The following is a 100,365-nucleotide window of genomic DNA, read 5'->3' as shown; positions in this document are numbered from 1 at the left end:
GAAACGTACATGTATTATTATAATTATTGTCGACCATTTAAAAAACTAAACTGCCAAACTCCAATTGAATTCAGAGTAATGGCAGCCTAGGTGTTTTATTGAGTCTTATTTAACTGTGTCACTCCAATGAAAGGAGGTCTTTTTTACATGTTTTCTTTTATTTTCGTTATGGCTGCAGACAAATCGTCGTGCACGACATAGTCAAAAAGGTGGTCCTTATCGGTTGGTTCATTGTTGATGAGAACGGTCGTCGTGTTTTCTTGTTCATAGGCAAGATACGGAAGGAGGTTGAAAGGAGTTACGAAAAGCGACGTACCCATGACGAGCAGGAGGTCAGCTTTTTCGATGATCGACTCGGCCTCATCATGAGCGGTGATTAAGTCACCGAACAGCAGGACATCCGGTTTCAAAACCGATCCGCAGTGCTCACATACCGGCACAGAAACTTTCATGACATCATTCAAAGAATAAGACCTGCCGCAGTCCGGACAGCTTGATCGGTTCAATGTACCGTGGTACTCAAGGACACGGGTACTGCCGGCAAGCGAATGCAGTCCATCGACATTCTGGGTAATGACCGAGACTTCCCGCTCATCGGTTTCCAATTCCTTTATGAACTGATGGACAAGGTTCGGCTGGTAGTCTTTCAACAACTTCATCCGGAAGATCGCCTTATACTTTTTCCAAAAATCCTCGGGATCATGGAAAAAGTAATCGGTGGACATGTAATACTCACGATCATGATCTTCTGTCCATAACCCTTCACTTGAGCGGAAATCAGGAATTCCGCTTGCGGTCGAAACACCGGCACCGGTCAGAACGGCGATCCGTTCGGCACTCTTTATATTAAGAGCAATCGTTTCATACATAGACGGCAACTCCTCTTACTGCTTGTTAAAGCCTTTCTTTTTCACGATACTAGTGACGTCCATCCGCATTGGTTTTGTAAAGCGACGCAGCATTTGATCGGTCCAGGAGTCATTTCTTGTATTCGTCTGACGCGACTGATAGTAGGCGGCGATTGTCTCGTCAAAAGCTCCCAGCTCGTCTTTATGATCACGCTTGTATTCATTTTCAAAATAGATCGCTTCTTTCGGCAGACGCGGCTTCTGGTCAGGCTGGTGATCGGGTTCCCCGAGGACCATGCCAAACAGTGGAAGCACATGTTTCGGAAGTCCAAGGATCTCATCCACTTTATCAAGCTGGTTACGGATGCTTCCGATATAGCAGATGCCAAGCCCCATTGATTCGGCAGCAATGGCTGCGTTCTGCGCAGCAAGCGCTGCATCAATCGCAGAAACGAGAAAATGTTCACTGTTTTCAAGATTTGCGAGCATATCTTCATACTGCTCTGAGGTGGCATGAAGGGTATGACGGTAAAGATCCGCACAGAAAATCATCAAATGTCCGTTATCTTTCACGTATCCTTGACCAGTGATTTCGGCAAGTTGCGCTTTTTTCTTTTCATCTGTCACCCCGATGATGCTATAAGCCATCATGTAGCTGGAAGTGGACGCTTGCTGGGCTGCAGACAAAATGGCGCTCAGCTGTTCGTCCGTCACGGGTGTATCTTTGAATTTTCGGACCGAACGGTGGTTCAAAATCGTTTCAATCGTTTCATTCATCATCGAGTCCTCCTATTTGTAAATCCATTGCGTCCGAACCGGATCCTTGGTATCGGAACCTGCCACTGGATCGTTACTGGTAATTTGCAATCGTTCTTCATCCATAAAAGTAACAGAATGGATGGCGTATTGGTACTGATTCGGTTTAGGGAGGAGGTGATTTTCCCCAGGTTCGAGGGGGACAGGTTCCAGTGTATCGAGATTCATGACGGCCAGCTGATGCTTGGCTTCCTCTTCATACTCACGTTCGAAAAGAAAGGCCACGTACTGTTGGTCAGGAGAAACCTGACTGGATACCATTCGGCTCAAATCACTCATTAAAAACGAGTGCTTCTGTTCAAAATCAACCATTAAATGCGAGCAACGCTGCTCATGACAAGCAAACTCCACCAAATATTGATTCTCTTTTATTTTTGAAAAAGGAAGTTTTCGTAGTTGCTCTTCCGGTTGATCAAAATTATGTACATATTGCGATAGAATGGGATAGTCTTTGGTTGTGAAAGGATAGGAAGCTCCGTCGAGGGTGAGCTGCATCTTATTACCATTGTCTTCCGCTCTCCCTTCCTCAAGGAGGGGATCATCCCCTTCAAGCGGATTTATTTTCAACGTGTCCTCTGCGTCCGCATTCGAGCTGCATCCGACCAATAATAGGAGGAACAAGCCGATCCACCACACGTTTTTCTTCATCATAAGCAATTCCCTCACTTAAAAAACTCTTTTCTACAGAATACCACAACAGGCAGAAATTCATGAGGGTGAAACTTTTACAAAGTTTATCTGTACTCTTGAAGGAATAAAGAAGAGAGAAAAAGAAATATATTCTTTATAGACCAAAGAGCGAGGTGGGGGCAATGGGGGAAATCTACAGTTTCAAAGCTTTTCAGTCCAGGAAAGAAAAGGAGAAGAAAGTCCAGGACCCGAGAACAACCGTAGCCATTTACCGGAGTGTCGTTTATTATGTGCATTTGTACTGCGATGAAACCTATGAACATCCACTGGAACACTTGACGACTAATATCGAGCTTGCGACGGTTTTTAAAAAGGACCGTGCCAAATTTTTGGAGGCGTTTGCTGCCCTCATTCAACATTGGGAGCTTCCCCAGAATAGCCATCTGGAATTGCCTAGATACCGGGAGTTCACTCAATTTCCGACGCTTGGAGATCTTTGTATATATATAGAAAAAAAGGTGAAAGACCTATAAGACGATGATATCTCATGTCTCATAGCCTTTCACCTTTTTTATGTTGACAATTCCGACATAAAATTGTGTCAACCCAATTCCGAACAAAAGCGGCCCGACACTTGTCGCAAGCATTGTACTAATCAGCGTCTGTACCATCCCAATCGCAATCAACATCATGTATTTCTCTGCTCTAAACGTTAAGTATGAACCGAACAATGTGACGATACTGATGATCAAAAGGGCCGGCATCAACCAAGGATACACCTGCATAAGCTCCATGGTATTCACCTCCTCAAATGTATTCTGAAAATTCTTATTATTGAAGATTTTATCACGTTATGAAATCCTGTTTCAACCGTGAAAACCGTCTAGTTTTGGCGGTTTTCCGTAGTGACGTAAAAATAAAGATTCCCCGCTTGAAACAGTTTCAAACCTCTGACCCGTTATTCCTAAAATTCTGTCAATAAAGCTTTTTTAGTATAAGACTTAGTTTCGAGATGATCTCCCGTTTCTGCTTCTGTTGGATGAGCAGTATGGAAACGTGGCAGGAGGATACGTGCTCCTGTCACTGAAGTCATTGATAAAAGTGTAAAACCCACTGACAAATACATCTCGAAATCAAGTCTTCTACCGAATAGTAGCATATGCGGATGTGGTGAGAATGGTTTGCAAATGTGATTATGGTGGGACTTTTGTATATAGTTAAGGTAAGAATTGATGACTGGAGGGATTGTAGTGAATGGGAAAATCGTTGTGGAACACTTAACAAAAACGTTCAAAAAAGGAAACGTACAAGCAGTAAAAGATGTCTCTTTCGAAGTAGAGGAAGGAGAATTCTTTGCATTTCTTGGACCGAACGGTGCAGGTAAATCAACAACTGTTCAAATTTTGACTACGCTCATCAACGCGACTTCCGGAAAAGCGGAAGTGGCCGGCCATGATGTCATCCGGGAGCCGGAAAAAGTGAGACGTTATATAGGAGTTGCCCTGCAGGAAACAGGCGTGGATCCTGATCTGACAGGCAGAGAAATGATTGAGCTCCAAGCGAATATTTTTGGATTTCGTAAAGAAGAAGCGAAAAAGAGAGCACAAGAGCTTTTAGAAATTGTGCAACTGACAGAAGCGGCGGAACGTAGAATCGGCAATTATTCGGGTGGAATGCGCAGGCGTCTGGACCTCGCTCTGACGCTCGTGAACGAACCGAAGATCCTTTTTCTCGATGAACCGACCACAGGTCTTGATCCTTCGAACCGGATGGCGATCTGGGAGGAACTGCGACGGCTGAACGAAGAAGTGGGCACAACCATTTTCCTTACCACCCAGTATTTAGAGGAAGCCGATTCGCTTGCCCATCGCATCAGCATCATCAACGATGGAGAGATTGTTGCGACAGGCACGCCGAAAGAATTAAAGGCGCAAATCGGAAGTGATCTGATCACCCTTACGCTGAAAGAAGAAAAACAGCAAACCGAGGCATCGGAGTACTTACGTGCACAAATGGCAGACGTTGACGTAATCAGTCGTCAGAATAAAATTCTCATTTACGTCGAAGAGGGGACGAAGCAATTGCTTGAAGTCGTCCGTCTGTTTGATCAGGAAGGCTATGAAATTGAGGATATCCAACTTTCCTCTCCAACCCTGGATGATATTTTCTTGAAGATTACAAGTGAGAAGAAGGAAGGAGTGAGAGCAGATGGGGAATAACCTATGGAAAGACACGTGGCTGATGACGGTAAGAAACATCAAAACGACGCTACGTAATCCATTTTCATTTATTCCGAACTTAATCATATCGGCTTTCTTCCTTCTTGTTTACGAAGGTGGATTGAGTGGGATTTCCCAGCTCCCGACCTTTGAAGGAGCAAACTATTTGGCGTTCATTCTCCCTGTGTCCATTGTATCGGCAGCCATTGGTGGAGCCGGGGGTGCCGGACAGAGCATCGTGAAAGATATAGAGAATGGGTTTTTCTCTCGATTGTTGTTGACTCCTGCCTCCAGACTTGCAATCGTCCTTGGGCCGATCATTGCCGGGATGCTTCAGCTCGTTGTCCAAACGCTGCTCATCATAGGCATCGCCTTTTTGCTCGGTCTTGAAGTAGTGACAGGTTTCGGTGGCATTTTGTTTGTGTTGCTCATTGCGGTCGGTTGGGGACTCGCGTTCGCTGGATATTCTGCAGGGGTCGCACTCCGTACAGGAAATGCGCAGGCAGCTCAAGCCGGCACGTTCATCTTTTTCCCGCTTATTTTCTTAAGCACCACGTTCGTCCCGTATGAGCTGATCGAAGCCCAGTGGTTGAAAATCGCGGCGACGATCAACCCGACGACTTACATTTTTGAAAGTATGCGGACGGCTCTCATTGACGGCTGGGTGTTTTGGGATTTGATGCAGGGGGTATTCGCGATCATCATCGTATGCACCATCACCATTACCTTTGCAGCGATTTCTGCGAAAAAAGCTGTTTCCCGCGGATAAACGTATCCCACTGGCAAAAAATTCTGATATAATAGGACTAATCAAAAAGTTAGGAGTGATGTTTTATGGCAAACGCAACGATTCTATTCAACTCAAATCAATCAAATCACGGAGGACATCACTCGTAACGTCCTCCAAAATTTCAGGAGGAATCGAATGAAACGGAATGATTTTGCAGATTTTTTTAAAGCACAAATGCATGAAGGGGACCACATCGGAAGAGTGACCCGTCTGACCCATGGCCATTACACGGTCGTGGATGATGAGCTGGAGCGAAACGGAGAAGTATCCGGAAGGTTTCACCACACGGTGCAGTTTGACAACGATTACCCGGCGGTCGGGGATTGGGTCGTATTTGAACCCTATGATGCAGGAGCGCGTGCAAAAATTCACCGCGTGCTGGAACGGAGAACCGTCTTATCCAGAAAAAAGGCGGGAGGAAGTCATCAGGAGCAAATCATTGCGGCGAACGTCGATACCGTGTTTATCGTCACCGCTTTGACCCAGGAGTTTAACCCAAGAAGAATCGAACGGTATGTACAGCAAATTTATGAAAGTGGCGCAAGCCCGGTCGTTATTTTGACAAAAAGGGACTTGTGCGACACGGTTCCTGATCACATCGCTGAAGTCGAAAGTGTTGCGCCGGGGGTTCCTGTCTATGCGGTTGATAGTTTGACAGGGGAAGGTATGGAAGAGCTTGTCACTGAATTACGTGCGGGCGAAACCATTTCCCTCGTAGGTTCTTCTGGTGTCGGAAAATCGACGCTCATCAACCATCTGCTTGGCATAGAAAAGCAAGCGACCCAAGGTGTGCGGGAAGAGGATCAGCGCGGAAGGCATACCACGACACACAGAGAGCTTTTTGAACTGCCGAACGGAACCTACATCATTGACACACCGGGCATGCGCGAATTGCAACTATGGGGTGGCGATGAAGAAGGGGTGGACCAGACGTTCTCTGATATCGATCGTCTGAGCGCATCTTGTAAGTTCAGAGATTGCAAGCATGAACAAGAGCCGGGATGTGCAGTGAAGCGGGCCATCGATGAGGGAGAGCTCGAAGCCGCACGTCTGAAAAGCTACAACAAATTGAAACGGGAGCTGAAGCGGCTCGAGCTGAAAGATCGGTACGGGACGCATCGTACGAACCGGATGCTGCACGGACCGAATGCGATCAAGTAGGAAAAAGAGGTGCCGGGTCCGGTGCCTCTTTCTTTATGTATCTGAAGCGTTTCATTTTTGAAGAAAAGGGAGATTGTATGCCGGATTGGTCTTATCATGTGTTGTTTAAACCTTGGCTTTCAAAACTTTCCCCTGTAACGTCCAGGGAGTTTATACATAAAAATATGAACCGGATTGCATCTCTTCCAGGAGGCAGTCATGTCATTCATTTCCTAGGAAGAGAGGAGATCGCTGAACGACTCTCTACTTCTGTAGGGGGCGAGCAAATCACCGGCCCTGTTGGATTAGCGGGAAAAATCGATCCACGATTAACAGGGACAAAGGCCTTTAGTAACCTTGGATTCAGCATGATTGAAATCGGGCCGGTGACACTGGGCCCGCAGAAGGGGGAACACCCAGTAAGAAAGGAAGGTCGTTTGCAGCTTCCTGATCAGGGCGAGTCGATCGGCCTGGAAGAAACGGTCCGTCGTCTAGAGAAGGTGGATGCAGCCATTCCATTTCTTTTTCATTTGCGTGGGGCGCCAAATGAAATGATGAAAATGGCAAGTGCATTACAGTCATTTAATGGAATATTCAGTGTCGCGTATCATGAGTGGGATGAAAACCTTATTGACTTCCTGTCAGGATTTAAACCCGTTTTTTTAAGGATTCCCAGTTTAGACGTTTCTGAAGTAGATAGATTTCAAGGAGCTGCCGGAATCATCTTAGAAGAATCTGAGGGGGAGGGAAGTGCAGAAGCGCACAAAGGGGCTTTGGAAAAACTGCAGGAGTATGATGTAATCACGGTCGGAGGAGTAAAGGAACCCTCAGATGCGCTCACTCTCCTTTCCGCTGGCGCCCGGATGGTTCTTCTTTCTGCTGGGTACGTTGATGCAGGTCCTGGATTACCAAAACGGATACACGAAGCACTCCTGGATGAAAAACCAGAATCACAGCATCAGGAGACGGGCTGGATGTGGTATTTCCTGTTTGGGCTTGCCATTTTTCTAGGTGGCATCCTTGCCTTGGTGTTCAGTTTGACCTCGGTCATTCTGCCTTATGATGAAGCGTTTCTCGGAATATCCAGACAAGAATTGCTTTTGTTCAATGAACGGATTCTTTGGTTTATGGCCCACGACCGGATGACCCTCGCCGGCACCATGATCTCTGGCGGGCTGATTTACATGTGGTTGGCGAGGTATGCTGTTTCCAAGGGAGAAAAATGGGCGAAACAAGCGATTGATTTTGCTGCAATAGCTGGCTTTTTAGGTATTCTCTTTTTTATCGGTTACGGCTATTTTGACTGGCTGCATCTGTTATTCTGGCTCATCCTCCTGCCCCTGTATGTGACCGGTTGGATCAAATCGAGGGGCCTTTCTGGAAGGCCGTCTTCAAAGAACAGGCATAGTGACCGTGTCTGGATCCTTGGTGTTTATGGACAATTCTGCTTCGTTGTCTTGGGGTTCGCTTTCGTCCTTGGAGGCATCGTCATTTCCTATATTGGCGTGACAGGAGTCTTTATCCCGACGGATATTCAGTACCTGTGTATGCCTCCGGAACTGATTCAAAGCTTCAACGAGCGATTAATTCCCGTCATCGCCCACGACCGTGCCGGATTCGGAAGCGCTCTTTTCAGTGTTGGCTCGCTCGTCCTGATGAGTGCTTTGTGGGGGTATCACCAGGGGAAACGATGGTTTTGGTGGATGTTCCTAATCGGAGGGATCCCCGCCTTTGCTGCAGGAATTTTTGTGCATGTCATGATCGGGTACACGACATTCATCCACTTGCTGCCTGCGTATATCGCGCTGTTTTTTTACGGGGCAGGTTTGATTCTGTCCTACCGTTATCTGATGAATAAATGAAGCGAAAAGGTCATCCGATTTGAGGATGACCTTTTCGCGCGCAAGAAGCCTGAATCGCGCGCAAGAAGCCTGGAACGCGCATGAAAAAGCGCAGAACCTACATAAAAAAGCAGCGCCCCGTCGGAGCGCTGCTTTTCTCTTTCTTACTTGTTCATATATTTGTCGATTTCCCACTTGCTTACTTGCAAGGAGTACTGAGTCCACTCATCTTCTTTGTCTTCGATATACGCATTGGCTGTGTGATCGCCAAGAGCTTTAAGAAGAACTTCGTCTTTCTTAAGAGCAGAAAGTGCTTCTTTCAAGTTCGTAGGAAGTGTTGGTACACTGTCGTCCTCAACTTCATACAGGTTACGGCTTTCTGCTTCACCAGCATCATACTCGTTACGGATACCTTCAAGACCTGCTTGGATCAATACCGCAAGTGTCAGGTAAGGGTTCGCTGTCGGGTCCGGGTTACGGACTTCGAAACGAGTACCTTGACCACGTGTTGTTGGTACACGGACCATACAGCTACGGTTGGAGTGAGACCATGCAATACTTACAGGTGCTTCATAACCAGGAACGAGACGCTTATAAGAGTTTACGTTCGGGTTCGTAATTGCTGCAATAGCGCGAGCGTGGTGAAGAATACCTGCGATGAACTGTTTCATAGTTTTAGAAACGCCATCTTGTGCATCTTCATCGTAGAAAGCACTGTCGCCATCTCTGAATAGGGATAGGTGTGCGTGCATTCCGGAACCGTTCTCACCTGCGATCGGCTTAGGCATGAATGTCGCGTGGTAATCGTGGTTAGTTGCAATATCTTTTACGACGTTTTTGAATGTTTGGATGTTATCTGCTGTTTTCAGCATGTTGTCAAAACGGAAGTTGATCTCGTGCTGACCCATGGCCACTTCGTGGTGGGAAGCTTCCATTTCGAAACCGAATTTTTTCAGTGTACGAACGATGTCACGACGTACTTTATCCCCTTTATCTTTTGGAGAAGCATCGAAGTATCCACCGCGGTCGTTCATTTCGCGGATTGGGTAACCATCTTTGTCCAGCTTGAATAGGAAGAATTCTGGTTCTGGACCGACGTTTACTGTGTATCCCATGTCTTCGGCTTCTTTCATTGCGCGTTTAAGGATGTAACGAGGGTCTCCTTCGAATGGAGTGCCATCTGGCTTGTAGATATCACAAATGAAGCGCGCGCTGCGATCTTCATCGACCAAAGAAGGAAGTAGTAGGAATGTATCTAGATCTGGTACAAGATACATGTCACTTTCTTGGATATCAGAGAAACCGGAAATGGAAGAACTGTCGAACATCGCTTCATTGTCTAAAACCATTTCCAGCTCTTCAGCTGGTAGTTCTACATTTTTCGTATCCCCATACATATCTGTGAATTCTAATAGTAGAAATTCAACGTTGTTTTCTTTTACTTCCTGAATAATTTGCTCTTTTGTGTAAGTCATACATTACCCTCTCTTTAACAATTTTATTATGAGATGTGTATCCGGAATAGTGCTGGATAAGTACCTCACTTTTTCTTATGTTAGGAATTCTAACACATAGTGTAGACAAATCTCAAATGCCTTTTATGTAAATTCCCTTATTTTTTTCTCCTAAACCTATGATTTAGTAAAAAATTTCGTCCTGCTACATAAGGTAGATTATAAGTGTAATGGGGGTGTTGTATGAACAGTAAAAAGCTCGTATTCATGCAGTCTGCGGCCATTTTTGGTTACTTGGTTTTTATCTCTATCGTTACAGTGAAAGTACAGGGGACAGCCCTTGTGACAGAAAATTTTTATTTTTATATTATTTTCTCACAATTCGTCTATGTTCCAGTAGGAATAATTCACGCTCTACCTGGGTTTCTCAGTAAATGGGAGAAGGGAGGGCAGTGGAAATGGAAGAAAAGGTATGGGTTCTTTTTTCTTTTTCCTACTTTATATATGATGATGGTACCTTATGTCATCCCTGTCGGTTCACTCTTTCCTAATCTACTGATCACTAATCCTTCTGTGAGTTCAGTCATCCAGGTTCTATGCGGTTACTTTTTGATAAAAGGGTTCGAAAAAGAATAGTTTTCCTTCCATATTAAGGGGAATGATAGGAGAAGATGGACTATGGCTGCAATCTATTTTATAATCGAGACGGACAAGCCATCCTACATACCCTTGATAAAGAAAGGAAGATTTTTGTGAGCAAAACTTTGATTTTCGGGCACAAGAACCCGGATACGGATACGATTACTTCAGCTCTAGTGTACGCTGAATTGAAAAAAGCCCTTGGCGAAGAGGTAGAAGCGGTTCGTCTTGGGGAAGTAAATGGAGAAACTCAATTTGCCTTGGATCAGTTCAATGTCGATGCGCCACGTCTTGTTGAGCGTGTCTCTGATGAAGTTGAACAGGTCATCCTTGTCGATCACAACGAGCGCCAGCAGAGTGCTGGAGATATTGATGAGGTGCAGGTGCTTGAGGTTATCGACCACCACCGTATCGCAAACTTCGAAACGAAAAGCCCTCTTTACTATCGTGCCGAGCCAGTCGGATGTACAGCAACGATTTTGAACAAGCTGTATAAGGAAAAAGGACAGCAGGTTTCGAAGCCGATGGCAGGACTGATGCTGTCTGCGATCATTTCCGATTCACTTTTATTCAAATCCCCGACATGCACGGACGAAGATCGTAAAGCTGCTGAAGAACTTGCGGCGATCGCTGGTGTCGATGCTGAAGAATATGGCCTGAAAATGTTGAAAGCAGGCGCGGATATCAGTGACAAGACTGCGGAAGAATTAATCTCTCTGGATGCGAAAGGCTTCAATATGGGCGATAAAAAAGTAGAAATCGCTCAAGTGAACACCGTCGATACAGACGATGTGCTTTCCCGTAAGAGCGAGCTTGAAGCAGCGATTGAAAAGAACGTTTCCGAAAAAGATTTGGACTTGTTCCTGCTTGTCGTTACAGACATTCTGGAAAGTGACTCAACAGTCGTCGCAGTCGGTAATGAAAAAGAAGCGGTTGCGAAAGCTTTCGAAACGGAGCTGGATGGCAATCAGGCTGTCTTGAAAGGTGTCGTCTCCCGTAAGAAACAGATCGTACCTCCATTGAACACGTATTTCGGATAAGAAGAAAAGCGAACCCTCATCGCGAGGCGTTCGCTTTTTTAATATCATTTATTCACTTCCATATAAGCTCCCGATTGTGGAAGACTCAGTTTCGAGATGTTTCCGGGGTTTCGTTGCCTGGTTGAGGGTTAGGGGTGACTGGGAAGCCACTCGCTTTCCTGTGGGGGAGCGCCGAGCTTCCTCGGACTGCGTCCTGCGGGATCTCGCCAATCTCCTTCTCCCACGGGAGTCTCGCAGCTTCCCAACCACCCCATTCCACGTAAGGGAGAAACGAACCCCTGTACCAAGTTGGACTGTCTCCCCACTATCAAACCGTTATAAGTATGAAGTGCTCTGTATCAAGCCTTTACGTACTCTGGAGCGGTTTATACGATCCGCTTCTTCAATCATAAATACTGATTATTGCGGAAGTGGTTTCTGGAATCTTCCATGGCAAAGGGGCGGAGGGGAATGGCGAGACTCCCGCGGAAAGCGAGTCATTCCCCGCAGCCCCTAAACTCCCACAAAAGTCTCGAAATCGAGTCTTCCACAATCCTGCTATTTAGTTTAATAACTACTATGGATACCCTATTATAGAAACTGATCATTAAAGGAACGGATTGTTTCTGTCAGGGCCTCCATTTTTTCCTTGTCAGATACCGTAAAAGAATCTTTTTCCACGATATACTGTACGTCGGTGTGGATCTGTTTTAATGCAGCTGTGATTTCCTCCACTTTGTCTGATTCCTCATCTTCAAATGACTCCGTGGTAATCACCGATCGAAGTTTGAACAACTCATTCGAGTAATCACGGAACCATCCTTTTTCCAACTCATTCGATCGTTCAGCAGCATTCAATAGTCTTTGATTACCGGTCAGTTGCTGGAGGCTGCGCGTGAGCAGTGTCTCTGCGTAGAACTTTGCTTTTTCATCTTCTTCGCTATGAAACGACTCAAAGGAAAGGGTGACGTCTTCGATACGAAAGGGAAGTTCGGACACTGCGGATGTGGCTGCATCTCTTGTAAACGTGTCGATCTCTGAAGACCTGGTCGTATCGAACCAAAGGTAAGCGAAGACGAGGGTGGTCAACAAGAAGATTCCTGTAAGAATTTTGTACATGATTTCGTGGTCTCCTTTTTCTATCAATCATTAATCGTATCGTATCACGTCTGTCATATTCTTGGTTAAATGAAAGATTGAGTATTTGTTGAACATTTGAAATAATTGGTAATAAATGAGGGGGTTATTCATTTGTACATGTCTTATGGAAAGGTGTGGTGGAATGGGAACATTGATTCTTTCTGGTGGCGGAAGTGCAGGGCAGAACGAGAAAGCTCATGGAGCGTTCGCAGAAAGGCTTGGCCAAAAAGGACCGCTTCTTTATATCCCTGTCGCCGGGGACCCTGAACAGCGGCCTCACGCAGAGAGTTTCCGTTACATAAAACGTTGTCTGAAGCCGTATGGTGTGGATCAGTTTGAAATGTGGACGGAACTTAACAATCATTCACTCGAAGAGATTCAAGCGTTTTCGGGTGTCTACATCAGCGGAGGTTGTTCATTAAAGCTGCGAAGGTTGATGCATGTAAGTGGATTCGACCGAGTTCTCCTGGATTATTACAAACAAGGCGGCGTCATTTTCGGTCAAAGTGCAGGTGCAATGCTGTTCGGAAAGGCCCTTTCAGGAGGAGAAGAAGCTCTGAATCTTGTGGAGGACTACAGGATCTGGTGTCACTACAAGCCTGAGAACGAGAATGAAATCGTTCGAGTCACAAAGAAAGATCGATTGCAAATCCTCGCTATGGAAAACGGTGGATCTGTACTTGTTTCTGATAGGCGTATAGAGAAAATCAGTGGTGGTATTTATACATTTAATAGAGGAAAGAAAAACATAATAGCTGAACCCTCTCAATGAAAAGGTTCTAGACAAAACCTTGAAGCTCGTGTATCGAGGTTTTATTGTTCACCAAATTGTCCATGTTTTCCTCTGGTATTCCTATCCTTGCTCTGATTAAATGAGAGATGGAGTGAACCATCGCTCCTTTGAATTCGTAGTCTTTATAAAAGAAAAAGGAGTAGGACCATGAAATATATACCTATTATGTTTTGTTTACTTATTGTATTTGCACTGCCAACGATGGTAGGGGCACACACTCATCTTGAAAGCTCAGAACCTGAATCAGGAGGGGCGTTAACCCCTGAAAACCCAATTGTTACGCTCACCTTTGACTCAAAAGTGCAGGAGCCTACCGACCTGACGGTTACAGGCGAAGATGGGGAGGATTTCAAAATAGAAAGCTATACCCATTCCCCTGAAAATGTCATTGAATTCAGTATTCCTGAAGGAGTAGGTAGTGGGGACATCGAGGTCTTCTACAGCATCATCGGGGAAGACGGGCACGTCATGGAAAATCAGTTGACCTATACCTATACAGTGAAAGAAGCGGCAACTGCACCTGAAGAGGACACCGAAACAGAGGAACCATCAACCACTTCAGGTGAAGATGAAAACACGAGCGGAGAAGCTACTGAAAGTGACCAAGTGGCAGCGTCCAACCAGGGGAATGAATCAATGGTCTGGATTGTACCAGTACTTGGATTCGGAATTTTGGTTACGGCTGTGCTTGTATTTCTGGGGATTAGGAAAAAGTCATGATTCATGCGTTAACTAATGGAGGTCTCTATGCTTGTCTCTCCATTCTTATCGGAGCAAGTATCTTGTCCCTTTCGGATGAAAAGCTTGCTCATCGTAAAAAGACTTGGACACTTGTCACTCTGACTGTGCCTGTTTTAGCTCTATTTCCAATTATAGAGTTATCCGTCATGCTTCAGGGATATCGCGACGGCAGCTTTTTGTCGAGTCTTATTCATGTGGTTACCCAGTTAAAGGGAGGACAGGCATGGCTTCTTCTATTTTCCTTGTCTGTTCTTCATGTGGTTTTATTGAATACGGTTAAAAGTCCTAAAATCGTCTATTCATTCAGTTTATTATTCATTGTGGGGATGATTCTCACTCAAAGTATTACGGGGCATTCCGCGAGCACCAATTCTCTTCAAGGGGCACTCTTTCATACGATTCATTTTATCGCTGTAGGTGTATGGTCCGGGATATTACTCGTAGTGAGCTTTTTTTCTGATCGGGAGCACCGTTGGGAATCCTTTGTGAACTGGTTTACGAAGGTAGCCATCGGCTGCATGGTATGGATCATGTTGACTGGAGTAGCCATGAGTTTACTATTATCAGAGAGTATCGTAGGTTCATGGATGCTTTCCTATGGTCAGGCGTTGTTGGTCAAACATCTTTTGTTTATTGTTCTCCTGTTGTTTGCTTTCGTCAATGGTTTTCTCATGAAGCGCTTAGTAGCGGAAGACCCAGATTTCTCACCCAAACGCTGGTGGAAAGCGGAAAGTATTCTGGTGGTTTTCGTCTATACGATTACAGGATACATGACTGAACAGGAAACGCCGCATAATATTGCACAAACACTGGAGCAACAGGAACCTTCTGTCCTGTTTCGTCTCTTTACAACGGTTGACGGGGTCGGCCCATTGACCCTTGCACCGAATCTGATTAGTGTAGCCTCTTTGGCTTTGTCGTTTATTTTCCTGCTGTTTACAGGGGTGATGATCAAGCGCAACTCGCTGGCGGGTACTTTTTTCATCAGTGCAATGGTTGTATGGTGCTTATACCTTGGTCTTATGAGCAGTGTATCACTGAGTTAAGCGGACACCTATGCGGGTGTCCGTTTTTTTTTTTTATGAAATGAAACCACCAGTCCTGCTCAATCGTATTCACGTTTATTACTTTTTTAAAGGAGTTAGGAAATGGATCGATCTATGAAAAGAAAGCTTGAAGTATTGATGGAAGATGAGATGCGCACCATTCTTCTCCATCAATGGACGCTCTTCTCTTATGTAGAAGCGGGGAAGATTTCAGAGAAAGAATGGCTCGATCGGATAAAAGAAATGAATAAAAGAACGGAACGGGTGTGTGACGATCGTCTGACTCCTTTCCAAGCTGAGGAAGGGAACGCTGTAGAGCGCATACATATCGTCTTTAGTGAATCTACGAAAGGCTCTTTGCAACTTGCTTTGAACCAAAAAGAGACGAGGGAAGAAGTCATAGCTTTTTCTTCGATGTATTCTATTGGGCCCATTCAGGATTTGGATAAAGAAGAAGGCATCGGAAAGCGTAAGGAATGGCTGTTCTATCATCTTGTCATGGACGATGAGCAATGGGTGCACATGGTAGAAGATTCCCTGAAGACCATTGAAAACTTAAGGTCCATACCAGGCGGGGTGCCTATCACGATCTGGGCCGGTACCAATGCTCATGAACAGACCGGGCTTCGTTTTGTTATGCATCTTTTGAAAAATAAACCCAACGAAATGGATACGGTACAAGTAACGGATGTTTTAGAGTTTCCGCTTCACACGGGGGAACTGTCTCCTGAACGCTTTGTGCGTTTGTTGGAACGTTCCCAAAGTCGTCCGGTGTCCGTAGAGTGCATGAAAACCTACCTGGACGAATGGCGGGCTTTATCCGAAGAGAATGCGAATCTCCGAGTGTGGGACAAAGGCATCCAATCCACTACGGAAGACTATTTTGATGCGACTCTCATCCAATCTTTAAAAAGGTTGCAGGATGAGAGTGATAAGGAAGATTACATGAAAGCGGCCCGATTAATTGGGGAAGTGCTGGGGCACTCGTCACAAGTCGTCGGGGACAGCTTTTTCGAGTACCGAGTCCGTGAACTTGTCTTGCAGGGGGAGTTCCTGATTAGAGGTGTTCCGAGAGGGATGAGGTATTATGAAGTGAAATGGAAACCACAACAAGACGTTTAGAAGGATAGAGAAAAGAAAACGCTTGGCCTAATTAAGCCAAGCGTTTTTTACGCACGTTTCATCCATTCTTCCCTAAGGACACCCATGCGGATGGAATCATAAAACTGTCCCTCATAAATGCGGCACTTCCTCAACCGGCCTTCAACTTTCATGCCGAGTTTTTCACCGACACGCATCATCCGCTCATTTTTGGACCATGTCGTCAAACCGACCCGGGCAAGGGGGAGCGTGCGGAAAAGGTAATCCACCCAGATCTCGAGGGCTTCCGATCCGTAGCCTCCGTTCCAATAGTCGGGATCATAGATGCCGATGCCGACTTCGAGCCATAGGGAAGGTTTGTGCTCCCAGTAATAGGTGACGGTACCGATGGTCTTTCCGTCTACTTCAATGATGAGTCGTGAGTCGGGTTCGTTCGGCCCGAGCCTGTTGATGCGGGCTTTCTCGTGACTGCGATAGCTTTCAAGGGTATGAGGCTCGAGCGGATAATAGGGCGCATCCCACTTTTTCCATTCCGGTTCATCGCCATTGTAGATCAACTGGTACAAGACGGGAATGTCTTTTTCGTTGATAACCCTTAATGTGACCCGTTGCCCTTTCAAATGCTCGTCGCTTTTCAATCGTTGCAGCATCCGCATGCCTCCGTTCCGTCTTTTCTTCCATCGTACCACAAGTGAGAATGGTTGTTTGAATAATTTCGTTTACGGTTATAAAAGAATAAGACGTACATAGGTAGGTGAAACGCATGATTGAGGTTATGGCTTATAGTAAAGAATCAGGATTGCATGATGACCTTTCCATTGAAGAACTTTCCAGTGGGGACTGGGACTGGTATTGGGTCGACTTCAATCAACCGACCGAAGGGGAAGTGACGCTTTTAGAGAAGACGTTCGAGTTTCACCCATTGGCGGTGGAAGACTGCTTGCATGGGCTGCAGCGACCGAAACTTGATTATTATGACGATCACAGCTTCATCGTTGTTCATTCTGTGAATCCACGAACGCTGGAGCGGGAGGAAATCAACGTTTTTCTCGGTCATTGTTCCATCGTCACTTTTCATAAGGAAAAGAATGAACCGCTGGAACAAGCGAAAAGGATCGTGAAGAATAACAAGTTGCATGAGGATGTCGACGAGTATTATGTCTTTCATCAGATCCTGGATAAGGTCGTCGATCATTATTTTCCGATCATTTATAAAATTGAGGACCATATCAACGAAATCGAGGACAACACGAAAGATTTGTCGATGGAAAAGCTGCTCGAAGAATTGTTTGATCGGCGCAGTGAGTTGCTGACCTTGAGACAGACGATTCACCCCATGAGAGACTTGCTGTACCGTATCTTGAACACGAGGCACTTGGATGGGGTGTTTGATCGACGGGAATATTTCGCGGATATCCATGACCACTTGATCAAAGTGGCCGACATGGTTGCCTCGAACAGGGAAATGACCCAGGATATCCGGGACAGCTACCTGTCCTTGAACTCCCACGAAACGAACCGGACGATGCAGATTCTCACCGTCATCAGCGTCATCTTCATGCCGCTCACATTTATCGTTGGTGTGTATGGGATGAATTTTGCCAACATGCCTGAGCTGCAGACGGAATATGGCTATTTTGTCGTCTGGGGAGTGATGATTGCTGTTGCGATTGCGATGTTCATCTGGTTCAGAAACAAAGGCTGGTTTGATTGAATCTCAGACGTAAGACGGAAGCCACCCGGGCGGTTGGCTTCCGTCTTTTTTCAGTCCAGAGGATGAAGAGAAATCACTCCACCGGCCGTTAGAAAGAAAAGCGGGGCGGTCTATACTTAAAGTAACAAGAAAACGAAGGAGATGACCGGAATGATCAACATCTTTGAAGTCTCTATCGATATCCAGGACCGCCGCCCTCGCTGAATATATAGAAGAAAACGCTCGTGACTGAGAGGTCGCGAGCGTTTTTTAGTGGTAGGGAGTTGTCGTGTTCGGTGCGACGGATATATTAGCAGGTTCAGCCGCTTTATTGGCGACTTTTGATGTTATATTAGCAGGTTTGGGCGTTTTATTAGCAGCTTTTGCGATTATATTAGCGACTTTCCCGGATTTATTAGCACCTTGCCCTCCCACTCAAGAGCGCTGAAGAAAAAGAGGGCGGAAGCGGCATGGGCTTTTATCCTCCGTCCTTTTTCGGTCCAGAGGATGAATGGAAATCACTCCACCGGCCGTTAGAAAGAAGAGGGAGGCGCTCTATACTTAAAGTAACAAGAAAACAAAGGAGATGACCGGAATGATCAACATCTTTGAAATCTCTATCGATATCCAGGAGCGCCGCCCTCGCTAAAAAAACGGTCGTGACGAAAAGTCACGACCGTTTTTTGATATTCAGTTAAGATTCTTCTTCGTCCTGGTCGAACCAAAGAAGTTCCTGCTCATCAACAAAACCATTGTAGTTGATGTACACTTCTTCATCCGCTTTGATATCTTTGTAGGCATAAAAGTCAAACGTGTGTGTCTCGAAATTGATGACATAGTTGGCGTTCGGCTCGTAGGAGTGGTTGAACATCATTCCATAGCCGAGCACAAAGGCCGTATGGTTTTCGCCATATTCGAAAGCGTAATCAGCCAGTCGGGTTTTTTCAATGTGGACATGCTCTTCATTTGGATAAGGGATGACAGGAGCCTGGTGGATCAGCTCATTTTTGGCGATATCCCTTTTGGCGAAAATGCCGCGGTTCAATTCTTCGTTTTCAAGTGTAGACGTACGTACTTCGATCATCGTCTCACCTCCGTGATTTTTTCTTCTATAAAAGCGATCCGTTTTGGCGGATATTCTTGTGTCTTTGCCTATTCAAGTCTGACAGGTATCGGAATGGAAAGCAACTTTCTTATTTTTCAGTTTTCCTCGGGCGAGAATAGGAAAAGCAGGTGGAAAGATACTATCTCTAACAATCTTTTTTTGGAAGGGATCGCTTGCTGATGAAAAAATTCAATACGGTTTTCAAAATTTCAGCTGGAATCATGCTTGTGCTTGTCATCATCGGAATCGTCTGGCCGGATGGTTTAGAGCAGGTGACGACAAACGTCAAGAGCTTCATCGCCAATAAACTGGGCTGGTATTACCTCATCGTCGTCACACTTTTTGTCCTCGTCTGTCTCACATTCCTTTTTACCCCACTTGGAAGAATCAAGTTAGGAAAAAAAGGAGAGAAGCCGGAGTTTTCGCGCCCGACCTGGATTGCGATGCTCTTCAGTGCTGGAATGGGAATCGGTATCGTGTTCTGGGGTACGGCGGAACCGATCAGTCACTATGCCATCAGTTCACCGACGGGGGAGACAGGGACTGATCAAGCGATCAAAGATGCGATGCGGTTCACCTTCTTCCACTGGGGCATTCATGCATGGGCGATTTATGGCATCGTTGCGCTCGTGCTCGCTTATTTCAATTTCCGTCACGGCCATGCCGGGCTCATTAGTGCCACATTAAAACCGTTGATCGGGGAAAAGGCGGCAGAAGGCGTGTTTGGTAAAGTCATCGATATACTTGCGGTCATCGCAACAGTTATCGGGGTTGCGACGACACTTGGGTTTGGTGCCGTGCAGATCAATGGAGGACTTTCCTATCTTTTTGATATTCCGACCGGCATCGTTGTTCAATTCATTATTGTGGCGATCGTTACTGTTCTGTTCATGATATCCGCCTGGACGGGCTTAGGGAAAGGAATTAAAATCCTTAGCAATGCGAACATGGCACTTGCCGGTCTCCTTTTCCTTCTTGTCTTCATCGTAGGACCGACCATGTTCATCTTAAACATTTTCACAAGTTCGATCGGCGCCTATTTTCAATACTTGCCTACCATGAGCTTCCGGATTGCGCCCCTCAATCAGGAAACACGCGAATGGATTAATGCGTGGACGATTTTTTACTGGGCATGGTGGATCGCATGGTCGCCGTTTGTCGGTGTGTTTATTGCCCGTGTTTCAAGAGGGCGGAGTATTCGTGAGTTTGTTTTCACGGTCCTTGTGGTCCCATCCATCATCGGGTTCTTATGGTTTGCGACCTTTGGTGGTACAGCCATTCAACTGGAGCACAATGCCATCGACACCATTTCATCTCTAGCTACAGAGGAATCGCTGTTCGGCGTGTTTTCTAATGTACCTCTCGGCTGGCTGGCTTCGATTGTCGCCATGACACTGATTGCTACGTTCTTCATCACCTCCGCAGATTCAGGAACCTTTGTCCTCGGCATGATGACGACGGGAGGTTCCGAAACACCGGGAACATCGATTAAACTCACATGGGGCGGGTTGTTGTCTGCAACAGCGTTGGCTCTTCTTTACACAGGAGGACTGCAGGCGTTGCAAAATACGATGATCATCGCAGCCTTGCCATTTTCGATCATCATGTTGATGATGGTCATCAGTTTTGTGAAGGCGATCTACAAAGAAGGTAGAGAACTCGGTGTCGGGCGGTTCAACCCGCCGGATGATAAAAAGTCATAAAACAAGCCCCCGGTCTAAAAAGATCGGGGGCTTCGTTATGTTTATATTACTTACCTAGCACGTCATGATCGACATAACGCTTGCCGTTCAATTCACTGATGACATTGATGGCGACTTTCGCACCGTCTCCAGATGTAACAATCGTATGGACACTCACCCCGGCAACGGTGCCGGCCGCCCATACTTTCGGCTTGGACGCGCGTCCGTGTTCGTCGGTCTGAATGATTTTGGCCACGCGTGGTTCCGTTCCTTCGACAATATCAAGCCCGAAAGCTTCTGCGGCTTTGACAGACATACCTGTCGCAAAAATGACGTGGGAGGCTTCATAACTTCCTTCAGATGTTTGAATGATGTAGAGCTCTCCTTTTTCCTCAATGGCGATGACATCATCCTGGACGATGTCTGCCCCGAATTTTTGCGCCTGTTTCTGGCCTTGCTCCAATAACTTCGGACCTTCGATTGGGTCGACGCCGTAGTGGTTTTCGACCCAGGCTTTCGCCGTAATGCTCTTTCCGTTATCAAAAAGAATCGTCTTTTTCCCGGCTTTTGCTGTGAAAAGTCCAGCACTGGCACCAGCAGGTCCGGCACCGATAATCGCTACATCGTACATCCAACCACTCCTTTTTGAAGTCTCTCCTCCATTATATCTGAATTTTCCGATCATTTAAATTTTGACAGTATGGTTATGAAAACTTATTGAACAATCTGGAAGGATTGCGTAAGACTTGATTTCGAGGCTTTGTGGGAGTTTAGGGGCTCCGGGAAAAGGTTCGCTTTCCGTGGGCGAGTGATGAGCCTCCTCGAGCTGACGCTCTGCGGGGTCTCATCTACTACGCACTTCCCACAGGAGTCTCACCTTTTCCCTCCGCCCCTTTACCAAGTGAGGTTCTCGAAATCCCTCTTATAGGAACTTGCCTATTGTGTTGTGAAATCCTGCTTAATCTACGCCGATATAGGATTCTTAATAATAAAAGCTCTTATAACTGGAAAGTAGTTTCGAGAACCTCTTTCGGCAAGTGGGCGGAGGGGAATGGCGAGACTCCTGCGGGAAAAAAGTGCATAGTGAGACCCCACAGGACGCAGTCCGAGGAGGCTCACCGCGCTCCCGCGGAAAGCGAGCTATTCTCCGTAGCCCCCATCCACTCAACAAAAGTCTCGAAACTAAGTCTTCAAGAAATATATGAAATAAATAGGAAGGTGGAAATGAATTTTCTATATCCAACGTTTGGCCGTTGCTTTTGATAAGGATGTCGTGTAGAATCATTTCGGGTAACGAAATAATGGAGGGGGATCAAAACATGAAAGAAGAACAACAAGTACGTAACCCAAAGGGATTATTGATCTCCCTTTGCGCGGTTATGATGATGTCAGTGATGAATGGAACGATGTTCAACATTGCTGTTCCTGATATAGCGAAAACCTATCAATTGATGCCATCGGAAGTCAGCTGGGTCATGACTGGATATATTATGGTTTATGCCGTCGGAGCGCTCACTTACGGGAAATTGGCCGACTTCTATCCGTATCGAACGTTGATCACGTTCGGCCTCAGTATTTTTTGTGCCGGCTCTTTGTTCGGCTTTTTTGCTCAAAACTATGGGATGGTTCTGTTAGCGAGGGTGATCCAGGCAGTAGGGGGAGCGATGATTCCAGCGCTCGTTTTCTTAGCGCCGATTCGATATTTTCCAAATGAACGGGGGAAAGTGCTCGGCATCGTTTCTTCTGTGATGGCGTTTGCTTCAGGTGTCGGCCCGATTGCGGGTGGCTTCATAGCAGGTTTCCTCGATTGGCGGTATTTGTTCTTAACGTCTGCAATGATTATCATTACCTTGCCATTCTTACGTAAAAACCTACCTCAGGAAGAGTCGAAAAAGGGGTACATCGATTACGTCGGTGCCGCTTTGATCGCTGGGGTGATTTCCACGCTCATGCTTGGTATTACGTTGGGAATCACATGGTTATTCCTATTTACAGTTTTATTCTTTGTTTTAAATTTATGGCGGATGAAGTCCATCGAAGAACCGTTCATCCCTGCTCATCTATTCAAAAGCAATCCGTACAGAGCAACGATCATCACAAGTTTTCTAGGCGTCGTTTGTTTGTTTGGCATGATGTTCATGCTGCCGATCATGTTCCGTGATGCCTATGGGCTCGGAACGATGATGATCGGTCTCGTCCTTTTTCCTGGAGCTTTGAGTGCAGCCTTGATGGGGCAAAAGGGTGGGAATCTCGTCGATTCCAAAGGGAACACGTTCGTTCTCTATATGGCTCTTGGTTTACTAGGAACCGGATTTGTCGTGCTGTCTACACTCGTCGGAGCACATCCGTATATCGTAAGTGCAGCGATTATCATTGCCTATATGAGTTTTCCACTCGTGCAGGCATCATCGGCTGACATCCTGGCGAACATTTTACACAAAAATGAAACAGGGGTTGGAATGGGTGTGTTCAACTTGCTCAACTTCGTATCCGGTGCGCTGAGCGGGGCTTTGATCGGGAAAGCGCTCGACGTATTCAACCCGAACCAGCCGTTCAACTGGTTTGGTTTTGAAGGCACCACGGCGGTTTACAGCAACATTTTCCTTGCCTTCGCCCTGATCATTGCCTTAGGATTCTTACAGTTCCGGTTGAATTTTTATAAAAAAGAACAGACCTATGCACAAAAGAAACCCGCTTCCTTGTAAAAGGAGCGGGTTTTCGTCTTATGTATGAAAGGAATGCGAAGGAGTCTCTAGATGGACAGGGCGACAAAGATGGTCACTCCTTCGCTGGGAAGAAGGTGCATCATCATTCGACATTTACATCATACATTGGATTTTATAATAATTGTACAAAAGTTATACCAAAATAGAAGTTTCGTTTTCGACCATTGCATCATTGTATTTTCTGCGGCACGTACTTTCAGCAATATGATCCTGCCATTCGCCTTCGATTTCGTTGTAAACGTCATCGACACACTCGCCGTCGATAATCATGACAAACGACTCTTCCTTGTCCATGAATAAGAAAAATGATAATAATTTCGGAAGGTGCCCAGCATCAGCAATCAGCTGATTTTGATGTAAGTATAAGTCACACCCATTTTTCGAAATCGTTTTGTACACTTTCATAATCTGGTTTGTTTTTAACGGGCGGTTCAATGTGATTTGGTAAGAAGACAGCTCATTCACTGTCGTCACCTCCGTAATGTTTTGTTGCTATATTACTACCCGCACAAAACTTATACTAAACATTTCGTCATTTTCAATGTTCATAAATCATCTTTCGAGTCATACCGCCATCTACGGTCACGTTTTCTCCATTCACAAAAGCATTCTCCTCATCCGTCAAATAAAAGCAGGCTTTCGAAATATCATCGACCGTACCTACACGGTTGGACAAGTGCTGGTCATGGTCCTTGTTTCTCAATTCATCAGGATCACCCGCATGAATCCATCCAGGACTGATGCTGTTCACCCGGATGTTGTAAGGGGATAAGGAAGCCGCCATTGCATGGGTCAGGGCGAAAATGCCGCCTTTACTTGCCGCGTAAGCTTCCGAGTCAGGCTCAGACATAAACGCCCTCGTAGACGCCATATTTACGATTCGTCCTGAAGTCTCATCCTTCTTCCACCGTTCAGCTGCAAGTTTTGAAAAAAGAAAACAGCTGCGCAAGTTCGTATTCAGCACGCGATCCCATTCATCTACATCCAACTCGAACATCGATTTGAACTCGCTCACGCCGGCGTTGTTGATCAAAATAGAAAAAGGCTCATTGATTTTTTGAAAAAGAGTTTCGACCTGCTTTGGATCACTCACATCACAATGCAGGAATATCCCATCCATACCTTCCATCGTTTTCCGGCCTTTATCTGCATTCACATCACAGCCGATCACCCGATATCCTTTTTCTGCATATGCTATAGCTAATCCACGTCCAATGCCTTGAGCGACGCCCGTTATGAGTACGGTTTCGTTCTGTTTTGTCATGGTTATCCCTCCCCGGTATCGTTTCCTTTTTCTATTATAGGGTAAACTTCCATATGGATGTGAAACAAAGCTTTGATGATCATTCCTACTTCAAGCGTTTTCTTCTCCAACACCCTCTCCTAAAGCGACGAACCCAATGAGTGAAACCTTGTTCTGAATGGGTAATCATGATATGATCTTTTTTAAAAAATCGGAGGTGATCGTATGAAAAGAGTGACACTCGTCGATGTGTTCAAACACCGCATTACACAAAAGTACTTGCAGCGCTCAGGCATCAACCACGCGGTCACCGTTGCAGGCTACGCGTTTGATATGGCAGTGAAAAAGGGAGTGGACCCTGATCTTGCTACAAAATCAGCTTTGCTTCATGACATGGGCCATTATGAGTGGTACCGGGATGGCAAATGGGATTACGATGAATACCGGAAGTCCGACATCCATGCGATTAAGGGAGCAGAACGTGCGCATAAGCTCCTGATCCGTCTCGGCGAAGACCGTCTCGTCGCCAAAGAAGTGTCTGTGGCTGTTCTTCTCCACACGGACAGTTATTTACCCTTTGGTTTAGAAGAAAAAAGAACACCCCTTCAACATGTCGTTGCGAAAGCCGATGAAAAGGACGAGCAGCCGATGGGGTTGCATCACTACAAACAAATGGACAAAAGCGAAGCCCTGAAGCGATTACACGAATTGGATTTAAAAATTGAAAAATATTTCGAAGATGCTGATGAGCTGGCATAACGTTCCGTAGCCTTTCATACAATGAATCAGAGCAGGGGCGTGACAGGGCAGGGATTTCCTGCCCTTCTAAAAAAGTCAAGAATATTTTTGAAATGGGCTTTACTTTCCGTAAAACGTCCTATATAATTTCCAGTGTAAGAAAAATTTCTCAGAAAGCGAGGTCGGCAAACATGAAAAACTGGATGACACAAAAACAAACCAACTTCATACCATCGACCTGCGCGGAGATCCATTCCTGAGATCTACGATTATTCATAAAAAAGCATTCATATGAGCCGCGGGAGATGCATAATGTATTCCTGTGGCTTTTTTAATGGAGAGATTTCTTCAAAAGCCGCAGTATGCCCTGCGGCTTTTTCTTATGCTATCAAAGAGTAATTTTACTCTTTAGATATAAATATTACACTATGGGGAGAGGTGATTTTCATGACGATTCAATTTTTCATTTTTACGATTACCGTTTCGAAAAACAAACAGAAAAGTTATCAGCTGTTACCCGGATACCGACCGACGGCCAAAGACCAGTGGCTTGACCGGAAATCTGCATTCAGCCGTTACATGTAACACCTACAAATTCTAAGGAGATGATGACAATGGGAGAATTGCTAAGAATGGCTTTTATGAACTGGTTGAATGTTGAGAAGGATACCGCGTAGCCACAGTACAAAGAGGAGGAAAACACATGAGAATCCATATGATTCTTTTTACCATCATTATCGAACGTGCGGATGTCGCCTCTGTCGAGAAATCAAAACGACGCAGCCGGCAGATCGAACAGAAAATCAATGATGTGAAAAATAAATACACAGGAATATAATTGATCAAACCTCTGCTGCACAGGCAGAGGTTTTGTCATAAAATCCTTTCTTCCTTGGAACAATAGGAAGGAGGGGAGTGAATGAACATGGCATCAGGAAATAAGAAAATAACGAAGCGCAATGAGAAAAAGCATGCGCGCAAAGAAGAAAGACGTGGCAAAAAGCAGGACGAGACAGCAATCAACCACGTCGTCAATGTGTACGACCCTATTTAACTAAAGCGCAGCCCGGAGCCTTTGCTTCGGGCTTTTTATATTACCTTTCAGATTTTGATCAAACACCGAAAATCCTTATATACGCGCCGGATTCATCCAACAATCTACAAGAGTCGCGTTTATTTTCCAAGCTAACAGGGAAAAGAACACAACCATACATAGACAATCTTTGAAAAAATATGAATATTCCTATATGTTCAAAGGAAGACGTTTTTAAAGGAAGGATCGCAGATGAACTTACATAGAAAACCACTCCCTGTCACCGAAGCGGTCAACAGGGTCTTGAACTATAAAAAAGAAGGAAGGTACGAAAACGTCCCGCTTGAGAATAGTGATGGACGCACGTTGGCTGAGGACTTACTTGCCACACATCCTGTTCCTCCTTTCAACAAATCCCCTTATGACGGATTCGCTCTCCGCTCAGAAGATACAAAGGAATTATCCAGAGATAACCCTGGGGACTTTCATGTGAAGGAAACAATCGGTGCCGGGCAGCTGGCAAGTCGACCGGTGGAAAAAGGGGAAGCGGTCCGGATCATGACAGGGGCAGAAATTCCAGAGGGCGCGGATTGTGTCGCGATGTTTGAAATCTGCCAGACCTATGAAGATCAGGGCGCCTCTTACATGACATTAAAACGGTCAATGGAGAAGGATCAGAACATTATTGGCCAAGGATCGGAGACTGAAGAGGGGACGGTACTCGTCGAGGCTGGGACGCGCATCAATCCTGGTGTGAAAGCACTCCTCGCTACCTTCGGTTATCCAGAGGTTCAGGTTTATCGGAAGCCGAAAATCGGCGTTTTTGCAACAGGAACAGAACTGCTCGACGTTGATGAACCCCTTCAACCAGGCAAGATCCGCAACTCCAATGCTCCGATGATACTATCTCAAATTGAACGGGCAGGAGGGGAGGGTCACTTTTTAGGGAAACTGGTGGATGATTTTGACGCCTGTTATGATGCAGTTTCCCGTTCATTGGATGATTACGATCTCCTCATTACGACAGGTGGCGTATCTGTCGGCGATTACGACCTCATGCCAGACATTTATGAAAAATTGAGGGCACAGGTGCTTTTCAATAAAGTTGCCATGCGCCCGGGCAGTGTGACCACCGTCGCAGAACTCGAAGGCCAGCTGCTTTATGGATTAAGCGGCAATCCATCTGCTTGTTATGTGGGTTTTGAACTATTCACCTATCCGATCATTCAAACGCTGCTTGGAAATCCGAAACCTTTCCATACACGCCTCAAAGCGACGCTCGGGGAGGACTTCCCCAAACCGAATCCTTTCACCCGTTTTGTACGTGGGAAGATCCACTTTGAGGAAGGAAAAGTGATGGTGTCACCTGCAGGGATGGACAAGTCGAATGTCGTGACATCCTTAGCCCATACAAATGCCTTTCTAGTGCTTCCCAGAGGAACGAGAGGTTTTAAAAAAGGGGATGCTGTAGAGGCGATTTTCTTAGAAAATCAAGACGGACAAAAATATTTCGAGGAGGGGTGATCTTATCGATTCACACATCATTGATCAACTCGGTCGTCCCATTAAAGATTTAAGAATATCAGTGATCGATCAATGCAATTTCCGCTGTACATACTGCATGCCGGCGGAAATCTTCGGTCCGGATTATGCGTTTTTACCAAAAGAAGAACTTCTGAGTTTTGATGAAATCGTTCGGCTTGCTGAGATCTTTGCGAAATTCGGAGTGGAGAAGATACGTCTGACCGGAGGCGAACCGCTGATGAGGAAAGACCTTGCGGATCTCGTGGGCCGGCTAAAAGATATCGATGGCATCAAAGATATTGCCGTCACGACGAATGCGGTCTTTCTCGTCAGGCAGGCTCAGAAGCTTAAGGATGCGGGACTTGACCGTGTGAACATCAGTCTTGATGCGATCGAGGATCACGTGTTCCAGGAAACGAATGGACGTGGAATCAAAACGAAACCGGTGTTGAAAGGGATCGAAGCCGCGAGAGATGCGGGTTTGAAAATAAAAATCAACATGGTTGTGAAAAAAGGAATGAATGAAGACCAAATCCTCCCGATGGCACGTTACTTCAAAGGAACGGGTGATACGCTGCGCTTCATTGAATTCATGGAAGTCGGCAACCACAACGGCTGGAATATGGATGCCGTCGTTTCGAAAAAATGGATCATCGAACAGATTCACCAAGAAATGCCGCTCGTGCCCCAGGATCCGAGTTACTATGGGGAAGTGGCTTCGCGGTACCGTTATGAAGATGGTTCGGGAGAGATCGGGGTGATCTCCTCCGTGACAGAAGCCTTTTGCTCGAGCTGTACGAGGGCTCGTTTATCTGCGGACGGAAACCTGTTTACTTGTCTGTTTGCTTCTTCCGGATATGATTTGAAAACCATGCTCCGAGAAGGGGAAAGCGATGAAACGATTACCGATTATTTGCTTGCGATATGGACCGGTCGTACGGATCAATATTCGGTTGACAGAGCCCAAGGAAAGCCGATGAAAGAGAATAAAATCGAAATGTCCTACATCGGAGGATAAAAAAAGGTCGAAATCAGTCTTTGCTCCAGTCCTCTCCGTGTTCTATAATGGAGATAATTATCATTCTCGGAGGTCATTCGAATGAAAACCTTTAAACTGATTTCATTGGATATCGTGGAAGAGAAACACGAGGATATTACTCAAAGACGCATCAAGCTCGAAGACGGTTTGATCATCAACAGAGAAGATGATCACGGTCGTTGGGTCATTGAAGCATACGTCGATGAAAATTATCGGGATTTCTTTGAAACGATGAAAGAAAAGGAAGAAGAAATCATTATTCAAGTGAAAATAACGAAACAAAGCAATCGCCCGGCGACTTTTCTCGTGAAACCGATTGATGTAAACATGATTGGCGATCGTATGAATGTCATCTTCATGGGTACGATTGTGGATCGGCAGCAGGAACAAGTGGAGTGGGTGCTAAAGCAATTGATGGATGAAGGCTATCAGGGAGAAGACCTCTTAGAAGAATTCAAAAAGCGTGGCCAGGAATCAAAAGCATAAGCATACGATTGGAGGCGTCTGATACTCAGACGCCTCCGACGTGTGTATTAGTTCAAATGTCTTACATTTTTTAAAAAGCAGAAGTAATTTGTCGAATATACTGCTATACTATTAGTGGTGATAGACATCCATTAGACCTGGCAACATCAAAGGAGTTTTACTTTATGTGGGTGAGAAGAAAGAGCCTGCGATGGCTGAATGACTTATCGCCATTCCAATTAATCGCATTATACTATATGGTCGCAGTAACCATATCCTCCATACTGATTGCCCTTCCTGTGGCACATCGGGACGGGGTCAAAGTTGAATTCATCGATGTTTTATTCACGGCGGTCAGTGCGGTCAGTGTCACAGGTTTGACCACCCTGCCGACAGCCGAGACGTTCAGTACGACGGGCTATTTCATCCTGGCGATCGTTCTGCAATTCGGAGGGATCGGGGTCATGACCCTGGGTACTTTGATCTGGTTGATGCTCGGGAAGAAAATCGGATTGAAAGAACGCCGGTTGATTATGACAGACCAAAACCAGACATCGTTCGCCGGCATGGTCCGACTTGTGAAACAAATCGTGATTGTTGTATTAGTGATTGAACTCGTCGGTTTTCTTGTCCTGGGGACGTATTTTCTTCAGTACTATGAGCCAGGTGAAGCTTATTTACAGGGCTTCTTCGGTACCATCAGTGCAATGACGAACGGTGGCTTTGACATTACGGGCCAATCCTTGATCCCGTTTCGCGACGATTATTTTGTCCAATTCATCAACATCATCCTGATCATTGCAGGGGCGATCGGTTTTCCGGTTCTGATTGAAGTCAAACAATATTTGATGCAAAATCATGAAGAAAAAACCATTCGTTTTTCGTTGTTTGCCAAACTGACGACCTTTACTTTCTTTGCCTTGGTCGTGTTGGGAACGATCATGATCATCATTCTTGAAAGCAATCATTTCTTTGCAGACAAGTCCTGGCATGAAATTTTCTTTTATGCCTTGTTCCAATCTGTTACAACGAGAAGTGGTGGACTCTCCACGATGGATATCAATCAATTTACAGAACAGACCCAGCTGTTCATGTCGTCATTGATGTTCATTGGTGCTTCCCCGAGTAGTGTGGGAGGCGGGATCCGGACGACAACGTTCGCCCTTGTGGTCATCTTCGTTTTGACGTTTGCGAGAGGCGGGAACAATATCCGGTTGTTCAGAAGAGAAGTTCATCCTGAAGATTTGAATAAAGCGGTTGTCGTCACGATCGTCGCCTTATTCGTCTGCTTCAGCGCCGTCATCACTCTGACGATCACCGAACCTTTCACACTGAATGAACTTGTTTTTGAGGTGTGCTCTGCGTTCGGAACCGTGGGGTTATCGCTCGGTATTACGCCAGGCCTGTCTTCCTTTGGAAAAGTCGTGCTTATGCTGCTCATGTTCCTAGGGCGGATTGGATTGTTGACGTTCTTATTCTCCTTTAAGAAACATGACAAAGCTCAAGGGAAATTTCATTATCCTAGAGAGAGAATCATTATTGGTTAGAACACAGCTGTTTGGGGGGCGCACACATGTCGGACTGTTTGAGAGAGCTTGCATTACCGATTGATGATTGGATTTTTCAACAAATGAATGATGCCCTGATTTTTGTAGATGAAGAAGGGAAACTGCTTCGATTCAATGAGAAAGCAGGAGAATTGAACGACGGGGATGTCCAGTCCCTCGTCGACCTTCTTGATTTCCATCAACTGAAAAAGGAAGAGGTCCCGAAAATGGTGGAACTTCCGTCTACAGAAGGTCAGTTGTATAACGTGCAATGCCGGCAGTTGGAGAAAAACAGTTCCCTCTACGCGATTTTTCTCCAACCCGTATCGATGATCGATCAAACATTGGAAGTTAAGAAAAAGATGGATCAACGGTTGGCGGTTCCATCTGAGGGCCTGGTTATTCATGAAGATGGAAAAATCATTGATTGTGATGACACGCTTGCCCATATGTTCGGATACGAAAAAGAAGAAATCATGAAACAGGACGCGTTCACACTCACTGAAGAGGATGAACACGAAGCGCTTTCTAAACTTTTCCTCAGCTATCCTGAACAGCCCTATGTGCTGAAGGCGATCAAAAAAGATGGGTCCCCTTTTTATATTGAAGTCCTAGCCCACCCTTATCCCCAGGGGGGCCGTATTTTACGCGTAGCGATCGTTCGGGATATTACCGAACGAGTACATAATGAGAAAAAAATTGAATTCATGTCTTATTATGATGAACTGACGGATCTTCCTAACCGTTATTACTTCTCGGATATGGTCAAAGAGGCGATCGAAGAGAAGGACGGGCTGGCTGTCCACTTCATCGACCTGGATTATTTTAAGCAGATCAATGACACTCTCGGTTATTCCTTCGGAGATGAACTCTTGAAAGCCTGTGCATCGAGATTGAAGTTGTATCAGGATGCTGACACATTCATTGCTCGCATGGGCGGTGACGAGTTTCTTGTCCTGCAAAGGCATGTGCAACATCAGACTGAAGCAGAGGCTTTGGCGGAAAAATTGATTGAATGCTTCCGGAAGCCTGTCGTCATTGATGGGTATGAGCTGTACACATCAGTAAGCATTGGAATCAGCCTATATCCGGATCATGGAAAGACAGCGGGAGATCTCATCAAGCAGGCAGACAGTGCGATGTATACAGTCAAAGAGCAGCTTCGAAACGATTACCTTTGTTATAACGCATCAATCAGTAAAGAATTTGAACAAATGCTTTCCATTGATTCAGAACTGCGTAAAGCCTTGAAATACAACCAACTGGAACTGCATTACCAACCACAAAAAAGCATCCACACAGGAAAAATCGTCGGTCTTGAAGCATTGATTCGTTGGAATCATCCGGAAAAAGGAAGAATTTCCCCGGCCACTTTTATTCCAGTCGCAGAAAAGAATGGACAGATCTTCGAAATCGGTGATTGGGTCATAAGAGAAGCCTGCCGTCAAAATAAACAATGGCAGGAGGAAGGTTATCCGGCCGTCATTGTTGGTGTGAATCTTTCAGCTCTGCAGTTTTTACAAAAAGACCTCGTACACCGGGTGAAGCAGATCCTAGTAGAAACCGGCCTCGATCCTATGTATTTGGAGCTTGAAATTACCGAATCCATGGCGATGACCAACGAAGAATATATCATCCAGACGCTCAATGAACTGCGAAATCTTGGCGTCCACGTCTCCATTGATGACTTCGGGACCGGATATTCATCACTCAAATACTTGAGCCGTTTTCCTGTGAGTAAACTGAAAATCGATAAAGTTTTCATCAGTGAAAACCAGGAGCAAAACCAGGCCATTGTAAAATCGATCATCCACATGTCCCATTCATTGAATATGAAAGTCATTGCAGAAGGCGTAGAAACCGCCGAACAATGGGATTTTCTGAAGAATGAAAAGTGTGATGAGATCCAAGGATATTTCTACAGCAAGCCACTTCCGCCTGAAGAGTTGATCACAGTCTTCGAAAACAAACCGATCCACTGACAAAAAGGACACAGCCGCGAGGGCTGTGTCCTTTTTTAGGAAAAAGAATAAAGATGAGTCTTATAAAGAGGGAGAGAATTGTCTCTTCTCCCATCCTCTTTCAGCGTCCACCTCTACATCTTCCATAAGACGCTGGACAAGTATTGGGGAAAAGCACATCCTCCTGTCCGTCGTCTTATGCTGGTTTTTCTTTTTCAAGCATCATCCGTGTTTAGCAGTAAAATGCTGCACCTACGATGACCAATAGGATGAACAATACGACGATCAAGGCGAAGTTATTGCCGTAACGTCGTGGTCTGTGGCACCGTCTTCCTCCGTAAGGATAGCCTCCGTACATAAGCTCACCTCCTGTTGTTACATTCGTAGCCTATGCACGGAGGAGGGACTGTGTATGGTCATCTACCCACCTTCATCAAATCATGAAAGTCGGGGGAGAAAGTTTTGTGATTTTACTTTTTTGGTGCATGCTGTCCGATTGTTGCTCCTGATGATGTTCACACTGCTCCAGCTCTTCACACCAATGGTTCAACTGCTCGTTGCTGTATTGGTTGTGAGGCGGGTTGTGGGTCGAATGGGAAGGGTAATAAGGTCCGGAAATCCTTTGATTTGAATACATAACCATGCCTCCTTCGACCATATTATCCCCTCGGTTCCCTTAATTATCCTTGTCAACAATGCAACCTTTATAGTAAGCAGGGATATGGAGGGAAAGAAGCGAAAGTAGTACTTTACTAAAGTAGAGGGTTATAACATCCGCCTGAAGGGTAAAAAATGAGTATAAAGAAATGGAAAATTTGGCAGAGCACATTGGTGAAGTTGGATCAATGGCTGCCTTTGTACATATTTTGTATAATGATTGTACATTAGAAGTTCAGGAGAGAAGGTGGATGGTTATGAAGAAAATCGCCATAATCGGAGCGGGGCCTGGAGGCTTAGCCTCAGCAATGATTCTTGCAGCTAAAGGCTATGACGTTCATGTCTATGAAAAACAATCCTATGTGGGCGGAAGGAACGGACATTTTTCGCTCGGGGATTATACATTCGATATCGGCCCGACATTTTTGAGTATGCCTCAAATCATGGAGGAAATCTTCGAAATGTCCGGGCGGAATGTGCACGATTATATGGATTTGAAAGAACTTTCCCCCATGTATGAACTTCAATTTGATGGGAAAAGGGTCCCGATGTACCGGGAACGAGAAAAAATGCTTGATGTAATCTCAGAGCATTTCCCGGGCAATGAGGCAGGATACGGAAACTTTATGAATGACACAAGGGAAAAGATGCAGGCGCTCATGCCTCTTTTGCAAACCAAACATAATAAACTGACCGACTATATGAGTAAACGGGCCCTGAAAGCATTGCCTAAGCTTTCACTAGGGAAATCCGTTTATGACGTTCTTTCTGATTACTTTACAGATGAACGTCTTAAAGTCGCGTTCACTTTTCAGGCGAAGTACTTAGGCATGTCCCCTTGGGAATGTCCGGGAGCCTTTTCTATCCTCTCTTATATGGAACATGAGTGGGGAGTGTTTCACCCGATCGGAGGGGTCAATCAACTCTCAAAAGCGATGGCGAAAGTGACGGAGGAACACGGAGGACTGATTCATTTAAATGAAGGTGTACAAAAAATCAACGTATCAGGCAAAGAAATCACAGGTCTTGTGCTCGACTCGGGAGAGACGGTGAACGCTGATGAATACATCATCAATGCAGACTTCGCTGAAGCGATGACCCGTTTAGTCGATGACGGAGTCCTGCGCCGTCATTCCAAAGAAAAGCTCCAGAAGAAGAAGTTTTCATGCTCGACGTTCATGATCTATGTGGGGCTTGATAAATTGTACGACATGCCACACCATACCATCCTTTTTGCTGAGGATTACCAGAAGAATGTGAATGAAATGACGAAAGACCTCGTGTTGTCCGATGAGCCTTCCATCTATATCCATAACGCAAGTGTGACCGATCCCACGCTCGCACCAGAAGGGCATTCGGCCGTCTATATTTTAGCTCCTGTCCCGAACAATTATTCTGAAATCGACTGGGACGACAAACAGGAAACGTTCAAATCGTTGATCTATGACGAAATCGAGAAAAAGACTGGATTTACCGATATCCGCAGCCACGTTGTTGAAGAGAAAGTCCTCACACCGAAGCAGTGGCAAACCGATCATTTCGTACACCAGGGCGCGACGTTCAGTCTTGGCCACCAACTTTCCCAGATGATGTATTTCCGGCCGCACAACAGGTTCCAGGAGCTCGATCACTGCTGGCTCGTCGGTGGTGGAACCCACCCAGGAAGCGGGTTGCCGACCATTCTTGAATCAGCCAGGATAACGACAGGATGGATCAGGGAAGAGGAGGTGCAGCCGATATGATAAAAACGACGATTGTCGGGGGAGGCATCGGTGGGCTCGTCACAGCTCTCCTTTTATCCAACGATCCTGAGCGGAAGGTCTCGATTTATGAAAAGGAAGATGTGCTTGGAGGCAGACTTACTTACGAGCGACACGGAGAATTCAAGATCGACCAAGGTCCTACCATCGTTCTTTTGCCTGAAATGCTCCTAAGTATTTTAGAAGACGGTGGCATCCCAAGGGACCGTATTCCATTAATCCCTTGCGACCCTCTCTATCACATCCATTTTCCAGACGGGACGACGTTCAACAAATACTCCGATGCTGAAAAGCAAAAAGTGGAGTTGAAAGAGAAGTTCCCAGGCAACGAAATTCATTTCGACCGTTTTCTAAGTGACATGCGCACTCGTTTTTTGCAAGGGAAAGCTCAGTTCCTTGAAAAATCGTTTGTAGATAAACGAACCTTTTTTTCCCGTAAAAACTTGAAAACATTGATCAAGTTAAAAGCTTATCAGAACGTTAAGAAAATGATGCGCAGCTATTTCGATGATGAGCGTCTCGTGGAAGCCTACACGCTACAAACGTTGTACATCGGGGGTCATCCGGAACAATCGCCGGCCATGTATTCGCTCGTATCTTACAGTGAACATGAGCACGGCATCTGGTACATGAAAGGCGGCTATGCTCATCTTGTTGAGATCATAGAAGAAGAGTTGGAAAAAAGAGGAGTACAGATTTTCAAAGGAACTTCTGTAGACGGTGTGGAAACAAAGAAAGATAGAGCGACTTCCATAACAGCCGGAGGGGAAAAGGTCACATTTGATGAGCTGATTTTGAACGGGGATTTTCCTCTGATGGACAAAATCATGCCCGCGGAAAAGCAGCTCCAACGGAAATATACCCCTTCCTCAGGCTGTCTTCTGCTCTATATGGGACTTGATCGCACCTATGAAAATGACTCCATCCACCAGTTTTTCATGTCTCGTGACTTTGACCTTCATATGCGGCAAGTGTTTGTTGAAAAGCAATTGCCGGATGATCCGTCGTTTTACACCTTCCATCCATCCTTAGTGGATCCTTCTCTCGCTCCTGAAGGAAAAGGTGTACTCTATACTTTGATTCCTGTACCTACTGGAGAATCCGTCGACTGGGAGAAGAAAGATCAGTTGGTCGAAAGCGTCCTCGATGAAATGGAAGCGCGGGGATTTCCGGATTTAAGAAAACATATCGAATGGATGCACGTAAGGACACCAGAAGATGCCGAACGCGAAGGCTTATATGCTGGTGGCAGTTTTGGAATTGCGCCAACCCTTTTTCAATCCGGCGTGTTCCGCCCGCAACTGCAGCCGTATGCGCTTGGCAATGTGTACGCGGTCGGAGCTTCGATTCATCCCGGCGGTGGCGTACCGATTGTCATGCAAGGAGCAAAATTGTTGGCAGATTATTTGCAATATGAGGTCAAAGAAAGGCATAATTACAAGCGAGGTGTTTAGTGATGACGGACTTGAACCAAGCATACGATCATTGTCGCAAAGTAATCGAAAAGCATTCCAAAACGTTCTCCAAAGCATTCGCTATGCTGCCCAAACAGCAGAAAAGAGCGGTTTGGGCGATTTATGCCTTTTGCCGTCGCGTCGATGATATCGTAGATGAAGGACTTAACCCTAAAGCAGAACTAGAATCTTTTTCCCAACAATTCGATCAGTTCATGGAAGGGAAGCTCGAACTCACCGATCCTTCCTGGCTCGCGCTCGATGATGTCTTCAGACAGTTCTCTATCGACCCTGCGCCTTATTATGACATGATCAAAGGTCAACGCATGGATCTGTATCCCACTACCATCCGTACAAAAGAAGATTTATTAGATTATTGTTATCATGTCGCAAGTACCGTCGGTCTGATGCTTCTCCCTGTCATCGCTCCAGGGAAAGTCGGTGCTCTCCGCCAAGGAGCGATTGAACTCGGCTACGCCATGCAAATTACGAACATACTACGTGATATAGGCGAGGACATGGAAATTGACCGCATATACTTACCTCAGGATGTGATGGATCGTCATGGCTACACGTTTTTTGACCTGAAAGAGAAAAAGGTCAATCAAGCGTTCATTAGCATGTGGGAAGATTTGGCTTTGGATGCCGAAACCTACTATGACAAGGCGATGAAATCTTTACCTGATTATCCTTTATATTCACGCACACCAGTAGGAGGAGCCGCGAAAATGTACCGGGCTATCCTTCCGACTGTAAGAAAAAATGGCTATCAAGTGTTCAACCATCGCAATTACGTAACAGATCAAGAGAAGAAGCAGATCATTGCCGATATGCAGTGATGCTGCTTCTTCTTTTGCGCGCGAATCACGCCTTCAGCGCGTGATTCGCGCGCAAGACCGCTGGAACGCGCGCAAGACCGCTGGAACGCGCGCAAGACCGCTGGAACGCGCGCAAGACCGCTGGAACGCGCGCAAGACCGCTGGAACGCGCGCAAGACCGCTGGAACGCGCGCAAGACCGCTGGAACGCGCGCAAGACCGCTGGAACGCGCGCAAGACCGCTGGAACGCGCGCAAGACCGCTGGAACGCGCGCAAGACCGCTGGAACGCGCGTAAGAACCGCTCAACCGCGCGCAAGGACAAACATCATGTATATTCCTCTACATTCATGCGAATACTTGTAGCAACGATGAATCAGGAAAGGTAGAGTAGAATGGCAGAAAAATATTTAATTTATTACCAAGCTAAATCAGGTGTCGTGAAACAAGTCCCAGTCTTCGCTTCTCATAAAGAAAAAGCACGGGAAAGTCATTTGAAAAGCAACCCGCAAGCAAAAATCACACATATTCGTCTTCTATAATCCATTTTCTTATATAAAGGTAAGGCCGCGCCGGTACGGGCGCGGCCTTTTTTATGGAAAACCTATTGAATTCGAGATGTTAGGTTTCAATATTCTCGAATGTGGGAAAAGCGGTGAATACATTGCTTTATCGAAGTAAAGCGGATTTTAGCGAACAGAGGATGATGATATGAAAAAGAAAATGTACATCCTGGACGAATTATTGGACGGTTCTATTCAAGGACCTGATCAACAGGAAATTCATTCCGTGTCCTATGATTCAAGGGAGATCGAAGCCGGCGATGCATTTGTTTGCATTAAAGGAGAGCATCATGATGGTCATTTATTCATCAGGCAGGCAATCGAGGCGGGTGCCCAAACGATTGTCGGCACGGATCAAGGTGTGTTGGATCTTTTTGCAGCCAAACACCCCCAACTCAGCTTTGTATATGTGAGGGACAGTCGCTCTGCGCTTGCCGTATTGTCCTCCCATGTGTGTGGTTCTCCTTCAGAATCTTTACATACGATTGGAGTTACGGGTACGAATGGGAAAACGACCGTGGCATCTTTTACACATTCCATTTTAAACAGCCTTTCATTTCGGACAGGATCGCTCGGTACAGCAGGGATTTGGGATGACCGCGAGAAAACGGATTTCAAGCAGACCGTGCCGACGACTCCGGAAGCACCGGATATCCATAAAGTATTGGAATATTTTTGTGAGAAAAATATGCAAGCAGCCGTAATTGAATCCACATCGATCGCTCTTGAACAAAAAAGGTTAGAAACCATCCACTTCAATGTAGCGATCCACACCAATCTCACCCCGGAACATCTAGAATTCCATGAAACCATGGACGCCTACAAAGAGGCGAAAATGAAATTGTTTCAACAGGCGCATCAAGCAGTCATCAATGCTGATGATCTTTTAATGGCTGATGATCTCATCCAAACGTTTAAAGGTCCAGCGATTACGTACGGTATTCGTCAGCCTGCCGATCTTCAAGCCTCCTGCATCCATACGACCCGAACGGGAACCACTTTTGAAATGGATGCTTTCGGAACTAAATATACGGTCAGAGCTCCGGTGTTTGGAGAGTACAATGTATCGAATTTACTCGCGGCCATTGCCGCTTGTCATCAGGTGGGTTTTTCAATCGCCTCGATCCTTTCTGTCATCACTGATGTTCGTAAACCTGAAGGACGTTTTCAAATGGTCGATCAGGATGTCCCTTATCAAATCATTTTGGACTATGCCCATACCCCGGATGCATTGTCACACGTCTTAGAATCCGTCCAACACATTCCACATCGGCAATTGATCGTCATGATTACTGGAATTGGATTACGGGATCCTAAGAAACGGCCGCTCATGGCAAAGGTCGTCGAACATGTGGCGGATCAAATCATAGTCAGCGTCGACCAGCCGGGACATGCCGACCGAAAAGAAGTTGTCAATGATGTCTGTCGAGGATTCAATCACCCATCTTCCCCGCACATTTATACTCGTCTGCACCGAGAGGAAGGCATTCACTTGGCGCTTGATCTTGCAGAGGCAGGTGATGTGGTATTACTGACCGGTATTGGATTTGGAGGTTACCAAATCATTGGAGATGAAAAGGTTCCTTATTCTGAACTTCAAGTCATTGATTCCTACTTTGAAAACCAACCATTAATTAAAAATCCTGTATGAAACCTGGAGTCCTGACTCCAGGTTTTTTTGTTGTGTGAGCGCTTCGAGAGGCCTTGGAACTTTTGCGCTTTAAATGGAAGTAGAGTAAGAGTCCTATTGCAAAATTTGTCATCGACTGGTAAAATTTTATGAAAATTAACAATATTACCAAAAAGGGGATGATTTTCATGAAGTTGTACCTCTCCGTCGACATGGAGGGAATAACGGGAATACCTGATTACACCTTTGTTGATTCTTCGGAGCACAATTATGAACGTGCAAGGAGGATCATGACACAAGAAACGAACCATGTCATCGAAGCCGCCTTTCAAAACCATGCCGAAGAAGTATTGGTCAATGACAGCCATTCAAAGATGAACAATTTACTGATTGATGAGATTCATCCGGATGCCACACTGATTACAGGAAGTGTCAAACCGCTGTCGATGATGCAAGGGTTAGATGGATCTTATGCTGGAGCGATTTTTGTCGGGTACCATGCGAGGGCGGCTCAAAAAGGTGTGCTATCACACTCGATGAGCTTTGGAGTTCGCAATTTTTACATAAATGATGTTGCCGTGGGTGAACTTGGTTTTAATGCTTATGTAGCCGGTTATTATGGAGTCCCTGTTTTGATGGTGGCCGGAGATGACTGTGCAGCAATGGAAGCAGAAGCCTTGATTCCGAACATCGTTACAGCCCCGGTGAAAGAAACCATTTCTCGATCCGCGGTGAAGAGTTTGACACCGAAAAAGGCTGGTGAACTTTTGCAAAAACGCACGACGGAAGCGATACATAATCGAGACCGAATCGAACCGCTCGTACCACCAGAGCATCCAACTCTAAGGATTGAGTTTATGAATTATGGCCAGGCGGAATGGGCAAATCTCATGCCTGGTACGGAAATCGAACCGGATTCAACAACGGTAAGGTTTCAGGCCAAAAACATAGTGGAAGCATACCAAGCCATGCTTGTCATGACAGAGCTTGCCATGCAGACAACATCTAGCTAGGGGGAGTAGTCGTGGCGAAATACATATTGAAACGTTTCATTTACATGATTGTGACTGTTTTTATCATTGCAACGCTTACGTTTTTCTTAATGAATTTACTACCGGGTTCACCGTTCAACGAAGAGCGGACAACCAATGAAGCCGTACAGAGGAATTTAGAGGCCCACTATCACTTGGATGAACCGTTAGTTGTGCAATATGCTTTGTATTTGAAATCCATTGTGACGCTGGATTTCGGCCCTTCGATCAAACAACCAACAGAGACGGTCAATACTTTATTAGGCCGAGGCTTTCCAATATCCGCTGAGTTAGGGATATGGACGATCCTCATTGCGTTAATATCTGGTGTTGCCCTCGGTGTTTTTGCAGCATTGAAGCACAATGGAGTGATTGATTACATAGCGATGACCATCGCCGTACTCGGGATATCGATTCCTAACTTTGTATTAGCTACCCTGTTGATCCAACAGTTAGCCGTCAACTTGGGCGTCCTTCCGGCTGCGACTTGGAGCAGTCCCCAACATATGGTGCTCCCGATCATTGCGCTTGCCACCGGTCCAATGGCAATTATCGCCCGTTTGACCAGGTCGAGCATGCTTGAAACGTTAACACAGGATTACATAAAGACCGCACGAGCCAAAGGGTTATCACCAGCCAAAATTATTGTGAAGCACGCCTTGAAGAATGCACTCATGCCGGTGGTCACCATTTTAGGTACCTTACTTGCAGGGGTCTTGACAGGTACGTTCGTCATTGAAAAGATCTTCGCAATCCCCGGCATGGGTAAGTATTTCGTTGAAGGGATCAACCAGCGGGATTACCCGGTCATTATGGGAACCACCGTTTTTTACAGTGCTTTCCTCGTACTGATGTTGTTCCTGGTGGATATCGCTTACGGAATTCTCGATCCTAGAATCAAGCTGCATAAAGAAGGGGGCAAGTAAAGTGATTCCAGCGAAGAAACAGAATGAAGAAACGCCTCATTCTTCCATTCCCGACGAATGGTTTAAACCGAAAGAGAAAAACACCGAAGATGCGGAATCCGTTGTTCGTCCTTCTCTTTCCTATTGGGAAGATGCCTGGAGGAGACTCCGTCAGAATAAACTGGCCATGTCAGGTCTGATTTTTCTAATCGTCTTAGGGGTCATGGCTGTCATCGGACCATGGATTTCCCCACACGATGTGGATACTCAAAACCTGCCAAATCAAAACCAGGCCCCGTCCTTTACCCATTGGTTCGGTACAGATGAATTAGGACGGGATGTATTCACAAGAACATGGTACGGGGCTAGAATCTCCTTGTTTGTGGGACTGATGGCTGCTTTGATCGACTTTTTCATAGGGGTCGCTTATGGAGGACTGTCTGGTTATAAAGGTGGTCGCACGGATAATATCATGATGCGGATCATCGAAATTCTTTATGGACTGCCCTACCTTCTCGTTGTCATCCTGCTGCTCGTAGTCATGGGACCAAGCCTCTTGACCATTATCATAGCTTTAACCGTTACCGGTTGGGTTGGTATGGCACGAATTGTCAGAGGACAGGTATTGCAGTTGAAACACAATGAATTTGTCATGGCTTCCCAGTCTTTCGGCGCGAAAACGAAGCGGATCATTCAAAAGAATCTGCTGCCGAATACGATGGGGCCGATTATCGTACAAATGACGCTCACTGTGCCAACAGCCATATTCGCCGAAGCTTTTTTAAGCTTTTTGGGATTAGGCATTCAATCTCCCTATGCAAGCTGGGGAATGATGGCCAATGATGCGCTGGGTGTCATTTTATCAGGCGACTGGTGGCGTCTTTTCTTCCCTGCCTTTTTTATTTCAGCCACCATGTTCGCATTTAACGTTCTTGGAGATGGTCTCCAGGATGCGCTTGATCCTAAGCTTAGGAGGTAAACATCAATGGAAAAAATCTTGGACATCCGTGACCTGCATGTGTCTTTCAAAACCTTCGGGGGAGAGGTACAGGCCGTGCGCGGCGTGAATTTAGAACTATATCGCGGGGAAACCCTTGCCATTGTCGGGGAGTCCGGTTGTGGAAAGAGTGTCACGGCGAACAGTATCATGCGCCTCATTCCAACACCTCCAGGTGAAATCAAGGACGGATCCATTCTTTTCAAGGGGCGGGATATGACTCAGCTTTCGGACAAGGAAGTAAGGAAAATCCGCGGGGTGGACATATCGATGATTTTCCAGGATCCCATGACGGCCTTGAATCCAACCTTGACCGTTGGGGACCAGTTGACAGAGGGGCTTCGCCAACACCGCTCCATTTCTAGGAAAGAAGCAGATAAGCAGGCGATGGAAATGCTTACCCTTGTCGGAATCCCCAACCCTATCGAACGTATGAAACAGTACCCTCACGAATTCAGTGGCGGCATGCGCCAGCGAATCGTGATTGCGATGGCACTGATCTGTGATCCTGAACTTTTGATTGCCGATGAACCGACAACTGCTTTAGATGTCACCATCCAGGCTCAGATCCTTCAGCTGTTTCAAAAAATACAGAAACAGACCGGTGTTTCCATTATCCTCATCACGCATGATTTAGGGGTTGTCGCTAAAATAGCCAATCGCATTGCGGTCATGTATGCCGGAAAAGTCATCGAAACAGGGACAAGGAAAGAAATCTTTTACACGCCGCAGCATCCTTATACCAGGGGTCTGCTTCACTCTGTACCCCGTTTGGACCAAAAAGGAGAAAAATTGATACCGATTGACGGAACACCTCCGGATTTGTTTTCGCCACCGGAAGGATGTCCATTTGCTGCAAGGTGTCCAATGGCCATGGAAGTTTGTACAAAGGTTTACCCGTTTCATTCGGAGTTGAGCAGGACACATGACGTGGACTGTTGGCTGCAGGATGAGCGAGCAAAAAAATATATGGCATCAACTTATTAAACATATAGAGAGGAGAACGAACATGAAAAAATGGTGGACAATTTTATTGGGGGTTCTACTTGTATTTGTATTAGCCGCATGTACAGCTTCTGAAAGTGCAGGAGAAAATGATGAGGGTGGTTCTGAAGGAGAAAGTGATTCTGGAACCAAAACGCTTTTGCTGAATAACGGAGAGGAGCCGACATCCTTCGATCCATCTCAAGGATTTGATGCGGTTTCCTGGAATGCGTTAAACAATTTGATGGAGGGTCTGACGCGTCTTGGTAAAGACCACACGCCAGAACCGGCAACCGCTGAGAAATGGGAAATCTCTGAAGATGGGAAGGAATATACGTTCTTCATCCGTGACAATGCCAAATGGTCGAACGGAGATGACGTGACAGCCGGAGACTACGAGTTTGCGTGGAAACGTCTTCTTGATCCTGAAACGGCGTCACCAGCAGCATTCCTTGGTTATTTCATTGAAGGTGGAGAAGCCTTCAACAATGGAGAAGGTTCTGCTGATGATGTGATGGTGGAAGCGGTGAATGACAAAGAGTTGAAAGTTACCTTGAGTGCACCGACAGGATATTTCTTGAATATCATATCAAACCCTGCGTTTTTCCCAATCAATGAGTCTGTAGCTACAGAAAATCCAGAGTGGTTTGCTGAAGCTGACAGCTTTGTAGGAAACGGTCCATTCGCATTGGCAGAATGGAAGCACGACAGTGAAATGCTTATGAAGAAGAATGAAGAGTATTGGGATAAAGAGACGGTGAAGCTTGATGAAGTTCACTGGGCGATGGTGAATGATACCAATACGGAATACCAAATGTATGAGAGCGGGGAGCTTGATACTTCCAATATTCCGTCTGATATGGCTGAGCAGCTGTTAGATAGTGAAGAAGTATCGATCCAGGAACAGGCAGGTACGGCCTTCTACCGTTTTAATGTAAACGAAGAGCCTTTCCAGAACAAGAAGATAAGAAAAGCTCTTGCTATGAGTGTGAATCAGCAGGAAATCGTTGATTATGTGACGAAAAATAAAGAAGAACCCGCGTATGGATTTGTCTCTTATGGTTTTGAAAGTCCATCTGGGGAAGATTTCCGTGAACACAATGGAAAGCTTGTAGAACCGAATGTAGAAGAAGCCAAGCAATTGCTTGAAGAAGGAATGGAGGAGGAAGGGTATGACGAACTTCCAGCCATCACCCTTTCCTACAACACGAGCGAGGACAATAAGAAAATTGCAGAAGCCATCCAACAAATGTTCAAAGAAAATCTTGGCGTAGAAGTGACGTTGGAGAATGCGGAATGGAACGTCTTCCTTGAAGCACAAAAAGCATTGGAACACCAACTTTCCAGAAGTTCTTTCTTAGCTGACTATGCTGATCCAATCAATTTCCTTGAGAGCTTCACGACGGATTCTTCGATGAACCGTACAGGTTGGTCCAATGAGGAATACGATCAGCTGATTGCCGATGCTAAAAATGAAGCGGATGAAGAAAAGCGTTGGGAATTGATGTACGAAGCAGAGAAAGTGCTATTTGAAGAGATGCCGATTTTCCCTGTTCATTTCTATAACCAGGTCGTTCTTGAGAAAGACAGCGTGTCGGATATCGTTCGTCACCCTGTCGGTTACCTTGAGTTGAAGTGGGCAGACAAACAATAGATTTTCTTTGAAAAGAGGCGATTCTTTCGCCTCTTTTCCTTCATTGGAGGAATGATGATGATGAAGCCGGAAAGGTTGAACCAGGGGGATACCGTTGGGGTCATAGCCCCGGCAAGTCCCCCGGATCTTAAAAATTTAGACAAAGGCCTTTCTTTTCTGGAAAGCTTAGGCTTGAAAGTGAAACTGGGAGATCATGTAAAGGAAAAACATGGCTATCTAGCAGGAAATGATGAAGAAAGATTGGAAGACTTCCATCAGATGTTTCAAGACCCTGACGTTGCTGCCATCTTTTGTGCTGGCGGGGGATACGGAACAGGAAGAATTGTTTCAACCATTGATTACGCAACAGTAAAAGCAAACCCTAAAATTTTTTGGGGCTATAGTGATATCACATGTTTACATACCGCTATTCGTCAGGAAACAGGACTGGTTACTTTTCATGGACCTATGCTTTGTTCGGATAATGGCAAAGAAGACTTTGATACGGAATCAGAAAAAATGTTTCAGCAGCTGTTGGAGCCTGAGGTGATCCATTACGACGAGCGTCTTTCTCCGTTAGAGGTCATTGCAGAAGGGGAAGCATCAGGTGAAGTGGTGGGTGGAAATCTTTCTTTACTAGTAAATGGAATGGGCACGCCATACGAGATTGATACAAAGGGGAAATTGCTGCTCATGGAAGATGTCGGAGAGCAACCCTACCGTTTGGATTCCTTTTTCAATCAATTGAAGCTTGCAGGCAAACTTGAAGATGCGGCTGGGATCATTCTTGGAGACTTTAGTGGATCGGAAACAGAAGATGGCTTAACTTTGTCACAGGTTTTCGAAGACTATTTTTCTCAATTGAATAAGCCTGTGATCGCGGGGTTTAAAATGGGGCATTGTCTGCCCCATTACAGTATTCCGTTTGGAACAGACGCCGTGTTATCTAGTCACAAGAAATCCTTGATGATACAACCAGGAGTCTACTAAAGAAAGGTGGAGGATCATGAGAATTCAGTCGATTGAAACGTATCCGGTGGCGATTCCTTTACATACCCCATTCAAAACCGCTTTACGTACGGTGACTGTTGCGGAGTCCATTTACGTGAAAGTGACAGGTGAGGATGGGACCATAGGGTGGGGAGAAGCTCCGCCAACAGTTGTGATTACGGGAGAGAGTTTAACAAGTATTGATCATACGATAAAGAAAATCATCACTCCTGTTTTGCTCGGAAAGGATATCACATACAGAGAGGATCTTTTCAAGAGGCTGCAGGACTGCTGCATTGGGAATACAAGTGCCAAAGCGGCTGTGGATATAGCTTTACATGACCTCTTAGGAAAAATCTATCATCTCCCCGTCTATCAATTGCTGGGCGGATCGAAGAGCGAGTTGGAAACCGATTATACGGTCAGTGTGAACGACCCGGAAGAAATGGCGGAAGACGCTGCCCGTTATGTCAGGAACGGATTCAAGATCTTAAAGGTAAAAGTAGGAAAAGATACGATTGAAAAAGATATCGAACGAATTCAGACCATTCATACACGAGCAGGTGAGGGGGTTCGGATCAGACTCGATGCCAATCAAGGATGGTCCCCGAAAGAAGCCATTTATGCGATCCGTAAAATGGAAGACCATCATCTCCCTATAGAATTGGTGGAACAGCCAGTCCATGCCAAAAACATAGAAGGGATGAAACAAGTCACCGATCATACCTACACACCGATCATGGCTGATGAGAGTGTTTTCAGTCCCACAGACGCAAGGAGGATCTTGGAGACAAGGAGCGCCGATTTGATCAATATCAAACTGATGAAATCCGGTGGTATCCACCAAGCCGTAAAAATCAACCATCTGGCTGAAGCGTATGGAGTGGAATGCATGGTCGGCAGTATGATTGAAACAAAACTCGGAATTACGGCAGCCGCTCATTTTGCAGCAAGTCAAAACAATGTTACAAGGGTAGACTTTGACGCGCCATTGATGCTTACGGATGACCCGATTGATGGCGGAGTCCAGTATAACAAATCCACGCTTACGTTTCCGGAAGGTTTCGGTTTGGGGCTGATCAACGTCAACACCGAACAGACCGTAAACATATAAGTACATGTCTATAGAAGGAGGTCAACACGTTGACATATAAAAATGAAACCATTGAAAAGAGAGTCATACGCGTTCCTGTAGCGACACTTTGGACAGCACCGGATTCTCCCAGGGAACTGGATCAAACGTCACTTACATCATCAGCTTCTATGAGAGACTGGCTGAAGGTCCTGAATGACGATCAAAAACGCGAACTGTGTGATGAGAACCTTGTTCAATCCCAACTTCTGTTAGGCGAAGAAGTTTGGGTAGACGAGTGGCTGGATGACTGGGCAAAAGTTGTGGTTCCCTCCCAGCCTTCCAAGAAAGACAAGCGAGGTTACCCTGGGTTTATACCGGTAAGTCAGCTAGTCGAAATAAGGGAAGACGAATGGTATACAAACAAACAGGCGGTTGTACATAAAAAGCAAGCATGGCTTTCTAATGGTGCAGAGGAACCGCTCATGGAAGTGAGTTATTTAACGGCCCTCCCTGTCCTGGAGGAAAACGATACCTATGTAAAAGTCCTTTATCCAGATGGGGTTGGATATTTGGTTTCAGAAGATGTGGCGGTCCAAACGAAAGAGGAAAGAAAGGCAAAAGGAAGTGGAGAAGATCTCATCCGGTCAGGAGAAGCTTTTGTCGGCCTTCCCTATTTTTGGGGAGGGATGAGTGCTTTCGGATACGACTGCTCCGGCTTTGCTTACAATATGCATAAAGCTTTTCATTACGAAATTCCAAGAGACGCCACAGACCAGGCGAAAAGTGGAGAGCACGTAGCCTTGGATGATCTTCGTGTGGGGGATCTTCTGTTTTTTGCTTTCGAAGAAGGACAAGGAAACATCCACCACGTCGGCTTTTACTATGGAGACAACAAGATGCTTCATTCACCGAACGTTGGAAAGAGCATTGAAATCATTGATTTGGAAGGAACCGTATACGAAAAAGAATTATGTGCCGCAAGAAGATATTGGAGCGAGATGGAGGAAACCTCATGAGCCTACATAAGACACTTGAAGTGAAAAACCTTAAAAAGCATTTCAAGATGGGAAAAGGAAAATCATTGAAAGCTGTCGATGGCGTCAGTTTTGACTTGTACAAAGGAGAGACACTCGGGCTTGTCGGAGAGTCCGGTTGTGGGAAGTCGACGACGGGGCGCACAATCATGAACCTTTATGAAAAAACAAGTGGAGAAGTCCTTTTCGAAGGGAAAAGCGTTCATGAGCGTACACCGAAAGAACAATTCCTTTTGAAGCGACAAATGCAAATGATCTTTCAAGATCCTTATGCATCGCTAAACCCACGTTCAACCGTAGCCGAGATCATACTAGAACCAATGGAAATCCACGATCTCTTTACCTCCAATAAAGAGAGGATGGAACGTGTTTACGAGCTGCTTGAAGAAGTTGGTTTGAATCGGGATCATGCCAACCGTTATCCTCATGAATTCAGTGGGGGGCAGCGTCAGAGGATTGGTATCGCGAGGGCTCTGGCACTCGACCCGGAAATCATTATTGCAGATGAGCCGATTTCTGCCTTGGATGTATCTGTACAAGCACAGGTGGTTAACTTATTGGAGCGGCTCCAAGAAGAAAAAGGCCTGACGTATTTGTTCATCGCCCATGACCTTTCTATGGTCCAGCATATTTCGGATCGGATCGGTGTCATGTACCTCGGTCATTTGGTCGAGTTAACCAGCAGTGACCAGCTGTATGATACTCCTCTCCATCCCTATACCCAGGCTCTTCTTTCAGCGATACCTATACCGGACCCGGATATTGAAGATGAAAGGGAACAAGTCATTATCGAGGGAGAAATTCCAAGTCCGATCGACCCTCCCAGTGGTTGTGTATTCCGGACACGCTGTCCTTTTGCAATGGATGTGTGCAGTGAGAAAGCCCCTGCATGGCAGGAGGCAGCAGAAGGCCACCAAGTCGCTTGTCACTTGTATGATGATAAAGTGGTCGACCCTTCTGAAAGAAAAAAAGAGGAAAGAGCAAATGAAAGTGACTATTCGTTAATACCGTAAGCGTGCCTTTACATGAGGCATGCTTTTCTTTGCTTAGGAAACTATAATATTTGGTTGGGAATCCCACATACTTAATAAGTCACATCCGGATCCAACGCTCATGGCGCTTGCGTCTTGGCTCTTAAAACATTAGAAACGTAAAACTCCAGGCGCTGAAATAAGGGAAGCGTCCTTTTATTTAGATACCCCATATGGTAAGATGGTGAAATCAAATGAGTAGTTAGCGGGTGATGACATGAACCAAACCATAAAAATAGGAGTCAAAGAAAATATCCTTTCGTTTTCGCTCTTGGTCCTCATCAATTTCTTTGTAGGTTCCATGGTTGGCTTGGAGCGCACGATCTTGCCGACCATTGGGGAAGAAGTTTATGGGTTAGCTTCTACAAGTGCCGCGCTGTCTTTTATCGTCAGCTTTGGATTCTCAAAAGCGATCATGAACTTTTTCGCCGGAAGCATGGCGGACCGGTGGGGGAGAAAACGCGTGCTATTAGGTGGTTGGGCCATCGGTATGGTCGTACCCCTGTTTGTCATATTCGCAGAGGCGTGGTGGATGATCGTTGTTGCTAACATTTTCCTTGGAATCAATCAGGCCCTGACATGGTCGATGACGGTCAATATGAAGGTGGATCTCGCTAAACCTGAACAAAGAGGTTTGGCGGTCGGGTTCAATGAATTCGCTGGATATATGGGTGTCGCCGTCATGGCCGCTATTTCCGGTTACGTAGCTTCTCGTTATTCGCTTGCACCTGAACCTTTTTATATCGGCATCGTACTCGTCATCCTAGGGTTTTTCTTATCATGTTTTGCTGAAGATACGAACAAGCATGTACAAAGCCAGGTGAAGAAGAGTACGACTGCAGATTTATCTACAAAGGAAGTCTTCAAGCAAACGACATGGAAAAATAAAAACCTATCCAGCAGCAGTCTGGCTGGTCTCACGACGAACTTAAAAGATGGCATGGCGTGGGGATTGTTTCCTATATTCCTGAGTGCTGGGGGTCTGAGTGTCGGCCAAGTAGGGACAGTTGTCGCGCTTTACCCGGCGGCCTGGGGGTTCTTTCAATTGTTCACAGGCATATGGAGTGACAGAATCGGCAGGAAGAAACTGATTGTTTCAGGAATGCTGCTTCAAGGCCTTTCCCTATGGTTTATGCTCATCTTCCAAACGTATTCCATGTGGTTGGCGGGAGCCTTTTTATTGGGGCTCGGTACGGCGTTGGTCTATCCCACCATCCTTGCCTCGATCAGTGATGTCGCACGACCGGAATGGAGAGCGACTTCAATGGGCGTCTATCGTTTTTGGCGTGACAGCGGATATGCGTTCGGTGCCATTCTCGCCGGCGTGTTTGCGGATGTCTTTTCTGTACACTGGGCGATTGGGATCGTCGGGGCGCTGCCGCTTTTATCTGGCATTCATTCGCTGGTCAGAATGGATGAAACCCTATCAATAGATGATTAAAAAAAGAGGAAAGCATAGCTGTTGGGCTATGCCTTCCTCTTTTTATTTCTTACGGTCGTGCAGACGATCTTCTTCTTCCGTTTCCAGCATTCCATAATCGCCGTTCATCGCTTGTTCGTCCTGGTCGACCCCAAGGTCATTGGTCAAGGGGTTCATCGGACGCTTTTCTTCTTTGCGCGGTTTATTGCGTTTGTTCTTCTCCATTCCGGACACCTCCCTTTTTAGCTTGGCTGAAAAAGGGAGGAGTATGCAGGAGGTTATTCGATTTGGACTAGTTTTCCAAGTATTTCGTTAGCAACGTTTTGTCCGCTCAGCACGACCATCGGAGATCCGCCTCCAGGGTGTGTACTTCCCCCACAGAACCAAAGACCATCAAGGTCCTGGGATTTGTTAAAAGGTCTCATGAACGCCTGCGACCTGCTGTTGGAGGACGGTCCATACAACGATCCGCGAAAGGCACCAAAATGGCTTTCAATGTCTGCGGGATCCCATACTCTTTCGACCTGGATATGATCTTTGATAGGAACGCCGGCATCCTGGAGTCGATCATAGATGTGGTTTTTGTACGCCTGCTTATCGTACCCGTCGTTTTGTTTGAGCGCGGGAGCATTGACAAGAATGAAACAGTTGTCCCCTTGAGTCGAAACGGAATAATCGGATTTAGAAGACGTACAAATGTAAATCGTCGGATCGTCCGCGTAATAGCCGTTTTTTAACACGTTGAATTCCTTTTTGTAATCGCTTGAAAAAAACAAATGGTGGTGCTTCAAACGAGGAATTTTCGTATCAAGTCCGGCCATGATGACAAAGGCTGAGATCGAAGGGTCGTAGCCTTTCAATTTTCGGTTGGTCATCGTGCGTCTCGCTTCTGAATCAATCAATTCTGGAACAGCCTGGAGGAGATCGCCATTCATGATCACATGGTCCGCCTCGAAGCGGTCGCCATCATCCGTTTCCACCCCTGTCACTTGTTGATTTTCGTGAAGGATACGGGTTACTTTTGTTCCACTGTACAAGGAAACCCCGATGTTTTCCGCAGCTTTCACAAACCGGTCCGCAATCCTCGTGTTGCCCCCGCGGACAAAATAAACCCCATCATTCCACTCAAGATGAGCGATCATACTGAACGTGGCAGGTGCCTGATAAGGATTGGAACCGATGTATGTAGAATACCGGTTCAATGACTGGACGATCTTAGGATTTGAAAAATACCGCCTGAAAAAATGATCCATCGATTCGAGAGGACGTACCTTCGTCATGCTTTTGGCGAGGGAGGGGGAGAGGTAGTCGCTCCAACCATTGAAGGTCCTGTGTAAAAAGTGTTTTTGGGACAGATTGTATAAGCGTTCGATTTCTACAAGAAAATCCTCATACATGACGTGCCCTTTAGGATCAAAGTTTTTCAGCTGCTGTTTCATATAGGTTTGGTCTGTGGAAAAATCAAACGTGGTCCCGTCATGAAATTCATTTCTCGTGTGTGTGACGATTTTCGCAAAAGGAAGCTCCTCCTTCGGATCGAGACCTCCCTGCCGGATGACGTCCCGAAACACTTCAGGCATCGTAATCGTATTGGGTCCAAAATCAAAATGAAATCCACCTTCATCGACGCTCATCATTTTTCCGCCAAAGTGATCGTTTTTTTCAAACAGTCTTACATCAGCTCCGTGCTTAGCGAGAGTGACGGCAGCCGATAAGCCGCCGAGACCTCCCCCGATGATAGCCACTTTCATTGATAGAACCTCCCTTTCCATTGGTATTTTTCTCCTCGTTTATGGACGAACATTGACGCCATCATGATTGCAATCAACAACACGACTGCAATGGGCAGAAGGAAGGAAAGCCATAACGGATGTCCTGTCCGGGCGTCCACATACATCTTGAACGCAACTGTCAAAAGGTAGGGGAGGAAAAAGGCGGGATTTCCGGTGACAAGCCCGACGACCATGAATAGGGCGGGAAATAAGAAAACGACCGCATAGAATAAGGTCAAGAACACCACCATGCCTGCCGATCGTCCGATCCCTGTGTATAGATTCTTTTTGAAGCCTGCCCATGTCTCTTGACCAGAATCGTACATGTAGGAAAGAACGGATTCCGTAATGTTTGCAAGGATCATCTTGTACCCGTGTTTTTTTACTTCTCTGGCAATATGTACGTCTTCTACAAGAGAGCCTTTGACTGATGCGTGTCCCCCAATTGCCTCGTAAACGTTTTTTTCGATCATGATGAAAATTCCGCAGGCAGCCGTGAACATCGGCTTGGTCGTCCGGTTGGCGACAAATAGAGGGAGATGGAGCAGGACGACCATATGCTGTAGCGGTACGAGCATATGACTGAGGAAATTGGCATTGGGATAATTCGGGAATCCGCTCAGCATACCAGCTTTTTTCTGCTGCATCATAGCAAGCGTTTGTTGAATGACACCAGGGGCGACACGCGCATCAGCATCAAGGAATAAAAAATATTCCCCGTTGGCTGCTAGCGAAAGCTGGTGACAAGCATGAACTTTTCCGTTCCAGCCTTCAGGAAGTTCTTTTCCCTGAATGACGGTAAAACGTTCATCCCCTGAGACCTGTTCGTTAAGTCTGTCGAACGTGCCATCTTCCGAATGATCATCAAGCAGGATGACTTCCAATTCGGGATAAGTAAGCGAACGCAAAGATCGGATCAATCCTTTTACATTGTCAGCTTCATTTCTTAAAGGCACGAGTAATGAAACGGATGGCTTTGCTTCAAGCTCCCTTTTTGCAGACAAAGGGTAAAGGAAGAGGCTGTTGAAAATGGTCCACACATTCAGAACGATTGTGATGATTAAAAGAATGAAAAATATCAGTGACATGGATTTTCCTCCTTTTCATTACAATTTTTTATAGCAATGAAGATTTTCATGGATGATGTCTTGTCGTAATTCATCCAGCTGTTCTGTAGCCTTTTTCTCAAAATACCGGGTCATTTCATTTCTTGGGAGTGAAACGTACTCCTGTTTGGGGAGAGGTTCTCCTAGTCGTATGTACGCATTCGGTTTTTTCGTATGCTCAAGCGCATAGTATAAGGAAACAGGAACGACCTTGATGTCCGGACACTTCTGGGTGAGGTAACTGATGCCTGAAAAAAATTCCAGCGGTCTTTTCTCAAGGGGCTGTTCATTCCCTTGAGGGAAGATCCACACCGTTCTGCCCTCTTCAAGCAGTTGCTTGCTGTAACGTAAGGATTGCATGAGGTGGCGGCGGTCCTCACCGTTCACTGAATAAGCACCGATCCTCCGGAAAAAAGGAAAACGGCGGATACCCTCTTCATGCATCATGCCATAACCGTCGGATTGAACAAGACGATCATTGATATAAAAGATAAAAAGCGGGTCCCACCATGTTGAATGATTGATAAGAAACAGCGTCTTTTCATCAGGAACCGACTCCGGGTGCTGAATTCGGATGTCATTGAAATGGTAGTTTAAAAACTTACGATTGAATCGGGTGAACCCCCACTCAATCCATGCTGTTTTACGTGCGGGTTGAAACATTTGATCTCCTCCAAAAGTACAAGCCATACCACAACAGTGTAAGAGCACTCACGAACACAATCGCCCCATACAACCGGCCGGTGAACGCGATACAGAGAAACAGGAATATGATGAGCCCGAACGTCAGAACCATCCTTTGCGGCCAAGGATGAACGTTTTTATCTTCCAAATCCCTATGAATGAACAGGAAAATCAAATGAAACAGTGCAGCCAAAACAAACCATCCAAAGAAGTTGGAAAACGGAATATCATAATAGAAGCCAGGGTCTTCCCAAATCCAATATTCCTTCACTTTGAAAGAAACCGGATCGAGTATAAGATCCATGGTCACCGCTGCAAGCGCACCTGTGACAACAAAAATGAACCGGCTGGCCCAACGACTCCATCCCTGTGACAACACGCGGGCCAGTTCATGAGAACAGCCGATGATCAAAAGCCAAGCGAATCCGATCGTAATCGGTGTGTCTGCAATCTTTAATCCGAAGTTTTCTGTGTAATGGTAGGCTCCGAATAAGAAATTATATTTCACTCCCAAATGTTCCACATAGATACTGACAACAATGATGATCAGGCTGTAGATGATTCCACGCCAAACGCCGTACATCTTCATAAAATAGATCCCTGCGACGACCCCGGCGGTAATCAAAAAAACACTGTTCGCCCATTCGAGCCAAGGAGGAAGCCAGTCAAACGTTACTAGAAATACGCCGCATATGTACCAAAAAATAAAAAAACGGAAAATATAAGTTGCCATAGGACACCTCTTTCACTCTACGATCTTCGAAACTTATGTATAAAATCATCATACCTCATCCGAAAGTAAAATAAACGAAAAAAGCCCTATGAGCGATCCATAGGGCTTGGTGTATTATTGATGAGCAAGTCTTCCTCTTCTAAGTGGAAATTTGATCCCTTGTTTTTTGATTATTGGTACGACCCAGCGGTCTAATCCATAGCGTCCAGCATTGGCCCCGGCAACAAGGATGAAGATGGTGAGCAGAACCATTTGCGGGTTGGTGCTGACTGTTCCGCTGAATAAGAAAGCGAAGTTCATGAGAATGCCACCGAAAGCAGCTACGTTCGTGAATAATCCTAAGATAAGTGCAATGCCTACGAGAACTTCTCCCCACATGACGATGAAAGCGAAAAACTCATGGTTTGGTAAAGCGAATTGTTCCAGGAAGACCGCCCACCAACCTTGGACAGCGGGGTGCGCGCCTTCGGCCTTCGCAATCGCTCCATTTAGAAAACCACTGACTTCAAAACCGCCCGTAATCTTTCCGGTGCCAGCAGTCAACCAGGCATACCCTAAGTACACGCGTAAGACGGTCAGGATCATAGCAACGATCTTGTTGTTTCTTAACAGTTCATTCAACATGAAACTCACTCCTTATAATAGTTTGTTCACCATTTCACATGATGTTTTGTAAGAAGGTCTCTTTCTTACAATTCAAGTATAAACGTAGAAGGAAAGGATATCCATACTCTGTTCAACACTTCACAATCTGTTCAATTTTTTATGGCAGAATTGTGAAAAGACTCGTGTTTCTGTTTCTATTTCAGGGAAGGATAAAATATACAACGAATGTGAAACAACCAAAGCAAACGCTTTAAATATTTGCTATGATAGAGAGGAAAGAGGGGTGGAACATAGATGGAGATTATCATGTTTTTTGTCAGTCTAATTGTACTACTAGGACTCATAGGATTAACGATTTTTGATAACGGATGATACTTAATGATGGTAAGCGTCCGGGGAAGGAGCCATAACAGGTTCTCTCCCCGGACGCTTTTTTATGTTTTTAATATACTCGCCTACCTCCTTACAAACGAGCCATATCCATAAAAAATAGTTAGCGAATGACACCTTTTTCTCTTTTCTTTCGATTATAGAAGTGAGAGGAGGTGAAGCAGATGGCCGTAAATACTTTGAAAGTAGACAGTCGCTTGCAGCTTGTCTTTTCAACAGGAACAGATGAAGACGGAAACATGATTCTTAAGCGTAAGTCCTTCAACAACATCAAAACAGATGCCACAGATGAACAATTGCATGAAGTATCCGTCGCTCTATCCCCGTTGCAGCAGCACATCCTTGTCGATATCGCCCGTGATGACCGCTCAGTTTTGACTGAATCATAATGTAGAAATGGAGGAGAATAAATGAAAAAGCTGGAGCTGAAATTCTTGAATGATGAAGGGAAAACAGTCACCATCAGCCTGGACGACCCTGTAGAACCTGTCGATCCTGCACAGGTCAATGCAGCGATGGACGCCATTCTCGCCCAGGGCTGCTTCTATTCCAATGGGGGAGACCTTGTGGAGAAGAAGGAAGCACGTATCGTCGAACGCAACGTCTTTGAGATCTCATTCTAAAAACGAGAGAGCCGCTAACCATCATTAGCGGCTCTTTTTATCAGAATCGATGATTATGAGTTATTGAATGATATGTCAGTCTTGTGTAAGATTCGGTTTCGAGATGTTTGTGAGAGCTTAGAGGCTCCGGGAAAAGTTTCGCTTTCCGTGGGCGAGTGATGAGCCTCCTCGAGCTAACGCTCTGCGGGGTCTCATCTACAACGCACTTCCCACAGGAGTCTCACCGTTTCCCTCCGCCCCTTTGCCTAACTAGTGTCTCGAAACCACTTTTCATGACCTGGCTGTTGGAATAAACTCTCATGTACAGGTGTTTGAATCCTGAAAGCTTTTATTCCGTGCTTAACGCTTCTAATATTCGATAGTGGAAAACTATCCGACTTACTAATGGGGTTCGATTCTCACATACATCGAAAGGGGTGGTTGGGAAGCTGCGAGACTCCCGTGGGAGAAGGAGGTAGGCGAGATCCCACAGGACGCAGTCCGAGGAAGCGCGGCCCTCCCCCACAGGAAAGCGAGTAGCTTCCCAGCCACCCCTGACGCTCTACAACAGCAACGAACCACGGAAACATCTCGAAACGGAGTTCTCCAAAACCGGCAATAAATAAATTGGGAAGAGGTGAATGTATGGGGATTGATGCTTGGATTTCGATTTTAGCGGATGTTGGTTTTCCTGTAGCGGTGACCTTTTACTTGTTACACCGCGTGGAAGGAAAGCTTGATCAACTGATTGAAACACTACATCAACTGCCGGAAAAAATAGCGACGACTAAATGAATGGACGGCATTTTTGAATGTAAGATCAAAGAACATAAAACGACCCGCCTGATGTTCGGCGGGTCGTTTGCCTGTTTATTTCGTTAAGCCCCATTCGTTGAACGGATAAATGATCAACTCGGTACGTCCGATGATTTCTTCTTCTTCAACAAAGCCGAGTCCATTCCTACTGTCTTTACTGATGGATCGGTTGTCTCCCATGACGAAATATTTTCCTTTTGGCACTTCGATGGGTCCGAAATCTCTCGTTGCGGACGCGGCCTCTTCCGTCAGATACTCCTGGGTCTGCTCTTCACCGTTCACATACAGTTCATGATCACGGATTTCCACCGTATCTCCCGGCTGGCCGATGACTCGTTTGACATAACTTTTTACTGGTCTCTCAATGATGACGATATCCCCGCGTTCGGGTTCATCTACATAATATATGATCTTATTGAACATGACGCGTTCTCCGTTTTTGAGTGTCGGGTCCATACTTGCACCTTCAACAATTGATGTGGCAAAGAAAAATGTTCGTAGTATAAATGCGAGTGTAATGGCAACAGCAATGGCTTTCAACCATTCCAACCATTCTTTTTTTGATTGCTCAGACAATCTCATCTTCCTTTCTAGATGAACATAGAATATCTCATCCTTAATTTTACCATATCGTTGCGGAAAGAAAAGTGCAGGGGGGAGGCTTTTACCAAATTGTAATCTCTTTTTGCAGGCTTTATCTCAAATTATCAACCGCTGTCGAAATTTCAGAATCTTTACCGATTGTCTTTACAAAAGTATAGAAAATTGAGATAATTTTTTCCGTGCAGAAATGTATGCGAACACACATTCTTTTCTTTTTGGCATAAAAGGTGTACAATAATAGACAAGAACAAGTCAGGAGGTAGTCGAAGGTGCAAGTAGCCGACAAAGATCCTCGTATTGCTGAATTAGAGTATTTACGGAAAAAAATGACGAGAGTGGCGTTTGAAAAAGGGCTATCAAGCCCCGAGTCTGTTAGGATCAGTCAACAACTCGATGCCCTTTTGAATGAAGTCCAAAAAAATAAACCGAATTAAAAGAACTCATGGGATCTGCATCCATGAGTTCTTTTCATGTCCGTACATAAAAAATCTTTGAGGTGAACGGGCAACTCTCATTGTACCCGAACCTCTAAGTTACACCTCTTTTGAGATGAAGTCCTCTAGGCGCTGAAGTCCTTTTTCCAACGTATCCATGCTGTAGGCATAGGATAAGCGCATATACCCTTCCCCATATTCTGAAAAGGCATCCCCTGGAACAAGGGCGACTCCTGCTTCTTCGACGAGCTGCACGGCACGCTCGAACGTCGTCTTTCCATTCAAAGGAAACTTCAAGAAAACGTAAAAGGCGCCATTAGGTTCAGCGAATGAGATTCCCATTTCCTTTAATCGTGTGACGACGAATGCCCTTCTTTCACGATAAGCCTCACGCATCGTTTGGGCATCTTTTTTTCCGTTGGTCAAAGCCTCAAGGGCCGCATGCTGGCTGATTGAAGTCGCACAGGAGACGTTGTATTGATGGACTTTCAATAGGTGACGACTCAGCCAGGAAGGGGCGAGCAGATAACCGATTCTCCAACCGGTCATACTGTGGGATTTCGATACACCGTTTATAACGATCACCTGGTCACGAACATCGGGAAAGCTTGCTATCGATGTGTGCGGACGATCATAGACAAGTTCACTATAAATTTCATCGGCTAATAAGAAGAATTGATGTTTTTTAATTACATCTGCAATCCCTCGTAGTTCTTCCTCAGTTAAAGAAACACCCGTCGGGTTGGAGGGATATGGCAAAATAACGGCCTTTGTTTTCGAAGTGATCATTTCTTTGATTTTATCTCCCGTCAACTTGAATCCGTCATGACTTGTATCGATGAACACAGGTGTACCACCAGCCAGACGGATCAGCGGCTCATACCCCGGATAGACGGGACCTGGCAATAGCACTTCATCCCCAGGCTGGAGGATGGTCCTTAACGTAATATCAAGCGCCTGGGAAGCACCGACTGTGACGATGATTTCTTCTTCTGCTCCATAATCGAGTCCATATGAATCTTTCACGTGCAGCTGAATGGCTTTTCTGAGGGAAAGCATCCCGGCATTGTGGGTGTAACTCGTTTGATTATTTTTGATGGCTTGTATTCCTGCTTCTTTTATTTGCGGAGGTGTTGGAAAATCAGGCTGTCCAATGGTCAATGAAAGGACGTCTTCATAGTTTGCGACCATGTTGAAAAAACGGCGGATACCTGAAATTTCTATTTGTTTTACTTTTGGGTTGATAAAGTTTTCCAATGCGAAGTCTCCTTCTTTACATAAAGTTAACAAAATGTTCAAACAATTATCGCCTGAAATTTGTTGAATTTTGTTATAATTTAAAATAAGCCCATGAAAGGAGATGTATAATGAGAAGTCAAAAACGAATTTCCTTTGAAGACTTAGTGGATCGTAACAAACGACAACTGTTGAACGATCAGGAAGCAATCGAAAAAATCGAACGTCAAATAGATGAAAAACACGCAAGAAAAAACGATTCCGATGCTTATGTAAACTGATGATATCACACGAAAAAGCAACCGCATAGAAGGGGTTGCTTTTTTACTTTTCCGATAGGACATGGCAAAATATAGATATAGGTACCAAATGTGAAAAGGAAGGTGTTTGATCTATGGATGATGTCGGTTTAGTTCTTGAAGGCGGAGGGATGAGGGGCGCCTACACCGCAGGCGTGCTTGATTTCTTCCTTGATGAAGGCATTCACATTCCCTATGTGGTCGGAGCATCAGCAGGAGCATGTAATGGAAGCTCTTATGTTGCGAGACAGCGGGGGAGAAATTATGAAGTGATTGTCGAGTACGGGGCGCATCCAGAATACATATCGTACAAACGGATGATTACAAAACGGCAGTTGTTTGGAATGGATTTCATATTTGACAAGCTTCCGAACCAGCTCGTTCCCTTCGATTATGACACGTTCCTTCAACAAAAAACACGTTTTGTCGTAGGAACCACAGATATGAAAACGGGAGAACCTGTCTTTTATGACCGCTTCCCTGACAGGGAAAGTCTTTTAAAAGTCATCCGCGCTTCAAGCTCTTTGCCGATGGTTGCTCCAAGCATTCAGTATGATGGACGTGAGTTGATGGATGGCGGCATTGCCGACCCGATACCGATGCAGGCTTCCAAAAGGGATGGGAACAAAAAGCATGTGGTTGTGCTAACGCGCAACGATGGATACATCAAAGGCCGGATGAAGGGAGGGTGGTACTTCAACCGAAAGTACAGACAGTTCCCGCTATTTGCGAAAGCTTTACTTGAGAGGCACGTTCGTTATAATCAGCAGTTGCAAAAAGTGAAGGAAGCGGAACAAAATGAAGAAGCATTCGTCATCCGTCCTTTAAAACCGTTGAAAGTAAGCCGGATCGAACGGAACCGTGACCGACTGCACGACTTGTATGCTCAAGGATATGAAGAAGCGGTGGCTCATGCGTCCAGACTAGAACGGTTCTTGCAAGTGAGTGGATGATGGTGGTCATGTGGTTTGAGCGGGAAGCAGGGACGATGCTGTATCGTCGTCATCCTTCTCATAACGAAGGGAAGGAAAGACAAGACATGCGCCCTTATGGGTGGGTGCATGCTCCTATTTTCTTTTCTGCGTTATCCGTTACCTGGACTTCCATTCAGAAACCCCGTTTACCTGAAGATGAACCACAGTCCATGACTCTTGCTTCGATGTCGTTACAATTGTGGAGCGCTGCATTTATTTGGTGAGCATCCCTCCTATGCTTGATCATAGGGGTGCGCCTATTTAAAGAAACGGAGGAGAAGTGATGAACCAGGCTGCTGAATTTTGTGAAGCCGTAACCACAGCATTTGAAGAACATAGAGATGAAGACAAGCGAATTCCAATGGAAAACTATATGAAGAACCACTATCCCTTTTTCGGGATCAAAGCTCCTGAGCGGAAACAAATCCTTTCACCACTCTTGAAAGAATATAAAGGGATGAGGGAAGAAGAGCGCTTGGAAGCAGCGATTCTGCTTTTTGAAAAGCCGGAAAGGGAAAGTCACTATGCCGCTCTCGCTTTACTTGAAAAGGGAATCAAGAAAGCTCCGGAACACAGCATTGATACATACAAACAATTGCTTATGACGAAACCATGGTGGGACACGGTCGATATGATCGCGTCTACTTTGTGCGGGGGATATTTTCTTCGATACGAAGATAAGCTGCGCCCCTACACAGAGGAGTGGAGACAGTCTGACCACCTCTGGGTACGACGTTCGAGCGTGCTCCATCAGTTGAAATATAAAGAAAAGACAGATGTTCCACTCCTTTTCGAAACGATCGACGATCTCAAGCATGAAAAAGAATTTTTTATTGAAAAAGCGATCGGCTGGGCGCTCCGTGAATACAGCAAAACCGATGCAAGTGCTGTGATCGATTATCTTCATCGGGAGGAAGTCCGTCCTTTAAGCCGGAGGGAAGGTTTGAAGTGGCTGAAAAACAAACAACCCCAGCTTTTAGAGGGGTGAAGTTTATTCCTTTCTATCCTTGTTCATAATGGTAAAAAAGAACAAGGAGCGGTAGATGATGAATATTCTGGATTGGTTCGATCCATCGTTTTTAGAAGAGACCATAAGCTGGCTTGATCACGATCTATTGGATGTTTTTGGACTGAAGCCGGAGTATGTTCAATTTTCACTCATTTTTGCATTCATGCTCTCCCTCATGTGGGTCGTCAAACCGGTGATCGAATGGATGATGCTGAATCATTGGAAGACCCTATCAAGCTATGTGACCAGTACTCTTCTTGCACTGGTATTCCTTCAGCTCGTCGATCGTTATGCCATGTCCGATACGACTTCAACCCTTCCTGCTTCCTATTGGTCGGTCTGCCTTCTCGCGATCAGCAGCTTCGGGGTGGTTTATGTAATGATTACGTGGATGCGTAAACTATATGCCCGCCTATCGAAACGAAGCAAAAGAAAAGCGGCCTGATTTGAAACCTTCTCTGTTCCTAATCGTAGAATAAGTTACATACGGGAGTAGAGGAGGAACATCATGGAAATCGGCATCTTATTTCTCACGTTCCTGATCTTCGGGGTCGGGTTGTTGGTATTGAATATTATCACGAGTGTATGGGCGTATCGCGACTCTGTCCGCAAAGGCAGAAGTACCGCCTACAGCCTCGTCGTCCTTATCGCAACATTATTTTTTCCCTTAGTCGGGCTGATTGTATATCTCATCATAAGAAATGATTAAAAAAAGAGCGGACCTCCCGCTCTTTTTTTGTGCTCTTCGTTATTAAAGGACATGGCAGGATTGTGGAAAACTTGATTTCGAGATGTGTCGGGGTTCGTTGCTTGGGATAAGCGTCAGGGGTAGCTGGGAAGCTACTCGCTTTCCTTTGGGGAGTTGCGAGCTTCCTCGGGCTAAAGCCTTGCGGGATCTCGCCGATCTCCTTTCTCCCACGGGAGTCTCGCAGCTTCCCAACTACCCCATTCCATGAAGGTGAGAAACGAACCTCTTTCCTGTGGGAAGGTGCCTTCCACTATCCTGGTGCTATAAGTATAAAGCGCTCTATGCCAAGCTCGTAGAATTCAAACACATAGTTTGATAGTTTAATTCTCACACTTCCATCAAGCTGGAAATGCTGCTTATTCCAGTAGTGGTTTCGAGACACTCATATGGTCAAGGGGCGGAGGGAAACGGTGAGACTCCTATGGGACGCGTGGGACAGGTGAGACCCCGGAAGGCGTATCCTGAGGAGGCTCAGCGCCCGCCCCATGGAAAGCGAACCTTTTCCCGCAGCCCCTAAGCTCCCAAAAACATCTCGAAACTGAGTTTTCAACTAAAGGGAGCTTATATGGAACAAATGAGAGGCTTTTAGTAATCGAGGACAACGGCTTCACATTTAGACTTTGATAGACGATATAAAGAGTGGATTCTATCAAAGGAAGGACGATGCTTCATGAAGCAGGGTCAAGGCATATTACTTGAAAGTGGAACAAACGAATTAGAAATCGTCGAATTTGGAATTGGGAAGAACCGATTCGGCATCAACGTCATAAAAGTAAAAGAAATTTTGAACCCTCAACCTGTTACGAAAATCCCCCATTCCCATAAATCAGTGGAAGGGATCATTGAAATCCGCGGCGAAGTCGTCCCGGTCGTAGATGTAGCGGGTGCCCTTGGTTTTTCACCATCCAAAAATCCGAAGCAGGATAAATATATTCTGGCTGAATTCAATAAAACAAAAATCGTTTTCCATGTGCACACCGTTACACAGATTCACCGCATCTCGTGGGAACAGATTGAGAAACCGAATAAGATGTATCAGGGTTTGGAAACGCAAATTACCGGCGTGATCAAAATGGACGAAGACATGCTTTTGCTGCTGGATTTTGAAAAAGTAGTCGCAGATATCAATCCTGAATCCAGTATTAACACGGAACAGCTGCGTGAACTGGGGCAAAGGGATCGATCACAAAAGAAAATCCTGATTGCAGAAGATTCCGGCATGCTGCGTGCCATGCTACAGGAAACGTTAAGTGAAGCGGGCTATGAAAATACGGTCTCTTTTGAGGACGGAAGAGAAGCCTACGAACATTTGGAAGATTTATTGGAAGAAGGGAAAACGATCGAAGAGGAATATCAGGTGATTATCACGGATATTGAAATGCCCCGTATGGACGGCCACCACTTTACTCGTTTGTTGAAGGAGCATAGCGATTTGAGCAAACTCCCGGTCATCATCTTCTCCTCACTGATTACCGATGATCTTCGTCACAAAGGTGAAATTGTCGGAGCCGATGCTCAAGTTTCCAAACCAGAAATCGTAGAACTCGTAAAAATCATCGATCACCACATCCTCTAAAAAGAAGGGTTCTATAAAAGTAGGTCCTATTCGTTATTAAATTAAATGGCAGGATTGTGGAAGACTCAGTTTCGAGACTCTTGTTGAGTGGGTGGGGCTGCGGGGAATGACTCGCTTTCCGCGGGAGCGCGGTGAGCCTCCTCAGGCTAACGCCTTCCGGGGTCTCACCAAGCACTCTGTTCCCGCAGGAGTCTCGCCATTCCCCTCCGCCCCTTTGCCATGGAAGATTCTCGAAACCACTTCTAAAAGATCAGCTTTTATCATTAACAATAGTGGATATATAAACCGCTCTACAGAACGTAAAAGCTTGCTATAGAGCGCTTTATGCCTGCTTAGGAGGTGGAGAGTGGCAGACACTCCCTCTCGGTATAGGGGTTCGTATCTCCCTTACATGGAATGGGGTGGTTGGGAAGCTGCGAGACTCCCGTGGGAGAAGGAGATAGGCGAGATCCCGCAGGACGTAGTCCGAGGAAGCTCGGCCCTCCCCCACAGGAAAGCGAGTGGCTTCCCAGCCACCCCTGACGCTCAACTCAGCAACGAACCCCGAAACATCTCGAAACTGAGTATTCAAGAATAGGGAGCTTTTGTTGTATATGGATGAGAGGTAAACAAAAGAAGGAATAAAAAAATCCGCTCCGAGGCGGATTTTTTTATTCCTTCTTTAATCGTTCGAACAATTCATCGTGCCAAGCATAGGCATGCTTGGACAATGTTTCGGGTCCAGATTTTGTTGGTGATGAATTGACGACAATATTTTTGTGATGATCTGACAGGTGCTCATAAGAAGCACGCATTTCCGTTGTGTATTCCATATACTTCTTTAAATGATATAAAAAATCTTCGACTTCACTTACTGGCATTCTATCATCCTCCTCTCCTTGTCCATTCCTTATTTCATAAGAAATGAAACCTCGAAAAGGGTTTACGGCCGCCTTCTTCGGCGCTGGTTCCACGGGCTGCCCGTCGGCTGGCCGAGCATACTCGGTTGTGAAGTGCCTTGGAAAGAATAGGCTGGCTTTTTCGGTTGTTTCCAATTCAGATAATGGTAAAGCGTTCGTTTGGCTCTCGACAGTGACAATTTGGGTTTTGGGTTCCGGTAGGACTGGTCGACCTTTCCTAAATGTTCCAAATCTTGAAAGTCTTTTTTTGTTGCAGGAACATGGAAATAGTAACCACCAACTTCAATGAGGAGGGTCGAGTGCTGCTGGCTGAATTTCGGATGGTCGGAGAAATGGAGTCCGACCTTTTTGGCGCGGTTTTCATTTAGGAGTTTGTCAATCGTATGCTTTTTAATGTCATAGAGATGCCTAGGTTCTGGGGCTGTTTTGGCATGTCGATTGACGATAAATAGGGATTCGGCTAATTCGCGGTTGGATATTTGATTGTCTTTCATCTATGATCTCCTTTCCATCCAAGTATAGCTCTCTTTTTATCATTTTACAACATTTTACAATATCAGGATTCACTTTTATATTTCTTTAGATCTTCGACGATTTTCGCGACGGATTCGGCCTTCGTTCCGCTGTAGGTTTCTGCAATGTTTCCATCAGGGTCGACGAGGAAAAAACTCGTTCCATGAGCGACCTGATTTGAATCTTCCATTTTCTTGACGGGGGACTGGAATGATTTAATGGACCATTCTTTCACTTCCTGAAAAGAGTAACCTGTAAGAAAGTCCCACTGCTCATAATTCGGCTGATAGTTCTCGGCAAAAGAAAGCAGTTCTTCCGGAGTGTCATTCTCAGGGTCTACACTTACCGAGACGAGCTGAACGTCTAGATTCTCTTGCTCTAATTGTGCTTGCAGTCTGGACATATTCCCTGTCATCGGAGGACAGACGGTTTCACAGTTGGTGAAGATGAAATCCGCCACCCAGTATTCTCCGGCGTATGCTTGTGGTACAGATACCTCTTTTCCGTGTTGATTCACGGCTGATAATTCATTGACATCCTTCGACCCACAGGCCGCCGTAATCGATAGGAGAAAAATGATGCTGATCCAAAATCTTAATTTCATGAGATCCTCCAACTTTCTAAATTGTCTTTAGTTTACCACTCGAAAGGGGAAAGGACAGACTTGTTTTCGATCTGTCACAAAAATGTAAGAGTTCAACCGGTTCATAGCGTTGATTTTAATTGGAATACAGAAAATTCCGGGCGGCACATGAACCGGTAAGGAAGTCTTGTCGTGCCGATCCCGCGGCTCACATAAAGATTAAACCCGTTCACCAAGGGATAATGCCCTTCGACGAAATGTTCAGCGAACGGTGGAGTGACAAGGTAGCCGAAAAAAGGTACCTGTACTTGCCCGCCATGACTGTGCCCGGACAGTTGGACATCCACGGGGTAATGCTGATACTCAAGCGCCACATCCGGCTCATGCACCATTAATAAGGTAAACGATTCCTTAGGAGCATTTTCGAGTGTCCGTTCTAAATCTGGTTTGCCCAGCATGATGTCATCGACACCTGCAAGTGTGAAGGAGGCGGAACCATTCTCAATGAGGGTATGTTCATTTTGTAAAAGTTGAAAGCCGCTTTGCACCATGACATCGCGGATCTTTTCCGTTCCATAGCCGCCATGGTCATGATTTCCATAGATCCAATACTTCCCTTGTTTCGCTTCCAAACGTTTCAGTATTTGAATGAGGCGAGGTGGAAAAGAGTAGGTGTGCGGTTCGTCTACGAGATCTCCTGTAAACAAAATGAGGTCGGGTTCCTCTTGATTCATTTTTTCAACGAGCCGTTCTAAATCATCCAATTCATAATGAAAGCCTACGTGCGTGTCAGAAAACTGAAGGACTTTGAAATTATGAAAATGCTGCGGAATCTTCCCGTGTTCGATATCGTGACGGCGGACGGCGAGCATATTCGGTTCCATGTACCGCGCATAGGAATATCCGAACGCGTTGATGCCGATTAATGCTGCCGCGCTCGCTAATGTACGTTTGATGAAGGTTCTTCTCGTTATTTTCATGACGTCTCTCCTCTGAATTCTTTCGCCATTATAACATGGGTGAGGGAAAGATTACGTCGAATTTTTATACTTTCTTTTGAAAATGAACAGGTATTCAGTTTGTTCTTGTTGAATTACATAAGTAGTCAATAAGAGGAGGTTTGTACATATGGAAAATCAAGTCGTTATCGTTACAGGTGGTTCCAGCGGAATGGGACTGCATATGGCACAGAGGTTTGTAGAAGAAGGAGCAAAGGTTGCAATTACCGGCCGGAATGTAGAACGGTTGGAAGAAGCGAAAAAACAAATCGCCAATGGAAAAGAAGATCATGTCCTAACCGTTCAAATGGACGTCCGTGAAGTAGAAGATACCCAGCGGATGGTGAAAGAGACAGTAGAAGCCTTCGGGAGAATCGATCATCTCGTCAATAACGCTGCAGGTAATTTCATTGCACCCGCAGAAGAGTTGTCTCCGAACGGATGGAATTCCGTCATCAACATCGTTTTGAATGGAACATTTTATTGCAGCCAGGCCGTCGGTAAGTATTGGATTGAAAATGAAATTAAGGGGTCGATTTTAAACATCGTCGCTACCTACGCATGGAATGCGGGCGCTGGCGTGATTCATTCCGCTTCAGCGAAATCAGGAGTGCTCACGATGACTCGGACACTTGCGGTGGAATGGGGAACGAAATACGGCATACGGGCCAATGCCATTGCTCCTGGGCCGATTGAACGGACCGGTGGAGCTGAGAAACTGTTTCAATCAGAGAAAGCAGCCCAGCGTACGCTTGCTTCCGTACCTCTTGGCCGCTTAGGGAAACCAGAGGAAATCGCGGGCCTTGCGAAGTTCATTTTATCTGAAGAAGGGGCTTATATGAATGGAGAGGTCGTCACCCTTGATGGAGGCCAATGGCTGAATAAATTTCCTTTTTAAAAGGGGAGGCAGCATGGAAAAGAAATGCTTCTTTTGTAAAAAGACGTACACATTAGACCGGTCGGACCCGCAGTATTTGAAAATCAGTAAAAATCCAAAAGCTTCTTACGTCTGTAAATCTTGTAACCAATCGATGCAGAAGGATGCTCAAACATCTACGGGTCTTCACCCGGATATGATTGATTCTCATGATAAATTTCTAAGGTGATAGAAGAAAGAAACGTCCAGGGGGTACACCTCTGGACGTTTCTTTCGTTAACCCCTATCATTTTTTTTCACATTTCTTCTTTAATCCCTTTTCTCACCAATACCCAGTTTGCAGGGTAACTAGTAAGGAAGCCAAGAATCATCGCAATTTGCATCATGAACCAATACGTAGCCTCGTTCGGCTTCGGTGGCTCTTGAAACAGAACGAAATGGACGAGGGCCATCCAACCGAACATCCCCACTTCAAAAGCAATCAATGATAACGAGTCGGCTTTGATGGCAGCCCAGACGGCTCCTTTTTTTCCGAGATCTTTATTCATCGGATAGATTGCATAAAACTGAAAAAGGATGCCGAATAAGTAAGCCAGGATAAATTCAACGGTGTAGTGGGCGAACAGCGTGGACCCCGCAATCATCATGCCCGTTAAAGCGACGATCGGTACACCAACCGCATCACCAAGGGTGCAGCCTGCTGAACAGTGGCTCGTGGAAACAAACACTTTGGCAGGTCTTCCGCGGTGATCCTCTTTATCATTATCTTTGCTCTTCAAACGACCCCATTTAAAGTAAGTCCATAAGGCAAAAGGACCCATGAACCATCCATTGATTGGCCAGACGACATTCATGATTTTCATCATTTGAGGGTGTCTCAGAACATCGATGGTAATAATAAGAGAACATAAAAGACCAATTGCAAGAGCGATCACAGAAATCGTGGACAACATTCCAATCACCTCAGTACTTTTTACGTTTAAATATCTATACCCTCAGGTAGTAAAAAAATAAACACGAAAAATATATAGAATTAATAAGCTTAATTGTTGACTATTATACCTATACCCGGTATATAATATTAAACAAAGGAGGCGGTGGATATGTCAGAGAGTATTCTCCCAGAGGATAGCGGTAAACAGCCAGCAAAGCCGAGGACGGAAGATGAAAAGGTTGCCGTGCTGAATCGATTGAAACGAATTGAAGGCCAGGTTCGCGGCATTCAGAAAATGGTGGAAGGTGATCGTTACTGTGTAGACATTCTTGTTCAAATTACAGCGATTAATAACGCATTGAATAAAGTCGGATACAACTTGTTGGAGCGTCACACCCACCATTGCGTCAAAGATGCCATTCAAAAAGGCAATGGTGATGAAGCAATTGATGAATTGATGAAAGTCGTCCAACAGTTTTCGAAATAAGGGGGTGTAAAGATGGCTGATCAGAAGCAGATGAATATAGGAGTCACGGGAATGACTTGCTCTGCCTGCTCCACCCGAATTGAAAAAGTCCTCAACAAAATGGATGGCGTGGAAGCAAACGTCAACCTTGCGATGGAAAAGGCGAATGTCCACTATGATGAGTCAAAAGTGCAGCCTGAGGATATAGAGGCCAAGATTGAAAAACTTGGCTATGGCGTTCAGAAAGAGCGTGTAGAGCTGGATATTCAAGGGATGACCTGCTCTGCCTGTTCAACAAGGATCCAGAAAGTATTGTCTAAAACGAGTGGGGTAAGTGAAGCGAATATTAATTTAGCGACAGAAGCGGGGCTTGTCGAATACGACCCAAACACACTGACCGTCGATGACATCATTGGGAAAGTAGAGAAACTCGGTTATCATGCGGTGACGAAGCAGAACCGGGAAGAACAAAAAGAACAGAAGGAAGAGGAAATCCAAGCGAAAAAACGGAAGCTTTGGATTTCAGCACTGTTATCTTTCCCTCTCCTTTACACGATGATCGGTCACCTACCGTGGGATATCGGTCTTCCTGTGCCCATGTGGTTGATGAATCCGTGGTTTCAATTCCTGCTCGCAACGCCTGTCCAATTTTATATCGGAGGCCAGTTTTATAAAGGAGCTTACCGGGCACTCTCTAATAAAAGTGCCAACATGGATGTCCTTGTTGCGCTTGGAACTTCGGCCGCTTATTTTTACAGCTTAGTTGAAGCGATCCGATGGCAGTTGAACCCATCGATCACGCCGGAGCTTTATTTTGAAACGAGTGCCGTCCTGATTACCCTCATCCTTGTAGGGAAACTCTTTGAAGCACTCGCTAAAGGCCGGACGACAGCTGCCCTGACAAAATTGTTGAACCTTCAGGCGAAAGAAGCAACCGTCATTCGCGATGGAAAAGAAGAAAAAATTCCGATTGATGATGTTCAGGTCGGGGATGACATCCTCGTCAAACCAGGGGAGAAAATCCCTGTCGACGGTACGGTTGTCAACGGCATCACCTCTGTCGATGAATCGATGATCACAGGAGAATCGATCCCTGTCGATAAACAAGAAGGTGAACCTGTCATCGGTTCAACGATCAACAAAAATGGAACCATCACAATGAAAGCAGAAAAGGTAGGAAAAGATACGGCTCTATCCGGCATCGTCAAAATCGTAGAAGAAGCGCAAGGATCAAAAGCACCGATCCAAAGAACCGCGGATCAGATTTCTGGTATCTTCGTTCCGATAGTCGTCGGTATTGCTCTGTTGACTTTCCTTGTGTGGTTCCTGATTGTCTCGCCGGGAGAATGGCCGCCAGCCTTAGAAGCTGCCATTGCAGTGCTTGTCATTGCCTGTCCTTGTGCGCTTGGTCTGGCTACACCGACTTCGATTATGGTCGGTACCGGTAAAGGCGCAGAACAAGGCATTTTGTTCAAGGGCGGTGAATATTTGGAAGGCACCCACCGTTTGACGACGATTCTATTAGATAAAACCGGTACCGTCACGAAAGGAAAACCGGAAGTGACGGATTTTGTAGCTTTTGATGATGAGAAATCTTTATTGCCTCTCGTCGTTTCTGCAGAAAAATCATCTGAACATCCGCTTGCAGAAGCCATTGTCCAATACGGAGAGGAAAAGGGTGTCAAAAAATCAGCTGCTGTGGATTTTGAAGCCATTCCTGGACATGGAATCAAAGCCATAGTGGACGACGAACGGGTCTATATCGGAACAAGAAAATTAATGCAGCACGAAGACATCGATTATGGTTCGTATGAAGAGTCCTTGGTTACACTGGAACAACAAGGGAAAACAGCGATGTTCATCGCTGTCGAAGGGGAACTGAAAGGTTACATCGCTGTGGCAGATACAGTCAAGGAAACCTCTAAACAAGCGATTGCTGACTTGAAAGCCATTGGACTGAGCGTCTATATGGTCACAGGAGACAACCAACGTACCGCGGATGCGATTGCTAAAGAAGTGGGCATCGATGGGGTCTTTGCAGAAGTCCTTCCTGAGCAAAAAGCTGAAAAAGTGAAAGAACTGCAGAAACAGGGAGAAAAAGTTGCCATGGTTGGAGACGGCATCAATGATGCTCCTTCCCTTGCTACTGCTGATATCGGGATCGCAATCGGGACTGGATCTGACGTTGCGATTGAAACAGCAGACATTACTCTTGTCGGTGGAGACCTTGCTCACTTGAGTCAGGCCATCCGCTTGAGCAGAAAAACGATGCGCAACATCCGTCAAAATCTTTTCTGGGCGCTTGCCTATAACTCTGCAGGTATTCCAGTCGCTGCGATTGGACTTCTCGCTCCATGGGTAGCAGGAGCAGCCATGGCCTTCAGTTCTGTAAGTGTCGTCACGAATTCACTAAGACTGAAACGGGCTAAAATATAAGATGAAAGTCAGGATTTTGTTGTAATTCTTAATCAGGAAAGCATACAAAAAATGAAAGGGTGTTGAAAATGGAAACAACATTGAAAGTAGAAGGAATGACATGTGGACACTGCAAGAGTGCGGTTGAAGGAGCGTTGAAAGAAGTGGATGGCGTAAATGGTGTGGACGTCGATCTTGAGACAGGAAATGTAAAAGTATCTCATTCAGAAACCGTCAATAAAGTGGAAATGAGAGAAGCGGTCGAAGAACAAGGGTATGACGTGGTATAGCACATACAACCCTCGGGTATTAAACTGCCTGGGGGTATTTTTCAAAGAGGTGAGCGAACATGGGAAACGGTAAAAAAGCAGCACTGAGTTTACTTTTAGCTTCCACTTTTCTTGGTGCCTGCAGTCAGGAAGTGGAAGAGGAAGCTGTGGATCCTAAGGATAGCAAAGAAGATAAGGTGGAGAATCAGGAATACTTACAGTCATTTCAAGGAAATCTCGGACATGTCCACGGTTTAGGGTATATAGAAGAAGGATTTGCTTTTGCCGCACATACAGGAATTAAAATTTATCAGGAGGGGCAATGGAAAGAAGCGATCGATCATTCTCATGATTATATGGGCTTTCAGGTGAGAGAGGACGGATTTCTGGCTTCAGGACACCCGATTCCTTCCAGTGACCTTCAAAATCCGCTGGGACTTCAAAAGGGGAAGGTTTCTGAAGAGGGTTTAGAAGCTCTTGCTTTTGATGGGGAAAGTGATTTTCACGTGATGGGCGCAGGGTTTGCCAATGAGTCTGTTTACGTGTTTAATGAGCAACCTAATTCCCAGTTGGATCAAGGATTTTACAAAAGTACAGATCTTGGCTCAACATGGGATTCAATAAATGCGGAAGGCATCGAGGGTGGTGTATTCCAAATGGCTGTCCATCCCACAAATGGTGAGACGGTGGCGATTGCTACAGATTCCGGAGTTTTCTTAAGTGAAAACGGTGGGCAGAGCTTTGATAGGATTTCTGAATCTGGACAAGCTGGAGGCCTATATTTTACTGAAGACGAATTATTTTACGGGTTATACAACGGCGAAGCAACGATGACCTCCTATTTAATTGGTGAATCCGGCACATCCGATGTTTCCATTCCCGACCTGACCGAAGACGCTGTCATGTATTTTACAGCAAAGGACAACCGAATGGTCATTTACACCTTTAATGGTTCCGCTTATATTTCTGAAGATGGGGGAGAGAATTGGGAGAAAATTGTTGAAAAAGGGGAAACCGTTTCGTAAGGAAGAAACTCCAATGGAAAGCCATTGGAGTTCTTTTTTTGCCTGCCGGGGACCATTCAGGTGTAGAAGCGAAGTTCTCTACAGAAAAAAGACTCGCAGGATAGATCTGCGAGTCTTCAATCAACCAATGATATAGAAGAAAATCGAGAAAAAGTGAAGGATCGAGCCGCCGAGCACGAACAAATGCCACACCATGTGATGGTATTTGAAGCTCCGCCAGACGTAGAAAATCGATCCGATCGAATACATGACGCCCCCGACAACAAGATAAGTGATGCCTGCTGCAGGGACTTCCGCCGTCAATGGACCCCAGGCAAGGACGATCAACCAGCCCATCAATACATAAAAGACCGTGGACATCACGACAAATCGTTTGACGAAGAAGACTTTGAAAACAATTCCGAGAATGGCCATTCCCCAAACGATGCCGAACAACGTCCATCCAAGTGTACTGCGTAACGGAACGAGCATGATCGGCGTGTACGTTCCGGCAATGAAAAGGTAGATGGCGGAGTGGTCGAAAATCTCAAACAAATCTTTGGCTCGGCCGGGCGGGAAGCTGTGAACGAGTGTCGAGGATACGTACAGGATGAGCATCGTGACCCCGTAGATCGTCACACTTGTAATATGCCAGGCATTGCCGCCGAGACTTGCGAACACAATGAGCAGGACGAGCATGGCAATACTGAGGATCGCACCGATGCCATGGGTGATGGCATTGGCGATTTCTTCGCGCTTTGTAAAGGTGTGTGTCAGCACATTATTCAACTCCAATTTCATGAACTGATTTCATTATACGCTTGATTCGTCTTTTTATAAAGAATGGAGAATGAAACAGGTTTATTCAGAACAGTGTTGAGGGTAATAGATAGTCGGAAGAATGTTAGAGAGAGAAATGTCGGAAATTGCGTTCGTGCTTAGGTAGAAAATGTGTTAGAATATGTAATGGTCTTAAGAGCGTCTCTTTCTGCTCCTTCAATGTTCAAGAAAAAGAGGAGTGAACAAGAACATGGTAAGTTTAGAAAAAGAAGCATTGAGAATCCCACTTGTTTCGGAACTTATGATCCCAGCTGAAAAAGTAGCTCATGTGCAAATTGGTAACCCGCTCGAGCATGCGCTTTTGGTTTTAGTGAAGTCTGGTTATTCTGCGGTACCTGTGCTGGATCCTACTTTTAAATTTCAAGGAGTCATCAGCAAAACGAAAATTTTGGAAGAAACATTGGGAATTGAACAATTTGAATTGAACCGACTATCTGAAATGACGGTCAGCGAAGTGATGGATGATGAAGTGCCTTGCTTGCAGCTTGGTGACAGCATGATAGATGCGATGCACAAGCTCATTGATTTTCCTTTTGTCTGTGTGACGAATGAAGAAGGAGAATTCGACGGGATTATCACACGTCGGACAATCCTCAAACAATTCAGCAAGCATTATCATGAAACGTTTAAACATACAATGGTAGCAACAGAATAAACCGATTATGATAGAATAGATGGCATCCAAGATGTCATCTATTTTTGTATTGAAGGTGAACGTACATATGAAGAAAGACAAACAAAAACGGGGACTTGTGCTGGCATCGATCATGCTCGCCATGTTCCTTGCAGCGATCGAAGCGACGATCGTGTCCACGGCGATGCCGAGTATCGTAGCCGATCTTGGTGGTTTCAGCTTATACAGCTGGGTTTTTTCAGCGTATCTTCTTACGAATGCAGCGACCGTCCTGCTTTTCGGTCGATTAGCTGATGTCTTCGGTCGGAAACCGATTTTCATGCTCGGAATCAGCCTTTTCCTACTAGGAGCGGTTCTTTGTGCTCTTGCTCCTTCGATGAATGTTCTGATCGGCGCAAGGCTCGTTCAGGGACTGGGAGCTGGAGCGTTGATGCCGATTGCGACAACGATTGTCGGTGATATTTACACAAAAGAAGAGCGGGCGAAGATTCAGGGGTACTTATCTAGCGTCTGGGGCATCTCCGCTGTGACGGGGCCTGCGCTCGGGGGCTTCTTCGTCGACCTTCTATCCTGGCCGTATGTATTCTGGATGAATATCCCTCTCGGACTACTTGCTCTTTTCGGGATTCTCTTTTTCTTTAAAGAAGAGGTTTCTAAAGAAAAAAGAAGTGTGGATCTTGCCGGTTCCATGTGGGTCGTCATTACGGTCAGCACGTTGATGATCATTCTTGTAGAAGGCGGGGTAGGGATTGATTGGATGTCCTGGACGATGCTTTCGATGATTATCATCGCTCTTTTTGGTGCTCTGGCCTTTTTCTTTCATGAGAGAAAAATGGATGATCCGATGATGCCAATGGATTTATGGTACATCCGCTCCATCCGCTACGCCAACCTCACGTCGCTTACGACCGGAATGATCCTGATCGGGGTGAGCAGCTATTTACCAGCCTTCGTCCAGGGAGTGATGGAGCAATCGGCGACTGTTGCCGGCTTTACGCTTACGACGATGTCGATTGGCTGGCCGATTGCAGCAACCGTCGCTGGACGCCTGATTTTAAAAATCGGCTTTCGCCCAACCGCTATCCTTGGCGGGGTCTCGCTGATCATCGGGGGAACCATCTTTTCCATGCTCAGCCCCGAAAAAGGCCCCGTGTTTGCTGCGATGGGATCGTTATTCATAGGAATCGGAATGGGGCTATCATCCACCTCCTTCATCGTTTCGATTCAAAATAGTGTCGAATGGCAAAAGCGGGGTATTGCGACGGCAGCCAATATGTTCATGCGGACGATTGGGAGCGCCGTTGGAGCAGCACTCCTGGGAGGAATCTTGAACAGTCAGGTGGCAAACGCGATCGAGCGTTCAAGTCTTCCGGCCTCTTTCAGTGTCGATTCTGCCAATTCACTGCTTAGAGAGGAAACGAGAAAGCAGTTGAGTGAGGAAGCTCTCCTTGTTTTACAGGACGGTTTGACATCAGGCCTGCATCTCGTCTATATGGGTTTACTCATACTCGCTGTATTGAGTTTTCTACTAATTCTCAGAATTCCAAAAAAAGAAGATTGAAAAAGTCTGGCTCCCTTTGATAAAGTAAAGGATGAAAGATACATAAAGGAGGAACTACTCATGAAACAAATGGACGCAAATGAAATCATTTCATTCATATCAAATAGTGAAAAATCAACACCGGTCAAAGTTTATTTGAAAGGTGAAAATTTGGAAAACATCGAATTTGGCGAACAGGTACAAGATTTCATCACAGGTAATTCCGGGGTTATCTTCGGAGAATGGAAAGTCATCCAGCCGATTCTAGAAAAATATGAAAACGAAATTGAGGACTATGTGCTAGAAAACGACCGCCGTAATTCTGCGATTCCTCTGCTTGACTTGAAAAAGGTCAACGCACGCATCGAGCCAGGCGCTGTCATCCGTGACCAGGTTGAAATCGGAGACGGAGCGGTCATCATGCTTGGAGCGATGATCAACATCGGTTCTGTCGTCGGTGAAGGAACGATGATCGACATGAATGTCGTGCTTGGCGGCCGTGCCACAGTAGGGAAGAACTGCCACATTGGTGCCGGTGCTGTCCTTGCAGGCGTTATTGAACCACCTTCTGCAAAACCGGTCGTTATTGAAGATGGTGTTGTCATCGGTGCGAACGCTGTCGTTCTTGAAGGGGTAACGGTCGGTGAAGGCGCGGTCGTTGCTGCCGGAGCGATTGTAACAGAGGATGTACCAGCCAACACTCTTGTTGCCGGTACACCTGCGAAAGTGATCAAAGACATCGACGATCAGACGAAGTCCAAGACTGAAATCATGCAGGCCCTTCGTAAACTGGATAACTAATTTTCTCAATCCGATTAAATAAAAGGAAGGGCCTTGCTCCCAGAGCAGGGCCCTTCGTATAGGGAGGGACCTTTATGAAACAAGAAATGTTGGCAAGTATCAGGAGAGAGCTGCATCAAATTCCTGAACTCGGCTTTGAAGAATATAAAACACAGCAGTTTTTATTGGACTATATAAACAAACTGCCTCAAGAAGCTTTGACAGTAGAAACGTGGCGGACGGGGATTTTTGTAAAAGTCAAAGGGAACGTTGGACATAAAACGATCGGTTACCGGGCGGATATCGACGGACTTCCACTAACGGAGGAGACGGGATATGAATTTCAGTCCATACATGAAGGTCGGATGCATGCTTGTGGCCATGACTTTCATATGACCATCGCGCTTGGAGCTTTGACCCGGCTCGTTCAGGATCCGGCTGATGATGATGTCGTATTCCTGTTCCAACCCGCAGAGGAAGGTCCGGGCGGGGCAGAACCGATGCTTCAATGTGAAGCGATGGATAGATACCGGCCGGATGTCGTCTTCGGATTGCACGTCGCCCCTGACCTCCCCGTAGGTTCTGTTTCGTCCAAACCAGGGTTATTGTTTGCCAACACGAGTGAATTGTTCATCGATTTCAAAGGCGTGGGAGGACACGCAGCCTTTCCTCATTTGACTCATGATATGGTGGTCACAGCCAGTGCATTCGTTTCCCATTTGCAACAGATCGTCGCCCGCAGAGTCGATCCATTGGACAGCGCAGTCATTACCATTGGAAAAATCGAAGCAGGGACGGTGCAGAATATTATCGCCCAGGCCGCCCGCTTAGAAGGAACGATCCGTACATTGTCTCCAGGAGCTATGGATAAAGTCAAAGCGGAGATCGAGAAGGTGGCCCGCGGTTTTGAAATCGCTAATGATTGTCACATTCACATTGATTACGGGTCCAATTATCACCAAGTGTTCAACGATGCAGATCAAGTGCAACGCTTTGAACAGCTCGTGCAAGAGACCGAATATCAGTACAGAGAGGCGAACATGGCGATGACTGGCGAAGATTTCGGTTATATGGTTAAAGAGATTCCAGGGTTCATGTTCTGGCTGGGCGTCGATTCGGAAGCGGGTCTTCACCAATCGACATTGAAACCTAAGGAAGAGGCTCTTGCTGTAGGCGTCCATATCGTTGAAAAAACACTTCGAGAGCTGTAAAGTGCGCATAGGTTGGCCATTCCAGTTAACAATAGAGGATAGATGAGAGAAGGAGGAGGTTTCCTCCTTCTTTTTTATAAGGAGTGGCCTTGATGGAAATAACGATTAAATTGACGGCAGTGGTAATATTGATTCTGCTCACTGCTTTTTTTGTAGCGAGTGAATTTGCCATTGTAAAGGTTAGAAAAACAAGACTGGAAGCAAAAGCAGCGGAAGGTCACAAGAAAGCGGAGAATGCCATCCGTGTCGTCAGTGATCTTGATTATTATCTTAGTGCCTGCCAATTAGGCATCACGATCACTGCCCTTGGACTCGGTTGGTTAGGGGAACCCACGCTTGAAGTTTTGTTGAGGCCCTTGTTTGATCAAATTGATTTACCCGAAGGCCTCACCCACACCCTTTCCTTTGTGATCGCCTTTTTTGTCATCACCTTTTTACACGTGGTCCTCGGAGAGCTTGCTCCGAAGACCATGGCAATCCAGAAGGCGGAAAGTATCACCCTGCTTTTAGCCAGACCCCTTATGTTATATAGCAAATTGATGTATCCACTCATTTGGCTGTTGAACGGATCTGCCAATATTTTTGTGCGCATGCTCGGTTTCCAGACCGCTCGTGAATCGGATGAAGTGCACTCGGAAGAAGAGCTGAGGCACATTTTAACGAAAAGCTATCAAAAAGGGGAAATCAACCGATCCGAGTATACGTATGTCGATCGTATCTTTGAATTTGATAACCGGACGGCGAAAGAAATCATGATCCCTCGCACAGAGATGGCTGTTCTTGATGTAAGACAGTCGGTGACGAATGCGGTAAGGGAAGTGAAGCACAACCGCTACACCCGCTATCCCGTAATCGAAAGCAGCAAAGACGAAATTATCGGCATCATCCATATGAAAGAACTGCTCTATGATGATGCGGAAAATCAAAGTACGCTCCGACCATTTTTACGGCCGGTCATGAAAGTGTTTGAGAATATTCCCATCCACGACCTGCTCGTTAAGATGCAAAAAGATCATACGCACATGGCTGTCCTCATTGATGAATATGGTGGAACGTCGGGCATTGTGACCGTGGAAGATATTCTTGAGGAAATCGTCGGGGAAATCCGCGATGAATTTGATGCAGAAGAAGAGCGTGATATCAAACGGCTTAAAAATGGCCACTTTTTGATTGAAGGCAAAACGGCGATCCAGGACATCAATGATTATTTTGATATTCAATTGGATCACATGGATATTGATACCATCTCAGGTTGGATCTATACAAAAGATTTTGAAGCAAAAGAAGGAACTGTAGTCGAAGGAGAGGGCTACCGATTTAAAATCGTAGACCTCGTCAAAGGACAAATTAAGAAAGTGGAAATGTGGAAAGAAGAATCAAAATAACCCGACCTCATAAGGTCGGGTTATTTCTGTTATTAAGACTCTTTTTGAATAAACACTTGATGTGGGAATGGAATTTCGATATCCGCAGCATCCAAGGCTTCTTTCATCGCTTTTCTCATATCACGTTCAACCGCCCATTGTTCCATGTTTTCGGTTTTACCGAGGATACGAATGACCACATCAGAAGAACCGAGGCTCTGGACACCAAGCACATTCGGTCCCTCGACAAAACGCTCGTCCTCTGCGAATTGGTCCGCGACTTTTTGAAGAACCGCGAGAGCTTCATCAATGTTCTCGTCATAACCAATGCCGATATCCACAAGTGCGCGCATGTTCCCGCGGGAGTGGTTGGCGACACCGACAATGTTTCGGTTCGGAACAAAGTTCAATGTCCCATCGAAGCTGCGGATTTTCGTCGTACGAATACCGACTTCTTCCACGACCCCGTCATAACCACCAGCTGTGACGTAGTCATCGACTTCAATCTGGCGCTCGATCAGTAAGAAAAATCCGGTAACGATATCAGACACAAGCCCCTGTGCCCCGAAGCCGATCGCTAACCCGAGAATTCCGGCACCAGCAAGCAATGGCCCAATCTCGATATTCACTGCACTGAGCAGCATCATAATGAGGATGAAAAGTAACGTGTAAGAAAACAGGTTCACAGAAATCTTCTGTAACGTTTTGTTTCTTCCTTCTGCAATATTGCGCTGCTGGCTCATACGATTGATCGCTGCCTCAATCGCTTTCGTACCTAATGGTTTGATAATCGCAAAGGCGATAAGGATGACAACGATTTTCAATCCTCCAGTGATCAGCCACTCAACGAGGACATCAAAATTAAAATTTAATCCTTCTTCAAATAAGTTCATCAATAAACTCCTTTCCAACTTCCAGTCTCCTCTATTAGAATAGCGGAATCTGACAGGAGAATTCAATGTTTTACATTTAAAGACACAAATTTTTTTGGATAACTACTAAGACAAAAGTAGAGGGAATAGCGAAGAGTGTCAAAAAGCTTACCCATGAAGAATGTATAGAAGGAGATGATCCTCCATAAGAATGGAAGGGTTGTGATTTGAAAAACCTTTGTTTTCCATGCAAATTCTGCATGAGCCCTGTCATGCTGTAAGTCCTGTTTCAAGAATTTTAATAAGATTTTGAGAGGGAGGTGAACCTTTCCTGGTAGCCTCAGAACACTTACTTCTACAACTTTTGTATGAGGGAAAATCATCCTCTAGATAGAAAATTTTAAAAATTATTGCAAATGGGTAGATATTTATTTCGTAACCCGATATATTTAATATTACGTTAAAAAATAAGAAGGAGGGAAACCTTTGGAAACGTTTAAAAAGCTCAAACAATTTTATTGGCCATTTCGAAAATTTTTCCTTTGGTCAAACTTTTCATTACTGTTCGTAACCCTCATCACTGTGGTTTATCCAATTGTATTGAAGCTAACGATTGATGATGTCGTTCTCGCCGAACAATACAGTCTCATTCCTTATATATGTATCGTATTTATCGGACTCATGGTTATTAAGGGATTCGCTACATATTTCCACCAGTATTTAGGAGATTACTTTGGCATCCGGTCCGTTTATACGCTCCGTGATGAGTTGTATAAAAAATTGCAGCGGCTTCCTTTCCGCTATTATGACAATGCGAAAACGGGCGATTTGATGTCAAGACTGACCGCAGATGTGGAAGGATTCCGTTTTTTCCTTTCCGTGGGATTCTCGGAACTGATCCGGATTACGTTGTTGATCGTCTTGAGTTTGAGCGTCATGTTTTATTTTTCTGTACCCCTAGCCCTTGTAACAATGGCGGCGATGCCGTTTCTTGCGCTTGTGGTGTACCGATTTGATCGCAAAGTGCACCCGGCTTTCCGTAAGATCCGTAAGTCGTTCGGTATGCTGAATACAAGGGTTCAAGAAAATATCAGTGGTATGAACACGGTAAAGTCTCTTTCTAGGGAAAATTTTGAAATCGGACGTTTTTCGAACAGAAGTGAGGATTACCGATCAAAATTCATTACAACCTCCAACATATGGGCCCGTTACTTCCCATTGATGGAGTTTATCGGCAACGTTTCGGTCGTAGCCCTTCTTGCGTACGGGGGCTCCATGGTTATGAACAACACGATGCAGTTAGGAGAATTGGTGGCCTTTTTCAGTCTAGTCTGGTATATTCTTGGACCTTTGATGAATTTAGGTTTCGTCATTAACCTTTTCTCTCAAGCCAAAGCTTCTGGTGAACGGTTGCTTGAAATCTTAGAAGCAGAAGAAGAAATTAGTGAGAAGGACGCAGCGATTCATCAAGATCGTCTGCAAGGTCATGTGACGTTCAAGGATGTCACTCTCACTTACGTTGAAGATGACGATTCAGCATTGAAAGATATAAGCTTTGATGCTCCTCCTGGAAAAACGATGGGACTGATCGGAGCTACAGGATCAGGGAAAACGAGTATCACTCAATTAATCACCCGTTTTTATGAACCGGAAAAAGGGGAAGTCCTTGTGGATGGTCGCCCGGTTCAGGATTATGGATTGAAAAGTCTGCGAAAGAATATCGGCTTTGTTTTACAGGAGTCGTTTCTTTTCTCAACGTCTATTAAAGAAAACATTGCTTATGGAAATCCAGATGCGACACTTGAAGATGTCATCGATGCCGCGAAAAGGGCACAGGCTCATGAGTTCATCATGGATATGCCTGACGGTTATGACACCCTATTAGGTGAGCGTGGAATGGGACTTTCAGGTGGGCAAAAACAGCGGATTGCCATAGCGCGAGCGATTCTCATCGATCCAGCGATTCTTGTGTTGGATGATGCCACCTCTGCTGTTGATATGGAAACAGAGTTCAAGATTCAAAAAGCGTTGCAGGAAGTGATGAAAGGACGTACGACATTCATCATCGCTCACCGTATTTCTTCATTGAAACACGCCGATGAAATCATCGTTCTTGAAGATGGAACCGTCAAAGAGCGCGGTGTCCATGAGGACCTTCTTATTAATGGAGGACCTTACCAACGAATCTATGATATTCAATATCAGGATAAAGAGAAAATCCTAAAGACATCTAAAATTTCCTAAAAGGAGGGAGACCATGGCTCGCAAACCAAAACATGAACCAGAAACGAGCACCCATTTGAATCGATTTAAATATACGCAGGACCAGGCGATTGAAAAGCCGTTCAACTGGGCGCAAATGTGGCGGCTTCTCAAGTACTTGAAGCCCTATGCCAGAACTTTGCTGCCCGTAGCGATCATCGCGATGCTCGTATCCACCATCGTGAGACTGGTTGTTCCTATTTTAATTGGTCAAGTAGCAATCGACGTTGCGATTGCTGATGGGAATACCAATCTATTGATCCAACTCGTGGTTGGAATTGCCATCATGTATTTACTCAGTTATATCGGCAATGCGCTTAGAATTAAATATGTGAACATCCTCGGTCAGAATGTGATCTATGACTTGAGGCAGCATTTATTTTCCCACGTCCAAAGACTTTCTCATAAGTTTTTCGACTCAAGGTCCGCAGGTTCGATCCTTGTCCGGATTATGAACGACATCAACTCTCTGCAGGAATTGTTCACGAATGGAATCATCAACTTGCTGATGGATGTGGTCATGTTGACAGGGATTGTCGTCATTCTATTAGTCTTCAGTCCAAAACTGGCCCTGGCGATTCTCGTCATCCTGCCGATCATGTTCTATATCTCAACAAAGCTGCGCCGTAATATTCGCCGCTCCTGGCAGAATGTGCGAATCCAGCAATCTAAGTTGAATTCGCACTTAAATGAAAGCCTCCAGGGGATTCGCATTACTCAATCGTTTTCTCAGGAAAAAGAAAACACAGAGTACTTCAATGGTGTGAATACAGATAACTTCCAATCCTGGAACACAGCTTCAAGGAAAAGTGCCATGTTCCGCCCATTTGTTGAAATGAGCAATGCGGTCGGAACGGTCATCCTTGTCGCTTATGGAGCCCATTTAATCTTGCAGTCAAGCATCCAAGTCGGTGACTTTGTCATGTTCGCTTTCTTCCTTGGCATGTTCTGGGAACCGATTTCCCGTTTAGGGCAGATGTATAACCAGCTCTTGATGGCGATGGCTGCCTCTGAGAGGATCTTTGAATTCCTGGATGAGGAGCCAAACGTAGAGGAGAAGAAAGATGCGATTGAGCTGAAAGACATGAGAGGACATATTGAATTTGATCATGTTCAATTCGCCTATGATTCGAAACGCATCGCCCTCCACGACATCAACCTTAAAATGAAGGAAGGCGAGACCGTCGCTCTTGTCGGTCATACAGGATCCGGAAAATCGACGATCGCCAACTTGATCAGCCGCTTTTATGACCCGACTCAGGGGGCCGTCAAAATCGATGGGATAGACTTGAAGGATGCTACCATCGATAGTGTCCGCCAGCAAATCAGTGTCGTCCTGCAGGATACCTTCATTTTCTCAGGAACAATCATGGAAAACATCCGCTTCGGACGTCCCGATGCTTCCGATGAAGATGTAATTGAAGCAGCAAAAGTCGTTGGAGCTGATGATTTTATCCAACGTCTAAACAGCGGCTATGAAACAGAAGTAGAAGAGCGTGGAAATATCCTATCTGCCGGTGAACGACAGCTCCTGTCCTTCGCCCGTGCACTGCTTGCTAATCCAAGAATCCTAATTTTGGATGAAGCAACGGCAAGTATCGATACAGAAACAGAACTGAAGATTCAGCAGGCGCTTCGTAAACTGCTCAAAGGACGAACAGCGATTATGATTGCTCATCGCTTGTCTACGATACGAGAAGCGGACAACATTTTCGTCCTTGAGAATGGACGCATCCTGGAACAAGGCTCACATGATGAACTCATGGATCAGGAAGGCGAGTACTACGACCTTGTAAAAGCCCAGTTTCAAATGCTCGACGCTATCTGATTATTTCCAAAGACATCGCAAACGCGGTGTCTTTTTTTGTTCAACTAAAGTCTCGAAACTAAGTCTTCAAGACTAGGATCCATAACGGAAGAAGAAGTATGCTTTCTGTCGGCCTTCTTAAGTTAGAAGGTTTGATCAATAGGGAAGAGAAGATATAGGCATAATGTTCGACAGCAGGAAAAAGTTCGGGTAAGATTTTCATAAATTAGACACTTTGTGAAGGATGTCACAAAATCGTCAACAACCATCTGACCATGAACCGTTTTCACGTTTTATACTAACGGTAGTAGTGACCGATTTAGTTAGGGGGAAGAAAGATGTTTGGATTTGAAACTGTTGAAGTGAGCCGGGCGCTTACCGCTATGACGCTGCTTTTTCATGCGATCTTCGCAACGCTTGGAGTGGGTGTTCCTGTACTCGTATCCATTGCCGAGCTCATAGGAATAAAGAAAAAAGATCCACACTATACATTGCTTGCTCGTCGCTGGACGCGCGGCTATACCATTACAGTAGCTGTCGGTGTTGTAACAGGTACGGCGATTGGCTTACAGCTCTCATTAATTTGGCCAAGTTTCATGCAGTTGGCCGGTAATGTCATTGCCCTGCCATTATTCATGGAAACCTTCGCGTTTTTCTTTGAAGCGATTTTCCTTGGCATTTATTTATATACATGGGACAGGTTCAAGAAACCGATCTATCACTGGCTATTATCCATACCCGTCGTGATCGGTGGAACGCTGTCTGCCTTTTTCATAACTACCGTCAACTCTTTTATGAATACACCACAAGGTTTCGAAATGGAGGACGGGCGTTTTACAGCCGTTGATCCGCTCGCGGCGATGTTCAACCCTGCGACCCCGACGAAGGTGTTTCACGTCATTTCCTCCTCTTATTTAACAGCTGCCGCGGTACTTGCTGGTATTGCAGCCTTCATTATTCTTATTAAAAAAGGCTCGCTTTATCATAAGAAAGCATTGAAACTGACGGTTACGATGACGTTTCTATTTGCGATTTTGACAGCTGTTGCCGGAGATTTTTCTGCCAAATTCCTTGCCGAGTACCAGCCGGAAAAACTGGCGGCAGGGGAGTGGCACTTTGAAACAGAAGAAGGTGCCGATCTAGTCGTTTTCGGTACATTAAATGAAGACAACGAAGTAGAAAATGCGATACGCATTCCAAATGCATTGAGTTTTCTTGCTTATGGCGATTTCAATGCAGAGGTGGAAGGGTTGAATGAAACACCAGAAGAGGAACGACCTCCTCTTTGGATCCACTACATGTTCGACCTCATGGTCAGCATCGGCTTTTACACACTCGGAATTTCGTTCTTATTTCTCGTATTCTGGAAGTTAAAGAAATGGAACGAGTATAACCCGCTTCTCCTATGGGGGATCGTAGCTACTGGCCCGCTGACGATGCTTGCAATCGAGTTTGGATGGATTTATGCAGAAGTAGGACGTCAACCATGGATCTTACGTGGATTCATGACCGTTGCAGAAGGTGCAACCACTTCTCCGTATGTGTTCTCGATGTTCATTCTATTTGCAGCTGTGTACCTTGTGCTCGGTATGGGATGTCTCATCACATTACGGAAAATTTTCAAAGGAATACCGGCTGAATTGGAGTTGGAACACCGTTATCCTCAAACAGCCGCTGCAAGTAAGGAGGATGACGCATGAGTTATGAATTGATAGGAATTTCCGTTCTATGGCTCTTCCTTTATGGGTATTTGATTGTCGCTTCTGTCGACTTTGGAGCCGGTTTTTTCGCTTATTACGCACGAATGACGAAGAAGGATCATTTGATCAATCAGCTGATCTCTCGTTATTTATCGCCCGTATGGGAAGTGACCAACGTCTTTTTCGTCTTCTTTTTCGTTGGACTCGTCGGGTTTTTCCCGGATATGGCGTATTACTTCGGACAAACCCTACTCATACCAGGAAGTATAGCAATTGTCCTGCTCGCTATTCGAGGATCTTTTTATGCTTTTGAAAACTATGGTTCAAAGGATAATTCTCTCTATATGTTCTTATATGGAGCGACAGGACTGCTCATCCCGGCATCTCTTTCCACCGCTCTAACCATTTCTGAGGGTGGCTACATTGAGGAGACCTCTAACGGTGTGCAACTGCTTTTTGGGAAATTGCTGACCAGTCCCTATTCCTGGAGTGTTGTTTTCCTTGCTATCGTTAGTGTCCTTTATATCAGTGCCATGTTCTTAACGTATTATGCCAACCGGGCAGGGGATCAACCAGCGCTTGAAATCCTTAGAAAATATGCGCTGTTCTGGAGTTCTCCGACAATCATTGCCAGTCTCACGACATTCATCGCACTTAGTCAGCAAAATATGGATCACTTCCAGCGAGCCATTGAATTATGGTGGGTCTTCGGAATATCCGTAGCCTTTTTCATGATTGCTGTCTTTCTCGTCTATCAAGGGAAGTATTATGGCTGGGCATTCATCGCCGTCATGATTCAATTTTTCATTGCATTCTTTGGTTACGGAGCCTCTCATTTGCCATACTTGCTCTATCCTTATGTAACCATTACAAGTGGCGTGACGAACGAATCCATGGCGATCGCTCTGGTCATCGTCTTTATCGCAGGACTGTTATTATTGATTCCATCTCTCATCCTGTTAATGAGACTGTTCCTTTTCGATGCGGATTATGTAAAAGGGAAAAAGTAAATGAACTAACCCAAAGCATAGAGTCCATGGACTCTATGCTTTCTTTTGTTATGAAAGAATATGGCAGGATTCTTGAAGACTCAGTTTCGAGATGTTTCGTGGTTCGTTATCGTGTTGAGCGCCAGGGGTGGCTGGGAAGCTACTCGCTTTCCTGTGGGGGACGTGGTGAGCTTCCTCGGACTGCGTCCTGCGGGATCTCACCTAACTCCTTCTCCCACGGGAGTCTCGCAGCTTCCCAACCACCCCATTCGAGGTATGTGAAAAACGAACCTCTGTACCAAGTTGGAAGGTCTTCCACTACCACACATTTGAGGTGTAATGAGCTCTGGATCAAGCTCTGACGTACTTTGGAGGTGTTCTAATCATCCACTTCCCTCAACCATACATGCTCCCCTTTTAGAAGTGGTTTCGAGACACATATAAGGTAAAGGGGCGGAGGGAAAAGGTGAGACTCCTATGGGACGTGTGGGACAGGTGAGACCCCGGAAGGCGTAGCCTGAGGAGGCTCACCGCCCGCCCCATGGAAAGCGAACCTTTTCCCGGAGCTCCTAGAACCAACAATTGTCTCGAAACTGAGTCTTCAAGTAAAGGGAGCTTTAGTGGAAGTTCTTTTATTATTATGGAAGTTCCATATGTTGAGTGGGGTTTTATGTGATAGAATAAGCATAGATTTTGCGAGACAGTTGGAGGTTGACCTATGAAAAAAGAATTTGCCGTTATCGGCCTCGGCCGCTTCGGGGGGAGTATCTGCCGCGAATTGAGCCGGGAAGGGATGGAAGTTCTCGCCCTTGACCTTGATGAAGATAAAGTAAACGAATATCGTGATATCGCGTCACATGCCGTCATTGCTGATTCAACTGATGAGAATGTATTGAAAGAGCTTGGATTCCGTAACATCGACCATGTGATAGTAGCGATCGGGGACAATATCCAGGCCAGTATGTTGACGACATTGATATTAAAAGAGATGGGCATCAAAATGATTACAGTCAAAGCCCAAAATGATTACCACGAAAAAATTCTAAACAAGATTGGAGCCGATCAAGTCGTTCACCCAGAACGTGATATGGGAAAACGAATTGCTCATAACATCATTTCCAACAACATCCTCGATTATATCGAGCTTTCTGATGACCATAGTGTTGTTGAAGTGAAAGCCGGAAGTAAAATGGGTGGTCAAACGCTCGTGGACCTTGATATCCGCGCCGAATACGGATGTAACGTTGTCGCCATCAAAAGAGATAAAGATGTCATCGTTTCACCAATGGCAACGGAAGAAATCAAAGAGAGCGATGTCCTAATCGTCATTGGTGCAGATAAAGATATCAGCCGCTTTGAAAAAAACCTCGTATTAGAAGATTAATACTATGCTGTAATACCTCTCTGGTCAAAAAAGGTCCAGAGGGGTATTTTATTATTGTTTTTATTAAAGTTTGATGTAAACCATAATGCAACTGCTAATCGCTCAAAGAATCAAGGGCAATCTCCATTTTTCTACTCCTGGTCTTCATCCCCATGGACCGATAAAATTCAATCGCCGATGAATTACTCTCGGTTACTCCCAGTTCAATACTATCTACTTTGAGTCTGCTGCCAAAATCAAAAACGTACGCCGTTAGTGCTTTTCCGATCCCCTTTTTTCTATGCTTTTCATCAACGCATAAACTGTTTATTAACAATACTTTCCTCGCTTTGACAAAAGAGTTTTCCATTGTTTCTTCTTCCTTTGTCACGATAACTCCAACTAAATCATCTTCTATGGAAGCCACAAAAATATGCTGATGGCTATCCATCAACTGGCTTTCAAAAAAACCTTGCTCCACTGGAGTTGCATTCTCTATGTACAAATCCGGCCTTGCAGAAACGTGAAATTCATGAACCTGTTTAAACAGAGTCAGCAACGACTCATAATCGTTTAGCTTAGCGTTACGAATGGATAAATCCATATTTCTCCTCCCAGTCAATCATTTTTTATTGTATTTTATCACTTCTTGCTCCTGCTCTGAAGTAGTTACTTGAACTTACCTGCGCCGTTTGTGGATGATTGATCCACGAACGGAGGTCGTCTGAGATTAAAATAATGGATTCGAAGTATATCATGAATTTTTTATAACAGAAATTTATTAGTGGAAAACATGGACATCATTTATCATCGACTCCATTGTTTAAGAAAAGCGGGAAAAGGAAATAAGAAAGGTTATAGAAGATAATTTATGGAGCTTGAAAGGATGATTTGGATGTTCAATAAACGAACAGGGGAAGTCATGACACAACAACTTATCAACTGGGGTGTCGATCACATATACGGAATGCCGGGAGACTCCATCAACGAATTGATTGATGATTTGAGGAAAAGGCAGGATGAAATCGAATTCATACAAGTCCGCCATGAGGAAACCGGTGCCTTATCAGCGGCCGCTTATGCGAAATTGACCGGCAAGATCGGTGTAACGGCAGCAATTGCTGGACCAGGAGCTGTCCATTTACTTAATGGCCTTTATGATGCAAAAGCAGACAGCGCGCCTGTGCTGGCGATCGTTGGACAAGTGCATAGTGAGGAAGTGGGGACGGGAGCGTTCCAGGAAATCAACTTGGAGAGAATGTTTGATGATGTCGCTGTCTTCAATCGTCGGGCGGAGACAGAAGCACAGCTTCCGGATTTACTGGACCAGGCCATCAAAGAAGCATACGCTCATAAAGGGGTTTCCGTTTTGATCGTACCGGATGATCTTTTTGCAGCCAAGCAGAAAGATGAGGTTCGACTCACATCTGGAGACTACTATCGACCAGAAATTTTTCCTGCGCAGACTCAATTGAACGAAGCTAGACAGCTGATTGAAAAAGCAGAGAAGCCGATTATTCTGGCAGGGCAGGGGACGAGAAATGCACCAAATGAATTGATTGATTTTGCAGAAGCAATAAAGGCTCCCATCATCATGAGCCTACTCGCTAAGGGGGTCATCCCGGATAATCACCCTTACTGCCTTGGCCAGCATGGTCAAATCGGGACGAAGCCTGCCTACCATGCCATGAAGGAAACAGACTTGTTAATTCTTGTAGGGACCCAGTTCCCTTACCGGGATTTCCTTCCCGATGATGTCACAGCGATCCAAATTGACAACAAACCTGAAAACTTGGGCAAATACTATCCTATTGACGTAGGTCTTGCAGGGGATAGTAAAGAAACTCTCGCAGCTTTAGCGAAGTTAGTCTCCCCTGTTGAAAAGAGGGACTACCTTGAGTATTACCAGGAGAAAATGAACGATTGGAGAATCGCCGTTCAGGAAGAGAAACGTTCCACGGAAAATCCATTGCATGCGCCTCAAGTGATGTACGAATTGGAAAAACATATGGAGCCAGGCGCGATTGTCTCAGGAGATGTTGGAAATGTGACGGTGTGGCTCACGCGCTTTTTACACCTGGTGAACCAGAAATTTGTTTTGTCCGGTTGGCTTGCAACCATGGGAAGTGGACTACCTGGCGCGATTGCAGCGCAAAAAGCCTATCCGGATAAGCAGGTGATTGGAGTATCTGGTGATGGGGGATTCTCTATGGTCATGCATGATTTTGTAACGGCCGTCAAATACGACCTGCCGATTAAAATGATTGTGCTGAATAATAGCAAAATTGGAATGATTAAATACGAACAAGAACAGATGGGGCATTTGAATTACGCTACGAACTTAGGAGAAGTGGACTTCGCGAAGTTTGCGGAAGCTTGTGGGGGAGAAGGGTATCGCATTGAATCCTATGAGGAGCTCTCTACAAAAATGAAACAGGCCTTCGTTTCGGAAAAACCGGTGCTGATCGATGTCGTCATTGAAGACCAGGCCCCGCTCCCAGGAAAAATTGATTACCAGTCAGCTGTGAACTTTTCCAAGTATATCGTTAAAGAATTTTTTGAAACTGGAAACCTCGACTTGCCGGACATGAAAAAAGCATTGAAACGGCTGACATAAAAAGAAATCCCCGCTGGAAATTCCAGCGGGGATTTTTCATGATCACACTTCCATAATGATTGGAAGAATCATCGGACGACGCTTCGTCTTTTCAAACAAGAACGGAGCAATGGTATCTGTGATTTCGTTTTTGATCTCAGACCATTGAGTCGTACGACGCTCCATCACTTTTTCAACATGGGAGCTGACAAGGTTCTGTGCTTCTTTAATCAAGTCTTCTGATTCTCTCATGTAGACGAATCCGCGGGAGATAATATCAGGACCTGATGCGATCTTGAATTCTTTCATGTTTATGCTTACGACTACGATGACAAGACCTTCTTCAGAAAGAATTCTACGATCACGAAGGACGATGTTACCGATGTCACCAATTCCGCTACCATCTACATAGACAGAGCCGGACGGGATTTTGCCTGCGACACTAGCTTCATCTTTCCCGAGAGCAAGGACGTCACCATTATCCATGACGAAGCAGTTCTCAGGCTCGACGCCACAATCGTGGCTGAGCTTCGTGTGCTCTTTCAGCATACGGTACTCCCCGTGAATCGGCATAAAGAATTTCGGTTGGATCAAACGAAGCATGAGCTTCATTTCTTCCTGACTACCGTGACCGGATGTATGGATGTCATTCAATGGGCCGTGGATGACATCGGCACCGGCGCGGTAAAGTTTATTGATCGTACGGCTGACACTGATCGTGTTTCCAGGGATTGGGGAAGAAGAGAACACGACGGTGTCGCCAGGTTGAATTTGAATTTGACGGTGAGTACCGTTGGCGATACGTGACAGGGCAGCCATTGGTTCACCTTGTGAGCCTGTACATAGGATCACGACTTCATTTGCTGGAAGTCGGTTGATCTGTTGGGCATCAATGAATGTATCCTTAGGGGCACGGATATATCCAAGTTCCTGACCGATTCGGATGGAAGATTCCATACTGCGTCCGAATACAGCCACTTTACGGCCTTTCTTAACGGCAGATTCCACCACTTGTTGAAGGCGGTGAATATTTGATGCAAAGGTTGCAAAGATCAATCGACCATCATCCATACGCGTGAAGATGTCATCGATGCTTTGCCCAACCACTCGTTCTGATTTTGTAAAACCAGGAACTTCTGCATTGGTACTATCGGACAATAGGGCAAGTACGCCTTCTTTTCCGATTTCAGCCATCTTAGCAAGATCGGCTGGTTCTCCTACAGGGGTGAAGTCGAATTTAAAGTCCCCGGTGTGTACGACGTTTCCTGGTGGGGTTTTTACTACAACCCCGTAGGAATCAGGGATACTGTGTGTCGTACGGAAGAAGGAAACGGATGTCTTACGGAATTTGATGACATCATCTTCCTGAATCGGATTCAGTTTCGCATTCCGCAAGAGGCCGTGTTCATCCAACTTGTTACGGATCAGGCCTAGTGCCAATTTGCCCGCGTAAATAGGAATATTGACTTCACGTAGCAGATAAGGAATTCCACCAATGTGGTCCTCGTGACCGTGCGTAATGAATAGTCCTTTGATTTTGTCTTGATTTTGGACGAGGTACGTATAATCCGGAATAACATAGTCGATACCGAGCAGCTCGTCTTCCGGGAATTTAATACCAGCGTCAATGAGGATGATTTCGTCTTGGAATTGTACTCCGTACGTATTTTTACCGATCTCACCGAGTCCGCCCAGGGCGAATACGGCTGTCTGGTCATTCTTAACGAATTTCATCGGTTAAAAATTCTCCACTTTGAAATCTTCGGATTGCTTTTCATATTCAAGATGATCCTCATCAAGCACCTGAATATATTCAATATTGAATCCTTCATTTTTTAATTTTTCACGAACTTGTCTTTCTGTTTCCGCTTCCACGTACATGCTGTCTGTACGTTCACGGACAGGAACTTCGCTCGCAAGTTCCTGATAAAGTACTTTAAATATCATTACTCTATCGCTCCTAACTAGATATAATTTCCACATTCTTGTCCTGTCATCATCATAGCACGTTTGTTTCCTATATGGGAATGATAATGGTATGTGCGGGTGCTCGGTACACCCTAAAACAATGGTTTACGCGTATGTTTTTCGTTTCATGAAATTTTTCCAACGTTTTCTAAGCTTCCTTCGTAGACGCTTCATCATTGGCATCTATCCCCTTTCATTCTGAAGAAGAAAACAAAAAAACGTTAAACCGCCCAATCCCTGTTATCTCTAGTATAATACGGTTTGTGGAAGAATGAAACATTTACATATTAGATTTTGTATATATCGTGTGTTTTTCTTCTCAAACCTATCCACTCATGCTACAGTATAGCCAAAGAGTGGGGTATGCTATGATACATAAGAGAAATTGTATGCAGGCCGACGAGGAGGACAAGGAAATGACGAAAAAAATTGCTTTTTTTGATATTGATGGAACACTGCTGGATCACGATAAAAAACTGCCGGAGAAAACGAAGGCAGCGATCCAGGCACTCAAAGATGAAGGGGTTTACTGCGCCATTGCAACGGGACGTGCTCCTTTTATGTATAAGAAGTTGAGAGAAGAACTTGGAATCGATTCCTTTGTCAGTTTCAACGGACAGTATGTCGTTTTTGAAGGAAAAGAGATCTACACAAATCCATTATCTGAACCAGAGCTTGCTCGTCTTCATAAGCACGCAGAGCAGAACGACCATCCGATGGTCTTTATGAATCATGAAGAAATGAAAGCTTCTGTACCAGATCACGATCATATAGAAGAAAGCCTGGGGACGTTATATATCGATCACCCTAGTGCGGACGCATCCTTTTTCAAAGGAAGAAATATTTATCAGTCCCTTCTCTTCTGTGAAGGTGACGAAATCGAAGAGTATAGAGAAGCCTATGAATCCTTTGATTACATCCGGTGGCATCCTGTTTCCTGTGATGTCCTTCCTAAAGGTGGGTCAAAAGCCGAAGGGATCAAAAAATTGATTGAAGCAGCCGGGCTTAAGATGGAGGATACGTATGCCTTTGGCGACGGCTTGAATGACATTGAAATGATCCGTGAGGTAGGAACGGGAGTCGCGATGGGAAATGCAGTATCTGAAACGAAAGCTGTCAGTGATTTTGTAACCAAAGATGTCGGTGAAGACGGCCTTTCTCATGCGATTTATGAACTAGGGTTGTTGAAGTAACCTCTTTTTAACTTTAAGTCAGGGATTGTGGAAGAAACAGTTTCGAGGTACCCAGGGGGCGTTGCCCGGGTTGAGGGAGCTTATATAGAAGAAGTTAAGAGTATAAAAAGCTCCACCGTCATGGGACGGTGGAGCTTTTCGTTTTTATCGATCAGCAGGTGTAGCATTGTCAGGCTCCTTGAAAGGATTATCCTGATCGATGTGATCATAGAACATGACCCCGTGCAGATGATCAATTTCATGTTGAAACACGATAGCTGCATAATCTCTCAAGCGCAGCTTCACATCATTACCTTCGAGGTCCGTAGCTTTTACTGTAATACGACGATAGCGCGGGACATAACCAGGCACTTCGCGATCGACGGAAAGGCACCCTTCCCCTGTAGAAAGGTATGTCTTTTCCACTGAATGACTGACGATACGCGGATTGAATAAGCCGTAACTGTATAATTTATCTTTCATATCTGTGAAATGAACCGCTAGCATCCGTTTATTCACATTGATTTGTGGTGCAGCTAAGCCAACGCCAGGACGTAGACCGTAACGATTACAAATTTGCTCATCCTGACTGTTCTTCAAGTATTGGATCATTTCTTCTAATGTTTTTTTATCCTCCTCAGAAGGGGGGAGGGGCACTTCTTCTGTCACCTTGCGCAGAGCAGGGTGACCTTCACGAACAATATCGTCCATTGTAATCATTAAGCAACATCCTTTCAAACTATACATTTTTCAAAAAAAAGCTCCAATCAATGATTTATAATGAATGGAATAAAGAGCTCTCTCAAATAGATCTTTTTCTTCTCCATGTCAATGGTAACATATGTGAAAAAGGCACTTTCAATTTGATATCATTTATTATACTATTGTAGATACGTTTAGATTACAATAATGTTTCATGGAATTCGAGGGGGAAAAGGTGTGCGAGTACATATGCTAGTGGTGCTCCTGGCAGTAGCAGCTTTCTTATCTGCCTGTACAGGTCAGTCAGCAGAAGAACAGATTTATGAACATCTTGAAAAAGCGGTGACGTTAGAAGATGCCTTCCGCGAACAGCAGCAACCGATGGTGGATCTTGAGACAGAAGAACAACAGTTATATGAAGAAATCATCAATTTAAACATGGATCAATTTGATCAAATTCAAGAGAAGTCCAAGCAGGCGGCCTCGATTGTTGAAGAACGCAGAGAGAAGCTGGAGCTTGAAAAAGAAAGCATCGATGCAGCAAAGGAAGAATTCGATAAGGTTGAACCTTTGATCGAAGACATAGATGAAGAGCATGCGGAGGCAAAAGAAAAAGCAGAGCAATTGGTCGAAACGATGAATGCACGGTACGATTCGTACCAGAATTTATATACGGCTTATGACGAAGCTTTAACTTTGGATGCTAAACTATATGAAATGATGCAGAATGAGGATTTGACAGAAGAACAACTTCAGGAACAAATCGATAAGGTGAATCAAAAGTATAATGAAGTGATTGAACATAACGAAACGTTCAATGAACATACGGAAGAATATAATACATTGAAAAAAGAACTTTATGAAGCGATGGAACTTGATGTAACTTATGAAGAACAATCAGAATCCTCTGCTTCAGAAGAGGAGTAATGAGAAAGCCGTTGACGGAGATTCGTCAGCGGCTTTTTCTTTTCGGCAAAAATCATAAAGCTTTCCTTCCATCATTAAGAACTTGAAAACTGAACCAGCAGAAAGCTCTTACTGAACAATTCATTTGATTGTTAAGGGAAAAAAACGTAAGATTAATACAGGCTTAATTTTGTGGTGATACAGTATCTTGTTCTGAAATAACAAAATTAGTCATTTTTCGACTGCTGTCAGAAGCCTCTATGACTATGGTTAGATATTATGTAGCGAAGTGATTGACGAATGATGACGATTTAAGCTAAACTACATAATGGATTGACATTGTACCATTGAATCTTACTTGAAGAATGTAACAGTTTCTATAAACGCCCCTGCATGATTAATAAAGAAGTGTTCAGGGTAAAACGTAAAGAGCAAATCGGTACAGTTTTTTTTCATAATTGGGAAAGCTACTCACAGCATCCATTTTAAAATACGAAAGGAAAGGGTGAATGACTTTGAAACGAACTCTTGAGAACATTGAAAACCAGTTCGAAACGTTTCAAATCCTTAACGAAGAAGGCGAAATCGTAAACGAAGATTTTATGCCTGACCTATCTGATGAAGATCTAAAAGAAATTATGCGCCGTATGGTTTATACGCGTATTCTAGACCAGCGTTCCATCGCGCTTAACCGCCAGGGACGTCTTGGATTCTACGCTCCAACTGCTGGACAGGAAGCATCTCAGCTTGGAAGCCAATTTGCACTGGAGAAGGCAGACTTTATTCTTCCAGGATATCGTGACGTACCACAGTTGATCTGGCACGGCCTTCCACTTTACCAAGCATTCCTATTCTCCCGTGGACACCATAAAGGAAACCAAATGCCTGAAGGTGTCAACGCAGTGAGCCCACAAATCATCATCGGTGCGCAAATCACGCAAACAGCTGGTGTTGGACTTGGTTATAAAAAGCGCGGTGAAAATGCTGTAGCAATCACTTACACAGGTGATGGCGGTGCATCCCAAGGTGACTTCTACGAAGGTATCAACTTTGCTGGTGCATTCGGTGCTCAAGCGATTTTCGTTGTACAAAACAACCGTTTCGCGATCTCTGTACCTGTTGAGAAGCAGTCTGCAGCGCAAACAATCGCTCAAAAAGCTGTCGCTGCCGGGATCGAAGGCATCCAAGTTGATGGTATGGACGTTCTTGCTGTTTATGCAGCAACGAAAGATGCACGTGAGCGTGCTGTGAACGGTGAAGGTCCGACATTGATCGAGACACTTACTTATCGTTATGGCCCACACACAATGGCCGGAGACGATCCGACTCGTTACCGTACGGAAGATGAAGACAACGAGTGGGAGAAGAAAGATCCAATCGTTCGTTTCCGTAAGTTCCTTGAAGCGAAAGGCCTATGGTCTGAAGAGGAAGAGAACGAACTGATCGAAAAAACAAAAGAAGAAATCAAAGCAGCGGTTAAAGAAGCTGACAATACTCCAAAACAAAGTGTTACTGATTTGATCGGTATCATGCATGAGGAACTTCCTTCTAACTTGAAAGAGCAGATGGAAGAATACAAGGAAAAGGAGTCGAAGTAAATCATGGCACAAATGACAATGATCCAAGCCATCACAGACGCGATGCGCACAGAACTTAAAAATGATGAAAACGTGTTGGTTTTCGGTGAAGACGTTGGTCAGAACGGCGGAGTTTTCCGTGCGACTGAAGGTCTTCAAAAAGAATTCGGCGAAGATCGTGTATTCGATACACCACTAGCTGAATCCGGAATCGGCGGTATGTCCATCGGGCTTGCTCTTACAGGCTTCCGTCCGGTACCTGAAATTCAATTCTTCGGTTTCGTATACGAAGTCATGGACGCAATCAGCGGTCAAATGGCACGTTATCGTTACCGCTCTGGTGGTACTCGTCCAATGCCGATTACTGTTCGTTCTCCATTCGGCGGCGGTGTACACACACCAGAACTTCACGCAGACAGCCTTGAAGGTCTAATGGCTCAACAGCCTGGTCTTCGTGTAGTTATCCCATCTAATCCATACGATGCGAAAGGTCTTCTGATCTCTTCCATCCGCAATAACGATCCTGTGATCTTCCTTGAGCACATGAAACTTTACCGCTCTTTCCGTGAAGAAGTTCCGGAAGAAGAATATACAGTAGATCTTGATAAAGCTGCCGTTAAGCGCGAAGGTACAGACGTTACTCTTGTTGCTTACGGTGCAATGGTTCACTCTTCTCTTAAAGCTGCAGAAGAGCTTGAGAAAGACGGAATCAGTGCAGAAGTCATTGACCTTCGTACTGTATCTCCAGTCGATTACGAAACAATCCTTGAATCTGTTAAGAAAACAAACCGTGCTGTAGTTGTCCAGGAAGCTCAAAAGCAAGCGGGTATCGCAGCGAACGTTGTTTCTGAAATTCAAGAGAAAGCCATCCTTCACCTTGAAGCGCCTGTATTGCGTGTAGCTGCACCAGACACTGTCTATGCATTCACACAAGCAGAAGAAGTATGGTTGCCAAATCACAACACGATCGTTGAAAAAGTCAACGACGTTATGAACTTTTAATCATCTCTAATACTAGGAGGTAATAACCGTGGCATTCGAATTTAAACTGCCTGATATCGGTGAAGGTATCCACGAAGGTGAAATTGCGAAGTGGTTCGTCAAGCCTGGCGACGAAGTAAAAGAAGACGATGTACTTTGTGAAGTACAAAACGATAAAGCTGTAGTAGAAATCCCTTCCCAAGTAGATGGAACGGTCAAAGACATCCATGTGGACGAAGGTGAAACGACTACAGTCGGAACCGTCATCATCACAATCGATGATGGATCTGAAGATGCTCCTGCTTCTGAAGAGCCTAAAGAAGAGCCGAAGGAAGAAAAAGAAGAAGCATCTAAAGAAGAAAGCAAAGAAGAAAAAGCTGAACAACCAGCTGCATCTGCAAACGATGGTGATGTTGATGAAGACCGCCGCGTTGTAGCGATGCCTTCTGTACGTAAATTCGCTCGTGACAACGATGTCGACATCCGTAAAGTTCAAGGGTCCGGCAAAAACGGCCGCGTTCTTAAAGAGGATGTTGAAAGCTTCATGAACGGCGGACAAGCAGAAGCAGCGACAGAAGCTCCAGCTGAAGACAAGCAGGAAGAAGCAGCTTCTACACAACAAGCAGCCCCAGCTGCAGGTGAAGCTTATCCAGAAACCCGTGAGAAGATGAGCGGAATCCGTAAAGCGATCTCCAAAGCTATGGTGAACTCCAAGCATACAGCTCCTCACGTAACGTTGATGGACGAAGTGGATGTATCTGAACTAGTTGCCCACCGTAAGAAGTTCAAAGCTGTTGCAGCTGAGCAGGACATCAAGTTGACTTACCTTCCATATGTTGTGAAGTCTCTTGTATCTACTCTGAAGAAATATCCTGTCCTTAATACGTCAATTGACGACAATACGGATGAAATTATTCAGAAACACTATTATAATATTGGTATCGCTGCTGATACAGAGAAAGGCCTAATGGTTCCAGTCGTAAAAGATGCAGACCGCAAGTCCGTCTTCTCAATCTCAAGCGAAATCAACGAACTAGCTGTGAAAGCTCGTGACGGTAAACTATCATCTGAAGAAATGAAAGGTGCTTCCACTACAATTACGAATATCGGATCTGCCGGTGGTCAGTGGTTCACACCAGTCATCAACCACCCAGAAGTGGCGATCCTTGGTATCGGACGTATTGCAGACAAGCCAATCGTACGCGATGGTGAAGTTGTAGTAGCTCCAGTTCTTGCGATTTCCCTAAGCTTCGACCACCGTATCATCGATGGTGCAACAGCTCAGCACGCAATGAACAACATCAAGCGTTTACTGAACGATCCACAACTAATCATGATGGAGGCGTAAAGTATGGTAGTAGGAGATTTTCCAATTGAACTAGATACGTTAGTTGTCGGTGCGGGTCCTGGCGGTTATGTTGCCGCCATCCGTGCTGCACAATCCGGTCAAAATGTAACCATTGTCGACAAAGGTAACCTTGGAGGCGTTTGTTTGAACGTCGGTTGTGTTCCTTCTAAAGCGTTGATCCAAGCTGGTCACCGTTACGAACACGCTCAAGGCGCTGAAGACATGGGAATCAAGTCAGAAAATACAACGGTCGA

Annotated in this window: 105 protein-coding genes (1 of these 105 cut by a window edge); 73 read left to right on the top strand and 32 right to left on the bottom strand. The window is 45.3% G+C overall.

From position 1 onward, the window contains the following. Positions 1-143: 143 nt before the first annotated feature. The 3 genes from GLV98_RS05660 to GLV98_RS05650 are packed head-to-tail and all read right to left on the bottom strand — an operon-like array spanning position 144 to position 2,315. Positions 144-869 (bottom strand): NAD-dependent protein deacylase, encoded by a 726-nt coding sequence (locus GLV98_RS05660; RefSeq protein WP_160912880.1) that lies wholly within the window; start codon positions 867-869, stop codon positions 144-146. A 15-nt stretch (positions 870-884) separates the two neighbouring features. Further along, positions 885-1,625, bottom strand: a complete 741-nt coding sequence (gene nfsA, locus GLV98_RS05655) for an oxygen-insensitive NADPH nitroreductase (RefSeq protein WP_160912878.1) — start codon at positions 1,623-1,625, stop codon at positions 885-887. A 12-nt stretch (positions 1,626-1,637) separates the two neighbouring features. Next, positions 1,638-2,315 (bottom strand): hypothetical protein, encoded by a 678-nt coding sequence (locus GLV98_RS05650; protein ID WP_160912876.1) that lies wholly within the window; start codon positions 2,313-2,315, stop codon positions 1,638-1,640. A gap of 161 nt (positions 2,316-2,476) precedes the next feature. Here GLV98_RS05650 and GLV98_RS05645 point away from each other — a divergent pair, with 161 nt between their 5' ends. After that, a complete protein-coding gene (locus GLV98_RS05645; protein WP_160912874.1) occupies positions 2,477-2,827 on the top strand; it encodes a hypothetical protein in 351 nt (116 codons plus the stop codon). Between the two features lie 12 nt (positions 2,828-2,839). Here GLV98_RS05645 and GLV98_RS05640 read toward each other — a convergent pair whose 3' ends face one another. Beyond that, on the bottom strand, positions 2,840-3,088 hold the full coding sequence (locus GLV98_RS05640; RefSeq protein ID WP_160912872.1) for a hypothetical protein: 249 nt from the start codon (positions 3,086-3,088) through the stop codon (positions 2,840-2,842). Positions 3,089-3,544: 456 nt separating this feature from the next. On the opposite strand from GLV98_RS05640, the gene GLV98_RS05635 reads away from it, so the two are divergent. From GLV98_RS05635 to GLV98_RS05620, 4 genes are all read left to right on the top strand, one after another. Beyond that, on the top strand, positions 3,545-4,513 hold the full coding sequence (locus tag GLV98_RS05635) for an ATP-binding cassette domain-containing protein (RefSeq protein WP_337193717.1): 969 nt from the start codon (positions 3,545-3,547) through the stop codon (positions 4,511-4,513). Further along, positions 4,503-5,282 (top strand): ABC transporter permease, encoded by a 780-nt coding sequence (locus tag GLV98_RS05630; protein ID WP_160912868.1) that lies wholly within the window; start codon positions 4,503-4,505, stop codon positions 5,280-5,282. Before GLV98_RS05635 ends, GLV98_RS05630 begins: the two co-directional genes overlap by 11 nt. Positions 5,283-5,438: 156 nt before the next feature. Beyond that, positions 5,439-6,464 carry a ribosome small subunit-dependent GTPase A gene (gene rsgA / locus GLV98_RS05625; RefSeq protein WP_160912865.1) on the top strand — a complete coding sequence of 342 codons (1,026 nt, stop codon included), beginning with the start codon at positions 5,439-5,441 and terminating at the stop codon, positions 6,462-6,464. A gap of 77 nt (positions 6,465-6,541) precedes the next feature. Continuing rightward, complete coding sequence (locus tag GLV98_RS05620) at positions 6,542-8,305, top strand: dihydroorotate dehydrogenase (RefSeq protein WP_160912863.1); 1,764 nt, start codon at positions 6,542-6,544, stop codon at positions 8,303-8,305. A 143-nt stretch (positions 8,306-8,448) separates the two neighbouring features. On the opposite strand, the gene GLV98_RS05615 is transcribed toward GLV98_RS05620, so the two are convergent. After that, a complete protein-coding gene (locus GLV98_RS05615) occupies positions 8,449-9,759 on the bottom strand; it encodes a glutamine synthetase family protein (protein WP_160912861.1) in 1,311 nt (436 codons plus the stop codon). A gap of 222 nt (positions 9,760-9,981) precedes the next feature. Here GLV98_RS05615 and GLV98_RS05610 point away from each other — a divergent pair, with 222 nt between their 5' ends. Both GLV98_RS05610 and GLV98_RS05605 read left to right on the top strand, forming a co-directional pair. Beyond that, on the top strand, positions 9,982-10,374 hold the full coding sequence (locus tag GLV98_RS05610) for a hypothetical protein (protein ID WP_160912859.1): 393 nt from the start codon (positions 9,982-9,984) through the stop codon (positions 10,372-10,374). 116 nt (positions 10,375-10,490) lie between these two features. Continuing rightward, positions 10,491-11,417: a manganese-dependent inorganic pyrophosphatase gene (locus GLV98_RS05605; protein WP_160912856.1), complete on the top strand. Its 927-nt coding sequence runs from the start codon at positions 10,491-10,493 to the stop codon at positions 11,415-11,417. A 570-nt stretch (positions 11,418-11,987) separates the two neighbouring features. Here the strand turns inward: GLV98_RS05605 and GLV98_RS05600 are convergent. After that, a complete protein-coding gene (locus tag GLV98_RS05600) occupies positions 11,988-12,515 on the bottom strand; it encodes a hypothetical protein (RefSeq protein ID WP_160912854.1) in 528 nt (175 codons plus the stop codon). Between the two features lie 163 nt (positions 12,516-12,678). On the opposite strand from GLV98_RS05600, the gene GLV98_RS05595 reads away from it, so the two are divergent. The 4 genes from GLV98_RS05595 (at position 12,679) to GLV98_RS05580 (ending at position 16,238) form a co-directional block, all read left to right on the top strand. Next, a complete protein-coding gene (locus GLV98_RS05595) occupies positions 12,679-13,308 on the top strand; it encodes a Type 1 glutamine amidotransferase-like domain-containing protein (RefSeq protein WP_160912852.1) in 630 nt (209 codons plus the stop codon). 168 nt (positions 13,309-13,476) lie between these two features. Further along, positions 13,477-14,049 carry a copper resistance CopC family protein gene (locus GLV98_RS05590; RefSeq protein WP_160912850.1) on the top strand — a complete coding sequence of 191 codons (573 nt, stop codon included), beginning with the start codon at positions 13,477-13,479 and terminating at the stop codon, positions 14,047-14,049. Then, on the top strand, positions 14,046-15,116 hold the full coding sequence (locus GLV98_RS05585; RefSeq protein WP_160912848.1) for a copper resistance D family protein: 1,071 nt from the start codon (positions 14,046-14,048) through the stop codon (positions 15,114-15,116). Before GLV98_RS05590 ends, GLV98_RS05585 begins: the two co-directional genes overlap by 4 nt. A 102-nt stretch (positions 15,117-15,218) precedes the next feature. Then, on the top strand, positions 15,219-16,238 hold the full coding sequence (locus tag GLV98_RS05580; RefSeq protein ID WP_160912846.1) for a DUF1835 domain-containing protein: 1,020 nt from the start codon (positions 15,219-15,221) through the stop codon (positions 16,236-16,238). Between the two features lie 47 nt (positions 16,239-16,285). Here the strand turns inward: GLV98_RS05580 and GLV98_RS05575 are convergent, their stop codons facing one another. Then, positions 16,286-16,867 carry a GNAT family N-acetyltransferase gene (locus GLV98_RS05575; protein ID WP_237417032.1) on the bottom strand — a complete coding sequence of 194 codons (582 nt, stop codon included), beginning with the start codon at positions 16,865-16,867 and terminating at the stop codon, positions 16,286-16,288. A 113-nt stretch (positions 16,868-16,980) separates the two neighbouring features. On the opposite strand from GLV98_RS05575, the gene corA reads away from it, so the two are divergent. Both corA and GLV98_RS05565 read left to right on the top strand, forming a co-directional pair. After that, entirely contained in the window at positions 16,981-17,931 is a 951-nt protein-coding gene (gene corA / locus GLV98_RS05570; protein ID WP_160912842.1) for a magnesium/cobalt transporter CorA, read from the top strand. Positions 17,932-18,199: 268 nt separating this feature from the next. Next, positions 18,200-18,358, top strand: a complete 159-nt coding sequence (locus GLV98_RS05565; RefSeq protein ID WP_160912840.1) for a hypothetical protein — start codon at positions 18,200-18,202, stop codon at positions 18,356-18,358. Between the two features lie 246 nt (positions 18,359-18,604). Here GLV98_RS05565 and GLV98_RS05560 read toward each other — a convergent pair whose 3' ends face one another. After that, entirely contained in the window at positions 18,605-18,994 is a 390-nt protein-coding gene (locus GLV98_RS05560) for an SET domain-containing protein (protein WP_160912837.1), read from the bottom strand. A gap of 200 nt (positions 18,995-19,194) precedes the next feature. On the opposite strand from GLV98_RS05560, the gene GLV98_RS05555 reads away from it, so the two are divergent. Then, positions 19,195-20,718, top strand: coding sequence for a glycine betaine uptake BCCT transporter (locus tag GLV98_RS05555; protein WP_160912835.1), 1,524 nt, complete (start codon positions 19,195-19,197; stop codon positions 20,716-20,718). Positions 20,719-20,764: 46 nt separating this feature from the next. Here the strand turns inward: GLV98_RS05555 and GLV98_RS05550 are convergent, their stop codons facing one another. Next, positions 20,765-21,328 (bottom strand): FAD-dependent oxidoreductase, encoded by a 564-nt coding sequence (locus GLV98_RS05550; RefSeq protein ID WP_160912833.1) that lies wholly within the window; start codon positions 21,326-21,328, stop codon positions 20,765-20,767. 688 nt (positions 21,329-22,016) lie between these two features. Between GLV98_RS05550 and GLV98_RS05545 the strand changes: the two genes are divergently transcribed. Further along, the gene (locus tag GLV98_RS05545; protein WP_160912831.1) at positions 22,017-23,402 is read left to right on the top strand and encodes an MFS transporter; all 1,386 of its coding nucleotides are present in this window, start codon (positions 22,017-22,019) and stop codon (positions 23,400-23,402) included. Positions 23,403-23,555: 153 nt separating this feature from the next. Here GLV98_RS05545 and GLV98_RS05540 read toward each other — a convergent pair whose 3' ends face one another. After that, positions 23,556-23,888 carry a hypothetical protein gene (locus tag GLV98_RS05540; protein ID WP_160912829.1) on the bottom strand — a complete coding sequence of 111 codons (333 nt, stop codon included), beginning with the start codon at positions 23,886-23,888 and terminating at the stop codon, positions 23,556-23,558. Positions 23,889-23,961: 73 nt separating this feature from the next. After that, the gene (locus tag GLV98_RS05535; protein ID WP_160912826.1) at positions 23,962-24,687 is read right to left on the bottom strand and encodes an SDR family NAD(P)-dependent oxidoreductase; all 726 of its coding nucleotides are present in this window, start codon (positions 24,685-24,687) and stop codon (positions 23,962-23,964) included. Between the two features lie 204 nt (positions 24,688-24,891). Between GLV98_RS05535 and GLV98_RS05530 the strand changes: the two genes are divergently transcribed. The 9 genes from GLV98_RS05530 to GLV98_RS05500 all read left to right on the top strand — a co-directional run bounded on the left by GLV98_RS05530 (position 24,892) and on the right by GLV98_RS05500 (position 32,994). Next, on the top strand, positions 24,892-25,425 hold the full coding sequence (locus GLV98_RS05530; protein ID WP_160912824.1) for an HD domain-containing protein: 534 nt from the start codon (positions 24,892-24,894) through the stop codon (positions 25,423-25,425). A gap of 426 nt (positions 25,426-25,851) precedes the next feature. After that, the gene (locus GLV98_RS05525; RefSeq protein WP_160912822.1) at positions 25,852-25,989 is read left to right on the top strand and encodes a hypothetical protein; all 138 of its coding nucleotides are present in this window, start codon (positions 25,852-25,854) and stop codon (positions 25,987-25,989) included. A gap of 118 nt (positions 25,990-26,107) precedes the next feature. After that, on the top strand, positions 26,108-26,242 hold the full coding sequence (locus GLV98_RS20230; RefSeq protein ID WP_272917277.1) for a hypothetical protein: 135 nt from the start codon (positions 26,108-26,110) through the stop codon (positions 26,240-26,242). A gap of 81 nt (positions 26,243-26,323) precedes the next feature. Further along, positions 26,324-26,458 (top strand): hypothetical protein, encoded by a 135-nt coding sequence (locus GLV98_RS20225; RefSeq protein ID WP_272917276.1) that lies wholly within the window; start codon positions 26,324-26,326, stop codon positions 26,456-26,458. 231 nt (positions 26,459-26,689) lie between these two features. Beyond that, a complete protein-coding gene (gene glp / locus GLV98_RS05520) occupies positions 26,690-27,961 on the top strand; it encodes a gephyrin-like molybdotransferase Glp (protein WP_160912819.1) in 1,272 nt (423 codons plus the stop codon). Positions 27,962-27,965: 4 nt separating this feature from the next. Then, complete coding sequence (gene moaA, locus GLV98_RS05515) at positions 27,966-28,979, top strand: GTP 3',8-cyclase MoaA (protein ID WP_160912997.1); 1,014 nt, start codon at positions 27,966-27,968, stop codon at positions 28,977-28,979. Between the two features lie 81 nt (positions 28,980-29,060). Beyond that, positions 29,061-29,486, top strand: coding sequence for a YwpF-like family protein (locus GLV98_RS05510; RefSeq protein WP_160912817.1), 426 nt, complete (start codon positions 29,061-29,063; stop codon positions 29,484-29,486). A 164-nt stretch (positions 29,487-29,650) separates the two neighbouring features. Then, positions 29,651-31,012: a TrkH family potassium uptake protein gene (locus GLV98_RS05505; protein WP_160912815.1), complete on the top strand. Its 1,362-nt coding sequence runs from the start codon at positions 29,651-29,653 to the stop codon at positions 31,010-31,012. Between the two features lie 26 nt (positions 31,013-31,038). Further along, positions 31,039-32,994 carry a sensor domain-containing protein gene (locus GLV98_RS05500; protein WP_160912813.1) on the top strand — a complete coding sequence of 652 codons (1,956 nt, stop codon included), beginning with the start codon at positions 31,039-31,041 and terminating at the stop codon, positions 32,992-32,994. A gap of 211 nt (positions 32,995-33,205) precedes the next feature. Here the strand turns inward: GLV98_RS05500 and GLV98_RS05495 are convergent, their stop codons facing one another. Further along, positions 33,206-33,331 (bottom strand): YjcZ family sporulation protein, encoded by a 126-nt coding sequence (locus GLV98_RS05495; protein WP_160912811.1) that lies wholly within the window; start codon positions 33,329-33,331, stop codon positions 33,206-33,208. A 75-nt stretch (positions 33,332-33,406) separates the two neighbouring features. Beyond that, positions 33,407-33,610, bottom strand: coding sequence for a hypothetical protein (locus GLV98_RS05490; RefSeq protein ID WP_160912808.1), 204 nt, complete (start codon positions 33,608-33,610; stop codon positions 33,407-33,409). A gap of 277 nt (positions 33,611-33,887) precedes the next feature. On the opposite strand from GLV98_RS05490, the gene GLV98_RS05485 reads away from it, so the two are divergent. The 15 genes from GLV98_RS05485 (at position 33,888) to GLV98_RS05420 (ending at position 50,974) form a co-directional block, all read left to right on the top strand. Further along, complete coding sequence (locus tag GLV98_RS05485) at positions 33,888-35,372, top strand: phytoene desaturase family protein (RefSeq protein ID WP_160912995.1); 1,485 nt, start codon at positions 33,888-33,890, stop codon at positions 35,370-35,372. After that, positions 35,369-36,844 carry a phytoene desaturase family protein gene (locus tag GLV98_RS05480; RefSeq protein WP_160912806.1) on the top strand — a complete coding sequence of 492 codons (1,476 nt, stop codon included), beginning with the start codon at positions 35,369-35,371 and terminating at the stop codon, positions 36,842-36,844. Before GLV98_RS05485 ends, GLV98_RS05480 begins: the two co-directional genes overlap by 4 nt. 2 nt (positions 36,845-36,846) lie before the next feature. After that, entirely contained in the window at positions 36,847-37,683 is an 837-nt protein-coding gene (locus GLV98_RS05475; RefSeq protein WP_160912804.1) for a phytoene/squalene synthase family protein, read from the top strand. A 372-nt stretch (positions 37,684-38,055) separates the two neighbouring features. Then, positions 38,056-38,202: a hypothetical protein gene (locus tag GLV98_RS19950; protein WP_202409894.1), complete on the top strand. Its 147-nt coding sequence runs from the start codon at positions 38,056-38,058 to the stop codon at positions 38,200-38,202. Positions 38,203-38,371: 169 nt separating this feature from the next. Beyond that, entirely contained in the window at positions 38,372-39,874 is a 1,503-nt protein-coding gene (locus GLV98_RS05470; RefSeq protein WP_160912802.1) for a UDP-N-acetylmuramoyl-L-alanyl-D-glutamate--2,6-diaminopimelate ligase, read from the top strand. A gap of 167 nt (positions 39,875-40,041) precedes the next feature. Continuing rightward, a complete protein-coding gene (locus GLV98_RS05465) occupies positions 40,042-40,866 on the top strand; it encodes a M55 family metallopeptidase (RefSeq protein WP_160912800.1) in 825 nt (274 codons plus the stop codon). 11 nt (positions 40,867-40,877) lie between these two features. After that, positions 40,878-41,810 carry an ABC transporter permease subunit gene (locus GLV98_RS05460; RefSeq protein ID WP_160912797.1) on the top strand — a complete coding sequence of 311 codons (933 nt, stop codon included), beginning with the start codon at positions 40,878-40,880 and terminating at the stop codon, positions 41,808-41,810. A gap of 1 nt (position 41,811) precedes the next feature. Beyond that, the gene (locus tag GLV98_RS05455; protein ID WP_394219000.1) at positions 41,812-42,768 is read left to right on the top strand and encodes an ABC transporter permease; all 957 of its coding nucleotides are present in this window, start codon (positions 41,812-41,814) and stop codon (positions 42,766-42,768) included. 6 nt (positions 42,769-42,774) lie between these two features. Beyond that, positions 42,775-43,773, top strand: coding sequence for an ABC transporter ATP-binding protein (locus tag GLV98_RS05450; protein ID WP_160912795.1), 999 nt, complete (start codon positions 42,775-42,777; stop codon positions 43,771-43,773). A 22-nt stretch (positions 43,774-43,795) separates the two neighbouring features. Further along, positions 43,796-45,424, top strand: coding sequence for a peptide ABC transporter substrate-binding protein (locus tag GLV98_RS05445; protein ID WP_160912793.1), 1,629 nt, complete (start codon positions 43,796-43,798; stop codon positions 45,422-45,424). Positions 45,425-45,478: 54 nt separating this feature from the next. Further along, positions 45,479-46,393, top strand: coding sequence for a S66 peptidase family protein (locus GLV98_RS05440; protein ID WP_160912991.1), 915 nt, complete (start codon positions 45,479-45,481; stop codon positions 46,391-46,393). 16 nt (positions 46,394-46,409) lie between these two features. Continuing rightward, on the top strand, positions 46,410-47,507 hold the full coding sequence (locus tag GLV98_RS05435; RefSeq protein ID WP_160912791.1) for a dipeptide epimerase: 1,098 nt from the start codon (positions 46,410-46,412) through the stop codon (positions 47,505-47,507). Positions 47,508-47,536: 29 nt separating this feature from the next. Continuing rightward, a complete protein-coding gene (locus tag GLV98_RS05430; protein WP_237417031.1) occupies positions 47,537-48,484 on the top strand; it encodes a C40 family peptidase in 948 nt (315 codons plus the stop codon). Next, positions 48,481-49,515, top strand: a complete 1,035-nt coding sequence (locus GLV98_RS05425) for an ABC transporter ATP-binding protein (RefSeq protein WP_160912789.1) — start codon at positions 48,481-48,483, stop codon at positions 49,513-49,515. The genes GLV98_RS05430 and GLV98_RS05425 overlap by 4 nt, the downstream gene beginning before the upstream one ends. 235 nt (positions 49,516-49,750) lie before the next feature. After that, a complete protein-coding gene (locus GLV98_RS05420) occupies positions 49,751-50,974 on the top strand; it encodes an MFS transporter (RefSeq protein WP_160912787.1) in 1,224 nt (407 codons plus the stop codon). Positions 50,975-51,016: 42 nt separating this feature from the next. On the opposite strand, the gene GLV98_RS05415 is transcribed toward GLV98_RS05420, so the two are convergent. The 6 genes from GLV98_RS05415 to GLV98_RS05390 form a co-directional block, all read right to left on the bottom strand. Next, on the bottom strand, positions 51,017-51,178 hold the full coding sequence (locus GLV98_RS05415) for a DUF4021 domain-containing protein (protein WP_160912785.1): 162 nt from the start codon (positions 51,176-51,178) through the stop codon (positions 51,017-51,019). Positions 51,179-51,231: 53 nt separating this feature from the next. Then, positions 51,232-52,704: a phytoene desaturase family protein gene (locus GLV98_RS05410; protein ID WP_160912782.1), complete on the bottom strand. Its 1,473-nt coding sequence runs from the start codon at positions 52,702-52,704 to the stop codon at positions 51,232-51,234. Beyond that, positions 52,701-53,813 (bottom strand): glycosyltransferase, encoded by a 1,113-nt coding sequence (locus tag GLV98_RS05405; protein WP_160912780.1) that lies wholly within the window; start codon positions 53,811-53,813, stop codon positions 52,701-52,703. The genes GLV98_RS05410 and GLV98_RS05405 overlap by 4 nt, the downstream gene beginning before the upstream one ends. A gap of 18 nt (positions 53,814-53,831) precedes the next feature. After that, positions 53,832-54,494, bottom strand: coding sequence for a lysophospholipid acyltransferase family protein (locus tag GLV98_RS05400; protein WP_160912778.1), 663 nt, complete (start codon positions 54,492-54,494; stop codon positions 53,832-53,834). Beyond that, positions 54,475-55,248 carry a carotenoid biosynthesis protein gene (locus GLV98_RS05395; protein WP_160912775.1) on the bottom strand — a complete coding sequence of 258 codons (774 nt, stop codon included), beginning with the start codon at positions 55,246-55,248 and terminating at the stop codon, positions 54,475-54,477. Before GLV98_RS05395 ends, GLV98_RS05400 begins: the two co-directional genes overlap by 20 nt. A 114-nt stretch (positions 55,249-55,362) precedes the next feature. After that, positions 55,363-55,872: a DoxX family protein gene (locus tag GLV98_RS05390; RefSeq protein WP_160912773.1), complete on the bottom strand. Its 510-nt coding sequence runs from the start codon at positions 55,870-55,872 to the stop codon at positions 55,363-55,365. Positions 55,873-56,408: 536 nt separating this feature from the next. Here GLV98_RS05390 and GLV98_RS05385 point away from each other — a divergent pair. The 3 genes from GLV98_RS05385 to GLV98_RS05375 all read left to right on the top strand — a co-directional run bounded on the left by GLV98_RS05385 (position 56,409) and on the right by GLV98_RS05375 (position 57,641). Next, positions 56,409-56,633: a DUF1659 domain-containing protein gene (locus GLV98_RS05385; protein ID WP_089654759.1), complete on the top strand. Its 225-nt coding sequence runs from the start codon at positions 56,409-56,411 to the stop codon at positions 56,631-56,633. Positions 56,634-56,654: 21 nt separating this feature from the next. Then, a complete protein-coding gene (locus tag GLV98_RS05380) occupies positions 56,655-56,867 on the top strand; it encodes a DUF2922 domain-containing protein (protein WP_160912771.1) in 213 nt (70 codons plus the stop codon). 630 nt (positions 56,868-57,497) lie between these two features. Beyond that, the gene (locus GLV98_RS05375; RefSeq protein WP_160912987.1) at positions 57,498-57,641 is read left to right on the top strand and encodes a YvrJ family protein; all 144 of its coding nucleotides are present in this window, start codon (positions 57,498-57,500) and stop codon (positions 57,639-57,641) included. A 75-nt stretch (positions 57,642-57,716) separates the two neighbouring features. Here GLV98_RS05375 and lepB read toward each other — a convergent pair whose 3' ends face one another. Further along, a complete protein-coding gene (gene lepB, locus GLV98_RS05370; RefSeq protein ID WP_160912768.1) occupies positions 57,717-58,238 on the bottom strand; it encodes a signal peptidase I in 522 nt (173 codons plus the stop codon). 296 nt (positions 58,239-58,534) lie between these two features. Here lepB and GLV98_RS05365 point away from each other — a divergent pair, with 296 nt between their 5' ends. After that, positions 58,535-58,699 carry a Spo0E family sporulation regulatory protein-aspartic acid phosphatase gene (locus GLV98_RS05365; protein WP_160912766.1) on the top strand — a complete coding sequence of 55 codons (165 nt, stop codon included), beginning with the start codon at positions 58,535-58,537 and terminating at the stop codon, positions 58,697-58,699. A gap of 99 nt (positions 58,700-58,798) precedes the next feature. On the opposite strand, the gene GLV98_RS05360 is transcribed toward GLV98_RS05365, so the two are convergent. Next, positions 58,799-59,956: an aminotransferase A gene (locus tag GLV98_RS05360; protein WP_160912764.1), complete on the bottom strand. Its 1,158-nt coding sequence runs from the start codon at positions 59,954-59,956 to the stop codon at positions 58,799-58,801. Between the two features lie 110 nt (positions 59,957-60,066). Between GLV98_RS05360 and GLV98_RS05355 the strand changes: the two genes are divergently transcribed. From GLV98_RS05355 to GLV98_RS05325, 7 genes are all read left to right on the top strand, one after another. After that, positions 60,067-60,216, top strand: a complete 150-nt coding sequence (locus tag GLV98_RS05355) for an FbpB family small basic protein (protein WP_160912761.1) — start codon at positions 60,067-60,069, stop codon at positions 60,214-60,216. Positions 60,217-60,329: 113 nt separating this feature from the next. Next, complete coding sequence (locus tag GLV98_RS05350) at positions 60,330-61,187, top strand: patatin-like phospholipase family protein (protein WP_160912759.1); 858 nt, start codon at positions 60,330-60,332, stop codon at positions 61,185-61,187. Positions 61,188-61,195: 8 nt separating this feature from the next. Further along, positions 61,196-61,432, top strand: a complete 237-nt coding sequence (locus tag GLV98_RS05345; RefSeq protein WP_160912757.1) for a hypothetical protein — start codon at positions 61,196-61,198, stop codon at positions 61,430-61,432. 59 nt (positions 61,433-61,491) lie between these two features. Beyond that, positions 61,492-62,196: a DNA alkylation repair protein gene (locus GLV98_RS05340; protein ID WP_160912755.1), complete on the top strand. Its 705-nt coding sequence runs from the start codon at positions 61,492-61,494 to the stop codon at positions 62,194-62,196. 55 nt (positions 62,197-62,251) lie between these two features. Further along, a complete protein-coding gene (locus GLV98_RS05335) occupies positions 62,252-62,662 on the top strand; it encodes an alkaline phosphatase family protein (RefSeq protein WP_237417030.1) in 411 nt (136 codons plus the stop codon). Positions 62,663-62,725: 63 nt separating this feature from the next. Further along, positions 62,726-62,926: a PLDc N-terminal domain-containing protein gene (locus GLV98_RS05330; RefSeq protein ID WP_160912753.1), complete on the top strand. Its 201-nt coding sequence runs from the start codon at positions 62,726-62,728 to the stop codon at positions 62,924-62,926. Positions 62,927-63,635: 709 nt separating this feature from the next. After that, positions 63,636-64,541, top strand: a complete 906-nt coding sequence (locus GLV98_RS05325) for a chemotaxis protein (RefSeq protein ID WP_160912751.1) — start codon at positions 63,636-63,638, stop codon at positions 64,539-64,541. A 650-nt stretch (positions 64,542-65,191) separates the two neighbouring features. Here the strand turns inward: GLV98_RS05325 and GLV98_RS05320 are convergent. The 4 genes from GLV98_RS05320 to GLV98_RS05305 form a co-directional block, all read right to left on the bottom strand. After that, a complete protein-coding gene (locus GLV98_RS05320; protein ID WP_160912749.1) occupies positions 65,192-65,401 on the bottom strand; it encodes a hypothetical protein in 210 nt (69 codons plus the stop codon). A 62-nt stretch (positions 65,402-65,463) separates the two neighbouring features. Next, on the bottom strand, positions 65,464-65,934 hold the full coding sequence (locus GLV98_RS05315) for a YkyB family protein (protein WP_160912747.1): 471 nt from the start codon (positions 65,932-65,934) through the stop codon (positions 65,464-65,466). A gap of 62 nt (positions 65,935-65,996) precedes the next feature. Continuing rightward, positions 65,997-66,557, bottom strand: coding sequence for an SCO family protein (locus GLV98_RS05310; protein ID WP_160912745.1), 561 nt, complete (start codon positions 66,555-66,557; stop codon positions 65,997-65,999). Positions 66,558-66,658: 101 nt separating this feature from the next. Further along, the gene (locus tag GLV98_RS05305) at positions 66,659-67,516 is read right to left on the bottom strand and encodes a metallophosphoesterase (RefSeq protein WP_160912743.1); all 858 of its coding nucleotides are present in this window, start codon (positions 67,514-67,516) and stop codon (positions 66,659-66,661) included. A gap of 148 nt (positions 67,517-67,664) precedes the next feature. Here GLV98_RS05305 and fadH point away from each other — a divergent pair, with 148 nt between their 5' ends. Further along, entirely contained in the window at positions 67,665-68,432 is a 768-nt protein-coding gene (fadH, locus tag GLV98_RS05300) for a 2,4-dienoyl-CoA reductase (RefSeq protein ID WP_160912741.1), read from the top strand. A 13-nt stretch (positions 68,433-68,445) separates the two neighbouring features. Next, complete coding sequence (locus tag GLV98_RS05295) at positions 68,446-68,640, top strand: DUF2197 domain-containing protein (protein ID WP_160912739.1); 195 nt, start codon at positions 68,446-68,448, stop codon at positions 68,638-68,640. Positions 68,641-68,707: 67 nt separating this feature from the next. Here GLV98_RS05295 and GLV98_RS05290 read toward each other — a convergent pair whose 3' ends face one another. Then, complete coding sequence (locus GLV98_RS05290) at positions 68,708-69,364, bottom strand: DUF4396 domain-containing protein (protein ID WP_160912737.1); 657 nt, start codon at positions 69,362-69,364, stop codon at positions 68,708-68,710. A gap of 150 nt (positions 69,365-69,514) precedes the next feature. Between GLV98_RS05290 and GLV98_RS05285 the strand changes: the two genes are divergently transcribed. The 4 genes from GLV98_RS05285 to GLV98_RS05270 all read left to right on the top strand — a co-directional run bounded on the left by GLV98_RS05285 (position 69,515) and on the right by GLV98_RS05270 (position 73,520). Continuing rightward, entirely contained in the window at positions 69,515-69,832 is a 318-nt protein-coding gene (locus GLV98_RS05285) for a metal-sensing transcriptional repressor (RefSeq protein ID WP_160912735.1), read from the top strand. Between the two features lie 12 nt (positions 69,833-69,844). Then, the gene (locus tag GLV98_RS05280) at positions 69,845-72,247 is read left to right on the top strand and encodes a heavy metal translocating P-type ATPase (protein WP_160912733.1); all 2,403 of its coding nucleotides are present in this window, start codon (positions 69,845-69,847) and stop codon (positions 72,245-72,247) included. A gap of 68 nt (positions 72,248-72,315) precedes the next feature. Beyond that, complete coding sequence (locus GLV98_RS05275; protein ID WP_160912731.1) at positions 72,316-72,516, top strand: copper ion binding protein; 201 nt, start codon at positions 72,316-72,318, stop codon at positions 72,514-72,516. Between the two features lie 59 nt (positions 72,517-72,575). Then, on the top strand, positions 72,576-73,520 hold the full coding sequence (locus GLV98_RS05270) for a F510_1955 family glycosylhydrolase (RefSeq protein ID WP_160912729.1): 945 nt from the start codon (positions 72,576-72,578) through the stop codon (positions 73,518-73,520). A gap of 120 nt (positions 73,521-73,640) precedes the next feature. Here GLV98_RS05270 and trhA read toward each other — a convergent pair whose 3' ends face one another. Continuing rightward, the gene (gene trhA, locus GLV98_RS05265; protein WP_160912727.1) at positions 73,641-74,300 is read right to left on the bottom strand and encodes a PAQR family membrane homeostasis protein TrhA; all 660 of its coding nucleotides are present in this window, start codon (positions 74,298-74,300) and stop codon (positions 73,641-73,643) included. A 229-nt stretch (positions 74,301-74,529) separates the two neighbouring features. Here trhA and cbpB point away from each other — a divergent pair, with 229 nt between their 5' ends. From cbpB to GLV98_RS05240, 5 genes are all read left to right on the top strand, one after another. Next, entirely contained in the window at positions 74,530-74,994 is a 465-nt protein-coding gene (gene cbpB / locus GLV98_RS05260; RefSeq protein ID WP_160912725.1) for a cyclic-di-AMP-binding protein CbpB, read from the top strand. Between the two features lie 67 nt (positions 74,995-75,061). Further along, positions 75,062-76,534: an MDR family MFS transporter gene (locus GLV98_RS05255; RefSeq protein ID WP_160912723.1), complete on the top strand. Its 1,473-nt coding sequence runs from the start codon at positions 75,062-75,064 to the stop codon at positions 76,532-76,534. 60 nt (positions 76,535-76,594) lie between these two features. After that, the gene (gene dapD, locus GLV98_RS05250) at positions 76,595-77,314 is read left to right on the top strand and encodes a 2,3,4,5-tetrahydropyridine-2,6-dicarboxylate N-acetyltransferase (RefSeq protein WP_160912721.1); all 720 of its coding nucleotides are present in this window, start codon (positions 76,595-76,597) and stop codon (positions 77,312-77,314) included. A 74-nt stretch (positions 77,315-77,388) separates the two neighbouring features. Then, positions 77,389-78,504, top strand: coding sequence for an N-acetyldiaminopimelate deacetylase (locus tag GLV98_RS05245; RefSeq protein ID WP_160912719.1), 1,116 nt, complete (start codon positions 77,389-77,391; stop codon positions 78,502-78,504). A 92-nt stretch (positions 78,505-78,596) separates the two neighbouring features. After that, on the top strand, positions 78,597-79,889 hold the full coding sequence (locus GLV98_RS05240; protein ID WP_160912717.1) for a hemolysin family protein: 1,293 nt from the start codon (positions 78,597-78,599) through the stop codon (positions 79,887-79,889). A gap of 32 nt (positions 79,890-79,921) precedes the next feature. Here GLV98_RS05240 and GLV98_RS05235 read toward each other — a convergent pair whose 3' ends face one another. Then, positions 79,922-80,761 carry a mechanosensitive ion channel family protein gene (locus GLV98_RS05235; protein WP_160912714.1) on the bottom strand — a complete coding sequence of 280 codons (840 nt, stop codon included), beginning with the start codon at positions 80,759-80,761 and terminating at the stop codon, positions 79,922-79,924. Positions 80,762-81,226: 465 nt separating this feature from the next. Here GLV98_RS05235 and GLV98_RS05230 point away from each other — a divergent pair, with 465 nt between their 5' ends. The 5 genes from GLV98_RS05230 to GLV98_RS05210 all read left to right on the top strand — a co-directional run bounded on the left by GLV98_RS05230 (position 81,227) and on the right by GLV98_RS05210 (position 88,882). Then, positions 81,227-82,984, top strand: a complete 1,758-nt coding sequence (locus GLV98_RS05230; RefSeq protein ID WP_160912712.1) for an ABC transporter ATP-binding protein — start codon at positions 81,227-81,229, stop codon at positions 82,982-82,984. A gap of 13 nt (positions 82,985-82,997) precedes the next feature. Beyond that, positions 82,998-84,830, top strand: a complete 1,833-nt coding sequence (locus GLV98_RS05225; protein ID WP_160912710.1) for an ABC transporter ATP-binding protein — start codon at positions 82,998-83,000, stop codon at positions 84,828-84,830. Positions 84,831-85,147: 317 nt separating this feature from the next. After that, positions 85,148-86,509 carry a cytochrome ubiquinol oxidase subunit I gene (locus tag GLV98_RS05220; protein WP_160912708.1) on the top strand — a complete coding sequence of 454 codons (1,362 nt, stop codon included), beginning with the start codon at positions 85,148-85,150 and terminating at the stop codon, positions 86,507-86,509. Then, positions 86,506-87,519 (top strand): cytochrome d ubiquinol oxidase subunit II, encoded by a 1,014-nt coding sequence (locus tag GLV98_RS05215; protein ID WP_160912706.1) that lies wholly within the window; start codon positions 86,506-86,508, stop codon positions 87,517-87,519. Before GLV98_RS05220 ends, GLV98_RS05215 begins: the two co-directional genes overlap by 4 nt. Before the next feature lie 697 nt (positions 87,520-88,216). Beyond that, positions 88,217-88,882 (top strand): potassium channel family protein, encoded by a 666-nt coding sequence (locus tag GLV98_RS05210; RefSeq protein ID WP_089652745.1) that lies wholly within the window; start codon positions 88,217-88,219, stop codon positions 88,880-88,882. A gap of 94 nt (positions 88,883-88,976) precedes the next feature. On the opposite strand, the gene GLV98_RS05205 is transcribed toward GLV98_RS05210, so the two are convergent. Continuing rightward, positions 88,977-89,465, bottom strand: a complete 489-nt coding sequence (locus GLV98_RS05205; protein WP_160912704.1) for a GNAT family N-acetyltransferase — start codon at positions 89,463-89,465, stop codon at positions 88,977-88,979. Between the two features lie 291 nt (positions 89,466-89,756). On the opposite strand from GLV98_RS05205, the gene GLV98_RS05200 reads away from it, so the two are divergent. Then, a complete protein-coding gene (locus GLV98_RS05200; RefSeq protein ID WP_160912702.1) occupies positions 89,757-91,478 on the top strand; it encodes a pyruvate oxidase in 1,722 nt (573 codons plus the stop codon). 42 nt (positions 91,479-91,520) lie between these two features. Here GLV98_RS05200 and rnjA read toward each other — a convergent pair whose 3' ends face one another. After that, positions 91,521-93,191, bottom strand: a complete 1,671-nt coding sequence (rnjA, locus tag GLV98_RS05195; protein WP_160912700.1) for a ribonuclease J1 — start codon at positions 93,189-93,191, stop codon at positions 91,521-91,523. Between the two features lie 3 nt (positions 93,192-93,194). Further along, complete coding sequence (locus GLV98_RS05190; RefSeq protein ID WP_160912697.1) at positions 93,195-93,404, bottom strand: DNA-dependent RNA polymerase subunit epsilon; 210 nt, start codon at positions 93,402-93,404, stop codon at positions 93,195-93,197. A gap of 437 nt (positions 93,405-93,841) precedes the next feature. On the opposite strand from GLV98_RS05190, the gene GLV98_RS05185 reads away from it, so the two are divergent. Further along, positions 93,842-94,618 carry a Cof-type HAD-IIB family hydrolase gene (locus GLV98_RS05185; RefSeq protein ID WP_160912695.1) on the top strand — a complete coding sequence of 259 codons (777 nt, stop codon included), beginning with the start codon at positions 93,842-93,844 and terminating at the stop codon, positions 94,616-94,618. Positions 94,619-94,762: 144 nt separating this feature from the next. Here GLV98_RS05185 and def read toward each other — a convergent pair whose 3' ends face one another. After that, positions 94,763-95,317 (bottom strand): peptide deformylase, encoded by a 555-nt coding sequence (def, locus tag GLV98_RS05180; protein WP_160912693.1) that lies wholly within the window; start codon positions 95,315-95,317, stop codon positions 94,763-94,765. Between the two features lie 219 nt (positions 95,318-95,536). On the opposite strand from def, the gene GLV98_RS05175 reads away from it, so the two are divergent. The 5 genes from GLV98_RS05175 to lpdA form a co-directional block, all read left to right on the top strand. After that, the gene (locus tag GLV98_RS05175) at positions 95,537-96,226 is read left to right on the top strand and encodes a YkyA family protein (protein WP_337193716.1); all 690 of its coding nucleotides are present in this window, start codon (positions 95,537-95,539) and stop codon (positions 96,224-96,226) included. Positions 96,227-96,720: 494 nt separating this feature from the next. Further along, on the top strand, positions 96,721-97,803 hold the full coding sequence (gene pdhA / locus GLV98_RS05170) for a pyruvate dehydrogenase (acetyl-transferring) E1 component subunit alpha (protein WP_160912981.1): 1,083 nt from the start codon (positions 96,721-96,723) through the stop codon (positions 97,801-97,803). Positions 97,804-97,806: 3 nt separating this feature from the next. Then, entirely contained in the window at positions 97,807-98,784 is a 978-nt protein-coding gene (locus tag GLV98_RS05165) for an alpha-ketoacid dehydrogenase subunit beta (RefSeq protein ID WP_089652751.1), read from the top strand. A gap of 28 nt (positions 98,785-98,812) precedes the next feature. Beyond that, positions 98,813-100,111 (top strand): 2-oxo acid dehydrogenase subunit E2, encoded by a 1,299-nt coding sequence (locus GLV98_RS05160; protein ID WP_160912691.1) that lies wholly within the window; start codon positions 98,813-98,815, stop codon positions 100,109-100,111. Between the two features lie 3 nt (positions 100,112-100,114). Further along, positions 100,115-100,365: the 5' portion of a dihydrolipoyl dehydrogenase gene (lpdA, locus tag GLV98_RS05155; protein WP_160912689.1), read on the top strand. 1,159 nt of this gene lie beyond the right edge of the window; the window shows 251 of its 1,410 coding nt (coding positions 1-251); the start codon lies at positions 100,115-100,117; its stop codon lies off the right edge, out of view.

The sequence above is a fragment of the Halobacillus litoralis genome (assembly GCF_009856415.1).
GTDB classification, from domain to species: domain Bacteria; phylum Bacillota; class Bacilli; order Bacillales; family Halobacillaceae; genus Halobacillus; species Halobacillus litoralis_C.
The sequence above is the reverse complement of the archived record's forward strand: the minus strand, read 5'-3'. Positions and strand labels throughout refer to the sequence as shown.

Excerpts from the sequence above, each read along its gene's own strand:
- GLV98_RS05660 (WP_160912880.1), bottom strand. The coding sequence starts at position 869 with ATGTATGAAACGATTGCTCTTAATATAAAGAGTGCCGAACGGATCGCC.
- nfsA (WP_160912878.1), bottom strand. The coding sequence starts at position 1,625 with ATGAATGAAACGATTGAAACGATTTTGAACCACCGTTCGGTCCGAAAA.
- GLV98_RS05650 (WP_160912876.1), bottom strand. The coding sequence starts at position 2,315 with ATGATGAAGAAAAACGTGTGGTGGATCGGCTTGTTCCTCCTATTATTG.
- GLV98_RS05645 (WP_160912874.1), top strand. The coding sequence starts at position 2,477 with ATGGGGGAAATCTACAGTTTCAAAGCTTTTCAGTCCAGGAAAGAAAAG.
- GLV98_RS05640 (WP_160912872.1), bottom strand. The coding sequence starts at position 3,088 with ATGGAGCTTATGCAGGTGTATCCTTGGTTGATGCCGGCCCTTTTGATC.
- GLV98_RS05630 (WP_160912868.1), top strand. The coding sequence starts at position 4,503 with ATGGGGAATAACCTATGGAAAGACACGTGGCTGATGACGGTAAGAAAC.
- rsgA (WP_160912865.1), top strand. The coding sequence starts at position 5,439 with ATGAAACGGAATGATTTTGCAGATTTTTTTAAAGCACAAATGCATGAA.
- GLV98_RS05620 (WP_160912863.1), top strand. The coding sequence starts at position 6,542 with ATGCCGGATTGGTCTTATCATGTGTTGTTTAAACCTTGGCTTTCAAAA.
- GLV98_RS05615 (WP_160912861.1), bottom strand. The coding sequence starts at position 9,759 with ATGACTTACACAAAAGAGCAAATTATTCAGGAAGTAAAAGAAAACAAC.
- GLV98_RS05610 (WP_160912859.1), top strand. The coding sequence starts at position 9,982 with ATGAACAGTAAAAAGCTCGTATTCATGCAGTCTGCGGCCATTTTTGGT.
- GLV98_RS05600 (WP_160912854.1), bottom strand. The coding sequence starts at position 12,515 with ATGTACAAAATTCTTACAGGAATCTTCTTGTTGACCACCCTCGTCTTC.
- GLV98_RS05595 (WP_160912852.1), top strand. The coding sequence starts at position 12,679 with ATGGGAACATTGATTCTTTCTGGTGGCGGAAGTGCAGGGCAGAACGAG.
- GLV98_RS05590 (WP_160912850.1), top strand. The coding sequence starts at position 13,477 with ATGAAATATATACCTATTATGTTTTGTTTACTTATTGTATTTGCACTG.
- GLV98_RS05585 (WP_160912848.1), top strand. The coding sequence starts at position 14,046 with ATGATTCATGCGTTAACTAATGGAGGTCTCTATGCTTGTCTCTCCATT.
- GLV98_RS05580 (WP_160912846.1), top strand. The coding sequence starts at position 15,219 with ATGGATCGATCTATGAAAAGAAAGCTTGAAGTATTGATGGAAGATGAG.
- GLV98_RS05575 (WP_237417032.1), bottom strand. The coding sequence starts at position 16,867 with ATGCTGCAACGATTGAAAAGCGACGAGCATTTGAAAGGGCAACGGGTC.
- corA (WP_160912842.1), top strand. The coding sequence starts at position 16,981 with ATGATTGAGGTTATGGCTTATAGTAAAGAATCAGGATTGCATGATGAC.
- GLV98_RS05560 (WP_160912837.1), bottom strand. The coding sequence starts at position 18,994 with ATGATCGAAGTACGTACGTCTACACTTGAAAACGAAGAATTGAACCGC.
- GLV98_RS05555 (WP_160912835.1), top strand. The coding sequence starts at position 19,195 with ATGAAAAAATTCAATACGGTTTTCAAAATTTCAGCTGGAATCATGCTT.
- GLV98_RS05550 (WP_160912833.1), bottom strand. The coding sequence starts at position 21,328 with ATGTACGATGTAGCGATTATCGGTGCCGGACCTGCTGGTGCCAGTGCT.
- GLV98_RS05545 (WP_160912831.1), top strand. The coding sequence starts at position 22,017 with ATGAAAGAAGAACAACAAGTACGTAACCCAAAGGGATTATTGATCTCC.
- GLV98_RS05535 (WP_160912826.1), bottom strand. The coding sequence starts at position 24,687 with ATGACAAAACAGAACGAAACCGTACTCATAACGGGCGTCGCTCAAGGC.
- GLV98_RS05530 (WP_160912824.1), top strand. The coding sequence starts at position 24,892 with ATGAAAAGAGTGACACTCGTCGATGTGTTCAAACACCGCATTACACAA.
- GLV98_RS05525 (WP_160912822.1), top strand. The coding sequence starts at position 25,852 with ATGACGATTCAATTTTTCATTTTTACGATTACCGTTTCGAAAAACAAA.
- GLV98_RS20230 (WP_272917277.1), top strand. The coding sequence starts at position 26,108 with ATGAGAATCCATATGATTCTTTTTACCATCATTATCGAACGTGCGGAT.
- GLV98_RS20225 (WP_272917276.1), top strand. The coding sequence starts at position 26,324 with ATGAACATGGCATCAGGAAATAAGAAAATAACGAAGCGCAATGAGAAA.
- glp (WP_160912819.1), top strand. The coding sequence starts at position 26,690 with ATGAACTTACATAGAAAACCACTCCCTGTCACCGAAGCGGTCAACAGG.
- GLV98_RS05510 (WP_160912817.1), top strand. The coding sequence starts at position 29,061 with ATGAAAACCTTTAAACTGATTTCATTGGATATCGTGGAAGAGAAACAC.
- GLV98_RS05505 (WP_160912815.1), top strand. The coding sequence starts at position 29,651 with ATGTGGGTGAGAAGAAAGAGCCTGCGATGGCTGAATGACTTATCGCCA.
- GLV98_RS05500 (WP_160912813.1), top strand. The coding sequence starts at position 31,039 with ATGTCGGACTGTTTGAGAGAGCTTGCATTACCGATTGATGATTGGATT.
- GLV98_RS05495 (WP_160912811.1), bottom strand. The coding sequence starts at position 33,331 with ATGTACGGAGGCTATCCTTACGGAGGAAGACGGTGCCACAGACCACGA.
- GLV98_RS05490 (WP_160912808.1), bottom strand. The coding sequence starts at position 33,610 with ATGTATTCAAATCAAAGGATTTCCGGACCTTATTACCCTTCCCATTCG.
- GLV98_RS05485 (WP_160912995.1), top strand. The coding sequence starts at position 33,888 with ATGAAGAAAATCGCCATAATCGGAGCGGGGCCTGGAGGCTTAGCCTCA.
- GLV98_RS05480 (WP_160912806.1), top strand. The coding sequence starts at position 35,369 with ATGATAAAAACGACGATTGTCGGGGGAGGCATCGGTGGGCTCGTCACA.
- GLV98_RS05475 (WP_160912804.1), top strand. The coding sequence starts at position 36,847 with ATGACGGACTTGAACCAAGCATACGATCATTGTCGCAAAGTAATCGAA.
- GLV98_RS19950 (WP_202409894.1), top strand. The coding sequence starts at position 38,056 with ATGGCAGAAAAATATTTAATTTATTACCAAGCTAAATCAGGTGTCGTG.
- GLV98_RS05470 (WP_160912802.1), top strand. The coding sequence starts at position 38,372 with ATGAAAAAGAAAATGTACATCCTGGACGAATTATTGGACGGTTCTATT.
- GLV98_RS05465 (WP_160912800.1), top strand. The coding sequence starts at position 40,042 with ATGAAGTTGTACCTCTCCGTCGACATGGAGGGAATAACGGGAATACCT.
- GLV98_RS05450 (WP_160912795.1), top strand. The coding sequence starts at position 42,775 with ATGGAAAAAATCTTGGACATCCGTGACCTGCATGTGTCTTTCAAAACC.
- GLV98_RS05445 (WP_160912793.1), top strand. The coding sequence starts at position 43,796 with ATGAAAAAATGGTGGACAATTTTATTGGGGGTTCTACTTGTATTTGTA.
- GLV98_RS05440 (WP_160912991.1), top strand. The coding sequence starts at position 45,479 with ATGATGATGAAGCCGGAAAGGTTGAACCAGGGGGATACCGTTGGGGTC.
- GLV98_RS05435 (WP_160912791.1), top strand. The coding sequence starts at position 46,410 with ATGAGAATTCAGTCGATTGAAACGTATCCGGTGGCGATTCCTTTACAT.
- GLV98_RS05425 (WP_160912789.1), top strand. The coding sequence starts at position 48,481 with ATGAGCCTACATAAGACACTTGAAGTGAAAAACCTTAAAAAGCATTTC.
- GLV98_RS05420 (WP_160912787.1), top strand. The coding sequence starts at position 49,751 with ATGAACCAAACCATAAAAATAGGAGTCAAAGAAAATATCCTTTCGTTT.
- GLV98_RS05415 (WP_160912785.1), bottom strand. The coding sequence starts at position 51,178 with ATGGAGAAGAACAAACGCAATAAACCGCGCAAAGAAGAAAAGCGTCCG.
- GLV98_RS05410 (WP_160912782.1), bottom strand. The coding sequence starts at position 52,704 with ATGAAAGTGGCTATCATCGGGGGAGGTCTCGGCGGCTTATCGGCTGCC.
- GLV98_RS05405 (WP_160912780.1), bottom strand. The coding sequence starts at position 53,813 with ATGTCACTGATATTTTTCATTCTTTTAATCATCACAATCGTTCTGAAT.
- GLV98_RS05400 (WP_160912778.1), bottom strand. The coding sequence starts at position 54,494 with ATGTTTCAACCCGCACGTAAAACAGCATGGATTGAGTGGGGGTTCACC.
- GLV98_RS05395 (WP_160912775.1), bottom strand. The coding sequence starts at position 55,248 with ATGGCAACTTATATTTTCCGTTTTTTTATTTTTTGGTACATATGCGGC.
- GLV98_RS05390 (WP_160912773.1), bottom strand. The coding sequence starts at position 55,872 with ATGTTGAATGAACTGTTAAGAAACAACAAGATCGTTGCTATGATCCTG.
- GLV98_RS05385 (WP_089654759.1), top strand. The coding sequence starts at position 56,409 with ATGGCCGTAAATACTTTGAAAGTAGACAGTCGCTTGCAGCTTGTCTTT.
- GLV98_RS05380 (WP_160912771.1), top strand. The coding sequence starts at position 56,655 with ATGAAAAAGCTGGAGCTGAAATTCTTGAATGATGAAGGGAAAACAGTC.
- GLV98_RS05355 (WP_160912761.1), top strand. The coding sequence starts at position 60,067 with ATGAGAAGTCAAAAACGAATTTCCTTTGAAGACTTAGTGGATCGTAAC.
- GLV98_RS05350 (WP_160912759.1), top strand. The coding sequence starts at position 60,330 with ATGGATGATGTCGGTTTAGTTCTTGAAGGCGGAGGGATGAGGGGCGCC.
- GLV98_RS05345 (WP_160912757.1), top strand. The coding sequence starts at position 61,196 with ATGTGGTTTGAGCGGGAAGCAGGGACGATGCTGTATCGTCGTCATCCT.
- GLV98_RS05340 (WP_160912755.1), top strand. The coding sequence starts at position 61,492 with ATGAACCAGGCTGCTGAATTTTGTGAAGCCGTAACCACAGCATTTGAA.
- GLV98_RS05335 (WP_237417030.1), top strand. The coding sequence starts at position 62,252 with ATGATGAATATTCTGGATTGGTTCGATCCATCGTTTTTAGAAGAGACC.
- GLV98_RS05330 (WP_160912753.1), top strand. The coding sequence starts at position 62,726 with ATGGAAATCGGCATCTTATTTCTCACGTTCCTGATCTTCGGGGTCGGG.
- GLV98_RS05325 (WP_160912751.1), top strand. The coding sequence starts at position 63,636 with ATGAAGCAGGGTCAAGGCATATTACTTGAAAGTGGAACAAACGAATTA.
- GLV98_RS05320 (WP_160912749.1), bottom strand. The coding sequence starts at position 65,401 with ATGCCAGTAAGTGAAGTCGAAGATTTTTTATATCATTTAAAGAAGTAT.
- GLV98_RS05315 (WP_160912747.1), bottom strand. The coding sequence starts at position 65,934 with ATGAAAGACAATCAAATATCCAACCGCGAATTAGCCGAATCCCTATTT.
- GLV98_RS05310 (WP_160912745.1), bottom strand. The coding sequence starts at position 66,557 with ATGAAATTAAGATTTTGGATCAGCATCATTTTTCTCCTATCGATTACG.
- GLV98_RS05305 (WP_160912743.1), bottom strand. The coding sequence starts at position 67,516 with ATGAAAATAACGAGAAGAACCTTCATCAAACGTACATTAGCGAGCGCG.
- fadH (WP_160912741.1), top strand. The coding sequence starts at position 67,665 with ATGGAAAATCAAGTCGTTATCGTTACAGGTGGTTCCAGCGGAATGGGA.
- GLV98_RS05295 (WP_160912739.1), top strand. The coding sequence starts at position 68,446 with ATGGAAAAGAAATGCTTCTTTTGTAAAAAGACGTACACATTAGACCGG.
- GLV98_RS05290 (WP_160912737.1), bottom strand. The coding sequence starts at position 69,364 with ATGTTGTCCACGATTTCTGTGATCGCTCTTGCAATTGGTCTTTTATGT.
- GLV98_RS05285 (WP_160912735.1), top strand. The coding sequence starts at position 69,515 with ATGTCAGAGAGTATTCTCCCAGAGGATAGCGGTAAACAGCCAGCAAAG.
- GLV98_RS05280 (WP_160912733.1), top strand. The coding sequence starts at position 69,845 with ATGGCTGATCAGAAGCAGATGAATATAGGAGTCACGGGAATGACTTGC.
- GLV98_RS05275 (WP_160912731.1), top strand. The coding sequence starts at position 72,316 with ATGGAAACAACATTGAAAGTAGAAGGAATGACATGTGGACACTGCAAG.
- GLV98_RS05270 (WP_160912729.1), top strand. The coding sequence starts at position 72,576 with ATGGGAAACGGTAAAAAAGCAGCACTGAGTTTACTTTTAGCTTCCACT.
- trhA (WP_160912727.1), bottom strand. The coding sequence starts at position 74,300 with ATGAAATTGGAGTTGAATAATGTGCTGACACACACCTTTACAAAGCGC.
- cbpB (WP_160912725.1), top strand. The coding sequence starts at position 74,530 with ATGGTAAGTTTAGAAAAAGAAGCATTGAGAATCCCACTTGTTTCGGAA.
- GLV98_RS05255 (WP_160912723.1), top strand. The coding sequence starts at position 75,062 with ATGAAGAAAGACAAACAAAAACGGGGACTTGTGCTGGCATCGATCATG.
- dapD (WP_160912721.1), top strand. The coding sequence starts at position 76,595 with ATGAAACAAATGGACGCAAATGAAATCATTTCATTCATATCAAATAGT.
- GLV98_RS05245 (WP_160912719.1), top strand. The coding sequence starts at position 77,389 with ATGAAACAAGAAATGTTGGCAAGTATCAGGAGAGAGCTGCATCAAATT.
- GLV98_RS05240 (WP_160912717.1), top strand. The coding sequence starts at position 78,597 with ATGGAAATAACGATTAAATTGACGGCAGTGGTAATATTGATTCTGCTC.
- GLV98_RS05235 (WP_160912714.1), bottom strand. The coding sequence starts at position 80,761 with ATGAACTTATTTGAAGAAGGATTAAATTTTAATTTTGATGTCCTCGTT.
- GLV98_RS05225 (WP_160912710.1), top strand. The coding sequence starts at position 82,998 with ATGGCTCGCAAACCAAAACATGAACCAGAAACGAGCACCCATTTGAAT.
- GLV98_RS05220 (WP_160912708.1), top strand. The coding sequence starts at position 85,148 with ATGTTTGGATTTGAAACTGTTGAAGTGAGCCGGGCGCTTACCGCTATG.
- GLV98_RS05215 (WP_160912706.1), top strand. The coding sequence starts at position 86,506 with ATGAGTTATGAATTGATAGGAATTTCCGTTCTATGGCTCTTCCTTTAT.
- GLV98_RS05210 (WP_089652745.1), top strand. The coding sequence starts at position 88,217 with ATGAAAAAAGAATTTGCCGTTATCGGCCTCGGCCGCTTCGGGGGGAGT.
- GLV98_RS05205 (WP_160912704.1), bottom strand. The coding sequence starts at position 89,465 with ATGGATTTATCCATTCGTAACGCTAAGCTAAACGATTATGAGTCGTTG.
- GLV98_RS05200 (WP_160912702.1), top strand. The coding sequence starts at position 89,757 with ATGTTCAATAAACGAACAGGGGAAGTCATGACACAACAACTTATCAAC.
- rnjA (WP_160912700.1), bottom strand. The coding sequence starts at position 93,191 with ATGAAATTCGTTAAGAATGACCAGACAGCCGTATTCGCCCTGGGCGGA.
- GLV98_RS05190 (WP_160912697.1), bottom strand. The coding sequence starts at position 93,404 with ATGATATTTAAAGTACTTTATCAGGAACTTGCGAGCGAAGTTCCTGTC.
- GLV98_RS05185 (WP_160912695.1), top strand. The coding sequence starts at position 93,842 with ATGACGAAAAAAATTGCTTTTTTTGATATTGATGGAACACTGCTGGAT.
- def (WP_160912693.1), bottom strand. The coding sequence starts at position 95,317 with ATGATTACAATGGACGATATTGTTCGTGAAGGTCACCCTGCTCTGCGC.
- GLV98_RS05165 (WP_089652751.1), top strand. The coding sequence starts at position 97,807 with ATGGCACAAATGACAATGATCCAAGCCATCACAGACGCGATGCGCACA.